This is a genomic window from Pedobacter antarcticus (assembly GCF_900112985.1).
GTDB lineage: Bacteria > Bacteroidota > Bacteroidia > Sphingobacteriales > Sphingobacteriaceae > Pedobacter > Pedobacter antarcticus.
The window spans coordinates 230,685-328,808 of sequence record NZ_FONS01000006.1; the positions used below are offsets into that span (position 1 = coordinate 230,685).

Below are 98,124 nucleotides of genomic sequence, written 5' to 3' on the forward strand. Positions count from 1 at the left end.
TAAAATGATTGAATTCATATTATTCCTTTTCTGATGAACTTATTTTTAATTTAAGCATACTGTAAACACCCAGGGCAGCTATCGTTAAAACTGTAATTTCAATTAGTGTATCCGAACCCCTGAAATCTACAAGAATAACATTTACGACATTTTTACCTTTAGCCAGCGAATAGGCATTATCGGCGTAAAACCGGCTGATTGTTTTATGTGTAGGTTCCTGTAGTACCAGGAAAGCAATCATAGAGATTACTCCACCAAAAATGGCGGAGATAATTGCGTCTCTTATCTTGATCGCTTTATTAGTCAGTGTTAGAAATGGCGGTAATTTCAATAGTATAAGCATGAATAATACGGCTGTCAGCGTATCTATAGTAAACTGAGTCATAGCCAGGTCTGGTGCTCCATAAAAAACAAAAAGCAGACAGATACTGTATCCAACAATACTTAATGAAATGATAGACGTTAATCTGGAAGAAGTAAACATCAGTACAAAAATTGCAGAGACCATCATAACAAGAATCACTACATCGTACATACTTACCGGTGTCATAGTACTGAAATCTATCGAATTCGGAATAAGCTTAACCAGCTTCCAGCACAGTAATATAAGCAGGAAAGAAATGATCGTGATCATATAGTTCCGCAGATAGCCATTTTGCAGTTTGCAGGTAAAATAATGTGAAATCTTTTTGATGCCTTCAGCTAAGCCGAGGAAGAAACTCCTGGCTGAAAATGGCTCAAACCTATCCATAAACTGCAATTGAGAATCGGCAGGCTTCCGCAGCAGATAAAGCAAGAAACCTCCCACCACGGTTACTCCGCTAAGCAGGAGTATCAGGTTGAACCCATGCCACAATTTAAGATCGGGTAAAGCCGGATTCCCACCGGCAGCCGAAACAACTGCATTGACCAGCGGACTACTTAATGCAGGAAAAAACCCAAAGAACAGACTAAGCACAGCCAGCAGTGCTGGCGGCCCCCATAAAAGGAAACCAGGTTTAGCAGTATCGGCGTAAGCTTCCGGTAATGCCCCTGCAAACGGCCTGAATCCAGCGATATAACCAGCATAAGACAAAAGAATATTCGCAACAAGAACCAGTCCTGTGAGCTGTATAGCAAGCATTCCTGTATGCATGGTCGCCTCATAAATAAGATCCTTCCCGATAAACCCGAAGGTAAACGGAATTCCAGCACTTGATAATGCAGCAATACCAGCAGCAATTGCTACCGGCATCATTATTTTACGAAGACCACTGAGTTTAGTCAGATCACGGGAATGCACGGCATGATCGATAATACCTGTACATAGGAACAATGCTGCTTTATAAAGCGCATGAACCAGAATAAATACCGCAGCAGCCAGGAAAGACTCCGTTGTACCTATGCCAATTAGCAATACAATAAGGCCGAGTGCAGCAATTGTTGAATAAGCAAGTACACCTTTCAGATCTGTACGGAACAATGATTGAAAAGAAGCATATAATAATGTAAACCCACCTACTATCATTAGCGTGTAGTTCCATAAAGGCTCTCCGCCAAGCACCGGACTCAATCTGAACAGCAGGTATATACCAGCTTTAACCATGGTTGCGGAATGCAGATAAGCCGATACTGGTGTTGGCGCTTTCATAGCCCCTGGCAACCAGAAATGGAACGGGAACATAGCAGATTTTGTAAATGCCCCTGCGAAAACAAAACACAGCATCAATACGTATGAACTATGCTGTTTCAGTGTAGCTGATGCAGCTGTTAAAGCTTGAATAGAATAAGAACTACCCACATTACCCATCAGTAACACACCGGCGAGCAGTAAAAACCCTCCCCCGCCTGTGATGGCCAGCGCAAGCACAGCGCTCTTACGTGACGCTTCTTCTTTTGTATTCCAGCCGATTAGAAAGAAAGAGCTGATACTGGTCAGTTCCCAGAAAATAAACAGTACCAGGAGGTTGTCAGACAATACCAGCCCAAGCATGGCAGCCATAAACAGACTTAGACAGCTAAAGAATTTATGTATCTGGCTTCGGTCAGAAAGATAGGCAGCGGCGTAGATATATACCAGCGTTCCGATTCCTGTAATCATCAGACTGAAGAGCATGGCGAGCCCATCCAGTTTAAAGTCCAGGTTTACGCCCATTGCGGGAATCCAACTATATTTAAACAGAATTTCTTGTCCTCCTGTTACCTCAGGTAACCAGGTAGAAAAGTAGATCAGCAATGAAAGTGGAAGAAATGCAGGAATGAATCTTAACCAGCCATTTTGAAGCCTGAAAAACAGGAATAATAAAGCAAATAATATACCTGAGAGTACGGCTATGAGCATAGTTTAATCAATAGATTTCAGTTTTAATATTTCGTGTGTCGTTTTCAATATATGAATTTCCATTGAAAAATCAGGCATTAGAGGCCGATTTACACGAATAAACAGAAGTTTTTAAGATTATCTGTCACTTACGTGACGAAAGCTCTATAGTAGTTAAATGTACCGTGGCTGTCCCATCGGCAGGCTGAACCAAAAAGTACTACCTTCTCCCTCAACACTACGCACGCCGATTTCCCCGCCATGCTTTTTGATAATTTCCGAGCAGATATAAAGACCTAATCCAAGGCCGGTGTACTGGCCGCCTTTACTGTCGACCTGGTAGTAACGCTGAAAAACCTGACTGACTTTTGCTGCCGAAATACCAGGACCCTTATCAGTTAATGAAATCACAGCATATCCCCGGACCTCTTCTACCTCAAGTAGAATAACACCACTGTCAGGCGCATATTTAATTGCATTGTTGACCAGATTAACCAGCACCTGCTCGATTCTCAATGAATCTGCATAGATACTCAATGAACTCCTATCCTGTATTACCAGTTCGCATCCGGCATGTTTTGCCACGATCTTACAATCTTCTGTAAGTAAGCTAACTGAAAACCATGATTTTCTGAGCTGCAGCTGCGCGGCATTGTACTGACTGGCATTTAAAAGATCATTGATCAGGAATGATACCTTATCGGCACTTTTAATCGCTGTATTTAAAAGAGCCGTTACTTTCTTATCGCAGGAGACACTTAACATTTTGTCTAGAATCTGCAAACTGGCCTTAAGGCTGGTAACCGGGGTTTTCAATTCATGACTAGCTATGCTTATAAACTCTTCTTTTTGCTGCAACGCTGCAATATGCGTGTCAATATCTGCACATAATCCAAACCATTTCTGCACTTTCCCATTTTGTTCTTGATAAGGAGTTGCGCTGATCTGATACCAGACAAATACCTGCTGATCATTTTCCAAACGTGCCTGCACCTGTAATGGCACTTCGTTTTCTATACTTTTAAGCCACGCTTTAATCAATGTTGCTTTGTCCTGCTGGTGTACCCTGGACAAAATGATCCGGAAATCCACAGAATGGGTTCCCAGGTTAAAATAAGAAGCAAACCGCTGATTAACATAGTCAATTTTACCATCTGAATCGGCAGTCCAGATTAAACCAGGTAACAGGTTCGCCAGAAAATGGAAATGTTTTTTTTCCGCCTCTGCATGTTGCTTTGCTGCCAAAAATTGGTTTTGATAGCTGAACCTGCGATCTGAGTTTAATTCGAATAATGCCATTCATTTGAGTTTTAGTGTATAAACCAACATCTTAAAGATAAGCAATTAACTGATTTTCAAGATATTCATTTCATTCAATTGCCCCTTTAAAGCAGTTTTGAGAGGCAATTCTATTTTTTTCGCTGACATAGTGTATAATTTCAGTCATTTAATTAAATTGGTAAAATGAAAATTACGCAAGCGTTTGTGTAAATCATTCTATATAATAGATGTATATATTTGATAAATGAAGACACTAACCGTGCCCTGTATCCCTGCCGGCAAGCCATTGGAACAATTCCTCTATGACTCGGCCAGCAGCTTTATTGATCAGCAACCCTGGCCATCCGGGTCTTCCGTTCCTCAGGCCGTTTTCAGTATCGCTTATCATAACTCATCTATTTTTGTGCTTTTCCAGATTAGCGAAAAAGAGATCAGAGCCGTCAACACGGCTGTTAATACACCCGTCTATGAAGACTCCTGCGTAGAATTCTTTCTGCAGCTGCCCGGAGAAAATAGTTACTATAACTTTGAATTCAATTGTACAGGTACCGTTCTGGCAGGTTACGGCCCCGGCAGAACGCGGGAATTACTTCCCGAAGAAGTTGCCTCCCAGATCAGGCGAACAGTAAAAATTACCCGGGGAGCTGAACTGACCGGCATTAGCTGGGAACTTATCGCTGAAATTCCAACAACTGTATTCTGCAAACATAACATACCAACTTTCGCAGGACTGACTTGCAAAGCTAATTTTTACAAATGCGGCGATGAGCTAACTGAACCTCATTACCTTGCCTGGAATAACATCCAGACAGAAGAACCTGATTTCCACCTGCCCGAATATTTCGGACAGCTAACATTTAACCAAATATAAAATCTGAAACATGAACCAACACTCTACTACTTTGACACAGCCGTCCCCCAAAGCAGGCATACCGCCAATTGCAATTATCGGTATCTTGTTCTTTATATTCGGCTTTATCACCTGGCTGAATTCAGTATTAATTCCATACTTGAAAATTGCATGCGAATTAAATAATTTCGAATCTTACCTGGTGGCATTCGCATTTTATATTGCTTATCTCGTTATGGCAGTTCCGTCAGCTATGGTGCTCAAGGCAACCGGCTTTAAAAAAGGAATGTCTTTCGGGTTGGTTGTAATTGCACTGGGTGCCTTAATCTTCATACCCGCAGCGCTAACGAGAACTTATGGACTATTCCTGCTTGGCCTGTTTGTCCAGGGTACGGGACTTGCCTTACTGCAAACCGCATCTAACCCTTATATTACTATTCTGGGGCCATTGGAAAGTGCAGCCAAACGAATCAGTATTATGGGTATCTGTAATAAAGTTGCGGGAGGTATCGCACCAATTGCGCTGGGCGCGGTAGCGCTAAAAGATGCCGATGCACTAACGGCGAGACTGCATACCTTAACTGAAGCCGTAAAAGCTGAACAGCTGAATGAACTGGCTACAAGAGTAATTATGCCTTATATTATTATTGTTATTGTTCTTCTTATTCTGGCAACCTGGATCTATTTCTCGACCCTTCCTGAGATTGATACCGATAAGGAAGATGAAAGTGTAGCGACAGCCAACGTAGGGAAAACTTCTGTGTTACAGTTTCCACACTTAATGCTGGGTGTAATCACTTTATTCCTTTATGTCGGTGTAGAAGTTCTGGCCGGAGATTCGATTATCAGTTATGGCGTTTCACAGCATATTTCACTGTCCACCGCAAAATTCTTTACTACCTGCACGCTCTTCGCTATGATTGCCGGATATATTGTCGGGATACTATGTATTCCAAAATACTTCTCACAAGATAAAGCATTGGTTGTTTCGGCTATTTTAGGAATTGTGTTTGCACTGGCAGCGATATTTACCCATGGATATGTTTCTGTATTATGTATTGCATTCTTAGGATTCTCAAATTCGTTGATGTGGCCTGCAATCTGGCCGCTGGCATTAGCAGGCTTGGGCAGGTTTACCAAGGTAGGTTCTTCCCTTCTGATTATGGGTATAGCAGGGGGTGCAATTGTGCCATTGATTTATGGTAGTCTTGTAGACAAATTTAGTGCTCAGGAAGCCTATTGGATACTGGTGCCATGTTATGCCTTCATCTTATTTTATGCGACCGTCGGACATAAGATCAGAAGAAAAATAACATCATAATCTACAAAAGAGGGCTTCTGGAAAAGGGCCCTCTTTTTATTTTTTCAGCAGTTCGATCAGCCCGACCAGCTCTTTTTCAGACTGATACCCTGTAACCCTTTTTATTTCAACACCATCACGATAGACGGCAACTGCTGGAAGTCCTTCTATTTTAAGTGTTTTAGCCAGGTCCTTAGCTTTATCTACATCTACCCTTTCTATGGCAACATCTCCCTGGTACTGTGTTTTCAATTTAGCCAGTGCCGGCTCCATTTTCTTACAGGGAAGACACCATTCTGCATAAAAATCTACCAGTAAATATTGATGCGCGGCAAGCAGTTCATTAAAATCTGCTGCCAGATAAGTATCCCCTTTTTTTACATTACCAGTTTCCACAGGTAAGTCATTTTGTTCCCAAGACATGATACCGCCTTTCAGTTCAGTTACCTGGGTAAAACCCAATTTCTCCATCTGTTTTACAGCCGCTGCACTTCTGCCTCCTCCTTTGCAATAGATGTAGACCGGTGCATTTTTATCTAGCTTTGCCAGCTGATCTTTGAACTGTTCAGCATTAAAATTATAATTCACAGCATTCTTCAGGTGTGAAGTTTTAAACTCATCAGGCGTACGAACATCAATAAGCTGAGGCTTTGAGCTAGTGTTAAGCTGAAGTTGAAATTCTTCTGCAGAGACAACATTAATACCGGTTTGGGCAGAAGACGTCAGCGTAATAAAACAAAGTATCAGCAGTTGAAAAACAAACCATAACCTACCACTTTTATCTTTCTGGAACGGGGATATTTTCATGTAATTATATTCTTCGGGTTTAAACTATTAACAAATTTAAACATTATTCCAAGAGGTTTCTGTAAAGACTCCACGCTACTTGTTGCAAAAATGGATTCAAACCATCTACCTCGTCTACATTACAGCCATTAGTTACGGCCACGATACCGAACTGTTCCTCAGGTTGAAACATCATCATACTATAAAGACCGTAAGCCGATCCGGTGTGCCCTTTAAGTACCTTACCTGGTATCACATCCCTTCTGGTCATTAAAGCCAGTCCATAATGATCTGAGAAGGGAACTTCAGTCTGCATAATTTTTTCACTTTCCGGCGAGATGATAATCCCTCCGGGATATTTCCCTTTGTTCATGTGCATAGCCATATACGCCGCAAGATCCGGAACCGAAATCTTCATTCCTCCGGTTGGAGAAAATACTGGTGTGTTATATCCCTGAATGTAGGTGCTGATCTCTTCTGTACGCGGATTATATGCGGCGGGGGCTGCTAAAAATTTCCGGGAAACACTATCGAACTCGTATAGCGTAGTAAACAGGTTCTTATCCAGGGAGTCAATGTTGTAACCTCCCTTAATTTGAAGTGGGCTAAGAATATGATTCTGGATATACCGGTCAAAACGTTCGCCCGAAACCTTTTCTATAACGGCACCAGCCATATTAAAATTGAGATTGCAATAAGCATAACCTTTGCCGGGTTCATACGCATCATAACAGTTCTCCCAATCCGGATTCTTTTCCGGGTTGATAATATCAAAGTTGAAATATCCCTGACTATCATTAATACTGGAGGTATGGGATAAAACCATCCGCAGTGTAATTGGGGTTTGCGGAAATTTCGGATTTCTCAGGCGGAACCCTATGAGCTCGCCAAAATCGGCATCCAGTGAAACCTTGCCCGATTCAACAAGCTGCATAATTGCTGTAGCAGAGAAAGATTTGGAAATTGATGCGATTCTGAAAAGGTTATTCATTGCCAGACTGGTTCCGGCCTCTCTGCTTTTCAGACCAAAAGCATGCTGATAGATAATTTTACCACTTTTCACAACAGCAACGTTAAGTCCTATTGCCTGAAACTTTAGCATTAGTTCCTGCAGCTCTTTTTCTACCGGCTTAGATTGTGCAGCCAGCTTCTGCGCAGCAATAGAAAACAGAATGATGCTGGCAAGGGTGCAAATAGAAATACGGTTCATATCAAAACAATTGTTATTGAAGGTACCGGATTTAATGCAGTTTACAAAGCCGCCTGAACGAGGCAGGCGGCTTTGTTATTTTTTAATTCTAGTTATTAATTACATCATCCAGGTGAACGGTAAAATCCAGCACAGAGCTAGGTGGAATGGATCCCGCTGAAGAGTTACTATAACCATATTGAGACGGTATTAACAAACGGATCTTACCACCTTTTTGAATCAGGGGAATGCCTATCTGCCAGCCTGCAATTACTCTTCCGAGCGTAAATGATATCGGCGTGCCTTTTGATTTATCGAAAACAGTTCCGTTTAATAAACGTCCTTCGTATTCAGCGGAGACTTTGGTATCAATGGTATACTTTACATCACCTTCACCCGGATCAATAATCTGGTAGAAAACTCCGGATTCATGTTTTATTGCCGGAATCTCATTCTCCGTAATAAACTTACGAATTAACGTCGTGTCGGTGATAAACTGTCCGGCATGATCGAAATTATCGACAGCACCGAACTTTTTACAGGATGCGAAAGCTGCTGTTATAACCAAAAACAGCAACAAGTATTTAATCTTATTCATTGTTCCAAATATAGCAATTTTATCAAATTGCTTTCCGGGAAGAACCTGATTAACCAAAAAAGCAAGATGCATTAGCGAATGACAGTGTAATTACCTGTATAAAAAGACGACGAGACTTCTTTTCCACTTTCCGAAATTACAAACACCCAGATATGAAAATTCAGATCTGACATAAATTCAGGCAGCTGTAAACTGAGTTCACAGTCCGATCGTTTACCCGCAGATTCCTGCAGGTATGAAATTTCTTTTTCCTGATTATAAAAGAGCAGACAAACCTGATCTTCCCCGGAAACACCCGATTGCAGATATCTTTGCTCAAGCCAGGTGAGCTGCATAAAATTCCCTTTTAATGCAGTTACTTGTGTCTCATACAGACAATCCAGCTCTCCGTCAGCTATCAGAACCTTTGTATAATCCATGAGGACACCTCCTTCGGTATGCTGAAAGATATTGCGGAGAAAATTTCCTATTGCCCGGTTTTGTACCGTCATACTGGTTTTTCTATCCCTGTAACCCAGGGATATTACCGCTCTGACCTGACTGAGAAACCTCGTAGCCAGAATAAATTTCTCTTGTTGAAGCATTTGACTGGCAGAGGCTTTTAATTTCCTTTTCCCAGGCCTGCGTTTTACAACAGGAATGCCACGCCTCTGGTAAAGTACCAGCTCGCCTAATTTACCTTCAATGCGGCCAAGCTGACCAGGTATATATTTTGCCATTGTGATTCCTTTAAAATTATTTTACCAGATCAGACGCCCTGTATAAACACTGTCAGAAACAGTCTTATGATTAGAAGATATAAATGTTAAATAGGTTTCAATTACCCTTGGTATTGCAAATTTAAGCGGTATAAAGATCTGCTTGCCCTCATTGCGGTTTGCCCCGCTTAAAATAAATTCAGCTTTCTTGATTTCCGGGAAGTACACCAACAACATTACTTTATCATTCCATAACATCCCATTCCGCGTATTCCCAGGATTCCAGCTGTATTCCAGACGATCTTTTTCGACCTTCAATTCCAGGTTATCTACCGGCGGCAAATCTCCCTGACTGAGGCAGAGTGAGCTGAAATCTATCTGCTGTTCGGGGTATAAACCTCTTATCGCTTCTTTTCTGATCCGGGAACTTGCAATATTCCAGGCATTGTCCTTCTTTAGGGCCGCAGCAGGTTCAAAAGTAATTTCTATGAAATCCTTTACTGTTTTCAGAAACGCTGTACTGATCCGGGTAGCCTCACGTACCGCCAGCTGCCCGATACTTTGTCTATCTTTAAATAAACCGACACCCCGGGTTACTCTTTTATTGTTTAGCATATAACTAACTGTTCTTGCAGATTCAGTTATTGTTTTATTTTGTTTTGACATGTCAACTCCATAAGAAGGTTAAATTTTAAAGATAATTATTAACCCAATATAATTATTATTTATTTAAAGTTCATAATAAAACGGAATTTATTTCTTTATTAGACAGGGTTGATATACCCTTGCGATACCCTTGGTATACCCTTCCTTTACCCAAACGGTATACCAAGGGTATCGCAAGGGTAAAGGAAGGGTATGGCAAGGGTATCGCAACCCCGAAGGAATGCAAAACAGTTACAAATTGAAAAAAACTCAAAATTAACCTTTAATTATAAAAGAAAAGGAGCAAAGCTTTTTAAACATTGCTCCCCAAAAATTAAATACAAATAGATATTTTCTATTTTTTCCGCGTAATATACCGCTGTTGATGACTGGATTCAGGAATCATTTTACCTATCGCTTCTGCAACCTCAACAGGCAAATCAGATTCCAGAATATCTGCGCCCTGCTTAAAAGTATCTCTGAAATGCTCAGCTCTGGATGCGGCATCAGGAAGTTTATCATAGGTCGGTGCGGATGAGATCATACACATCACACCTTTAGCGTGGAGCAGATCAAACAGTTCTTTATTTTCGGGTTTATTCTCAGGACCGATGTAGGCAATCATATTCTCCCATGGAATACCAGCAGCCTGATAGGCATCAAAAGCTTCTCTGGTCTTTACAAAAGCAGAAAACATCCGGTTAGGGTTGTCCATATAATAAAATGCCGCTTGCTGTGCATCATGAACTGTCACCATAATAACCTCATTTCCAACCTCTTTTAAAATCCTCGCGGTCATAGCCAACGGAACATCTTTTTTATCCAGATTAAGAATAGTTTTACCTTTGCTCCAGGCTATAGCTTCCTTAAGCGTAGGAATTTGGTCAGTAGTGATATTCCCCTCGGGATCTTTTAACCGAAACTGCTGCAGTTCTTTGTAGGTATAATCAGCTACCTTGCCCTTGCCAGTCGTGGTCCGGTCCAGGGTCGCATCATGCATCAGAACGACTACACTATCTTTGGTTAACCGCGGGTCTATCTCATAAAAAGCTGGCGTATGCTTTAATGTGTTAGTAAAAGTCGAAATTGAATTTTCCGGGAATCCCTTAATCATGCCACCCCTATGTCCACTAATGATCGGTCTGTTATTGCCGGTATATTTAAAAAAATCGCGCAGTTCCGCGGCATCTTTTATTTTAAGTTCATAACCTTGCTGTGCCTTTGATTCTGTACTCCATGCAACTATAGCAGAAGCCACTATAAAGAATGTACATTTTTTAATCGCCTGTTGGATAATCATATCAATTAGATTTTACTGTTTAATAATTTTAGTGAGAATTCCCCTTCTCCGGAAAGACTGAATAAAGTCACCGCAGAATTTTCCTGAACAATCCTTCGGTAATTTGCAAGCGGCATACCCAACTGAGCAGCCAGGTAGAGGCGGTTTATCCCGTTATGCGCTACAACGAGAACATTTCCATGCCTATACTTACCAAGAATCTCCTGGAAAAAATCAGCTACCCGAAAGACTACTTCAGCTGCATTTTCACCGGTTTGGCCAGCACGGGTTAGCTCCGGATTTAAAACCCATCCAGCCCAGATTTCAGGATCTTCGGCAATAAATTCTTCTCTGGTTTTACCTTCCCATAATCCGAAATCCAACTCAATCAATCTTGCGTCTTTTGTTACCTGATCTGAGCCAGAGGTTATACATGCTGTATAATAAGCCCTCTCTAATGGAGATGAATAAACAGCGTCAAAACTGATACTTTGCAGCTGCTGCCTTACTGCCTCCGCCTGCTGCCTGCCTTTTAACGTTAAGCCAATATCGGTACGTCCGCAATACCGGTTACCATCAGCATTGTAACTGGTCTCACCGTGTCGTAATAAATAAATGTTAAGCATAGGTTTCTTCTTTACTGATATAGCCTTCCGCTACCATCCTGTTTAAAAAAAGTTGATAATTTTTCTGATAGGCGGCCACCAATACAGGATCTGGTAATACCAGTCTGTCTATCGCAGTCATCGCCTGTACAGAGGTTTCGAGATTTGTAAACACAGTTCCTGATGCAGCCAGTATTGCTGCACCAACAGCGCCGGAAACTTCCTTCATTTTATAGATTGGAAGATTAAGCACACTACTTCGTATTTTAAGCCAGATTTGACTGTTACTCCCACCCCCTGCTGTATAAACAGCATTTATGTCCTCTCCTGTTAAGTGCTTCATCATTGTCAGCGCGTACTTTTCCAGATAAGCCACACCTTCCAGATTGGCCGTAAAACTTTCCGCATCCGACAGTCCCTGCGGCTCGAAACCTGCCGCCTGAGGTGCAATCATCGGAAAACGCTCTCCACGCTGTCTCAGCGGATAGGCGATCAATCCGGTCGGAATAAGGCTGGCTGCTGCCTGATTAAGCCGGTCGAGCTGTTGGCTGAATTGCGTGGTAATCCAATCAGCACCTGTGTTACTCGCCCCGCCCGGCATCCAGTAACCTGCAGGATGACGGTGGTTATAAATCCTACCCTGCGAGTCATTAATCTCATTTTTAGTCACACCTTTAATTACCATCGTTGTACCGATTGTAGTATTCCAGTCTCCTGGTTTAACTGCGCCGGAAGCTATCTGAGACGCACAACCATCAGTCATTCCGGTTGTAACCTGCAGGCCTTCCGGCAATCCCAGTTCGCGGGCCACTGAAGTTTTAATACGACCGATAACCTGGCCGGACGGCACCACTTCAGGGAACCACTCTTTCCGAAGCCGTAGCTCTTTAAACAGATATGCCGGCCATTTTTCGGCTCGTAAATCGTAGCCAGTTTTAAGCGCATTGGTATAATCTGTAATATCCCATACTCCACTAAGCATTCCGGTTATATAATCTGAAGCATGTGTCCAGTGCATTAGCGCCTTACTTTTTTCAGGGTATGATTCCTGAAACCAGATAATTTTCGCTAGGGCGCTGGAACTATTAAATGCCTTAAAACCTTCCTTCACATTTTTTTGCGCAACTGCCGTACACCACTCCGCCTGTAGTACAGAGCGTTTATCGCTATACATGAGCGCATTATGCAAAGGCTTATGTTCCTTATCCAGGGGAATCACTGTCCCGGAAGTAGAGGTTACTGCCAGTGCGTTAACTTTAGACCACACCTCTGCATCTGCTTCTGCAGAAAGCACATTCAGACAATACATTACAGATTCCCACCAGACCTGTGGAGATTGTTCTTCCCTGGAGCACGTATTCAGCTCGAAAGATTTGGCCGCACTTGCTGAGAGTACCCCTGTATTGTTGATCAAAACAGCCCTGGCTCCCTGTGTGCCTACATCAATTCCTATAAAATACGATTCCATATTAATGCATAATTTCTATGAAAGAAGCCCTTGTTTTTTTCCATTCCTGGTATAGCTGCCTATGTTTCTCATTTTGCTGAGGGAGAGTCTCTTCCAATATAGACGACTCAGTTTCAGGCCGGCCTAAAGCCAGGTTACAAATAGCTACCCCACCAGCGACCGACGATTGAATAAAGTTTTCCCGTACTCTTACCTTCTTCTGGAGCAGATTTGCAAGAAACTGCCTGAGTAAGGAACTCTGAAAACCACCACCGCAAGCCCAAATATAGTCTGCAGTATGCGGTGTTACATGACAAAGACTTTTATAATTCTCAGCGATACTGCATGCGATATCCCAAAGGGTAGCCCAGACAAAACAACCTCTTGTCAGCGTATGTGAAACAGGTGCATCGAAAACGAAACCACCTCTTAAAAGTGGTGTTTTTTCATCCGCAAGCAGAGACCCTAAAGAAGCCATACATTGAATCTGACTAATCTCCGCAAGTTCTTTTTCAATCACCGGATAATCTTCGTTCGGGTAGAAAATTTCTTTAAGTCTTTGATAGTTAAGTCCCGTCACCCCTGCATTTGCCTCTAGTATAAAAAATCGTTCATCGGTATGGCGACTAGTCCAGGTACGCTGTTCTGTATCTGTTACGTATTTGCCTGTAATCTGAACAATTGGTGTAGTTGTACCAGACACCACTACAACGTCATTCTGCCTGGGCTTTGTGCTCATAATTGCCAGCTGTGTATCACCACCGCCAACGATAACTCTAGCCTCCCTCGAAATTTTTAACTTTACCGCCTGTTCCGGAAGGATTTTCCCAAGGTTGGTGCCCGATTTCATCAAGGCAGGCAGACAGTCGGGGCTCAGACCAAAAACACCGGATAACTCAACCGACCAGTCCCCAACCTCCACATCGTAAAGCAAAGTCTCAGAGGCCTGCGAATGTTCATAATGCAAGATCCCACTCAGTTTATACTCCACCCAATCACTAATACTTAAAAAAGTTTGGAATTTTTGCCAGACAGCTAGTTTCCTCTCTCTAATTCCGACAATTTTAAGTGCCGAAAATAAAGACGTAGGATAACGGCCGGTTAACTGATAGATCCGGCTTTTGTCGGACATTAGCGATTCCCATTCACGCCCCCGGTGATCTATATTTGGTAAACCGATCAGTGACTCCCCTGAAACTCCGATAAGCACGATCCCCTCGCGCTGGCTTGTCGCAGTCAAGGCAAGAATACTGACTTCACCCGCCTGTTTTAGCGCTACAGCAGACAATCTGATAATCTGCTCCCATAATTCATCTGGATTAAAACTCAGTGCTTCCAGGTAATCCGGATCTTTGTAGTTCTGCAGATCTTCGCGTGACACCCCAAGTAACTCACCTGTGGTCGAAGAAACAGCGACCCTGACATTTCCCGTACCAATATCTATAACAATATATGCTTCCTGATTTGCCATACCTTTAATGATTATTAGCTATGCTGTTATCGTCTTTTTGTTCCAGCCAGGTAATCAACTGCCTGTTGAGTATCTCGACATGATGATCTTCTACTTCGTAGGTGGCACCTGCAATATGAGGAGTAGCCAAAACCTGCGGCAGTTTGATCATCCGATAGTCTTTTTCGTCCGGCGGCTCATGATCAAACACATCCAAAACTGCCCCCCTGATTCGTTTATTCTCCAATGCTTCCAGCAAATCATCCCTATTTACCACGCTGGCCCGCGCAGTATTTACGAATATCGCCCCTGGCTTCATCAACGAGAGCAGACTTTGATCAATCATTCCTATAGTCGACTCGTTAACCGGAAGATGAATAGAAACAATATCACTCTCAGAAAAAACTTCTTCCAGCGTGCATTGCTGATATTTCCCAGTATCATCTTTCAGATACGGATCGTAAAAACGGATAGGACAAGGAAAATTTTCCACCAGGTTTGCAATTCGCTGACCGACGGCGCCAAATCCAACCATACCAATGGTTCTACCGGCAAGTTCATTTCCTTTAAACTGCAGGTATGAAGTATGCGCATCCTCTTTCCAATTCCCTGCTTCCAGCCAGCTTATACCGGCAAGCGTATTCCTCAGCAAGTCGATAACTGTTGCGATAAATAATTCTGCGACAGCCTGCGCATTCCTCGCCGGCGTAAAAAAAACAGGGATTCCATTTGCTTTGGCAGCCACAAGCGATACGTTTGATGGGGTACCTCTGCAAACTCCGATAAACTGCAAACCTGGATTCGCATGAATCACTTTTGCTGTGACATGATCATGTTCAATAATAATAGCCTCTGCCTGGTGAGCCAGAATTAATTCCATTAATTCATCTTCATCATGGGCCCTGCTGTTAGCTTTCCATGGTTTATAAATCACTTCGCCAAATTTTTCTGCCAGTAAATCCTGCCCTTTCTGATGATAAGGTGCGGTTATAAGTATCCTCATTCGTATAGTTTATTGTTTGTTTATTGAATCAATTCTGATGACGGACAATCCGCCGCTGTTCTTGCATTACCGGGAAGCGTTATGAATCTGGTTAATATAGCGCTCAGAAGATAAAGACCTGCCAGGATCCATACTACCCCTTCATCGCCCAGACTTCCGATAAATAATCCTACTATAGCCGGACCGACAAAAACCGCAAGCCCTGCTCCCAGGTTTAAAACTGCCATGGCAGCACCTTTATCTTTTTGTACCAGCGATGGTACCAGCGCAGACAAAGGGACATACCCTGCCAGCAGAGCTCCCCAGATTACCCCGCAGCCCATTACCATCCAGAAGCTTCCCCCGAACCACATGGGTGAATAGAAAAAAAGCAAAGTGGTTAAAGCACAACCAATCCCTCCAAACCACATAACCGTATTCCGCCATCCGCAGAAATCACCAACGAACCCGAAAATAAGATTGAAGGCTATGTTTGCAGTAAAGATTGTACCCCAGATCTGCAACCATTCGGTGGTACTGAAACCGTGAAGCGCCATATAGGTAGGCAGGAAAACAGGAAAGGCAAACTGAGCTGTTGTATTGATAATCCTAACGATTCCACCGAGCATCACCTTAGGTTCTTCCCGCATAATGGTTAAACCCCTGGCTAGTTCTTCGCTTTTACTGCGTCCTGACTTTTCTGCACCGGTACTAAATTTGTCCTTATTAAGAACAAGCGCAAAAAATGCACCGACAAGCACCCAGAATATTGAACTCCATAAGGTGTCCAGATAACCGAGATGACGGATAGCCCAACTGGAATAATAGGCCCCAAATACGTTCAGACCGCCAGTAAACACAAACCAGAACCAACCAACTGCCGAGCCTAGTTTACCGGAAGGGCTTCTGTATGTAATCCATACAAGAAAGGAGTAAGCAAATAGCGGATAACCAAATCCTCTAATCGCGTAAGTAAATAACATTGTACCGTAATTCAGGTCAGGCAATCCGTAACCTACAAAACCAGCAGTACCAATAATATAGAGCAGGAGCCCCATCAGCATAGTCCGCCGCGGACCAAAGCCCTCTGCAAGGACGCCCGAAAACCAGGACGAAATTGCTATGGTTACACCATAGATAGTGAAAAGGGAAGCTGACTGCTGCATACTGATTCCCCTTTCCAGTAAATAAGGACTGAGCCAACCTTGCTCTACCCCGTCACCCATCATAAAAATCAGAATTCCCAGGTATCCCCAGCTTAAATTCTTTGGTAAACCGATTCTGGATAGAAAGGGCTCGTTCCGGCTTTCAACTATGTTCATTTCAGATAAAATATTTGGTTTCTTATACTACACAGTGGAAGATCTTTACCATTGTGAAGTATAAACATAGTTATAAATTTAAATAAATTAAACTTTATAAAACAAAATAAAAGCAAAAATGCAATAAAAACAAGTTATCAGAGTTCACAAGCATCAACATAAAACATGCAAATTGGGTTCAAAAAAGCGGTTTAACAATTAAAACTAATCACTAAACTCTATATTACAGAATGTTAAGTGCATATTATTTTTACATTAAATATAAATAAACACAACTTTAATTAAGTTTAATATTCTTTATATTAGTTGAATAATAAATTTAAAAAGGTTTAAATTCGCTTATTGAATTAAAATAAAACCGAGAAAAAACACAAATCAGAGAAATACAAACACATATTAAACGCTTTAAATAACCAAATAAAACCAAATGTACGATGAGAAAATTTTATGTTTTACTAGTAGCTATGCTGCTACAGACGGGCGCCCTGTTAGCTCAGCAAAATGCCCAGGGCAGAGTCTCCGACAGTGAGGGAAATCCAATGCCAGGGGTATCTATATCAGTTAAAGGGAGCCCGCAAACAGGAACTGCAACGGCAGAAAACGGAACCTTTACCCTTCAGGTTAAATCAGGCACTATATTACTCTTTCGCATGATCGGTTATCAGACTCAGGAAGTCACTTTTAACGGGCAGTCCGGAATTGTTGTGCAGTTGAAAGATGAAAACACCAATCTCAATGATGTAGTCGTTGTCGGTTATGGCACAACGAGCCGCAGAAATGTAATTAGCTCCATAACCACCATAGACAGCAAACAGCTGGAAAATAAGCCGGTTACAAGTTTTGACCAGGCACTCGCCGGAAAAGTGCCGGGAGTGAATATCTCGCAAAGCAATGGTGCACCCGGCGGCGGGCTTTCCGTAACTGTAAGAGGAACAGGTTCCATCACTGGAGGTACAGATCCTTTATATGTAATAGACGGCGTTCCGTTATCCACAAACAACGGAGACCGGTTTAGTCAGGGGAATAATAACTTCAATTATCAGGTAAACCCATTAAATTCAATCAATCCTTCTGATATCGAGAACATTCAGATCCTGAAAGATGCCGCAGCTACTGCAATCTACGGATCAAGAGGCTCAAACGGGGTCGTGATTATAACTACTAAAAAAGGTTCGGCGGGCGCACCTACAATTAGTTTTAACGCTTATGGCGGCGTCTCCTCCCTTGCCAAAAAAGTCGACGTAATGGATGCCTATCAATTATCCAATTACACGAAACTGGCCAGAGACCTGAGCTGGATAAACAAAGATCCGCTAACCCACAAAGCTACCGACGCATTGTCACTCAGAAATATCGATGATCGTTACCCGGCTTATATGATTCCTTATATCAATGGAGAAACCGGATTAAACAACACAGACTGGCAAGACGAATTTTACCGGAAAGCTGCAACCCAGAATTATGATCTTTCTGTGAGCGGAGGTAACGAGAAAACAAGGTATTTTATATCTGCAAACTACATGGATCAGCAGGGAATAATTCCGAATTCCGGAATCAAAAAAACTGGCCTGAGATTAAATCTGGAAACCAAACTTAATGACAAACTAAAATACAGCATTAATCTGGCCCCTTCCTACATTGCTAACAATCTGGCCAGATCAGAGAAAAATTGGGGTGACGAAGGTCTGGTAATCGGTGTTTTAATGCAGCATCCACAATTACCGGCTTACAACCCGGACGGCAGCTACCAGGTGGACAGATTATTTGAAACGCTCTGGAGCGGAGAATCAAATGTCGTACAGTTTCAGAATCCGCTGGCACTAGCCAACCAGGTTGACAACAAGATGGACCAATACCGTCTTACATTCAGCAACAACCTGGAATATAATATCTTAAAGAATCTAAAATTCAAAACGACATTAGGAGGGGATTTTAGCCAGAACATCAGAACCTATTACCGGCCCAAATCACTGAGCTATAGAACGGAAAAAGCTCCTACAACTTATTTCAATTATGGATCTGTCTTTAATTCAAATTCTGTAAATATCCTGTGGGACAATACGGTAGAATATAAAAACACTTTTGCAGATAAACACGACCTGAATATAGTCCTGGGTACAAGTATGCAAAAAGAAACTAACAAAAATACGACTGCCGAAGGCCGTAATTTTGCCACCGATAATGTCAGAACAATTAACACTGCACAAGAACGATACAGTGACGAAGGGCAGCGGGAATGGAGCTTGCTTTCTTATTTCACACGTGCGTCCTACAGTTACCTGGGTAAATACCTGTTAACTGGTACTTTACGTGCCGACGGATCGTCTAAATTCGGAGCAAACACCAAATGGGGATATTTCCCTTCTGTGTCGGCAGGCTGGAGAATTTCCGATGAAAAATTCTTTAACAAGGGATTCATCAGTGAATTGAAAATGAGAGCCAGTTATGGTGTTACCGGTAATAACGACATTCCTTATTATGGTTCAGTCGCCCTGCTCTCTACTACCGGAAAATATACTTTTGGTGATGTCGTACAGTCCGGACTCTATCCCAATACAGCACCTAATGAAAACCTCTCCTGGGAAACAACCAAAACAATAGATGCAGGTCTGGATATTAATTTCGCTAAAGACTTCAGTTTTTCTGCTGATTATTACAATGCACATACCACAGACTTACTGCTGGACGTACCTGTACCATCTGCTTCGGGTTACAGCTCATCTCTTCAGAACATCGGAGCAATGAGAAACCAGGGAATTGAATTGATGATGGCAATGAACAAAACACTAAGCAGCCACAGTAATTTGTCGGTAAGTGTAAATTTCTCAGCCAACCGAAATAAGGTACTGGCCTTAGGCCCGGGTCAAAAGCAGATCATCTCCAATGGCGGCCTGACCGGATCGCATATTACCAGAATTGGAAATGCTGTCGGCGAATTCTACGGATACCAGGTACTGGGCAAGTTTGAATCTGCAGCACAATTGGGCAGCACCGCACAGTTCGGAAAACAAGCTGTCGGTGATTTCATTTATCAGGACACTAATGGCGACGGCGTGGTCAATGCAGATGACCGGGTGATCTTAGGAAACAACAATCCTGATTACCAGATCGGCTTGAATATTTCTTATAGTTATAAAAACTTTGATTTTTCTGCATCAGCCTACACAAAACAGGGCTTTCAGATCATTAACACCATGCACCGCTACCTGGCTGAAGCCTGGGGAAATAATCTTTCTGTTTACCTGAGTGATGCAGCACCACGCCCGGTCTGGGGAGTCGGTTCCAGCACTCACACACGTGCCTCGAGCTGGCAGATAGAAGATGCATCATTCATTCGTATCCGTGATATTAGCGTCGGTTATACTTTCGGCAAAGCTGTTACCGATAAATTGAGTATCGGCAGATTAAGAATATACACCGCATTCATGAATCCATTTACCTGGACCAAATATTCTGGTTATAACCCGGAAGTATCCAGCAATACAGGCAGCGCATTAACACCAGGCGAGGAATTTGGAAACTATCCGGTCAGCAGAACCAGTACCATCGGTCTAAACCTTACTTTTTAATCTAAATTATTATGAAATATCTATTTCCATTTTTACTGATTTTAACACTGGCTTCCTGCAAGTCTTATATTGATTTAAAACCGCTGTCAGAAAACAGCGTCGATAACTTCTATAAAACCGAGTCGGATATTAACCAAGGTGTTGTAGCTACCTACGACGGTATTCAAACATTGATGCGACCTGGATACCTGGATCATTTCGGAGAAGTTCGCAGCGACAATTCTTATAATTTCGCGACTACGCCGGTAGGTGGAGCATATGCAGATTTTGACAACTTTAATCTTACCTCTGCAAATACTTACCTGAATAATTTCTGGCATTCTTCTTATACCGCCATCCAACGTGCAAACATTGTGTTAAACCGTATAGACGCAATAAACATGGACGAAAACCTGAAAAGGATACGTAAAGGGGAAGTTAAATTTCTCCGTGCGCTGGCGTACTTCTATCTGGTCCAGATCTGGGGCGATGTACCCCTTGTTGTAGATGAAACTAAAGATCCGATGAGTTTTATTGGTCAGCAGCGTACCCCAGCTCAACAGATCTATAATCAAATCATTACAGATCTTGGAGAAGCAGCAGAAATGCTCCCTCAAACTTACAGTGCAACCGAGGAGGGCCGTGTGACCAAATCTGCTGCAGATGCCCTGCTCGCCAGAGTTTATCTTGTTCGTAAAGATTTCCCAAAAGTACTTGAATACACGAACAAGGTGATTAGTGCTGCAAAGCACACGTTGGATAAAGACTATAGTAACATTTTCCGCTACAGCGGCAAAAGTGATGAGGTCATCTTTAAAATCTCATTTAAATCCGGAACCAATTCAGAAGGATTCCCCTATTTAAACGTTAACCACGATTATAACAATACCGCGTCGAGAGACCTGATGGAGAGCTACAAAAATGACCCAAGACTAGCGGCGAATGTAAAGGAATCGGGTATCAAAACCTACTATAGTACCAAAATACACAATGAGAACGTGGGCGCAGATAATACAATTGATATTAAAATTGTTGTCCTTCGCTATGCAGACATCCTGTTAATGAAAGCCGAAGCGCTGAACGAAACCGGATTCCCAAATTCAGAGGCACTGAACTTATTAAACCAGGTGAGGACAAGGTTCACAGCAAATCAACCTATAGTTCAATCGCAATTATCCTCAAAAAAGGACTGGCAAAATGTATTGATGCATGAACGCCGGATTGAGTTTGCCTTTGAAAATCTGCGGTGGTTTGACCTGGTCAGAACAGATCTGGCTAAAGAGGTGATGACCGAAAAAAGATTTGGCGGAGACCGCACAAATTCCGCATCAGCTTTACCTTATACTTTCGCAGACCGCGATTTACTTTTCCCTGTTCCCCAGGTTCAGATAGATGCCAGCGGTGGCAGCCTGGCCCAAAATCCAGGATATTAAAAAATTCACGCCTGTTTCTTCTGGAACAGGCGTGCTTATTGATACTAATAATCAGATCGAATGAAAAACAGCACAGAACGGCATACATTTATCTTGCAAAGTCTTAAAGAATCCGGAAAAGTGAGCATACAGGAACTTATATATCTAATGGAAGTTTCAGGCGTGACGATTAGAAAAGACCTCAAGCTATTGGAAGATAAAAATTTACTTTTCCGCACACGTGGAGGAGCCTCAATTGACGATCTTTATGCTAATGAGCGGACCATTCATGAGAAGTCTTTGTTTCACCGGGAGCAAAAGATTGATATTGCCAAAGCGGCATTGGGATTGATTGGAAATCATGATTCAATTAGCATTGGCTCAGGAACAACAGTCTTCGAACTTGCAAGATGTCTTTATCCTCAAAAACCACTCACCATCATTACACCTGCATTAAAAATCGGTTTAGAATTAAGCAATCGACCTCATGTAGAAGTACTGCAACTGAGCGGACTGATCAGACCGAACTCATCTTCGGTTGCCGGTTTCTACGCGGAGCGCATTTTATCGGACATCTCCTGCAGCATGGTATTTCTCGGAGTAGATGGGATTGATCTGGATTTCGGATTTTCCATCACCAATCTTGCCGAGGCAGCACTAAACCAGAAGATGATTGACACTGCAGAAAAAGTTGTCATCCTGGCAGATAGTTCAAAGTTTAACAAACGAGGACTCGGAAAGATATGCGGATTCGATCAGGTACACTATTTGGTAACAGACCACCTGGCCCCTGCTCAAATGGTCAGACGGATTGAAGAAAAAGGCGTTAAAGTTATCGTAGCCACGGCATAATTATTGTTTTTTAAATTACATTTGTATCTAATTATTATGGAATTATCGAATTCTGGCATACTTCATCGTCTGGATCATAACCTGCAGGATAATTGATTTTGAAAAATTCATAAGCACCAAAACATGAAGAATATCACAGACAGACATGCATTTATACTTCAACAACTAAAAAAAAATGGTAAAGTAGGCATCATCGAACTGTCTGAGTTAATGGATGTATCGGGTGTAACCATACGTAAGGATCTGAAATTACTGGAAGAGAAAAATTTATTGTTCCGTACCCGGGGCGGTGGATCATTAAATAATCCCTATGCAGCTGAGCGTAATATCAATGAAAAAGAATTCATCAATAATGAAGAAAAACAAAAGATTGCAAAGGCCGCAGTTAAACTGATAGGAATAAATGACTCGCTGATTATCGGCTCCGGTACAACGGTTTTTGAACTCGCCAGATTTCTTCATCCGTCTAAACCCATTACCGTGATTACGCCTGCTCTAAAAGTGGGTTTGGAACTCAGCAACAGACCAAATGTAGAGGTACTGCAGCTCGGCGGGCTCATCAGACCAAACTCTTCTTCTGTAGCCGGGTCATATGCCGACCGAATTTTACAGGAAATATCTTGTGGCATACTCTTTCTTGGCGTTGATGGCATTGACCCTGATTTTGGATTCTCAATTACGAATATTGCCGAAGCTACGCTTAACCAAAAAATGATAGAAACGGCGCAGACACTGGTTATATTAGCAGACAGCACCAAATTTAACCGGAGAGGCCTGGGTAAGATCTGTGGGTTTGAGCAGGTCGACTATGTAGTTACAGATGATAAAGTCAGTGAAAGCATGGTAAAAATCCTGGAAGAAAAAGGCGTAAAAGTTATTATCGCCTAAAAAATATCAGAACTATTACGCTGCCGTCAGCTCCGGTTAAAGTTTAACCAGACTGCCCAGTTTCAAATATCCCAAATGAATTTCATCCTCTTTTAAGCCCTCAGCCGGTTGTAGCACAATCCGGTACTTTGCTTTCTGCCCCGGGGCGAGGATATCTTCAATTTGATAGAGATCGTCTACATCAACGCCATATTTATCATCGATATGAGAGGTAGCCCCTTCAAAATGATTCTCTTTAAAAAACAACGTATCCTTCGCAGTTCTGGAGGCCTCAGCCATACTATCCCTAACAGTTAGAATGGGGTAATGCTGTTCTTCAAATTTATTCCGCTGATAACCGCCAAGATTTATAAAGAATAATCTGGAATGCTGTTCTTCGGCCGGCTGCCCTGAATTTATTTGTATTGTGACTTTAAAACCTTCCACGGTATTTACTTCACGCCATGCATCTATATGGATTTTCTCACCTGCTTCCAACCAAAAGGCTTTAATTTCAGGTACCAGATCTTTCAAATGCGGAGCAATCCCGAAAAAGTAATCATGCTGTTCTACATGTCTCCCCGGAGCTTTTGAGCCTAATAAAATCATAAATAATTTATTTTCTGTATCTCTCGAAGTCTGATTTTCCATTTTTTAAATTGTGTTTTGAGTCTGTATAACAGGGCAATTTAGTAAATAGTTTAATCTGGTAATGGGATGAATTGATTAATTTTACTGCGATTTACTGAGCATCCTAATGATGAATACATCCAAAACTACCCCGCTGTCTTCTACCCCTAACATCTATATTATTGCCTGGTGTTTTGGCTTACTTTTCTATTTTCTGGACTACGTGATACGTTCTGCCCCCGCTGTAATGATCCCGGAACTCTCACAGGTTTTTGGTGTAGACACCGGTGGCCTGATCTCCATTATAGGAACTTATTATATTACTTATTCTACTGTCAGCCTTATCGCCGGAATAGCATTAGACAAATTCGGCGCTAAATATTCGTTGTTCACCGGCACGCTCATCCTGGGAGTCGGCTGTCTGCTTTTTGTAATTTCCAGCCAGTATGCAGGAATTACAGGACGTTTACTTCAGGGCGCCGGCTGTGCTTTCGCATTTCCGGGCTGTGTATATCTTGCATCAAAAGGATTCTCCCCGCGATCACTCGCCACCGCCATTGGCTTTACCCAGTGTGTTGGCATGCTGGGTGGATCTGCGGGACAGTTTGTAGTTGGCCCTTGGCTCACAGCCGGACTCAGTCAGCAAACCTTCTGGATCGGATCTGGAGTAGTAACCATTCTGGTAGCTTTTGGATTGCTGCTGACTATCCCAAAACCTACTGCACAGGAACAGCCGCCACAAAAGTCTAAACGTCTTGTCGGCTTACTCGACCCCTATAAAGTCGTCTTTTCTAACCCTCAATCCTGGTTATGCGGTCTGATTTCAGGATTGCTTTTTGCACCTACAACTATCTTTGCAATGACCTGGGGTGTTGCCTTCTTCCAGCAGGATAAAGCTTTCACTTTTCATCAGGCAGCCATTGCCAGCTCTATGATTCCATTGGGATGGGTGCTGGGTTGTCCGCTTCTGGGCTTCATAACCGACAGAATAGGCAAACGCAAACCGGTGCTAATTGGCGGTGCCTGTCTCATGATTTTAGCGATACTTCAGATTCTGTTTCTGCCAGACTTATGCAGTATATATGTATCAAACTTTATATTCGGTGTGGCATCGGGAGCTGCAATGATACCCTACTCGGTAATCAAAGAGTCTAATCCTGACGAAGTAAAAGGCAGCGCAACTGGTGCGATAAATTTTATCACTTTTGGAGTAACCACACTGATCAGTCCTGTTTTTGGAAAGCTTTTCGGAAAAACCCCTGTACTGGAAATGGAAAAATCATTGCATTTTCAGTACTCAGCATTTTTCTGGATAGCAGGCATTAGTATTGCCATCATTTTAAGTTTACTGTTAAAAGAAACAGGAAAAGGACAGGACTAATCCTTTAATTCGAATATTGCCTGTATTTCAACCGCTGAATTTAAAGGCAAAGAGGAGGCTCCTACAGTTCCTCTGGTATGCATACCGGATTCTCCCATAATTTCAACAAGGAGATTTGACGCTTCATTCATTAACACTGCATGATTAGCATATCCGGCGGCTGTATTAAAAAAGCCGGTTAACTGAACTGCCTGTCTGACGCGGTTAAGGTCTCCACCTGTTGCCTGCTTTAAGACGCTGAGCACGTTCAGCATGGTTTGCCGGGTCGCTTCTTTGGCCTGCTCCTGCGAAATGTCGGTTCCGATAATACCGGGGTGGGCTATTTTTCCATTGATCAAGGCTACCTGATTAATAAATACCTGATTTCCGCTGATCCGGTAGGGTTTATAATTTCCCACAGGTGCTGGTGCCTCCGGCAGTTCAATATTTAATGCTTTCAACTTTGCTTCTATTTGATTTTCCTGCAAAGCCGGAACAATTTCAGCAGTTGCTTCTGAAGTTAGCCGGTGTCCTTTCGCAGCTTTTGCTAAGGCATAACCCTGCAATTTGGCAATTTGCAACTCTCCTTCTGAAGGTCTGGGACTCATTTTATTTCCGGTAAGGGAAGAGGCTCCGAAAACAGTATTCCCCTGAGGTACAGACTGGTCAATTTCCGAAGCGCCGTTAATTCCTACCGGTACGATCAGCATTCCATGTACTGCCAGGGTATTCCAGAAAGAGAGAATTGCACCTTCCCTGCCTGCTCCGCTACCTGCCGACATAAATACTGTTGCAGGGACACCTTCTAGTTTTCGCTGCGTCCAGATCGTAACTGACTGATCCAGAAAATAGCGCATATCTGCAGTCATATTACCAAAGTGTACAGCAGAACCAAAAGCGATGCCATCGTACAGCGGCAATTCATTAATTGTCGCATAGGGCACAGCAGCAAATGACTTTGTCTGCTCATCTTTCAAGGCCATAATTCTTGGCACTTGTTTGAGAACAGCTTTTGCTCCGGGATAGGAATTTATACCCCTTGCTATGGCCTGTGCCATCCGGTAAGTGCTTCCATTTTCTGAATTGAACAGTACCAGAATCTCGATTTGTGTGTTATTTGGTTTCATATAGTTGGCTGCTTGAGTGAAATTACCAGTTAAAACTAAGCTTAGACAGCCTAGTACAGTAAAAACGAACTTTATAAAATGACTTGATCTCATAGTATTGGATTAAAAAATTTAACAGGACAAAGCTCGCACTAATGATTTGTCAATTAATATCTATATTTGCCAATAGCATGTTATAATACGACATATGGAGCGCGCGAGATTCTGCCACCTGACAGTAGATAGTATAGAAAAAGAAGCTTATGTGTGGCATGAGGCCGACTGGCAGTTTTCCGACGAGTGGCATGCTCATGAAATGGGCCAGCTGATTTATGTTGAAAAGGGCGTTCAATACCTCCACACAGCCGACAGGATCTATTTATTACCGACTCATCATTGTGCCTGGGTTCCGCCGGGTTTATTACACCGTACTTCCGCACCGGTAAACCCCGTATATCTGCGGTGCATCTTTTTTAGCAAATCCGGAACTGATCCTTTTTTTCAGGATCTGAAAATCTTTCACACCTCCCCAGTACTCCGGGAAATGATCTTATTTACACAGCAATGGTCCAGGTTACAGGATTTTGACCCACTGGAGGCTGATTTTCTAAAAGCACTGTCCGGAATTTTACCATTTACTTTTCAGTCTTCCCTCCCATTGGTGTTACCTGTCCCGCAAAATCCGAGGATCAGGACCATGATCGATTATCTGACGGAACATTATTTCCAGGAACTAAAGATTCCGGAAGTGGCCGCCCGTTTTAACTTGTCGGCACGAACCATGGAAAGGTTATTCAAGCAGGATCTGGGAATCACGGTTGCCGGTTATATCAAGCTGTTTAAGATTATAAAAGCTGCCGAATTGCTGTCTAATCCAGGTGAAAACGTCAAAAGCGTCGCTATTCAGGTGGGTTATGATAGTGTCTCAACTTTTAGCAATACCTTTTTCAAAGTACTGGGAATCAGACCCCAGGAACTGATTCCGACCTAACATATCCGCTAATCAAAACGAAAACACATTTTCTATAGAATATCATTATATATTTGGGCTTTATAAATTAGTCATCCTATTCCGACCCGATGAAAAGCATTATCCAATCTCTCTCTATATTATTTATAATCTTGTTTACCTTCCCTTCATTCGCTCAGCAGAAACTGCAGAGTATCGAAGAACTAACTAGTTCCGCTGATCCTGCCTGGCCTCTTGTTCAGGAATGGCTGGCAACAGCGAAGAATAAAGTGGAAATTCTGGAAGTTACCCCCGGCCTGGCTAAAACGGCTCTATTTAATGCGCAGGTTTCTACATACTCAACATTAGGTGCAGTTATTTACAATACCGGTGGGATCATGATCGATCAGGGCTGGCTGAGGATTCTCGGCTCCGGGAGTATCAGGCTGAACCGCTCAGTTGCGGAATGGAATAAAGGAAAAACGATTAAGGCCTATGGCGACAACCCGAGTTACCTTTTAGTTGCCGATGATGCAGTAGGTGGTTTCTTCGCCATTAATTATGGTGCTTTTGGTGATGATCTTAAAAACATCTATTACCTCGCTCCAAACAGCCTGAAATGGGAGCCTCTGCATTTAGGATACAGTGAATTTATCCTGTTCTGTTTTGAAGGCGATCTTTCTAAATTCTATAAAGGTCTGAGATGGTCGAGCTGGGATCAGTTTATCGCAAATCTGGATGGCAGTAAATCCTATAGCTTCCGTCCTTACCTGTGGTCTGAGGAAGGTACAGACATTGAAAAATCTACCCGTAAACTGGTGACTACAGAGGAGCTGTATAAGTTTAATATCGTCAAACAAAAGGAACTCAATCCGCAGAGTATTATCGAAATGCCGTAATTAAAGATTATCCCTTAAGAATTTGGATCAGGTCTTCGTTGATACAATAGACGAAGGTGGCAAAAGTGGAACGTCATTGAAGGGTTTTGTTCTATCGTAAGCCATATGTTCATTTAATTGAAATAAATGAACATACCGTTTTTATGTCCACCGGAGAACATCGAGCCATTTACCTACTCAGATTACAGATTTCTTCTTGCTCTTTTTAAAATTTTAGAAGTTTCAATTGACTGATTTTCTTTTGCCCATCTGTTACAGAGTTGAAACACCCAATCCAGATTAGTTTTGCCAGCGTCATTTAACCAGTTCCCTACTGATAATCTTACATATTCGGAAGGGTCAGCTTTAACACTTTCTAATACAGGCAGAGCGATTTCAGGATTAGTTTTTACAAGCTCAATATGCTTGCACCAGACTCCTCTAGGACGCAGGATTTCTACAGCGAAACGCCGGATGTTTTCATTATCAGAGATAGCCCATTCCTTGAGCAGGTTCACAGCTGCCAGGAGTGCATTATTCACGTCATCCCGCAAAGCCATCCATGCAATTTCCCGAACACCAAAATGTTTATCAGCTGCCAAAACGTATATATCCGATAACTTTTCTCCCAAACTTTTTAAGGGATTAAAACCAACAATATAGGCCGCCCAGCAACGGACACTATCAGATGGATGCCCCACCAGATAATTGAACAATTCAGGATTGGGGTTTGAGGACATTTCTTTCGATAGCGTTCTTCCGATTTCTATGATCAGCTGGCGAACACTGGGTGAATTTAGCTGCGCCGTGTTATGCCGGCAAACCCGGAGCTGTTCCGGATAACCAGATAGCACGTGTTCCAGTAATTCAAAGTGATTAACAGCGAGCCATTCCGTCAAATTAACCGATTCAATTGTTCCGTTATTGAGCAACTGAAGTATCTCTACGGGAACGTCTTTGGACCGAATTACACCTTTTCTTGTGGTTTGAATTGTTTTCATTGATAAGGGTAAATTAAGTAATGCTAAATTCGGACGCTTACTTGAAACAATCAATACTGGACAAATTTGTCCTAACCCTTCTTATAAAATATGCATACATGAAAAGTAAAATACGTGTTTCTGAGAACAAAATATGTCCGCTGGAGCATGCAGTAAATACAATAAGCGGCAAATGGAAAATACCCATCGTCTGGCACCTGCACCACGGAATAAAAAAACCGACAGACTTTTATAGTAAAATAGCTGGTATCAACAGAAGGGTTTTAACACGTCAGTTAAAGGAAATGGAAGAAAGCGGCATTATTAATAAAACAATTACCCGTCTTAAACCGCTGGAAGTAGAATACCAGCTGACATCAGTTGGAGATCAGCTGGTACAATCACTATGGAGTCTGAACAATTGGGGTGAGGTTTTGCTGCAGGAGAAAATCGTCCGCTAAACCGACCTGATTCATGAGTTTCTGAAATCCGGCTACAAACTGTCCGACGTGATAACCGTCAACCAGTGCATGATTTACGTGAATGGATACCGGCATCGTCTTAACACCATTTTCATCTGTATACTTACCAAAAGAGATCTTCGGGCTGCTGTCCGAAACCGAGAAACTCCGGGCATGAGAAAGGGAGCTGAATTAAACCGCTTCCCTGACGGACCTGTTCCATAATCTGTATGGCATCGGCGATAAACAGTGCCTGATCCTGAATTCGGACTAAAGAAAATACTTGAATTACAGGCCAGACAAGGTCTTACGCTATCAAAAGATGACCTGGCAGCCTACATGGGCGTAACGATCCGCAGCCTGAACCGGGCGCTTAAAAATATAAATACAGAATGTCCTGAATAAAAAAATCCCCTGATTTTTACGCAATTCGAAAAATATTTCAGTTGATGTAGCGCAAACGATTTTGGCGTCGTTTATCTTTTAAAACCAACCAAATATGAAAAGAAACCACTACTTACTAATCTTGTTTATTACAGCTGCCTTATTTACCTCCTGTAAGAAAAATGATTTCGAATATGAAAACGACTACGATAAAAGTTTCAGAGCCTGGACAGACTTCAAAGCTACCTCTGAAAATAGCTATTACTATACCGTAAGCACCGTTTCCTGGACGGGGTACCGTACAGAAACAAAGATAACTGTGGTTAATGGCGAAGTAACAGGACGTTCTTATACTGCCAAGACCTATTCAGGTGGTGCTGCGTCACACGAGGTAACCATACATAAGCAATGGACAGAAGATAAAAGCACTTTAAATACACATACAGAGGCCGCTGAAAGTCTTACACTCGATGTGATCTATGACCGGGCAAAAGTGCTGTTACAAGGCAGAAAAAAAGATGGATCTACTACATTCGAAGCGAAAAACAATGGTATGATTTCTGTCTTTGGTTTTTCAGCAGACAACTGTCAGGACGATTGTTTCAACGGAACCAGCATCGCTGTTATTGAAAGGCTTACTCCCGCAAAAACTTAAACGATATTTCAAGATAAAAACATGAATAAAGCGGGTGTATCATTTTAAAAAAGATGATACACCCGCTTTTTAATTAATTATGCAAGATAATAGTTGCACTAAGTTCCGGAGAGCCGCTGCGTAGTCCGTTGATAAAGATGGTATATATCTTACCATCTTCCAGGGTAATGCCGGACAAAGCATTCTTACTGACCGGAATAACAGTTTGATCGGTTCCATTTTTAATCTGGAAATTCAGGTTTGTACCTGCGTCTACTTCTTTAAAGGGCCCCAATGTTTTCCATGTTAATCCCTCCACTATTGCCGGAGCTTTACCAGCCGTATATGGTATAACCACCTGATCCCCGAAATTACCATACCCTACTCCGGAAAATATTGTCGTACCGGCAGCATAACTAAAGTCAATCTTTGGTGCGTCGGGTGAGAAATTAGCAAACCTTATTTTTACTTTACCCGCTGCAGGCCTTTCAAGATCATCATAAACCAAAATCAGACTGTCTGTATTATTTGGATTCAGTGTGCTCGTTAAACGCTTTTTTACTGCGAACAGGCTATGCGCAAAATCTGCAATGGGTCCGTTCGGTCCGGCAAAAGAAGCAGTATTGGTTTCCTGTATGAAATTAGCGCTCCCACCAAAAACATAGGAAGCTTTATAGGATGCACTGGAACCCTCTGTCAGGTTATACTGCACCTTCCCGAACTGGGTATCAAGATAACCGGATGCTGTATTTCTCTGCAACAGACCTGGTGTGACTTTCCTGGTAAAATCCCAAAAGTTTACAGCAACATAGGAAAGGCGCGCATTAACGAATTTGACTTTAGCACTTAAAGGCGTTCTGTCACCCGCATCTATATCCAGATAATCTGCCTTATTGCAGGATGTCAAAGCCAGCACTGGAAAGGCCAGGATCCATTTGTATTTTTTTAAAAATCTCATCGGTATATTTATTTTTTAAGGTTGATGAAGCTCAATGTTATCGCATTACAGCTATTATTTAAAACTGGCGGCTAACCTGATAAATGGTTGGACACCGGCATTGGATCCAGACTGAACTGAACCGGGTGAAGGGTTTCTGGTAATATTGCTTCCTGGTGCAGGTATGGTATAGTCTCCTAACTCATTGAATAGATTATTTACGCCAATGGTTGCCTGCAAAACAGGCGTAATTCTATATCCGGCAGATATGTCTGTAACCCAAATAGGCCTGTATACCTGATAATAATAATCGGGTCTGGGAAAATTGGCATTCAGCTGGCTAACCGATTTTACAGATCCGAAATAAACTGCTCTTGCCAGCAGACTTAGCTTTTTGAAATTATATGTCCCCTGCAAAGTGATCTTTGTAGCCGGAATAGCTGAAGTAACCCGCACTTCTTCACTCTCGTCAAAAATGATGTAGCGGTAAGCTTCCAGCCCTTTTGGTGTATTTACTTTGGTCAATTTTGTTTTCTGGAAATTACCTCCTGCTAAAAAGGCTGCATTTGCGCCATTCGGTAACAGGAATTTATAACTGCCTGTAAATTCGACACCCTTCGTACTAGTGCTGAATGAATTATAGAAAAATTTGGCCTGCACTGTACCTGTTTGTACGAAAAGTGCTCTTACGTCTTCCGGTAAATTAGTATCTGTGGCCGAAAAACGACCGGTATTGCCGACCCTGTCTTCAATATCTATCTTGTATGCATCCAGTGTTAATTCTATATTCTGCAATGGCTGGGAAGTAATTCCAGCAGAATAACCTTTAGATTTTTCGGGCTGTAAGGATGGAATTCCCAAAGCTTTGGTCGCCGGATTAACATTATTTGCTGTGACCTGATCGATGGCTACACCGTTCTGGAAGGTAGTAGAAGTTTCCGTATAATAGTATTGCGCCAGATCTGGTGCCCTGAATCCGGTGTTAAAGGCTCCTCTTACAGCCAGCCATTTGGCAAAACTGTATCTTGTCGCGGCTTTATAGGTACTTACGCTGCCAAAATCTGCATAGTTTTCTATTCTGAAAGCACCGGAAACCAGCCAATTCTTCGTGACGTTTAACTCAAGATCTGCATAGGCTGCTGAGATAGAGCGTTTGACATCTACTTCATTGGAAGGCCGAAAACCTGCATGTATCTGCGATCCGGGAGAAAGCCCGTTTAAAGGAGTGCTACCCGCAGCAGCAAAGTAAGGAATTCCTCCTGTAGTATATTCCACCTTATAAATTGGACTCAGATCGGCCTTGGAGTAAGAGCTTTCTTCTCCGGCTTTAATCTGATAAGTCTCTACCCGGTACTGACCACCGAAAGCTACATTTAATCCGCTCAATATTTTGTCAAACTTCCTTGAAAAATCTATGCTACCGCTATTCTGGGACGCGTTGTAACTACCTGCATTAAAGGTCCTCGGCGTTTTTTGCCCTAAACTTGCATTTAGTGAATTACTGATCAGGTTATCGAAGGCATTTCTTCCATATACATTCGAAATATCAACGTTCCATTCCCTGATCTTTCCCTTCACACCTACAGCGAAAGAAAGGTCAGTGATGATATTATCCATTGCCGGCAGGAAACCGTCGGGATAAACAAATGTGTTATTGCGCTCAGTCCAGCCTGGTAATCTGTAAACAGCAGTAAACTGAGAATTTCGGTGGCTAATCCCGCCAAAAGAGTACAGCTCAAAGTTATCATCGAGCGGTACGGCTGCATTAAAGGATAACAAACCGTCTTTCGATTTATTGGTAGATCCCCGGGTATCAAAATGATTTCGGTCTATCCCCCTGCCTGAAATGATCGCGTCATCTATTTCCCGGGTGTATATTTGATCAAATCCACGGGTATTGGCCCCGCCGCCATAAGCCGGCCCGATATAAAGCCCGTCTCCGTCTTTACCTGAAGGTAAAGAGACAGCCTGTGTTGCATATTCACCCGTAAGGTTCAGAAAGCCACGGGAACCTAATTTCGTACCTAAATTGGCACTGGTACGTGTCGTTAGCCCGTCCCCCCTTCTTCTTATGCTACCCAAAGTACTTACTGTAAGCTCATTAACATTACTTTTCAATACGATATTGATAACTCCGGCAATGGCGTCTGACCCATATTGTGCAGCAGCACCATCCCGGAGAATTTCAATGCGGTCTATCGACCCTACAGGAATAGCATTTAAGTCATATCCTGTTGCTCCATTTCCTAAACCTCCCCAACTAATATTTGAGCTTTTGTGGCGTCTTTTTCCATTGACCAGCACCAAAACCTGATCGACTCCAAGACCTTTAAGCTGTACTGTGGAAGTTGCCGAGGCCGCATCACCTCCACCAGAAACAGAGGAGTGAAATGAGGGCGACACATATTGCAGCAACTGGGTGACGCTCGCTTGCGGTGAGTATTGCTGCAAGGTTTTAAGGTCAATCACATCTACCGGAACGGGAGAATTGAGTTTAGTACGGTTGGCACTACGTGAGCCCACAATCTGAAGTTCATTAAGGTTATTGTCCGCGGCCTCCAGAGCAATACTGAGTTTTGTAGCTGTACCAATTTCTACTTCCGCCGACTTATAACCGATATAAGAAACCAGGAGATACCGGCCGTTTCTGACAACTATACTAAATGTGCCGTCCTGTTTGGTAACAGCGGCCCCATCCAGTCCTTTCACTTTTACTGAAACGCCGGGCAACGGCAGTTTATCGTCCGCAGAGACAACCACTCCAGTAAGTGTTCTTTGCTGAGCAAAAATATGGGTGGATATTAATGTGCCCAAAATTAGTATCAAGAGTAGTTTTCTTTTCATTTATTCGTATTTAAAATAGACATACCTGTGGCTAATCCGCCTAAAAACACAGCAAATCAGATTGGTAATAGAAAAAAATAAGGGTTATTTTTTATTAAACCTGTCGTCTGTCAAAGTGACCAAAAAGGCTTCCAGATCGTTGATTTCAACGTCTGTCAGTCCAAGAGGCCTGCTCAGCGAAAGGTCCCGGTTCTTCCCGTTTTTAATAAACTCGTCAGGGTTATTATAGTATTTAATGACGTCTTTTAGTGTTTTAAACATCCCATTATGCATATAAGGGGCCGTTAAAGCCACGTTCCTTAACCCAGGGATTTTAAAGTGCCCTTCGTGCTCAGGGTTTTTGGTCACCTCAAATCTACCGGCATCTTTTAAATCGGCGCCATTAAATAAACCTATACCTTTAAAACGGTCTGCGGTAAAATCTTCTCCTGAATGGCAATTATTACAATTTGCTTTTCCAATGAACAACAGCCGGCCCCGTTTTGCCGATTCGGAAATAGCATTATCATCCCCGTCGATATAACGATCATAAGGGCTGTTTGAGGTTTCCAGCGTACGTTCATAGGCTGCAATTGCTGCTAACAGGTTCTTCTGATTTGGTGCAGCATTAAATATATCCTGAAATAGCTTCGCATAGGTCTGGTCTTTCTGCAACCTCTCCAGCGCTTCAGCAATTGGAAGATTCATCTCGACCGGATTAATGATGGGCTGCAAAGCCTGCTCTTCCAATGAAGACACCCGCCCATCCCAGAACAGGTTCGGCCGACCAGACAGATTGGTAACTGAAGGAGAATTCCGCGAGCCTATTGTTCCTCCAACTCCCACGCTGAAGGTCGCTGTATCAGCAAAAGCAAATTCAGGTTTATGGCAGGACGCACAGCTGATAGATTTATCTTTAGAAAGGATCGGATCAAAAAACAGTTTTTCTCCAAGGCGTTCTTTACTGTTAATCACATCTGGATCATCGGCACCAAAGCCTGCAATGATAAACACCAGTGTGGTGAGCACTACGGAAATAAGTATTTTAGGTCTTCTCATTTTATTTTTTTAGCTGTCAAATCAAAAAATACAAATCGTTAAGGCTGCTGTAGGAACCGGACAGGAAAACCCTGCCCGGTATCTGAATGATCACCAATTTTATTTATTGGCCACAAGCTGTATGTCGAGTTCAAAATCGTCATAGATGGTCTTATCTCCCAGATTTTCAAAAAAACTTTTAGACCTGAATTTGATATCATATTTGGTCCTGTCTACTTTGATCTTTGCTTTAGCAACCAGTTTATTATTATCTAGGGTTACATTTGCCGGAAAGGTCACCTCATTAGTAATGCCTTTAATGGTTAGATTCCCTTTGATCTGATATAGTCCTGAACCTTTACTTTGTGCAGAAGTGATTACAAATTTCGCCGTACCAAACTTTTCTACCGCAAAGAAGTCATCACTTTTAAGATGTCCCAGGAGTTTTGCATTGCCCTCCTTGTCTTCGATATCGGTAACTGTGATTGTCTTGGTGTCTAGTTCAAAACTTCCTCCTTTAAGTACGTTGTTATCTACTTCCAGTGATCCTGAACGTACCTGAATAGTGCCGGCGTGTTCACCAGTAACTTTCTTTGCAAGCCACGTCAGCTTACTCTGGCCAGGATCCACTTTAAAGGATATAGCTTTTTTACTTAGTTCCAGCTTGGTAACTGAACCCGCATAAGCATACCTGGGCGCAATTGTAAAAGAAGAAAGCACAAAGACAGTTGTTACTGCAACTGCAGTCAGGGTGGTAATTTGTTTCATATCTGAGATTTTTAGTTTTAATATTCTGTTATTATCTGCTGGCAGTCTGCGTAGCAAAATAAGTTGCCGGTGGTACAGGCTCAGCAAGTAGCTCATCAAGTACTTTGTTGAATTTCTTCTCGTATTCTGAATAGTACTGTCCGGTAACGGTTCCGGTATAGCCGGTATAAATTTCTCTCACTTCACCTTTACGGTCGATGATAATGGTTGTAGGATAGGCGACGAATTTATTCAGTGCTGGTAATTTGTCGGCAACAAGGCGTTTGTCTGCTAACCCGCCAAATAAAATATCATATTTGATTTCGTATTTATCACGTAGTTTACCCAGGGTATATTTACCATACTCCAAATCATCTTTCTGTTCAAATCCAATGGCAATCGCTTCAACACCTCGTTCTTTATTTTTATTGAACCAGGGAGATAAGAAAACTGTCTGGTCGGTACAATTCGGACACCATGTACCCACGAGTTCTACGATCACTACCTTTCCTTGGTATTTGGCATCAGTCAAGGAAACCGGCTTACCAGTCAAATCCGGAAATGTAAATGCAAGCTTTTTTAACCCCGGTTTTAGGGAAGTTAATGTATAAGGATCCGGTAATTCGGCTTTGCTATCTTTTACACCTGTAAATTTCAGGTTGTCATAAATCCCCTGACTTATTTCACCGGATAAGGTTCCATCTTCATTGATCGTACCTCTGTAGATTCTGGGACTGGGCCCGCTAAATCCAGATAATACGAACTGGTTACCTTGTACTGTTCCTTCCAGTTCCCTGCTGTCCCCTGTTACCTGCATAACCACACCGGTCAGTTTGTTACCGACCTGTTTAAGAACGGCAACTTTATTTGGTACAGCTTCTTTTGAGAAGCCTTTAAACTCCCACTTACCTGTCAGATCGGCTGCTGGCGCAACGTCTTTACCTGGCTCCACGAATCGGTAGTCCTTCCCTTGCTCTGCAGTGAAAGGAAGTGCATTACCACGAAGGCCCGGAACCAGACTTCTATATTCGCCGCTTATTTTTCCGTCACTCTCTATTTTAGCTACCAGGGCAGCGTCGTAGGTATTCATCTTAATAAAAAGCGAGTCTTTACCTAGATACTGGATATGGAAATCGTCCCGTCTGCTCCCGTTTAGTAAGGTAAAAGTTGCCGTTTCGACATCTTTACCCTTAAGTTCAAAATTAAAAGGCACTTCACTTTCACTTACTTTGAAAACGCCGCGCCAGATGCCTTCTTTAATAAATTTCCTGGCTGTTTTAGGGTCTTCTACAGTCTTTGTGAATGCCAGAGAAGAGGAAGAAATAAGCGTAGCAAGGGCTAGCACCTGTATTTTATACACATGATATTTCATAATAAAAAATTTTTGGTTTATATTAAACTGAGGTTATTTGGATAGCCAGGGACTCTATTTTCCTTTATTATAGGCTACGGTTAGGGATTCGGGTACAGGCTCAGCAATGAGTTCATCCAGAACTTTATTAAATTTTCGCTCATATTCCTCGAAGTACTTTCCGGTAACCGTCCCGGTATAACCGGTATATATTTCTCTGACATTACCCTTTCTATCAATAATAATTGTAGTAGGGAATGCCACAAATTTATTCAGCGCAGGCAACTTTTCAGCAACAACTTTCTTATCGGCAATTCCACCGAAAAGTATGTCATAAGTAATTCCATACTTATTTTTCAATGTACCTAAGGTATATTTTGCATACTCCAGATCATCTTTTTGCTCAAAGCCAATAGCGATTGCTTCTACTCCACGACTTTGATTTTTCTTAAACCAAGGTGCAAGAAATACCGTCTGATCTGTACAGTTAGGGCACCATGTGCCTATTGTCTCAATAATAACTACTTTACCTTTGTATTTTTCGTCACTTAAAGAAACCTGTTTACCATTTAGATCGGGGAAGGTAAATTCAAGTTTATTATATCCTTCTTTAAGGAAGGTTAATTTATAAGGATCCGGCAGCGCTGCTTTTTCATTACGCTGCGCATCGAACTTCACATTTTTATAGATGCCAAAACCCTGTTCACCAGAGATACTATTGTCATCATTAATTTTCCCTTTTACAATAAACGGACTCGGCCCGGTAAAGCCTGATAATTCAAATTCATCACCCTGAACTGTACCTTCGAGTTCTCTGGTATCACCAACCACAGTCATAATTACACCGGTTAACTTATTTCCGGTCTGTTTAAGCAAGGCAATTGATGCAGGAACTGCGTCTTTAGTATAGGTTTTGATTTCCCACTTACCTGAAATGTCATGTTTCGGTGCAACATCTTTCCCGGGTTCTACAAAACGGTAGGCTTTACCATATTCTGCCACAAAGGGTAAAGAATTACCCCGGAATCCAGGAACCAGGCTGCGATATTCGCCCGTCAGCGTACCATTATCTTCGAGTTTTGCCACCAGCGCAGCGTCATAAGTGTTCATCTTTACATAAATTGAATCCGCTCCGAGGCGTTCAACATGAAAATCGTCACGTCTGGCTCCGTTAATCAGCGTTAAGATGGCCGTCTTAGGATCCTTACCTTTAAACTCAAAATTAAACGGGACTTTTGATTCACTTACATTAAATACGCCACGCCATATGCCCTCTCTGGGAAGTGGCTTTGAACCGTTCGCAGATACCGTTCCCCCCAGTAGTACTACTGAGGTCATCAGGCATGCAATTTTAGCTGAAATTGTAGTTTTCATCATCGTTATTAATTTAAATACTATAGTTTCATAGTGTTTAATAACATTGTACTGACCTTCATGTCCACGCAAATACCCTCTGCAGATGCAGGTATTCAACTGGATTTCCTTAACATGAAACGGTGAGTAACTTGTTATTGGTTAATTTATAATCTATTTCTAGATCAGTTTGAGCACTTTTTCCTATGGAAAGTTGCTAGAAGTTCAACGAGACTGCCTCTCCCTTCTTCTGTATAAATCAACTAATTAATGGTGGTGATTAATTAGGTACTTCCTGATACCCCGGTAGCTTATTAAAAGAATAAATGACCACCATAATATTCTATCAAAATGCCCCGGGGTACCAGGATTTTAAATGAGAATATTAAAGAATTACCTTTAAATGGAGGCCAAAATCTTAATTTATTAGAAACAACAGCGCAGACGATCTTCTGAACACAAATTCAGCATATTTTCTTTGAGCGGTCTACTGGATATCATAATGAGAGTTTTATGTTTTTGTTAATTATTTTTTATAAATATAGGGAGTATAGATCACTTACACAATTAAATCTACCAAAATAGTAGTATTAATTATTAAAACACTGATATATAGGTTATTAATATTTTAAACATGTTACAAATCTGTCTTAAATTATGTTGCACGATCCTTTTCAGGCCCAGAATCAGCCTGCTCACCTTAATGTCTTAACGCTTAATTAGCGATGTTGTCCGGACAAATGGCATCTGCTATATCTGATCTTTAAATATAGCAGATGACTTTGCATTTAAGCTACCTTATTCTGCGGGTTTCCAACCCACATTCGCTGCAGTCGCTGTCTCCCCGTATTTTCCTTTTTCATTAAAATAATCTTTACCTCCAAAAGTATAAACCGGTTGTTTCACAAGATCCAGCTGTAACTGAGGAATTGGATATTCAGTGGGGGTTCCGCCTACCAGCAGGTTATTACGCCGCATAAAAGTGAAAGGGATAAATGCCCCCCCTGCCCCATCGATTTCTATCGCATATTCGTAATGCAGAGCCTTTCTCAAACTGTCTTCATCTGGAGCAACATTAGGCAGACCTCCGGCAGATTTTCTGGATGCCGTAGCTTCATTCAACAGGTTCGCTGCTCCCGAATAATCCTTTAACCAGAATTTAGCTTCAGATTTCAACAGTCTGAGCTCTTCAGTAAGGAAGTATGGATTTACTGCACCCGGGGTATTTAAGGTATTCGCTACATTAAACCATCTTACACGGGTGTAATTGGTAAACAAGCCACGTCCCCGGGACTCAATCAGAATTCCGAAACTGGTCGAATATCCAAAATATTTATAGAACCGCTGATCATCACTCTCAATAGCGGGCAAAATACCAGTCTGCGGATAAAACTTAGGTGTTTTTCCTGTCTTATCAGCAAGATAAGCAACTTTCAGATCCGGTGGAAGCCAGCCTGAGCCATCAGAATTACGCTGTAGCAAGTTAGTGAGCAGCTGATTATAATAACCGCCCGTAACAGTGCTTATCATATAATCCTGAGTGATTCCTTTTTCCGCATATTGCAAAACTTTCGTCCAGTGTGCGCTTCCGAGTTTTTCAGATTCTTCTATATCCCTGGACTCCGAGGACAGAATACGTGCCGCCATGGAATTGGCCAGCCTGATAAAGTTTGCTTTGTTTAATGTCTGACCTCTTAAAAAATCAAATTTAAAGCTCTGATTAGCTTCAGCCAATGTAATTGATTTATCTATAAGTCTGATACTGTTAGCAATAAGTGCTTTATAGGAGTCTGGAAAATCTTTAGTTGTCAGATTTGCATCATCGACAATAATACCTCTGTCGAAAATCACACCGAGATATCCCTGAGCCACGCCTTTTGCATAATAAGCCGCAGCAAGGCAATCATCAGTACGGTCTACGCCTTGAGTATCAAAAATGCGCTTGCCTTGTTTTTCTATGATATCAACAGCCAGTGTTGCATCCAGGTTAGCCTGGTATAAGTTGTTATAAAAGGTATTCCAAGTAACTGCGCCCCGGTAAGAAGTGTTATTATTTAAACGCAGACGGGGCTCATTAGCGAAGTCCCACCAGGACGAGTTACCATTGGTATTTGTAGTCTGATCTGCCAGCAAGCTGAAATGCGTTCCGGCGGAACTTGTCGAAGTTGAAAAAACAGTCTGAACACTGCTAGTGGTAAGTTTAAGACCAAGATCTCGGATCTGATCAATGGCTTCCTGATTAGTAAGCGTTGTTGGATTATCGAAGTCCGTTTTCTTACATGCTGTGAACAACAAAGGCAGTAGTAATATATAGTATGGTATTTTCATGAGTTCAAGGATTAAATCTTAAAAGTTAAGTGTCAGTTTCGCGCTGTAAATGCGGTAAGCCGGGTAATCGTAAAAATCCTGATCGCCTTCCGGAGTTACTCCCGTAAAAGAAGTCCAGGTATATAAATTACGTCCGACCAGAGAGAATCTTGCTGCGCTCAGTGCTTTATGAATGCCTAAAGATTTTAAAGGTATTTTGTAACTCAGTGAGACTTCCCTCAATGACACATAACTACTTTTCCTGAGCCAGTAATCTGTCGTTTGCTGCGCGTTGAAAACCCCTGTAGTAAAGGCTAAAGGTAGTCCTGCTTCCGCAGCCTGATCTGAAAATGGCGATCTATACTGGTAAGTGAGATACTGCTGGGTCTCATTATACTTCTGCCCACCTTGTTTCCAGTCCAGCACTGTATAAAGCGACAGTGGCCCAAGGTTGAACGTATTAGAAAATCCGATCACAAAATCTGGTTGTGCATCCCCTATGACTTTGGAGTTTCCGGTCGCTGCATTTTCGTAAAGTAAAGGAGTTTCAGTTGCAGTGCCCATCTGGCTCTTCAAAACTACAAAGCCTAATTTATTGACTGTAAAATCTGACAATGGATGAATCCCTCCAGCTGCGTTGGTAACAACGTTATTATTATTTGTCTCGAGTTGAGACAGATTTGTCAGAATACTATATCCGTAAAAGGCAAATGGGCTTACACCTTCTGCTTTCCGGAAATCACCGTCTGTAAACTCAGGGATCCCGCCTAAAGAGGTTATCGTAGAACGGATACGGCTAAATGTCAACCCTGAATTCCAGGTAAACCTGCTGTTGGTAATTAAATTACCGTTCACCTCCAGCTCGAGTGAATTTGATTTCACAGCACCCAGGTTGCTATAAATTTTTGCTGATCCATTCGTTGGGGCAAAGGGAGGCACAAGAATAAAATCATTTTTACTATTAGAGAATGCATAGTTAGCCTGCACATTGATTTTATTAAAAAACTGTGCGTCAATTCCAAATTCCAGTTCTGAAGTAATAGCGCGTTTAAGGTCTGTATTTTCGCGACGCTGATAGCTTACACCACCTGAACTGGTTAAAGAAACAAGACTTTCTTTAGCACCAAATGGCGGCAGACTTCCTGCTTTACCATAAGCTACCCGGAACTTAAGTTCATTAAGCTTACCAAGATTTACATCCTGAGTTAACCGGTAAGCTGCAGAAACTCTTGGGAAAAATGCTGTTCCTACAGCGGTTCCGAATCTGGAGCTGTTATCCAGACGTCCTAATACATCTAAAAAGAACTTCTCTTTCCAACCAGCTTTCAGGTTCAAAAAGTAACCGTAATTCACAGTTTGCTCCCATGTAGATTTAATATCACGCGTATCTGCTGCTGCTGCTTCGAGACTTTTAACGGGGGCACTCAGGTTGTAACCGGAAGCAGATAATGAGGTCTCCCGGTTTTCTTCATAAACTGTTTTTAAAGTGGCTCCAAATTCCAGATCACCGATACTGTTATTATAGTTTAACTGTGCCTGGCCGTTTTTGGAATTTATTTTACGATCAAGCTCACCATAATAACCGTTATTACGGGTAATATCTGCTGAGATTGTCTGATACCCGATAGGATAATAATCAGACTGATTATAATTCTCATTTTGTATGGATCCGTATACTTCTGCACTCAGCTTATCGGAAATCTTATATCTCACTTTCAATCCGGCAAGCAGGTTATCGGTATTATTTGCATATTCCCGGTAGCTAAGCTGGTAAAAAGGATTATTTACATTGAAATTCTGAATGTCAAATCCATAGGGTTTGAATGCATATTTACCGCTTGCATCTTTTTCCTGAAGGTTGATAAACGGTTCATATAATGATGTCGCATACAGTAAAGAACCGCTCCCGCTTGAGGTAATAGACGCCGATGGTTTCACAGTATTAAAATACTGCAGGGTCAGGTCAAATTCCAGATTCTTTACTGGTTTATAACCAAAATTGAACAATGCAGTCTGACGCTTATCGGCACCAACTGGTTCTGCAACCCCTCCTTTATACTGGTTCTGAAAGGATGCATATAAGTTATATTTCTCCTCGGAAGTGGATACCGAAACGTAATTGGTAAAATATGGATTGTTATTCAGCATATTATTTACGTTGTCATAGGTGTTCTGGTACGGATGCAGGTTTAACGAGAAACCGTTTTCTTGTACATCCAGGGTTCTGGCATTGCCGTTTAAGACGAATGACCCATCAGGATTAACTTTAAAGTGGTGAAACTTTGAAGTCGGAGGCACATTCTGTACATTACTTAACCCAAGTTCATTATCAATAACTATATTGACCTTACCCATTCCACGGCCTTTTTTTGTGAGGACCTGAATGATCCCGCCTTCACCCCTGGTTCCATATAAAGCGGATGCCGCAGCCCCCTTTACAATCTCAATAGATTCGATATCCTGGGGGTTCAGGTCTGAAAGGCTTAAAGCTGTTACAAATCCGTCTATAACCAGCAATGGTGCAATATTTCCAGACACGGATTTCGCCCCCCTGAGGTATACTGTTGCATCTCCGTTACCTGCAGACTGGCTAATCTGAATTCCGGCTACCTTTCCTCGCAAACTCTGGGCAGCATCTGTACCGGGAACCGTATTAATCTGATCGGTACTGATTTTTGTGAGTGCGAAGCCCAGTTTCTTCCGGCTGGTACCTTCGGCTACGCCGGTAACGACCACATCTGACAAAGTTTTTGAGTCTTCCTGTAAGGTGATTTGCAAATTCGTATTCCCCCTCGCTGGAAGAACCCTGGGCAGATATCCTATAAAATTTACGCTGATACTGTCTGAGCCAGCAGGTAAGTTAAGGGCGAATTCCCCTTTATGGTCGGTAATGGTTCCTGCTTTTGTGCCTTTGACTTTAATGGTTGCACCGGAAATGGGTAATTTATCGTTCTGTCCGGTTACACGGCCCCTTATTTCCTGGCCTGAGACCTGAAAACTAAATAAAATTACTGTAGAGAACAGCCATATTATCTTGTGGAAATGGCATAGCTGTTTCTGAACATGGAGAAATATTCGCATATTTAAAATGGTTTTTTAATGATTTAATTAATTAACTGGAAGATTCCGGTGCGTGATTGGCGTTACATTACCGGTTTCTGATACTAAGCCGGCAAGATATTCTTGCCGGTTTGTTTTTGTCTGGTAAGTTTATTTCATATGTTTCTTTAAGGTGGTTTAAAAAGTGGACGAATCCCTCAGTCTTTCTTTATAAGAATAATGATGAAGAATACAGTAATCGGCACAAATATATAAATAGACTACTAAATTACTAGTCTTTTAAGGGATTAAATATAATTCTCTTACAGACCAGGTTAAAGTGCATAAAAAACCCGGCTGATTGTGTAATCAGCCGGGTTTAAAAAGTTTGAAGGAACTAAGTATTAAAAGCTGTATCTCAAGCCAAACTGCATTTGAAAACGGGAACCAAAGAAGTCTTTTGAATAGGTACTCGTATTTGCCTGATCAAATGTATAAGTTGGATTTACCGTAGCGGAACCAGGAGTTGCTGCTTTTAAACCAATACTTGCCATAGAGTTATAAGTATTTGGAGAGAAATATTGAACACCCCAGTTTTTATTAAGCAGGTTCGTCAGGTTTACAATATCATAAGTAAAAGTAAGGCTCTGCTTTTTAGCACCACTTCCTGCAACAAAGATATCCTGTGAGAAACGAAAATCTGCCTGTACGTTCCACGGCGTGCGCGCTCCGTTGCGTTCTGTGAACTGACCTCTTCTTGTTTTCAGATACTTATCATCATCAATAAACGAATCGAAAGCTGCTACCTGACTGGCAGCCGTTACCAATACCGCTCCGTTCGCATCTTTCAGATCGGTAATGAAATTAGCCGTTTCTCCAGCTTTTGGAATATACATTAAACTTACGTTCTGCCCTGTTCCATTGATTGTAGTATTTAGTAATCCATAAGAATATGGTGAACCTGATTGTGCACTGAAGAACAGCGAGAAGTTCGACACATACTTACTCTCACGATCCCAGGCATGTCTGAAATTAAGGGTCGCCACAATACGGTTACGGATGTCAAAATTGGAATAAGCCAGTTGCGGATTATTCGGACTTAATGACTGGTTCAACTGCCAGTTGGATTCCATTGAGTTACGGATACCATTAGTGATATCTTTTGACTGTCCGTAAGTATAAGCTCCCATTATATCAAGACCGAAAGGGAATGATTTACTTACCTGACCGGTTAAGCTGTAACGATATCCTTTTCCTGTATTTGACAATAGATAGGCATTGCTATAAGCTGAATTAATCGCCTGGTTATTATTCGCTTTCTGATAAATCGGCTGCTGATGATTTACATCATAAGGATAGTAAATCGGGTTATCCAGGAAGTTAATCTGTTGAAATTTAAGATCGTGTATAACTTTAGTATAAATACCTTCTACCGTAAACTTCCAGTTATCATCTGTCTTATAATCAAATGCCAGACTTGTTCTCCAAGTTTTCGGCATTTTAAAGTTATTGTCAATCAGATCGACCTGAGTCGCCCCATTGGCATCATTAACATTTACACCTTGCTTAGAAACGTAACCTGCCTCACCGTTTCCGGTTAATGCGTCTTTAATCGGGTCTGAACCTGGTGCCGGCTTTACTGGTGAGGAACCTGTATAAGTATATTTCTTATCAAATCCGCCGTAAGTAACTCCATTATTATAATAAGCATAACCTAACCATGCGAATGGAACACGTCCGGTGAATAATCCGCTACCTCCGCGTAATACCATCTTCTGATCACCATTAATATCATAGTTAAAACCAACTCTTGGTGAGATCTGAATCTGTCCCAGGAAATCATTTTTAATATCTTTTGGAAGTGTGTAGGTAAATGTGTTGCCGTAATTAGGATCTACAGGCGCATTGACTGTTTTATCGCTCAAAGGCTGTTTGTTCGGCAGATCTGCCAGATCGAAACGCACACCGTAAGTTAATTTAAAACGGTCTGTCACCTGGTATTGATCTTCTCCGTATACGCTATACATATTCAGCTTAAATTCCGCCGGTGGATTAGACATAATATAATCCCTTGAATTGTCTGTATAATTAAAGTTTGTACGGACGCGGTTTGGTTTATTGGCCAGGAAATCTGCAACATTTGAATAAGCAACCCTACCGTTCCATGCATTTACAAAACCATAGTTGATATTATACAATTCATTGTGTGTACCTATTGTGAAAGTATGTTTTCCTTTGGTAAAAGTATAGTTATCCGTGAATTCAAAAGTCTTTTGCTTCATATTGAATATACTGGCTTCGCGGTCTGTGCCCAAAAAGATAGTTCCACCGCGTCCGCCGATTTCTATTTGTGGAATAGCAGGATCTGAAGTTGGGTCTCTGAAATCATGAATATTGGAATACCCGATTACCAGACTATTAGAAGCATCATTCGATAGTCTGCTTTTTAATTCAGCAACTGTGGAACTCTGATTGTTAGTTTGTTTATAGTCTATACCGCCAAATCTGAAGTTGGCCTGATCACGCTCTAAATTCGTCGCTGTAGAGCGAATGGTATTATTACGGATCGTTAACTGATTTTTATCGTTAATGTTCCAGTCCAAACGGTTAAAGAACTTATTTGATTTCGCATAGATATTATAATCTCCTGCTGAACCTGCATCAATTCCATAATTGGTCTTCATGTAATTGGTAATCAGGTTTGCCTCATCGGCAGTAATTACTTTCATATCGGGAGATCCTGCACCTAAAATAACCGGATCCTGACGTCTGGTGATCTCTTCATTAGTAAAGAAGAACAGTTTGTTTTTAATGATCGGGAACCCTAATCTGAATCCGGTCTGATAATCATGGAAGGACGATGGCTCTTTACTATTATCACCAGCTTTATTTCTGCCAATCAATGATGCGTTACGCCCATAACCATAAATGGATCCTGAAACATCGTTGGTACCGGAGCGTGTAACAGCATTTACACTACCGCCCGTAAAATTTCCAATTTTCACATCATAAGGTGCCAGCAGAACCTGAACATCCTGGATTGCATCTATAGACACCGGATTAGTCCTGGTACTGCTTCCTGGCATGCCCGAACTCCCACTTTGCCCACCTAAGGACGGGCTGAAGCCAATCGCATCGTTATTAATTGCACCATCAATAGTAACATTATTATACCTGAAGTTCGTTCCAACAAAAGAGTTGTCTTTACTCCCCTGTGGAGTAACCCGCGTTACATCTGTCAAACTCCGGCTTACTGTAGGCATATTTTTAATCTGCTCTTCGCCGATACGGGTACCCGCACCTATTTTAGTACCACCTCTTGTGCCTGCCACTACAACTTCGCCAAGCTGCGTACCTTCATCTTCTAGTGTGATATCAAGACGCTGATCTGCACCCAGACTGAGATTGATATTTTCTTTTTCCTGTTTACTGTAGCCTACATAACTGACCGTTACTTTATATGGTCCACCGGGGTTTAAATTATTTACCCGGTAAGCACCTTCTGCGCTGGTCATTGCACCGTATTTTGTACCGGTAGGTACATGAATAATGAGTACGCTTGCTCCCGGAATAGCTTCCCCTTTAGCATCGCGTACTTTACCGTTCATACTTGATGTAGTTACCTGTGCGCTTACGCTGAATCCTGCACATATAAGTACCATCAGGATTAAGTGTTTTAAGTTGATAGTAAGTATCCTCTTCATTTTGCTGATTTTGTTTTCCCAAAAAAAGCGACCCAAGATGATCTTAACATTAATTCCATGTTAATCTATTTCTGAATTAACATGGAATTAAAATGAGGTTAAAACGGAATTAAAACTAAATTAAAACAGGCCTCTGAAGTATTTATTGCAAAGATCGGTAAAACATCATTGAACGATCTTCTTAAAGAGCCCCTTTCCAATCCCCTTAATTTCCGGTTAAGTGTATATTAAATTTATGTTAACATGATCAGATTTGGAAGGAAACCTGCGGGAACCAATAAATTTCCGCTTAAAATTCACCTGATTTTATCAATTCATAGAGTGAAAACCAATCGGATTTCCTTCTGTGTCAGCGCAAATCCCGCAGAATCCATACTGCCCTATCGACATCTTCTGGTTAAGCACCTTTCCACCCGCTGCTTCGACACGCGATATTTCCAGGGCACAGTCGTCACATTCAAAATAAATAAGTGATCCACCTTTACCAGGCCCCATCATTGATGATTTAACTAGAGCCCCACTAATACCTGGTGCATCCATTACTCCTGGAAAAAACAGCATTTCATAATTTTCATCACACTCTTCTTCATTCCCAACTACCTCGGGTTTAGGCATATGCTGCATTTCAATATCCAGCACAGTCTGATAAAACTGTTGGGCTCTGCCCATGTCTTCTACATAAATCTCTGCCCATGCAAAAGGATTTTTAAAATTTGTCATCTCTTTAAGGTTTTTGTTTTGTCCACATATATTGTCCTCGCGCCAGAGGATTGATTTCTGTTCTATATAAAGATCAGTTTAATTCACCGGGAAATTGATAGGCAAAAAGGACAAAAGAAAGGTGTGTTTGAGTCAATCCTTAACGCTGTAAATTGATAGAATGGTTATTATTTGTTAACCTTGATAGTATATATTCCAAATGACTGTACACACTACAACCCAAAACACATTGCAAAGCAAAAAACACTTTGAAATTCTGGATGGCCTCCGAGGGGTTGCAGCTATCGCAATTGTGCTCTTTCATTTTATGGAAGTGGCTTATTCGGATTTCAGCCAGAATTTTATCGCACATGGTTTTTTGGCTGTAGACTTTTTTTTCTGCCTGTCAGGCTTCGTGATCGGATATGCATATGATGACCGGATTGGTAAAATGGGCCTCACCGCTTTTTTTAAAACCAGACTGATCAGATTACATCCGCTGGTTATTCTGGGTTCTGTACTGGGTCTGCTGGCTTTCCTTTATGATCCATTTGGTGGTCATCCGGAGTTATACAGTACCGGAAAAATTGTTATCATTTTCTTCAGTTCAATCCTGCTTATTCCCTATCCGGTTGTAGATGAACGTTTCTTCAATCTTTTTGCCCTTAATGCACCATCATGGTCTTTATTCTGGGAATATATGGCAAATCTGGTCTATGCTTTTATACTTTGCAGAACTGGCCGCAACATTATATTTTTACTAACAGCAATTGCGGCAGTTGCCGTATTTACCGTTGGTTATCAGAAAGGTTCTTTATTGGGTGGTTGGGATGGTTCCAGTTTCTGGGATGGTTTTATCCGGATTTCTTATTCTTTTCTCGCCGGGTTATTAGTTTACCGGTCTAACTGGATTATTAAAAATAAACTTGGTTTTTCCGGACTCGCTATTTTGTTACTACTTGCATTTATTATGCCTCATTCGGAGTGGAACTGGCTCACACAACCGCTTGTCGTACTCTTTTACTTCCCACTTCTTATTTCGTTAGGGGCTGGAGCTGCACTCAGTGAAGGGCTTAAAAAGATTTGCTTGTTCTCCGGACAGATTTCTTATCCTTTATACATGACACATTATGCCGTGATATGGATGTTCTTTAATTATTATACAACCCATAAACCCGGACCTGCACAGTTATTCTGGATTATTTCCGGCGGCATTATACTATTAATTACCTTTGCATATCTTGCAATGATACTTTACGACATCCCGGTGCGCAATTATCTGACCCGAAAATTTAAAAAAGGACAAATTACTCTTGCAGCATATGAGAAAAACAACAATAATCCACGATAATGAGTATGAAATCGTAAGTGCCTACAGAGATAATACGCTACTGAGGCACAGCTTCAATGACTTAACTCAGCAAACTTATAAATTTGACTTTGAAAATTGGTTTAACCTGGGATACTGGGGTGAAAACTATATACCCTACTCCTTAGTAAAAGACACTAAAATCGTAGCAAATATTTCCGTGAACATTATTGACTTTGATGTTCATGGAGACAGAAAGCAATATATTCAAATAGGAACGGTAATGACTGATAGAGATCACCGCAATCTCGGTATGAGCAGGTTCCTGATGGAGCTCGTCCTCAATGAATGGGAGTCTGAAACAGATTTGATCTATCTATTTGCAAATAATACTGTTCTGGATTTCTACCCTAAATTTGGATTCCAGTCCATCAGTGAATATGAATATACAAAGTCCGGTCCTTTTGGAAGAACTAACACCGGAGTTGTACAACTGGATATGTCCGATGCAACGGCCCGGCAAACCTTATATGATATTGTCGACAAATCTGTGATATCTGCAAAACTATCCATGCTGAACAATCCTAACCTTGTCTTATTTTACTGCACTTCTTTCATGCGGGACCAGGTTTTTTACATACCCGACTTACATGCAATTGCAATTGCAGAATTTGAAACAGGAATCTGCTACCTGCATGACATATTCTGCCGGGAACAAATTTCCCTGGATGATGTGATTAATTCAATTGTCCGTAGCGACACAAAAAAAGTAGTTCTAGGCTTTGCGCCTGCAGACTCTTCTGCCTATAATATTGAAATACTGACCACAGAACCCGATACGCTTTTTGTTAAACCGGGTATAGCTGAGCTTTTCGACCGGGAGCTATTAAGGTTTCCGGTCTTGTCTCATGCCTGATTTTAAGGCGTCTATTATTAGCTTTAAATTATAATATCATTATGGAACTTGAGGAACATTATACCAACAGGAGTGGATGGCTAAGGGCAGCAGTTTTAGGGGCTAATGATGGTATCCTGTCGACGACCAGTCTGGCTATCGGTATCGCTGCGGCGAGTACAACACGGGAACCTATTATCCTTGCGGCACTCGCCGGCCTTGTTGCCGGTGCACTCTCCATGGCGGCTGGAGAATATGTTTCTGTAAGCTCCCAGGCAGATATCGAAACCGCGGACCTGAACAGAGAAAAGAACGAACTGGATACAATGCCGGAAGTTGAGCTGAAGGAACTTGCGAAACTATACATAGAAAGGGGTTTGGATGAAGAGCTTGCCACGCAGGTGGCCATACAGCTTTCTGCCCACGATGCTTTAGGTGCACATGCTAAAGATGAACTTGGTATCAACGAAATTACCCAGGCTAAACCAATGCAGGCGGCCCTGGCTTCAGCAGCATCTTTTGTAACGGGTGGAATGCTTCCGATGTTGGTGTCGATCTTTGCCCCATTAGATCTAATGGTCGTCTACCAGTATAGTTTATCTATTATTTTCCTGGCCCTATCAGCATTGATCGCGGCTAAAGCCGGAGGTTCGAGCAAAAGCAAAGCAGTAATCAGGATCTGCTTCTGGGGAACCGCAGCAATGGCAATGACAGCATTGGTTGGCTATCTATTCGGGCAGTAAGATAATTTGCCTCACAAATTATCGCGCTTGAAGTATAAGAAAGAGTGCAAACCCTACGCGGATTACGATATAAAATGTATTATTTGATTCTTTTATTTTCTTTTAAAAACTGTTCCACTTTTTTTATCGTAATTGATAACATGATCGAAAGAATTGAAAGAGGAAACGTGTTTTTGTGTATAGAAGCTTTATATCTGAATTATATAGCTGTAGTATTTGAAAAAGGCAAAGTCTACTACGCACCAAAAGATAACACAATTGAAAATGAAGTCCACATTGCAGGATGGGATCATGACATTCTGAATAAACATTTTCAATTGGTGGAAATGTAGGTGAATTTATTCTGCATAGTTTTTTTTAGAATCAGAATTACTACAAATATCCCTAAAACAAATGCAGAACAGGAAATCATCATCCCTGCAACCAGCTGGAAAGGATTCATTTGATAAATTATCAATAAACAGGACACTATGACCATCGCAATAATCCATTTTCCCAATCGCTCCTCTTTTTTGTAGACAACTGAATACTTCACTTTGTAGCTCTGGAAAGTTATATATTTTAGTCGTTTTGAAAACTGCGCTGAAGGCTGGTCTTTCCCATATTTCTGTAAAATGGGATAAAGAGGCTCAGTATCAAATTTCATGTCTTTCATAGTTCCTTAGTTTCTGTCTGTAATAATATTTTCAACTCCGTTTCGAGCTGTTTCCTCGCCCTTAAAAGTCGCATCTTAACTGCCGATGTTTGGAGATTTGTTATTTTTGTAATTTCTGAAACCGATTGTTCAGCAATATAATAAAGTGTAATAATTAACCTGTCCTCGTCTTTTATTTTACTCAATGCCAGGTCTATATACTTTTTTCTATCTGCTTCCAACAATAAGTTCCAGCTTGCATTCCCCTGATCTATATATTCATTCCTTTCCAGGTCATCATAGATATCGCAAGTGACCGGTTTTTGGCCGCTGATCTTTGTTAAGGCAGTGTTATACACAATTCTGTAGAGCCAGCTTGAAAATTTAGCCGTTTTTTTAAAATCGCTTAAGGACCGGAATGCTTTAACAAAAGAATCCTGTACAATTTCCTCTGCATCTTCATTATTCCGAACAATTTTAAAAGCGATCGTATAAGCCATATTCTGGTATTCGTCTACAAGATATTCTAAACCTTCCCGCTCACCCCGAATTGCTTTGCCAAGAAAATATTCATCCTGTTTAATTTTCCCGTTGAATACCATCGTTTCATTAGACTATCATACGACTCATTTGGTCACAGTTGTGACCAATTATTATAAACCCAGGTCTTATAGGGAAATGAATTAATTAAAAGCATTATGCAAATCACATCGGCTGCACTTCTCATTTCCATAGCACTTGTTGTTTTTGGAATAGCGTATTATTATTTTACAACCAGGCACAAAGAGCGCATGGCCATTATTGAAAATAAATTATCATCGGATACTTTTAAAGGTACCGAGAATTATCTTCCATTTATTTTACTGCTGAGCACTATGAGTATAGGTATTTCCGCAGGAATCATGGCGGGTATGGCTATCATTTCTCTGGGTTTTACCACAAACGATTATGTAATGCCAGCTTGTATTTTTCTTTTTCTGGGCCTGGGCTTACTAACCGGATATTTTTTACTCAAGCCTAAAGGCTAGCGCTAAACGATTAAATAAAACCTTCTTCAATTTACGAAAATGAAAACATCATTAATGCTACTGATATGGCCTGTCATGGCCATATTTACACCAACATATACTTTTTGTCAGAATAACGAGAAGGTTTTTGACTCCTTATTACATGCGCAATTCCCAGCAAGCGGGCCTGGCGGAACAGTATTGATAGCCCGGGATAAAGAAATCATTTATAATAAAGCATTTGGCCAATCCAATATCGAACTCAATATTCCAATGACAGTTGATAATGTGTTTAGGATAGGCTCTATTACGAAACAATTTACTGCGGTTGCCATATTGAAACTAGCCGAGGAAGGTAAGCTCAATTTACTGGATGAAGTAACCAAATTTATCCCGGATTACCCTTCTCCTGGAAAAAACATCACCATCGCGAACTTACTTAGCCATACTTCGGGAATAAAGAATTATACCGGAATAAGCAAATTTACAAAGGAGTTGAAAAGAACTGATTTAACACCAAAAGCACTGGTAGAGTTATTCAAAGATGAAACTCCTGACTTTAGCCCGGGAACTGCTTACCGGTACAGCAATTCCAATTATGTACTATTAGGATATATTATCGAGCTGATTACCGGAGACAGCTATGGCAGTTATATAGACAAGACATTTTTCCGGCCTCTGGGGATGAAGAATTCGTACTATGATAGTTCTTCGAGAATTATTCCACAACGCACTTCAGGCTACAGGTATATAAATGGAGAATATGAAAATGCTGAGTTTTTAAGCATGACGCTCCCCTACGCGGCCGGATCGCTCCTTTCGACAACAGGTGACATGCTGATCTGGTATAATGCTTTAATGAGCGGCAAAGTTATACGCTTGTCAGACCTTAGCCCTGCACACCATTCTTATCAATTAATTAATGGAAAACTAACGGGTTATGGATATGGTTGGGAAATCGGGAATGTTCAGGGAGAAACCACTATTAAACATACCGGGGTTGTTAACGGTTATGTCACTTATGTAAGCTATCTGCCTGCGGAAAAAATATTCATTGCCATTTTCTCAAATGTTGAAAGTATAGGTGATCTGGATATTCCGGGGTCTAAAATTGCCGGATATCTTCTGGGCAAACCATTTAACTTTCGGCGCCTTAACGTGTCCGAGGACGACTTAAAAGTTTATCAGGCCGTGTACCACAATGAATACGATGGTGATAAAATAATAGCCTGTGAGAACGGACGCTTATCTTTTTTCACTAAGGGAGGACAGAAACAGCTATTGATCCCTTACAAAAAGGATGGATTTTATTTAGATCAGACATTAACCACTATTCAATTTAACAGAGACCAGAAAGGTAAAATAGAGGGATATGAAATGACCGGTACAGGTCTGACTACCAAATGGAACAAAATAAACCAGAATATAAAAGCTAAAAACAGGCTGAACGTGTCAGCAAAGGTTCTGGCGACTTATGCAGGCCGATATCTTTTTAAACCCGCTATGGTTTTCGAGATCGTTGTAGAAAACGATCGGATTTATGGCAAAGTAGGCGCCGACAAAAAAGAGCTCATTCCTTACGAGAAAAATAAATTCTATGCGCTGGATATTGATGCGACCATCATCTTTAACTTAAATGCAGATGCCAAAATAGTTAGTCTGACGAAAATTCAAAATAATGAAATGTTTGCTACGCGAATCGAAGAAACCGGTAGTTTAAAGAATTAATTTTAAAATCATATCGCCTCCGGACTGGTTGAATGTAACATCCCTCTGACGATTACAATTCTATTAATAGATATTACGCATTAATGAATAATTAATCCTTTATTAAGCGCTAATTATAAAATGATTAGCGCTTAATCGCTAAATCTTTTTAGCATTCCAGAAATTAACCAATTATAAATTAGAATTAGATGAGTTACACCAAATTCCACCTTGCGTGGATACTAGGGATTTTTATGCTAACCTGTGCCTGTAAAAGCAAAAACAAGATAAAGCGTGATGCTTCAGGGAACATTATTGTCAATACAGACCCTTCCTCTGACTATTTATCGCCAGCGGAGAGTATGGAAACTATACATATGCCAGAAGGTTATAGTCTGCAACTAGTGGCCAGCGAGCCAATGATTCACGAACCCGTCGCGATTGCATGGGATGCTAATGGTCGTTTATTCGTAGCAGAAATGAATACCTATATGCAGGATATTGATGGCTCAGATGAGATGAAGCCCATTTGTACTGTTAAACGCCTGGAAGATACCGATGGTGACGGCGTAATGGATAAAGCAGTTGTATTTATTGACAGCCTGGTTTTACCCCGCATGATACTCGCGCTGGATGACCGTTTGCTCGTTAACGAGACTAACTCAAATAATATTTATAGTTACCGGGATACCGACGGGGACGGCATTGCTGATGAAAAGAAGCTGGTATTTCGCAATGATGTGATTAGCACCTCTAATCTGGAACACCAAAAAAGTGGTTTAATCTGGAATCTGGATAACCGTATGTATGTGACCGTCGAAGATGTCAGATATAAATATGAGAATGGCATGCTCAAGGCAGAACAGCTACATGAAGGTCCGGGTGGTCAGTGGGGACTGGGAAATGACGATTACGGTCGCTTGTACTTCTCTGCTGCGGGAGGTGAAACTCCAGCTTTGAATTTTCAGCAAAACCCATCTTTTGGAAGGCTCGATTTCGAAGATCAGTATGATGATGAATTTCAATCTGTATGGCCAATTATTTCGACGCCAGATGTGCAGGGTGGTCTACCCCGTTTGCGTGCTGACAGTACGCTTAACCATTTTACTGCCTGTACAGGACAGTCCATTTACCGTGGCCATACACTTCCTGCCGATTTAAAAGGTGACCTGCTTATTTGCGAACCCGTAGGCAGACTGGTGCGAAGGGCTAAAATCACGAATACAGATGGGAAGATTACAATGCAGAATGCCTACGACAAACAAGAATTTATGGCATCAACAGATATGAATTTCCGACCGGTAAACAGTGCAACCGGGCCAGATGGATCTTTATATATTGTAGATATGTACAGGGGTATTATTCAGGAAGGCGAATGGACTAAACTTGGCACCTACCTGCGTACACAGATCCTAAATAAAAAATTGGATAAAAATATCGGGCGAGGGCGTATATACCGGGTTGTTTACGACGGGATAAAACCAGATAAAACAGCTCCAAAAATGTTAAGCCAACCATCATCCGAATTAGTACAGTACCTGTCTCATCCAAATGGATGGTGGCGAGACAATGCGCAGAAGCTAATGGTAGTTAGAGCTGACAAGAGTGTCGTTCCGGCACTGAAAAAGCTGGCATTAGCATCACCAGTACAACTGGCCCGGATTCATGCACTCTGGACACTAGACGGTCTGAATTCTCTGGATCAGGAAACACTGAAGGCCTCTCTTCGGGATAAAGATGCAGAAGTTCGTAAAACAGCAGTCTGGATTGCAGCAGATGCCGTAAAAAACGGTGACACTAAACTCATCAATATTTTAGAACCGCTTAAGGATGATCCTAGTGCCGATGTACGTTTTCAACTTGCGTTAACCCTGCGTTTCAACAAGTCAGATAAAGCACAGTCTATCATTCGGGAAATGATTGCGCACCGTCCGGGTAATGAGATCATGACAGCCTCTGAAAATAAGTATCAAAGCAGCCTGCATGCAAAAGCATTATCAGCGAAGAATGCTAATTTAATGGAAGAAGCAGACCGTAAACTGGTTTTACAGGGATCGCTTACGTTTAAACAGCTTTGTACGGCATGCCATGGTGCTGAAGGTAAAGGGGCTATTAATGGTGGAAAAGACATGCCTGCGCCTCCGCTTGCAGGCAATAAAAATGTGACAGGTGATCCCGAGAAACTGATTAAGATATTGCTTCACGGCCTGCATGGACCTATCAATGGCAAAAATTATACAGATGTCATGCCTGCACTTGGTGGTAATGATGATGAATATATCGCTTCGGCATTAAGCTATATTCGGAATGACCTTGGTAATAAAGCAAGCGTCGTCAAAGCTGATGACGTAAAAAAAGTACGTGAGGCTACAAAAGGAAGAACTTCCAGCTGGACCTGGGCAGAACTTAACGCAGCTAAGAAGTAATATTTAACCGCCGGTACCATGGTGCGGCACAATTCTGGTGCCGGCAGTTATAATTTATTTTTGAACAAGCTTATTATTATAGGGTATATAATTTTCCCATTTCCATGGTGTGTATTCATCACCAATTGTGGTCTCAAGTAAGTCTTTAAAAATGCTTTCGCCATTATCACTGTTGGTCATAATAATTATACCAGTGCCGATTTCTGGAAAGACAATACAATAATGCTGAAATCCATCGCCGTGGCCTTCCTTAAAAGCCCCCCAACCATAAGGTGATTTAAGTAAGCCCCAGCCTAATCCGTAACTTAAGGAAATAGCATCATAAGCAGAGGTATCTTTCCGGGACAGTGGACCAAATTGGTTAACTGAACGCAAACGGATCTGTGGCTTAAACATTTCATCCCTTAGCGTTTTCTTAAGCCCCTTTCCCTGCAGCAACGTTTCTACAAATGCAGTATAGTCGTCGAGAGTCGTCTCCAGCGTACTTGCAGAGCGTGCTTCATTATCCTTGTCTTTCTCATAAGATTTACCTTCCTGATTATATCCGAGCGCATAGTCTCCTTCAAATTTCGGCAACCATGTGTAGGCAGAATTTTTCATACCAAACTGCTTATATATTTTTGTTCCATGAGTTGTTCAAGAGACTTACCTGTAACCTTTTCGATAACAGTCTGCAAATAAACCAGGCCTTCTCAGGAATAGCTGTACCTGCTGCCGGGTACGGATGCGATCTTCAGTTTCTGGTCGGGATTGTCCCAACGCCAGTTAGGGAATCCGGTAGTATGATCAAGACACATTCTTGCGGTTATCTTCCTGTAAAGTGTATCTGTACGCAGATCGTTATAGTTATCCTGCCATTTCGTTTTCTGCGGATATTCATAAATTGGTTTAGGTAAATAATCCTGCAGTGGTTTGTCGAGATCAATTATCCCCTCTTCTACCAGCTTCATGACTAATACGGCGAACACAGTTTTACTGAGTGATGCACCATAAATACTCATCGATGAGTGTAATTTCGCACCAGAGTCATTAGCCGTACCAAATGCTTCTTTATAGATCAATTTATCACTATTGAAAATGGCCATTTCTAATCCTTTAACCTTTGCCTGCCCCATTAAAAAAATAACATGACGGCGAATAGAATCAGTATTTACTGAGGTTCCGTCAATCCTTTTGACAGACTGTCCCTGTATCATTGAGGGAGATACACGAAATAAAGAAATTAGTAGAGTAACCGCCCGCAGTTTACCTGCAATTTCAATTCTTTTCATCAGATTTTCTTTAATCTAATATATCATTTAATCGGCTGATTTTAACGAGCCAATTTATATGCGGTTAAACGCACCAAACACCAACAAGATAACAGGCAAAATTTAAAGTTATTTTTATTAACAATTACTTAACAAAAAGTTCGCTCGGCCTATCATTGCAATCAATACTTTTGTGTATAGATGAATTTAATTAAAAAATTAATGAATTTAAAAACAATTGCATTGTTCATAGTAATGACTGCTCTATGGTCATGTAAAAAAGATAACGAGAAAGAACAAGCTCTCAATCAATCCGATATTCATTTATCGATGGAAATAGCCAAGGACCTACTAAGTAACTTTGAAAGTCGAGAAAAAAGCAATCTTCGGGAATCTATACCCCGTAACTTGATTTCTTCGAAAAACAGAATTGATTGGCAAAAAGCTAAAGAGTATATGTTAAATGGTTATAAAATTATAGAGGTACCTTATAAGAGAGATACATTAACATTTCGGAATTACAGTTATGAACCATATTCAAAAAATACCGGATACAGCGAGATCAAAAATATCCAAACCAAACTACTTATTAGCGAAAAGAATTTAGGGTCAACGATATCGATAGATATAATAAATTATATCCCTAAAAAAAACACATCACTAAACACTAATATTTAGAGCAGACGCATTCAGACATGCCTATTTTCACTTATGGAACACCTATAGTTTAGGTCGAGATTTAGCCAAGCAATTAGGAGATGCACATGAAAATAACTTATATATATCAGAATTCGATGAATTGTCCAGATCGATGGATTTATTCAATAATTATGCAGGAAGAGAAGCAATAGAATCCATAAGCCCTAATTTTGTATTTGATAGGCAGACAGAATTTATTCAAATTATTAAATATCTAGTTGATAGTGGTCAAATGAGATATATAAAGAAGAATTCAGATGGTACTTATTATTTACAGGACACTAATGTATATTAACATATGAAAAACACGTATTTCATTTTTATCTTTTTGGTTAGTATCGTATTTGGATGTAGGAGTGATAAAAATCTGACAAAAATAGATCTAAATTCTATAGTTAAACAAAAGTGTATACTACTAAATAAGTCTGCACAAGATTCAATAAACTTAAACCTGTGTTCGATGATCCCGTTAAAATGGGATAGTATTATTGTGTTGACGCCATATATTCCTATAGCTAAATTAAGGGATTTACCGTTAAAGAACTCAAATTTATTAAGCAGCTTTTATAAAGAGCTGGATGATACAAGTCTGACCTTATTATACATACACAAAAATCAAATTTTAGGTTACAGTATTTACACAAGAGATATTGATATTATAGCTGTCAGTCAAAAAAAATACTATGGGCATATGATCGTAACTAAAGATCAGTGCAATTATTTATTCATTAAAAAAGACACAACCGGACAGGATAAGTATATTATTACGTACTCGAATGAAAGTAAGGAGACTTAATGATCAATGATAAACCAGCATACTCCCTGCCTTTCTCCCATCAACCCTCAGATATTATAGGAATGGAATATCGCTTTAATGGAACAGGCGCAATAAAAAATACGAAATTTATCAAAGACGGTCAGGTGACCGGTCTTTGAGTTTCGAATGACTGTCTATAAGCCAGAGGTGTGACACTGGTCTTGTTTTTAAACAACTTGTTAAAAGACTGAGGATAGTCAAATCCAAATCCATAGGCAATCTCACTTACCGACCTATTGGTTGTAGCTAATATTTGTTTTGCCTTCTCAATCAAATGATTATCAATATGCTGTTTTGTACTCATGCCGGTGAGATTTCTAAGCATATCACTTAAATAATTTGGTGAGACATTCAGTTTATCTGAAAGGTATTTAACCCCCGGCAAGCCAGCCTGCTGAATGAGTTCGCTCTCAAAATAATCAGAGAGCAAAATTTCCAGTGCGCCCAGCAAATCCCGGTTGACTTTTTTACGGGTAATAAACTGACGGTTATAATACCTGTTGCAATACGTCAGCAATAGCTCAATCTGCGAAATGATCACATCCTGCGAGAAATGGTCGATTACAGACCGGTATTCCTTCTCTATATTTTTAAAAATATCCGTTATTGATATCTCTTCATCCTGGGATAGATGAAGGGCTTCGCTAACGGAATAAGAAAAGTAACCATACTTTTTTATATTTTTTCCCAACCCGTAATTTGCAATGAAATCAGGATGAATGACCAACCAGTGACCAGATAACTTCAGCCCTGGCACAATATCAGTGGTGACTACTTGCATGGGCGAGAAAAAAGTCATCACTCCTTCATCAAAATCATAATACTGCTGCCCGTATTTCATCTTCCCCTCGAAATTCTTCTTAATTGCTATACAATAAAAGTTATAAGCAACGCTCCTCAATGTTTCTTCTTCAAAGCATTTGATCTCTTCGAAATTGATCACACTGACGAGCGGATGTTTAGGTTTAGCGATGTCAAGCAGCCGGTGCAATTCTGTGGTAGAATTGATAATATAAGGTTTATGAGCTGCTTTTTTCATTGGTTATTTTTAATCAAAATTTGTCGACAGTGTCAGATGTTTCCATAACTCAAATTCTGTTGCTTCTTTTTCACGGTGTTCTTTCAACAAATGGTATGTATCCGGCCCTAATAGTAAACGTACCGGCGGATTTTCCATTGCTGCTACTTCTGTCAAAATTCTCACCAGTTTTTCCGGATCACCTATTTGTTGCCCGCTGAAGCTGCTCCAGGTCTCTTCTGCCTTATCTAACCCATAGACATCAATTCTGTTTTTAGCGAACATCATAGATCCCTTCTCCATAAAACTCGTTCTGAACTGTCCAGGTGCGACTAAGGTAACTTTAATACCAAATGCACTGACTTCCTGTGCTAATCCTTCTGATAAGCCTACGACAGCAAACTTGGCCGCATTATAGCTCGTTGCATTGGCAAAGCCTACGTAGCCAGCATTTGAAGATATATTGATGATATGTCCGGAATTCTGCGTCCTCAGAGAAGGCATTACATTCCTGATGACATTGACGGTTCCGAAAAGATTCACATCAAGTGTTGCCCGAAATTCCTGATCCGACATTTCTTCCATGCTGCCTACCAGTGAATAGCCTGCATTATTTACGATAACATCTAATTTACCGAAATAAGCAATACTTCGCTCAATTGCATGCCGTACGTCTTTATCGGAGGTGAGATCTACTTTCAGCGGAAGAAAGTTTTCATCAGGCTGACTAATTTGTTCCTCAAGTTCTTTAATGCTTCTCGATGTTGCAACCACCTTATCTCCATTTGACAATGCCAGCTTAGCCAGTGCCAGGCCAAGCCCTTTTGAAGCTCCGGTGATAAACCATACTTTTTGATTACTCATAATTAAAATCTTAATGATGATACAAAGCTCGTATAGTCAAAAGTTATAGAAGTATCCAAATCTCTTGGGTTTGTATTCAAATGCCGGATCATTTCATTGGCGACCCGGCATTATCTTTAATATTTTACTTTGATAAAGAAGCAATTATTTTTTCTGCGACTAATTCTGCTGAAGCCGGATTCTGTCCTGTAATTAAAAGACCGTCCTGAACGGCGAATGGCGCCCAATCTGCACCTTTTTCATACTTTGCTCCTCTTTCAATAAGCATATCTTCTAATAAAAACGGAGTCATATCTACCGACTGTCCGGCATTTTCCTCGCTGTTAGTAAATCCAGAAACAGTTTTTCCGCTAATGAGGTAGCCACCGTCTTTGGTTTTTACGTTTTTCAATGCTGCGGGAGCATGGCAAACTAAAGCTACAGGCTTTCCATCATCATAGAACGACCCGATCAACGAGATTGAAATCTTATTTTCCGGCAGGTCCCACATCGGGCCGTGTCCGCCAGGATAAAATATCGCGTCATAATCTTCAGCCCGAACACTTTCCAGTGTCACTGTATTATTTAATAATTTCTGTGCATCCGGGTCATTAAGAAATTTCTTAACTGAAGCAGTGGCATAATCTCCAGTAATACTCTTAGGATCCAGAGGGGTTTTGCCTCCTTTGGGCGAAGCGATAGTTACCTTTATTCCTTTCTCATTAAAAATATAATACGGAGTCGTGAATTCCTCTGCCCACAATCCTGTTTTAGTACCATTTTTAACCTCACCGAAAGAAGTGACTACGATTAGAACCTTTTTATTTTTCATATAAATTTTGTTTTTGTTACTACTCTCTGGACTTTGCGCAAATGTTTGCAGCGTTAAGACCGAGAGCATGATCATTAGATATTTGATATTACTTTTCATATGCTTTTTTTACAAATCTCCTTACTCCCTTCCAATTTCTATAAGGACATTTATCACAAATACCTGGTGATAAATGTCACAACAGCCACGGTTAATCATGAAATTCGTTTTTTTACGTAATTGAATCATTAATTTTGTATCCAAATAGTTGTTATGTGCATAGCCTTAAGGCACCAGTTTGAAGAATTTATCCAGTTAACTGACGAGGAATTCGAATATGTGTGTTCATTTTTTCACGCTACAAAATTTAATAAACACTCTCTGATTATCCAGATCGGCGATGTTGTCGACCGGGAATATTTTGTCGTAAAAGGCCTGTTAAAGACGTTTGTTACAGATGAAAACGGGAAAGAACATATTTTACAGTTCGCCATGGAGAATTGGTGGGTCAGCGATTATCAGGCACTCAATACCAAAGAACGTGCGGGTTTTAATATTGAATGCCTCGAAGAGGTAGAGATCCTTTATTTTTCACTAGCAGATAAAAACAAACTCTGCGATGAAATGCCTAAAATCGAGCGGTTTTTCAGATTGAAAACAACTTCCGGGTTCCTAAACCTCCAAAAAAGAGTTATGGTTCTCATTAAAAATGATGCTTTGTCAAGATATAAACAGCTATACGAGCAATATCCCACCCTTTTTCAAAGAGTACCTAAATCTATGATCGCAGCCTATCTCGGGGTTACCCGCGAAACACTTAGCCGGCTATCTATTTAATTAATGTCCGGGCAACCACCCCATAAACTTCCGGTCTGAAGAGGCAGGCCTATTTAAACATTAATTCAGATGGCTCAGGTGTGGCGCTGAGTTGGATAACAGGTAGTAGGAATAGAAAACCTCGGTTTCATGATACTTGTTAATGACACTATCAGCCAGGACAATGTATCGGCCCTACAGGAAGAATTATACCGTGCAACATTACAGTAGTTTTTGCGTCATCTGCATACACTCTCATTTTGTATTCAATGACACTAAATTTTCGTATCAGCATTCAATTTTATCCAATCTTCCTGGGCATAATATTAACTGCAACAACCGGTAGCTTCGCACAGCATAAAGCGAATAGCAATGGCAATAGTCTTAAACAAAGTATAGCCCTAATCGACTCTGCATTTCAGCATAATAATGCCGAAGATTTCAATAAACTTGTTCCTATTAAAGGTGTTCAGGATTTTTACGCCTCCGTAGTTGAGGAAAAGATCAAAAAGCTGTCCGGAAAATCTAAAATCATTCTTGTAAGTAAAGACAGTGCCCTTGTCTTCCTGAGTGGAATACTTTTATATGGAAATTCGGGCGATGAAACTAATTACGCTGCTAATTATACCGGCATCTATAAATTCGAGCGGGTTGCCGGTTCCTGGAGCTTGAAAAGCCGGATCGAGATTGATCGCCTGAATCAAATAAAAAAACATCGTCTTGGAATAAATATTATACCGGGAAAAAGTATAACAGTTAAAGATACACTTACAATTGACATCAATGATTCTTACGGGTTTGCAACCAGACTAAACCATACTGCTAAATTGAAGAAACTGACACTTAACGGTGCTGAAACAGAGTTTTCTTTTGACGCCGGCCTACTTTTGTTAAAAGCGCGCAGGAAGAATGGTCAAACTTTGACTCTAGAGTATAGCATTAACGTTGAAAGAGAGGAGACGGACAAAAATTCGGCCTATTTTGGAGATGCTTACGGACACCTGCGTAACCAGTATGTCTGGCATCCGTTTTTCAGTTTTTCCAGTCCGAATGACCGAGCAGATTTTAGTTTGTACTGCACCATTCCAAAAGCTTACTATCTGGCAACGAGCTTACCCCAAAAAGAAATGGTTATTGGCGGGTCAAGAATAGTAGAAGCGAAATCCTTAAACCCAACTTTCGGTTTGTCTATTTATTATGATAAAGATTGGGAAGTAAACACATTCAGAAAAGATCATATTGACCTGGTTGTATATGCAACAAAAGATTTTCTACCAGAAAAGCGGGCATTATATGCAGAATTCTCAAAAAGTTATGATACCCTCCAAAAACACTTCGGGAAGCCGATAGGTAATTATTTGGGGATTGTCCAGGATAGATCAAATACAGATGGATGGAAAAACAGAAGCAACAGTATTGTTGTGGCCGGTGTAAAAGGAAGTACGCTAATTACCGATAAACCTAATCCGAGAGCAACTTTTGGACACGAGGTCGCACATGGCTGGACAAATCCCACAGGACCTGCAACAAATTTCCTGACAGAAGGATGGGCAACTTATGCAGAATCAATACTCTTAGCTTCGGTTTACGGAGATTCCATAACAACCACATTTTTTAAATCTCAAAAGCAGAATTATTTCAATGGAAAATTTGATGGGAAGAGTTCTCTCTGGGAAGACTATAGTAACAACGGGGTTTCCTATGCAAAAGGGGCCTGGTTATTTTATATTTTATCACATCAGTTGGGTAAAAAACATCTTTCCACAGCAATGACAAACTTTATTCAATCGGGAGATCAGTCGATTAAGTCCTTTACAAGCCATTTAAGTGCTGTTGCTCAAAGTGACATGAAACCTTTCCTCAACTCCTGGTTAAAAAGTAAAGAAATCCCGGTATTAGAAATTCTTCAGTCCGGGAATAGTATTGAAATCCTTCAGGCTGGAGATCTGTTCCTGTTTCCATTGGAATTTAAGATCAGATTGAAAGATGGAACCTATCTAACCAAAACCATAAATATGCAGACTAAGGAGCAGACATTAACGATATCTGAAGGCGTGATTGAGAGCTTCATAGTCGATCCCGGCAGCAAACTTTTGTTTACTATGAAATAAAAAACAGCCATCCAAAATAAATAAGCATGAGGCTGGCACTCAGTAATGTCATACGCATCGTATTTTCATAACTTGCATTTTTACCGTCTTTCATACATTGATAAAACCACCACAAAAAATAAAGTATCAACGGAATTGCAAAGGCTATAAAAACATAGAATTTGAATAATTGATGCTGCGTCCCCCAATAATAATATAACAGGAAAAATCCGGCTGAAAATACGATTGCAGAAAAGACAAAAGATCCGGGAATACCCAGAAGTATACTGAGGGTCTTATCCCCTCTTTTAGTATCTTCTTCATGTTGATAGATCTGCGTAAGCGGATAAGAAGCACCTATCAGACAAGAGCAGATCATTCCAGCTATGAAAATAGCTATACTGAACTGACCGGAATTGGATGAAACTCCTTTGTAACACGCATAATAAATGAAAAAACCCTGAAAAATAAAGATCACCAAAAAACTTAAAACAGGATACTTTTTTATTCTGATCTTAGGGTGACTGTAAGCTTTGGAAAACGAATTATAAACTATCATTGCAATTGCGAACTCTATATTTACCAATAGCGCAAGCGCCACGCCGGCCCATTCCAATATGACGGCGGTTTCAAACAAAGACTTATTTACCTGTGGCGGAGTTTTCAACAAGGCAATGCTCCCCTGGTCCTTATCGAAATAACTATTGTAGGCATTGCTTGCCGGGTATATGAACAAATGCAGTATAAAGAAAACCAGTATGGCTTTCTGATTGTTAATAGCAGGAGCCTGGGAAAGTGCAAAAAGAAAGATGGGAAGCAGGAAGAGTGAAAATGGAAGTCGTAAATGTAAAAGTACCGATCTTATATTTCCTGAAACCATAAATTGATATATAATCTGAATTTACGAAAACAATTCGAAGATGACTAGCATTATTTCCGCGATAGGTACCAGTAACCCAGCCAATAAATTTACACAAACCCGGATCCTCGAATTTATGATTGACGCTCATGAGCTTGATGCAATCAACTCTAGCCGCCTGGAAAAGCTATACCAGTCATCCGGTATTGCGTACAGGCATTCAGTCATCAGTGATTTCGGAAAGCGTAAAGGAGCGTATACTTTCTTTGGCAACAATAATAGTCTGGAACCTTTTCCAACCACATCTGTGCGCGGAAATTTATATGAACGTACTGCGCTGCCACTATGCCTGGAGGCCGTTGATAACTGTTTGAAACCTATTAATTTTCCGGCCGCAGCCATCACTCATTTAATTACAGTAAGCTGTACAGGAATGTACGCCCCGGGGCTGGATATTGAGCTTGTGGAAAGTCTGCAGCTTAATCCTTCGGTAGAACGCAGCTGTATTAATTTCATGGGTTGTTATGGTGCATTCAATGCCCTGAAAATAGCTGATTACATTTGCCGGGCTCAGCACGACGCCAAAGTTCTGATAGTAGATGTGGAATTATGTACGCTTCACTTTCAGAAAGAAAGCACCCTGGATAACTGGTTGTCCAATTCGCTATTTGCTGACGGCGCAGCTGCTGTTCTAATACAACATACCGATACAACAGATCAAAAACTTTTTGCTATTAAATCTTTTTACACAGAGGTCGTTACCGCAGCGAAAAATGAAATGGCATGGCGTATCGGAGATTTTGGTTATGAAATGCGGCTCAGTAATAAGATTGCGAAGCAAATAAAATCAGGAATTAAAGGGATCACCGATAATTTATTAAAAAAAGCAAATGTCACATTCGATGATATCGGACAATTTGCTATCCATCCGGGCGGGCGGCGGATATTAGAAGTATGTGACGAGGTTTTTTCTTTGGATAGCTCACAAAATGCACATGCGTACCAGGTACTTCGCGACTACGGTAATATGTCTTCGGCTACCATCCTTTTTGTTTTGGCCGGATTGGGTATGAAGTTAAAAACACAGCAACGGGAGCAGCAGATACTCAGCGTCGCTTTTGGTCCGGGTTTAACGTTTGAAAGTATGTTATTAGCTTATGCCTGATTTTACAGAACGAAGTACGCAAAAAGAGATCATGGACAATTTTGCGTTACCGCCGCAGGAGATAGATCCCGTATTGCGGGAACTGGAGATTATAAATAAACTGCTTGGAGGTTTCTCAGTCTTCTACAATGCTTTTAAGTATATTAAACTGGATAACGGCGACCGTATTTGCGACTGGGGATGTGGCGGTGGTGACAGCCTGAGAGTGCTTCATAAATATTTTTCAACAAAGCAGTTAAAGCTTAATTTTATTGGAATAGATGCAACACCAGCTGCTATAGCGTTTGCAAATCGTACACATGAAAAAATAAGCAATATTCAATTTAGAAAGGCCGATGTTTTGGAGGAAGAGTTTAGGCCAGACGAATTTGACGTCGTCATCAGCAGTTTATTTACGCACCATTTTGACAATGACGAATGGGTAAACCTGATCGGAAGGATGATATTTTCAGCAAAAAAAGCAGTTGTGATTAATGATCTGCACCGCCACTGGCTAGCTTATTATAGCATAGGAATCTTAACCCGGCTATTCTCCAAATCTCCAATGGTACAGCACGACAGCAAGTTATCTGTATTGCGTAGCTTCAGAAAAAAGGAACTGGAAGAACTTTTACAAAGGGCAAATGTCAGAAATTATCGCATCAAATGGATGTGGGCATTCAGATGGCAGGTAATTATCTATAAATGAAAAACAAACCGGATATATTTATCGTCGGTGGCGGACTGGCAGGTCTTACCAATGCCATCCTGCTCAGTAAGTCGGGTTTTGAAGTGAGCCTGGCAGAAAGAAAAAAATACCCATTTCATAAGGTCTGCGGCGAATATGTGAGTAATGAGGTCTTAACTTTGTTATCGGGCATGGGTGTGCTTCCCGGAGACATAAACGCATCCCATATCTCTAAATTAATAGTGAGCAGCCCTTCCGGAAAATATCTGGAAGCTGGCTTAACTATGGGCGGATTTGGCATTAGCAGATATACCCTGGATGAAGCTCTGTATCAGATTGCCAATAAACAAGGTGTGAAATTTATTACAGCTGAAAAGATTACCGGTATCAGTTTTAGTGAAAATAAATTCAGTATATGTTCAGCAGCTCAGGAGTATCAGGCAGATATAGTCATTGGAGCATATGGAAAAAGGTCCAATTTAGACCAGAAGCTAGACCGCAAGTTCTTCTATAACAGAAGCCCGTATATGGCGGTTAAATATCATATACGCTCAGACTTCGCTAAAGATGCTATCCGTCTGGACAATTTTGAGGGTGGTTATTGCGGACTCAATAAAATTGAAGATGATCTTTACTGTCTTTGCTATCTTTCAGAAAACAGGCACCTGAAAAAATATGGTTCCATTGCAGAAATGGAGAGAGAGGTTTTAATGAAAAATCCTTTTTTAAAGGATGTTTTTGAACATTCGGACTTCGTCTGGAATAGACCGGAAACAATAAATGAGATAGCCTTCGACAACAAACCTTTAATAGAAAATCATATCCTGATGTGTGGCGACACTGCGGGGATGATTACTCCACTCTGTGGTAATGGTATGGCTATGGCTTTTCATGCCGCAAAAATACTATCCGAAAATATCATCAACTACTGCAACAATGGATTCGACCATAGAATCCGCATTCAAATGGAACAAGCCTATCAACAGCAATGGCAGAAACAGTTCGCATTCCGGTTACGCACAGGAAGGTATATTCAGCGGTTTTTTGGTTCTGAAATTTTATCAGAAGCTGTCGTAGGAGGGTTAAAGTATTTCCCTGCAATAACACGTTATTTAGTAAAACAAACACATGGCAGCACGATTTAAAAGCCATAAAAAAACCCGGTATATAATTACCAGGTTTTTCGAAGAATATGTATATAAACTTAGTCTATTATCAACGCAGCAAGTGCCTCTTTAGAGAATCCTTTCAGTTCATCTGTACGTCCCTCTTTAATTTTTTTAACCCAGGAAGGATCAGCCAATAAAGGTCTTCCTACAGCAACCAGATCAAAGTCTCCGCGATCCATACGTCTGAGCAGTTCATCTAAAGAACTTGGATCGGAACTTTCACCTCCAAATGCAGCTAAGAACTCCCCTGTTAAACCTACTGAACCAACTGTAATTGTTGATTTACCTGTGATTTTTTTAGCCCATCCTGCAAAGTTAAGATCTGAATCTTCAAATTCCGGCTCCCAGAAACGACGTTGCGAGCAGTGAAAAATGTCAACTCCAGCATCAGCAAGCGGGTTTAGCCATGCCTCCATTTCTTGTGGTGTCTTAGCCAGCTGGCTTGTATAAGCTGAAGGCTTCCATTGTGATAAGCGAATAATCACCGCGAAATCCTCGCCGACTTGTTTACGCACTTCTTTAACAACTTCAATACCAAAACGGCTTCTTTCAGCAAGGGTTTTACCACCGTAGCCGTCAGTGCGCAGGTTCGTACCTTCCCAGAAAAACTGATCAATTAAATAACCATGTGCACCATGGATCTCCACACTGTCAAAACCTAAACGTTTTGCATCAGCTGCAGCTTTTCCATAGGCAATAATGGTATCTTCAATATCCTTCTCGGTCATCGTATTACCATTGTTGAAATCCGGACGGTTTAAACCAGACGGGCCTTCAAACGGTTGTGATGGAACCCAGCCAGATGCATGATTGTCCATAATTCCCATGTGCCATATCTGCGGGGCCATACTACCGCCTGCTGCGTGAACACCGTCTATCACTTTCTTCCATCCTGCCAGGGATTTTTCTCCATAGAAATGAGGAATGTTAGCGTCGTTTGAAGACGATACACGGTCTATAACCGTACCTTCAGACAAGATTAACCCGACTTCTCCTTCTGCACGTTTTTGATAGTAAGTTGCTACAGCATCTGTAGGAATACCGTCTGGAGAAAATGAACGCGTCATAGGCGCCATTACAATTCTGTTTTTTATGCTCAATGATTTCAGGTTAAAGGGCCTGAATAAGCTATCTGTACTCATCTTTTTAATGTATTTATTTAAATTTCTGCGCGGATCATTTGACTAAGAATTTCAAAAGCTTCCTCATTCCGCTGATAGTACGTCCATTGCCCGACTCTTGTCGATTTAACAAGGCCCGCACGTTGTAATATCACCAAATACTCCGAAACAGTTGACTGCGTAAGCCCTGCCTTCAGCTGTATTTGGCCAACGCAAACACCATGGTCAAAACCAGCGTGTTGCTTTTGTTCCGGAAAATTCAACTCAGGTTCTTTCAACCAATTCAGTATCTGCAGTCTTGTTTTGTTTGAAAGTGCTTTGAAGATTTCTACGTGATCCATAGTGCAAATGTATATCGGAAATTCCCGATATACCAATTAACATGACAGAGATGACGAAAAATTGATAATCACAAATAAATCATTGATATGACTTTATGAACCCTGAGTGCCTAGTGGTAGGATAATAAAGAAACTGGAACCCAGCCCAATATGACTTTCAAATCCGATTTGCCCACCCTGGCGCTCGGTAAATTCCTTACAGAGGACAAGACCCAAGCCCACCCCTCTTTCGTTGTTTGTGCCAAAAGTAGGTTCTGATTTGATAGAAAAAATGTTTTCCTGCTGCTCAGGTGTAATTCCTTTCCCGTTATCATTAATTGTGATCTTACATTCATCTGATAACGATTCTGCATGGATAGTAATGGTACCTTCAGCAGGCGTAAATTTCACTGCATTACTCACCAGATTACGTACAACCAGCTGAAGCATATCTTTATCGGCTATGACGTTCAACTGAGGGGGAATCTGATAATTAAGGGATATGCCTTTCTTCCAGGCATGTACCTTTTCCATTTCCAGTGACCCAAGCAGTGCAGATAGGAGATTCAATTCCACGAGATTCACATGAGATCCCTCCATTTGTGACTTAGACCAGTGCAATAAATTAGATAACATATCTACCGCATTATTCGTAGAAGTAAGCAGTGCTTTTTCCATCATCGACCGCTCGGCGTTATCTAACTCATTTTCATTTAGCAATTCCAAATAACTTTGAATATTCATCAACGGTGTCCGCAGGTCATGTGAGATGATGGACATTAATTTATTCTTTTCAACATTGCTTTGTTCGAGTTGATCTTTCTGCGAAGAAAGCTGTGCTTTACTTACTTCTAAAGCAACTGCTTTTTCTTCTGCTGCCTTCTTTTCTTTGTCATAATTTTCCCGGATGAATTTAATAATGATATAAATAGCCACAACAGGTATCGGAAATGCAGTAACCCGGTCAATAAACTGCCCCCTGCCCGCACTAAACGGATACCTCACCAAAAACGGGTAATAATACTCGACAATATGCAATGCTAAAAAACATAATAAATAGATTACCAGCCAAGTAAGGTGCTGCCGGTAAGGAGAGATTGTAAAAACAAGTAATAAATAGGCGGGCCATATCAGGTCCGTAGAACCATTAATACCAGAATTAGCAAAATAGTTGAACCCGAAAATCACCAGACCAATCAGACCAAATAAAGTATTGTTATGTGGTATCCCATGAAATCTGGAATGATAGTACTGGTAAAAAAAGAACAGGCCAATTCCAAACGCCGAAACAGATGCTATATACAGCCCCGCGTATAGATTATAAGGAACATATATGCTCAGCAGAAGAATTAATCCGACACTGATTGAGTGAAATATTCTGCTTTCCAGCGAAAATACAGCAGGGCTTCCGATCAGATCCAGCCAATACGTACTTTTACCCTTTAAAGAGTGATCGTCAGGCATACTAAAATTAGGTCTTGGCATGAAGAGGGTTAGAATAGCTATCAAATTTAGTATTATAATTTCAGAATATTATTATTCCTTAAACCATTCATTCGTCAGGCCATTCAATACGCTCCCAGTGCATTGCAGTACTCTGCCTTTCCCACTAATCTCAGCGTAAGACTGGGGTATATTCTTTTTTCGATCCTTGCGTTTTTGGGTTGTTAACGTCCCGGGTTGATATACCCAAAGTATACCCCTTGCCATACCCTTGCCATACCCTTGCTATACCCTTTAGGTATACCAACGGTATGGCAAGGGTATGGCAAGGGTATAGCAACCCCGAAGAACAGCAAAAGAAAAACAACAAAATATAGGGGGATAAACAGCACCAAAGCCGAATGTAAAACGCACAATTTTCTGGACGAAGTTCAATTTTCCGGGGGTTAATTAACCGGGCTCACACTTAGACGGTAAGAACGTCCATTAGATCTATTTAAAGATCAACGGCTTTTCAGCTTGCATTAAACTTCAAGTATGCCAATGGTGTTTTTCCGGTATAAGTTTTAAAATCTTTTAGAAAATGATTGGAATCGTAGTACCCGTTCGATACTGCTATTCGCATTAAATCAACATCGATACTCCCAACTAATTCAAGATACGCGTTAATAAAGCGCTGAAGCTGAATATATTCTTTAGGAAGTAGTCCGATATTCTTCATAAAACTTCTTTCCAGCCACTTATAGTTTACGCCAACTTCGTCGGTTACATTTCGCACAGTACTTTTACCTTTTGTTTGATGGATATAATCCAATGTTTGATGTAAAGCTCCGCAGACATTTGATACGGATGAAGAATCCTGAATATATTTTTCGATAAATGTTATCTTTTCTTCGATAGAATGATGTTTGAAGAATTCCGATATGCTAAAATTATTATCCTTGGCAAAATAGTCAAAGGGGGTAACTGGATTATTCCTGAAATATTGGGCATCTAAACCAAATAGTTTGTAAAAAGAACCCGGGTAAAAACGGACAATAAAAACCCGGTCTGTACGATTGTTATATTTCACATAAACATTCTTAATTGCGCCGGCGCTTGCCCATACAGCTTTAACTTCAGACACGTCTTTCTGCCCTGTGACCTGTACTGTATCTTCACTGTTCTGTAAGAAAACAAGCACGGGAAACCCATCATTGAAAAGCAGATCTGTATCATCCCGGAGGTCTCTGGAAAAAATATAGAATCCCTCGATAAAGGCGTCGACTGCTTCAGAAGGGCTAATTCTATACCCGTCTTCATTAAAATCCCCTAATTGTATCTTTTTCAGATAATTGATTGGCATGTCGCAAATTTACAGGAAATGTTAATGGCAACAGAATAATACCATGTCTAATATTTACTATGGGCACAGTTTAAATGCACCTAGCTTTGTACAAAACTTAACAACGTTGTATTTATGGTTATAAAAACAGATGAAGAGCTCCAGGGTATAAAAAGAGTGAGCGAGGCTGTGGCGCTTACTTTGAAGCAGATGCGAGCCTATGCGCAAATAGGGATGTCTACAAAAGAAATTGACGAGTATGGAAGGGGCCTGCTGGAATCCCTTGGTGCAAAATCTGCCCCATTCGAGACCTATGATTTTCCTGGGTACAGCTGCATAAGCGTCAATAAGGAGTTTGCCCACGGGATACCTTCAGACAAAGTTATTCTGAAGAATGGAGATATTATTAACATTGATGTCTCGGCGGAACTAGATGGATTTTGGGCAGATAACGGAAGCTCATTTATCGTTGGAGAGGACCTTCAGGGTTTACAGCACTTAGTAGATACTTCACAGGAAATATTAGCCGAGGCGGTTGCTCAGATCAGCGGTGGCGTAAGAATTTCTGATATTGGAAAGCTAATAGAAACCAGAGCCAGAAAAGCAGGATATACTGTTATCAGGGATTTAGGTGGTCATGGTGTTGGACGAAGCTTACATGAAGAGCCAGATGCGATTATGAATTATTACGACCGCTATGACAAACTGAGACGATTCAGGAAAGATTCAGTTGTCGCTATTGAAACTTTCATCTCTACCCTGTCTACAAATATTGAAACATCTTCGGATGGCTGGGCTTTTAGCGGCAGTAAAGGTGGATTTGTCGCTCAGCACGAACATACCATATTAATAACTTCCGGCAAACCTATCATTCTGACCGCAGCAAATGGAATATAATGAGTATTGACAATTACTTACCTGGAGGCCATCAGCCAAAGTTTTTCCGGGCAAGGGTACCACATGCCCAATCCCTAAACTTAAGGTTGCTGAAGCATTGTACTGAGCAAACGCAGCTATGTTCAATACAATGCTCAATTGAATAAAAAGCTTATTCTAGTCCAGTTCTTCCTAGTTTAATATTTTCTCTAACCTTTCTCGATTTCTTTTAAGCTATTCATTTTCTTGTAAGCAAGGAAACCTTTAATGTCTTCAAAGTGCTCCCGTACGCGTTTGTTACCAAACTCGAATACTTTCTCTGCCAACCCATCAAGAAAATCCCGGTCATGGGATACCAGAATCAAAGTGCCGTCAAAATCTTTAAGGGCATCCTTGATAATGTCTTTTGTCTTCATATCCAAATGATTGGTTGGCTCATCCAGTATTAATACGTTTACAGGTTCCAATAATAACTTGATCATGGCTAAACGGGTTTTCTCTCCCCCGGAAAGCACCTTAACTTTTTTTGTAGTATCGTCGCCACTAAACATAAAGGCACCCAAAAGGTCTTTGATTTTTAGCGTACCATCGCTTAATGGAATCTGATCGATGGTTTCGAAGACCGTTAACTTTTCATCTAATAACGATGCCTGGTTTTGAGCAAAGTAGCCAATCTTTGCATTATGGCCGACCTTTAAACTTCCCTCAAAATCAATCTCATTCATAATGGCTTTGATCATGGTTGACTTACCTTCACCATTTTTACCGACAAAAGCAACCTTTTCTCCCCGCTCAATTACCATTGATGCTTTTTCAAATACTACATGATCGCCATATACTTTGGTTAACTCTTCTACAATTACAGGATACTGACCTGATCGTGGCGATGGAGGAAATTTAAGCCGCAATGCCGAAGTATCAACTTCATCAATCTCAATGACGTCGAGTTTTTCGAGCATTTTTACACGCGACTGTACCTGCAGGGTTTTCGAATAGGTACCTCTAAAACGGTCTATAAATTCCTGATTATCGGCTATAAAGCGTTGTTGTTCTTCATAAGCCTTTATTTGATGCACACGGCGGTCGGCACGTAACTGCAGGTAGTGGGTGTACTTAGCTTTATAATCGTAGATTCGGCCCATAGTCACCTCAATTGTACGATTTGTGATATTATCGACAAAAGTACGATCATGAGAAATGACCACAACTGCTTTTGCTGAATTGATTAAAAAGTCTTCTAACCATTGAATGCTCTCAATATCCATGTGGTTAGTTGGCTCATCAAGCAAAATCAAGTCGGGTTTCTTTAATAGAATTTTAGCCAGCTCAATGCGCATACGCCACCCACCCGAAAACTCAGATGTTTGGCGGGTAAAATCCTTTCTTTCAAAGCCTAAGCCTTTTAATACTTTTTCTACTTCGGCATCGTAATTGACTTCTTCTACAGAATAGAATTTTTCACTCAGCTCAGACACGCGCTCAATTAACTTCATGTAATCGTCACTGTCATAATCAGTTCTGATAGTGAGCTGCTCGTTTAGCTCATCCAGTTCTTTTTGCATTTGATGCACTTCCTGAAAAGCTTTTAATGTTTCTTCGAAAACTGTAACATTGTCCTGCGTCAGTAAATGCTGCGGCAAATAAGCAATTACAGCATCCTTTGGCCCCGTAACATTCCCTGAAGTGGGTTTTGAAGCGTTAGCGATAATTTTCAGGATGGTAGATTTACCTGCCCCATTTTTGCCCATCAGGGCTATTTTGTCATTTTCGTTAATCGAAAAGGTTACATCACTAAATAAGGTCGTTCCTCCAAATGAAACGGAGATATTATTTACATTAATCACGAAATGGGGATATTAAATTTGAGTGATAAAGATAGTGGAATTTGATACAAATAAAAAAGACCGGCTGCCAAACAGGTTTTAGAGCCTATTTATCTCCGTTTACTTAAATTTATAGCTCTTTCTATTCGTGGACGATTATACCGTTGAAGAAGAATCGGATAAAGGTTTAGTAGGATATTTAACAGGAGTAGCCACAAAGATTGAAGAATTCCAAATTTGAGTGCCACAAAAATATTAAATCCCAGTACTATAAGCAGGATTATTAAATGACCCAATTCAGATTTTTTTGTTTGATGATGCAGGTCTGTCAAGGATTTGATGTTTCTCTCTACGGGATTAGATTTTTTATTCAGCCTTTCCCAACCAATCCAAACTAGTAACTTTCTAAAACCATTTATTCCAATTTGTTCGTATATTTTCCCGTTTCGTTCCCATCCTTTTTGGTTATAGTAGGAAGATTTAAGCTGGTTTTTTAGTGCTTCTATAAATGCAACTACACATAACATCAATAGGAAATTCAAACTCCACGCGAACGGAAAACCATCCATTGGAATGTAATTAACCAGCGCGCAAATTAAACCAATTGTAATTATCGTAATTAAAATTAATGTCAGCGTTTTTCTCATCGATAAATTCGCGCGGGATTTTCAGCTATCGCAACAATTCAAATATATAAAATAGACCCGCTTGCTAAAACCAGAAAAATGCATTTAAATAAATGAACGCGTTTGAGTAGTGTTAATTATTTCAGATGATAGCTCTGCTGACTCTATAGAAATATTTACTGGGAATATTCTTCAGGCTACAGTCAATTCTATTTACCAATAATTACTTTGCGATGCGCTTTCCCCCAGTCTGCCAAGCTGTTGATGATGGTCTGCAATGTTCTACCATATTCTGTTAATTGATATTGAACAGATATAGGCTGAGTTTCCAATACCGTTCGTTTTATCAATTTATTGATCTCCAGCTCCTTCAATTCTTTGCTTAACATTTTGTTTGATATCCCTTTTACATCAACCAAAATATCAGAAAATCTTCTTTTGTTGTAAAAACATATGGAAGAAATGATCGATATTTTCCATTTTCCACTTAGCACGTCCATTGCGTCGTGGACAGCCATTACCTCTTTTTTGTGTTCTAATTGACAAGTGTTTTCAGCCATAAGTTACTTTGTTACCCGGAAGTTACTGTTACTTTTTGTTACAAAGTAACGAATATAAATCAACCTGCACTAACTTTGCGGTATAAACAATAAAAAACTTAATCATGGACTACAAAAATAAAAATGTTGTTATCACAGGTGGAACTACCGGAATAGGATTAGCCACAGCAAAAGCATTTATCAACGCAGGAGCAAATGTTTGGATTACGGGTAGAAATGCCGAAAATCTCCAAAAGGCTGCGTCAGAAATAAACAATCCGAAATTGAGTACTGTAGTATCAGATACATCAAAACTTGCAGAGATATCTATCCTGGAAAAAGCGGTTGCAGAAAGTGGAAACAAATTAGATGTCCTTTTCCTGAATGCTGGAATTGCAACATTTGAGCCGATAGAAAAAGTCACCGAAGCAAATTTTGACGCTCAATTCAATACTAATGTGAAGGGGCACTTTTTTACATTGCAGAAATTACTTCCTTACCTGGCAGATGGAGCAGCTGTGATATTTACATCTTCAACAGTCGCAACAGCCGCAAATTTGGGAGCGAGTGTGTATTCCGCAACAAAAGGAGCATTGAATAAAATAGCGCAAATTGCGGCAAATGAACTGGCGGGAAGAAAAATCCGTGTAAATATCGTTAGTCCCGGACCCATTGCAACACCTGGTTTAGAAAATGCCGTACCTGCCGAAGCAAAAGAGTTTCTGGCTGGTGCCACTGCGCTTCAAAGGATTGGCGATCCTAACGAAATTGCAAAAACAGTATTGTTCCTGGCTTCTGATGCCGCAAGCTTCATTACAGGAACTGAAATTGTGGTTGATGGTGGTTACCTTAATTATGCATTGAAATAACTTTGAACATAGTTTGAAGACGTATTAAAAAAAACGGGATTGGAATATTCAATCCCGGTTTTTATCCGGTCCCTATCAGCGTACAAGCGATTTATCTGTTACCCTTCCAATTCTTTCAAATTAGCAGATAATCGTTCCACATCTTTAGCGAAAGCATACTTGTTCATCATGTTGCCCAGATAGTTTATTGGAAACACTAATAAAGCCAAGCCCAGCAGAACATATAGCAAATTCGGGTTATTCATGATGATCTGATCAACCGTTTTATATTTAAAAGCCAAAACGGCCATATAGCCTAAGGGCCCTGCGAAGGGGCCAAAAAACCAGGCCCAAATCCTTTCTATTTTAAGCGCCTTGTTTATAAGTTTAATCTGAAAGGCTATCATATCTTTAGTAACTGTTGAGTAGTCTATGTAATTCGGCAACTTCTTTATTTGTCGGATCATAAACATTCTCCCTAATTCATAGCTGATAAACATTCCTACGAGTAAATATTGCAGAAGTCCGGTTGTAAAAAATGCTCCCAAAAGCATCGGGATAGATAACACCCTAATCCAGATCATTTTGGCATTTAGGTTCTTTAACAAATTCAGGTAAACACTTTTTGAAGATTTCTGAACACTTGTTATATCTGCAGAAAGCAATTGACTTTTATCTGCCAATTCGCCGTTCATGTCATTCCATTCTTGTAGTAAATCCATTTTACTTCTTATTTAAAATATCTGTTAATTGCTGTTTGATCCGGTACAGTTTCACACCAGCATTATTTTTAGTGATTCCAGTAATCTCGCTAATAGACGCGTTATCATACCCATCAAGGTGAAGCATGATCAAACCTCGATCTACTTCATTTAATTGCCTGATTGCACGGTAGAGCCGATCAGATCGTTCAGAAAGCTCTTTAGGCATCTCATACGCCGGGATGCTAATGTTCTTAAAAGTCTTTACGTGCTTTTTTAATTTGCCGAGGTATGTAAGTGAAACATTCAGACTGATCTTGTATAACCAGGTAGAAAACTTAGCTTCACCTTTAAAACCCTGAACTGCCTTCCAGGCTTGGTAGATGATTTCCTGATATAAATCCTTTCTGTCCTCCGAATCATCTGCATATAGGTTTACGATCTTCAAAATAATCCCCTTATTCGCATTAATATTTTTGAGGAATAATTGCTCTTCCATCCCTAATTAAAATACTTGTAAAGATTCATATAGTTACTATTGACATTCATTTCCAAAGATTAATAATTGGCTTAATTACCAAACTATAGTCAATAAGTAAAGAAACGGTCTTAGAAATTACAAAAGAACAAATTTTAAATTTTGAGATTCTTGTTTAAACTGAAAATGACAGTAGTGGACGGCCTAACTTACTGCAATTCAAACCTTACATTGACACTTCCAGAACCCAATGCAGCAGAAAGTCCGGAAATATCATCCAATTTCCCAAGTCTAGTATAACTGTATGAAGTGTTAAAGCCCTCATAAAAAAGCACCAGGCAATTATTACCATACAGCATTAGATCTCCAACTTGAATATTACCTCCCGCTAATGCACTAGTTGGCAAAGTGCTAGAAAAATTATAAAACTTCTCATTAGAATTGAGATCCTCCATTGTAATACTGAGCGGCAACATTGCTTTGAATGTATTTGCAGCTTGGTTGTCATTGAGTGTCGCTGTAAATACAGCAGATCCTACTGTTATTTTCATCTTACCTCCCAGTTGATTATTGGGGTTTCGATTGTTATTCTCCTTCATGATATCCGCATCCTTGTCTTTGCCACAGCTCAACATGCTAAAAGAGAAAGAGGCAAACAAAATGAGAGTTACTACTAAATGTTTCATTGATTGTAACTTAAAATGTTGCTGCGTCAATTACATATCTATATCGCGCCCCTTTATTTACAACTTTAGTCCAGGCATCATTTATTTCTGAGGCTTTTATAACCTCGATCTCTGGATAAATTTTATTTTCCGCACAATAATTCATCACCTCCTGGGTTTCTGGTATACCTCCAATTAGCGAACCATTAAAGTTTACACGATTAAAAATCATGTTAAAATTATTGATAGTTAATTCGCCATTTATCGGCTGCCCCACCTGCGTGAAGTAACCGTAAGGCTTTACACAATCAATATAAGCCGACATTTCGTACGCATAGGGAACTGTGGAAATCATATAATCAAGCTTACCTTTCCAGGGTTTTAAAGCTTCTGCAGAATTCACTATAATTACCTCTTTTGCACCAAATCTCTTTATATCATCTGCTTTTGAAGACGAAGTGGTGAAAGCATAAACCTCAGCTCCCTTTGATACCGCGAGTTTGATAGCCAGGTGTCCTAAACCACCAATTCCAACCACGCCAATTTTATCACCTTTTTTAAATTTCGCTTTCATCATTGGAGAATAGGTGGTAATACCAGCACAAAGCAATGGTGCCGCATATTTCAGATCAATACTTTCAGGGATTTTTATAGCAAAATGTTCTGTGACTACAATATTATTTGCATAACCGCCTTGGGTAATTCCTGATGGCGATGATTTTTCTGGCGAACCGTAAGTACCTACCATTCCGGTAGTTTCACAATGGTGTTCTTCACCATTTTTACAACTTTCACATTCCATACAGCTGTTTACCATACAACCAACGCCGGCCTTATCGCCAAGTTTGAACTTAGTGACGTTTTTACCAACCGCAGTTACAATTCCTGCAATTTCATGTCCAGGTACTTGTGGGTATTGTTGTTGTCCCCAATGCCCTTTAATGGTATGAATATCTGAATGACAAATGCCAGAAAATTTAATGTCAATTAATATGTCGTTATCCCCAACCGATCTGCGTTCAAAGTTCCAGGGAACTAATATTCCTTGTTTATCTTTTCCTGCGTAACCTTTTGATGCTATATTCTTATTCATAATTTCTTTATTATCTGTTTGTGCTAAAATCTGCATTGGACCTGCAAGTATTAACCCTGCGCCAACGACGGCCGATTGCTGAATAAACTTCCTCCTTGAGGATTGATCTTTAGGTTCCATATTAAATATTATTTATTAATGCCTTTGTATTCTTCGTCTGTTACTTTCTGCAACCAGGTTACAACTGGCCCCAACGCACCTTTCGGGAAAATAAAATTCATCTTCTCCAGATCTGTCTTATTATTAATCTGGGCATTACATCCAATGCTTAGGAACGTTAAGATTGCGAATGCGGTTATCGGTAGTGTCTTCATCTTGTTTCTTTTAAATATTTAGCAAAGAAGGTTTCTAGCTTTTCGAATGGGGTATTGATCTGATAATTTTTGCTGGCACTCCCCCTACAACTATATTAGGCGGAACATCCCTGGAGACTACGGCACCTGCCGCCACTACTGAGTTTTCTCCAATGGTTACTCCCGGAAGTATAGTTGCTCCTGCACCAATCCACGCATTTCTTTTAATAATAATGGGCTTTGTAAGCAAAGCTTTTCTATCGCCTGGATCTAAAGGATGGTTCTCAGTTATCAGGTTAACCTTTGGACCGATTAATACGTCATCTTCTATTGTTATGCCGCCCATATCTAAAAATGAGCAGGCATGGTTAATGAAGACATTCTTACCGATACTGATGAATTTTCCGAAATTGGTATAAAATGGGGCAAAAATAGTTGTGCTATCGTCAATTCTGACACCAATTATTTCGCTAAGACAATCACGAATAGAATTGACATCGGTTGCGGTATTTAACAGCTGTGATAGTTTAATCGTTCTTCCAACTACTTCATTTATTTTGTAGTATTCAGGATCGCTTAACCGAATGGGTTCACCTGATCTTAACCTTTCAAAAACACCTATCTGTTCAATTGCTTTTGTCATTTTAGTTTATTTAATGTCGTATGTCATGCAAGAATTCCAAACTAAGGAATCCATATTGCAAATATCGGTAGAGGGCTTTGTTTGAGGCTTATACAAAACACTGTATTGTTTACCACTTTTACTGATTCTTAATCAGAATAAATAATACAGGCCCATTTTTATTAATTTTGAATTATAACTAAAGGCCATGGAAGAAGTGAGAAGACTGGACACTGTCCGTCAGTATAATGATTATGTTGGGATAGACACGCTGCACCCCTTGGTAAGCGTAGTTAATTTCAATGAATGTCCTACCATTATCCACTACAAGCATTATATGGATATCTACGCCATATTTTTCAAGAATATAAAATGTGGAAACATGACCTATGGCTGCCAGAATTATGATTACGAGGATGGAACTATGGTATTTGTTTCACCTGGACAGGTTTACGGAATAGACAGCAATGGCCAAGCAGTAATACCTTCCGGGTACGGGCTGGTATTTCATCCAGATCTTCTAAAGGGCACGCATCTTGGAAAGACCATCAAAGATTACTCTTTCTTTTCATATGAAGTTAATGAGGCTCTTCACCTTTCAAAAAAGGAGAAGAAGACTATAATAGAATCCCTGGAAAAGATTTCGGCAGAAATAGAGCAAAATATTGATAAGCATAGTAAGACGCTTATCGTTTCCAATATCGAACTATTCCTGAACTATTGTATGCGGTTCTACGATCGCCAGTTTATAACCCGCAGCCATGCAAACAAGGATATCCTTGTACGCTTCGAAAACCTGTTAATAGATTATTTCCGCACTGGTAAAGCTTCACAACTGGGCCTCCCAAGTGTGGCCTATTGTGCCGACCAACTGCACCTCTCCCCTAACTATTTTGGCGACCTGATTAAGAAGGAAACTGGAAATACAGCATTAGATTATATTCAGTCCAAAATGATAGACCAGGCAAAAACTTACATTTTTGACCGCTCAAAAACGTTAAATGAAATTGCCAGTGACCTGGGATTTAAATACCAGCAGCATTTTACGCGATTATTTAAACAGAAAACGGGATTGACACCAAATGAGTATCGGGGGTTGAACTAAGATCATCCCCCCTGGGGAAACTACTTGCTCATTTGTATGGAAAAGAAGGTGATCGTAAAAAGCCTAAAAGTTGATCGTAAGGAGAGGGTGTATTTCAATCTTAATTTCTTTATCGCTGCAACTAATTAAAATCAAAGTTGTCTTGTAATTATATTTAATAATCTCTGCTTAATCCTTATGAAATTTAGAAATTATCTATCGCAAGCTTCTTTAATGTTGATTTCGTTGAGCATGTACGCTCAAACTCCCTTACAGCTCAAACATATAGATTCTTTGATGAAGACCGCATCGGATCGAGGAGTTTTTAATGGCACTTTATTGGTTGCCAAACAAGGCAGGATTATTTATCACAAAGCCTGGGGTTATGCCAACGCGGATAAAACCCAACCACTTAATACGGCTATGCTGTTCGACGTAGGGTCCATTTCCAAAGAGTTTAATGGAGTTAGCATCATGCTGTTGAAAGAACGGGGTAAAGTTAAACTGGATGACCCTGTATCCAAATACCTCCCGGATCTGCCAAATTGGGCAGATAAAGTACAACTCAAACACTTGCTCAATTATACCAGCGGCCTACCAAATTTTAAGGCGCAGTCAGATGAGACAGATAATGAACTTTTAGATTCGCTTAAAAACCTGAAGAAGTTGAAATTCGAACCTGGTTCAGCCTATATTTATGCGCATGCAAATGTTTATTTGCAAAAGCGAATAATTGAAAAGGCTTCAGGATTATCTTATGCAGATTTTGTAGATAAATATATATTTAAACCCTGCGGTATGCAGCAAAGTATTATGGATGCCAATCTGAATAGGCCGGACCTAGCCAAAGCCTTCGATAATGATTTCCATTCCACACCATATATTCAGCTAACTACTGGCTTTCCCAGACTTACTCCTGCCGATCTCTATAAATTTATTACGCAGCTGGAAGCATTTAAAATAATTAATAAAGAATCGTCTGATCAGTTAGCTGTTAACTTTCCAGGTGGCGAAAGCAGCCTCGGTACTACAGGTTTTAAAGACGGAAAACTTCAATGGCATCGCCACCAGGGTTCCAATAGCAATTACGAAGCGCTGATCTATACCGATCATGTCAGTAAAATTTCGATGGTCATGGAAACCAACAACCAAAACTTCAAAGTGGATGCCATTAAAGGAGCTATACTTGCCATCTTACAAGATCAGCCTTTTAATATTCCTAAAAAATCTGTTTACCTGGATATCAGAGATAAGATCTTGAAAGACATAGAACAAGGTCTGTCATTTTACCGCCAAATCAAAGCGGAAGGACAGGATAAATATGACTTCGGATTCGAAGCTGGCGACTTGATCAGCACTGGAAAATATCTGCAGCGAAGGAATCGCTTCGATGACGCAATCCGCTTGTATAGCCTCGCCGTGCCACTATGTGCTAAAAAAAACGATCTTTCCTACGCCTATGAACTCACTGCCGAATGTTATTTAAAAAAGGGAGATAATGTACAGGCAAAAACTTGGTATGAAAAAGCGCTGGCGGCAGATGCGGGCAATAAGAATGCACAGGGAATGATTACGACCTTAAAATAATTATCGTTACCATCAGCAAACATCTCGCAGCTTTACGCAGGTGGACACTAAATTTCTGCTCATTGAAACATGTGCTGCGCTGCATTTAATGCTATTTGCCGGTCTCCAGGTGTGGAGCATCTACCGGCTTAGATTCGGGGGAACCCTTTTGGCGGAGATAAATGGTCAAAAAAACAATAGATGCTACAGATAGAAACTCGCTTTGCCAATTTTGAAAAGTTTCAAACCAGAATTCCGGCTGCCCTAAATAAGCGTACACTGTATCTTCAGGCAGGTTTCTCGCAAGTTGCTCTACATTATGGTTCTGCCAGCTTCCGTAAAGATGCAGTGCCCAGCTGATAAAAAATAGCAAACCAAAAGAGATTGAAAGCGAATTTTCGTAAATCTTCAGTATCCAGCCTCCTTTTCTAACAGGCCAGGGCGCATCATTACCTGGCACAGGTTCCCGGTCTACTTCCTCCGGCTCATTTAGCTTTTTAGATTCAGCCGAACCAATTTGCCGAAGAGAAATGGTAAGTAAAACATAAAGCGACATTTGCAGGAATTCACTTTCGAAGTTCTCAAACGTTGCCGAAATAAAATGTCCGCTTCGCAGGTAAGTGCCTAAGCCGATCTCGCGGGCATGGTCGTCTTTCAGGTCAGCATTATGCTGCTTCCAACCCGTCAGTGCCTGGGCGAAGAGCGTCAGTACAAATAAACCCATAAACACAATCGTCAGTCCGTTGCGGTAAAAAAAAGAATGTTTTTCCTTAATGCTATTCATAATACCTGATAAAAAATTGTTAGGCCTGAACATATGTTCAGGCCTATTGCATTATTCAGCTGCCGCCTGTTCATTAATAGCACTAACCGCTATTTCTGTAAGCGCAACATCTGTGGCTTTTTCATTATTGAGGGTCTGCTGCAAAAGTTCAGCAACATCAGTACGCCCCATATTCTGTGCGAATACAACCAGGGTACCATACGTTGCTATTTCATAATGCTCGACTTTTTGGGCCGCAAGAATCAATCCCGCATCACGGATCATCGTGCCAGCATCTGTGTCTTCAATAATGCCTTCCCCTTCAGCGATCAAGCCTTCCATAGCGTCGCATTTTTTTGCCTGGGCTTTTTCGTCCAACAATTCAAAAACCTGTTCCAATGTCGCGATATGGGTTTTAGTTTCCTCCGTGTGCTTTTCGAAAGCTGCTGCCAAGGCCTCGCTGGTCGCCGCTTTTTTCATTTTTGGAAGCGCTTTGGACAGATGTTTTTCTGCCCAGTAAATGTCCTTCAGCTCATCTACAAAAAATTCGTGGAACTCAGAATTCTCAATTTTTGCGGGTTTAGCGTCTTTGTTGGAGCTTACGTTTGTACTTTTCGCTGCAGCCGCCGCTCCTGTGGCTGTTTTTTTAGCCGTTGTTTTAGTTGTTGCCATTTTTCTAGTTTTTATGTTAATGATTGTTATGTTTTATCGTGGATTGCTCAAATATCTTTATCGAAACCTGGCAGTCTCCCGGAATGCAGAACTCCAGGTTCCCCCCTTTTACAGGTTTTCCTTCAACATGCTTCTTCTGCCCTTTGACCCTTACCTCAACCGCTGGGATTTTTAGGTTTTCGGTCTTTACCAACATCATCCGGCATTCCAGTCTTGCGTCACCCAGCACCTGGAAAGAAATATTTTTACCCCTTACAGCAGTAAAATCTGCGGTCGGGTAGTCAACATATACCATAAAGGCCTCACCGGGAATCTGCAGGTAGTGGCGGGGCAGGATTCCGAAAGCATTTCCAGCACCATAAACTTCCTGCCCAACAGTGCCTGACTTCAACCAGCCATCCTGCAAATCTTCCAGTGCAATCCATAATTTCGGGTCAACTTCACCGGTCTTGGTCTGCTCCTCTAACATTTCTGTCGGAAGCATAGGAGGATAATAATATATTGCGCGGTCAACCGTATAGCGGATAAACTCTGCAACCAGCAATTTGACCGATGGCAAAATCTCTACACCCTCTGCATGGTTTAAATAGTCATGCAGCGCGCAGAATACCTCTTGCTCTTCATAGGCAGCAGTATAAGGCGCATCGTTTAACGGGTAGAGGGCAAAAAATTTCGGGAAATTCTTACCATGTCCATAGTTACAATCCCACAACTGGGTATTGCGAAAAATGCTGGCCAGGCACATATAACTCAGCTCGAGGTACAGATTTTTACCTGTGATTTTAAATAACCGCAACAGCGCACCTGCTGAAAATGCTGTATTGTTGGCCTGGTAAAATATCTCAAAGCCATATCCTTCCAGGGTCCTGGCTGCTTTCTCTGCTTCGGCCAGATATTTTTTCTCTTTAGTCAGCTCAAAAGCCTGGAGCATGACATGGGCATACAAACCAGCCACATCCTTTTCTCCGCCCTTACCCTCCGCCGTTTCTGCTTTAATTACTTCAAGGGTATCCATTTTATAGAATACAGGCCATTTATACTTAAAATGACGCGCAACTTTAATGGCGAACTTCAACGAATCCAAAAAGAGCGTTTTGGCTACTTTGTCACCTTTCAGCGCCAGCCGCGACAGGTTTAATAACGGGTGATGCAGGTACCAGGAGTCCATGACCAGCGGTACCTTCTGTTCCTCTTCCCCTTTGAGTTTATCTTCCGCCGCCGGAAGCCAGCGCATAATGGTACCGAGCTGATCATTGTAAAATGCCGGTGATCCTTCTTTGATAACTTTCATGACTTCCAGCTCTTTACCACCCCACTCCACGTAATCCAATAGCGGAAGCAGAACGGCCAGCTGCACCATAATTTCCGGCGGGGTTTCATAATCACTGACGTAGGCGTTAAAATATTTGTGTCCGGCCACCTGCGACCAGCAGCCGGGACTTTCAATCAGATCCTTCAACCCATTTTCAAGGACTTCAGGCCATGAATGATATCGGGTATCGGGTCTGGGCATGAGAAGGTAAATGCGGCTGAGCAGGGTCAGGTAAGTTTCCATAACCTCGGCCTCACTTTCAGCTGCCTGGGCTTTGAAAGCAATAAAAGCATCAGAAATAGTAACTTTTTTTCCTGCGTTTAATGGCTTTTTGGATGGTGGCAGAGAAAACCCCAGCTCTGGCCATTCTCCACCCACGGTATCTCCCAGGGAAGTTTCGGTTTGATCACAATAGGCCGATATAGCCGTCAGGTTTTGCAGGTATAATATTGCTCCTGATTTTGGACGCGTCTGGGATAAATAGAGGAATCCGGAGCGGGTACCCCACTGACTAGCGTGAATTTTACCGGCAGAATTTTCCGGCTTTCTACTTTTGTCTGTGAAAAGGATATCCCTGGGCCAGTATGGAATATCCAGCGTTGTCGTAGGTTCCAGTGTAGTGGTATAACGAAGAACCGGAATATCTTCATCCGTGTCAATAATGATGTCAACAGTTTGTTTGCCGTAGACACCCTCTAGGGCCAAGGTGATCCCCGTGGTATTCACTTGTTTTTCTGCGACATCGAACCCACCTGGACTGTAAGCACATCTAAACAAACTAATCGCGCCATTAGGCATCCGGGCCTCCACTAAAATGGAATCTGAGGTCTGAAATACCTGAAAAGTATAGTTTTTGGTTTCATTTGAATACAGGGGCTCCTCCACCACCGCAAGATCATTACTTGCCAGGACTGCCCAGGGGGACATTGATTTCATAACAAGTGTTTTAAAAGGTTAATGTGATGCCAATAACAGAGTGACTGACATAATGTTTTCAGCGCCGAAGTTTAGCGTATTTACTACATCATCTTCGGGTGTATTCCGCAAATTGACAGCTGAAACTTTTTGTTACCGATCTTGTTTGCTTTGGAGACATTGATACCAGTTCAAACATGAAAGACCTTGCCCGCAGATTTCCGCAAAACCCACTCCTGATACCTAAAGACCTCTGCCCCAGCGCCGATGGCCTTCAGGTGATCTGCCTGCTAAATCCCGGCGTATTCACCTACCTGGGCAAAACCTGGCTGCTGGTCAGGGTGGCCGAAAGTATTAAACAGGTCGAAGGCTGGGCATTTATACCTGCTTTGAATGACCAGGGGAAATTGGAAATCATTGAAGTACCGCTAAATGATCCTGAACTTATCGCTACGGATGCGCGTGTGTTCAATTACCAAGGGCTGGACTACCTAACTACTGTCTCCCATTTGCGCCTGCTAAGCAGCACAGACGGCATCAACTTCAGGGAAGAAGAAGGGTTCCCTGGGATATTTGGAAAGGGCAGACTGGAACGTTATGGCATTGAAGACTGCAGGGTTACCTTCCTTGAAGATCTTTATTATCTCACCTATACCGCCGTGTCAGATAACGGCGTCGGCGTAGGTTTACAGACCACCCGAAACTGGAAAGATTTTGAACGCAAAGGGATGATCCTGCCGCCCCACAATAAGGATGTCGCTATTTTTGAAGAAAAAATCAATGGTAAATACTACGCCCTGCACCGCCCCAGTAGCAAGGACATCGGCGGGAATTACATCTGGCTTGCCGAGTCACCTGATGCCCTCCACTGGGGCAATCATCAATGCCTTATCAAATCCCGGCCCGGAATGTGGGACAGCGGACGGGTAGGGGCCGGAGCCGCCCCCATCAAAACCGATCAAGGCTGGCTGGAAATCTATCATGGTGCAACCGCAGAAAACCGCTACTGCCTCGGCGCATTTTTACTCGACCTGGATAACCCGGCTATCGTTCTGACCAGGAGTATCGAACCCATCATGGTCCCTACAGAAAATTATGAGCTCAGTGGTTTTTTCGGATTCGTCGTTTTCACTAATGGACATATAGTCAGGGGTGACGAGCTGACCATCTACTATGGTGCAGCAGATGAATTCGTATGCGGCGCGACTTTTTCCATCAGGGAAATCTTGGAATCGCTTAACCGGTAACGTACCGGAATAGGTATGTAATTCAAATTCCCGTGTCAAAAACAGGGATCTAAACAAGGAATTTAGGCCTACCCTATTGATATTTGGAATGGTCAACATGGACTATTTAGTAAAAATACTTGAGCTTAAAAGAACATGCTCATATGTAAATGTGTTATATCTTTGTGTTGTAATTGAGACGATTGAATTCAAGATTAATTATATTTTCCTTATTGCAGCTTTGGGAACACCACTAATCAAATAGCGTCGATCGTATAATGCCGTATTACATCAAAAAATAATTAAATGAAAAAAATGCTTAAAGTTCCAACTTCATTGATTGGTTGTGATGCTCCGCAAAACTCCTTGATGTTAGATGGTTGTTCTGTAATCGAGCAGTGCATACATAGTACGGAAGTTAAAGGCACAATGTACCTCGAACAGCATTTACTCCTTATCGTACTGGAAGGATCTGTCGTTCTCACTTATGGAAAACAAGAATATAAGCTCGGTAAGAACGATATGATTTTGCTAAAAAAAGCAACTGCTGTAAAATATCATAAATTCGGGAATGCAGATAATGATAATATCTACGACAGCTTAATGTTTAGCATCAAAGATGATCTTCTAAAGTCATTTCTGTCAAGCTCAGATATTAAGGTATCAAAACCTGAAGGTGAAATCAAAACTGGCGTTTACCCGATGAATGAATGTCTGGTTGCATTTGCCCACTCTCTTAAACCGTATTTTTTTGATCATTCCGTCGTTCATCCTGGCCAGCTTCGTTTAAAAATCATGGAATTACTATATGATGTAGCGGAATGTAACCGGAATATGTTTTTACAGATTCTCCAGTTGCACGAGCCTATAAGGACAGATATCCGAAATGTGGTAGAACAACATTATGCTTCCCCGGTCTCAGTTTCAGAATTGGCATACCTTTCTGGTAGAAGTGTATCCAGCTTCAAAAGAGATTTTCAAAATATATACAATGCTGCACCTGCAACGTGGATAAGAGAAAAAAGGCTAAACAAGGCAAAAGATATGCTGGAAACTACAATGATGTCTGTTTCAGAGATTTGTTACATGTTAGGATTTGAGAATATATCTCACTTTTCCAGGATATTTAAAGAGTTTCACGGAAAGGCTCCTACCGTTTTTCGACTTTAAACATTAAAATTATAAATCTATGAAAGTATTAGTGATCGGAGCAAATGGTCGGGTTGGCTCCCTTTTAATCGAAAAGTTAGCTTCTCAACATCAGGTTATCGCTGGCTCGCGGCATTCAAAAGCAATCAATAATTCTTATAACGTTGAGCATTCATATATTAATTTACTAAATGATGTAAATTCTATTACAGAAAGCATGAATGGTGTAGATGCGGTATATTTTGTATCCGGTTCCCGCGGCAAAAATCTTTTACAAATAGACTTACATGGAGCAATAAAAACTATGCAAGCCGCAGAAAGAGTTGGAGCAAAGCGTTATATATTGCTTAGTTCTGTTTTCGCATTGCAACCGGAACATTGGAAGGAATCTTTCCTAAGTGATTTAACAGATTATAATATTGCTAAACATTATGCCGACTTATATCTCAGTACTCAAACTCAGTTAGATTATACCATACTACAACCTGGGGCGCTTAAAGAGGAACAAGGCACTGGAAAAATAGAGACAAATGTGATCAGCCCGGGATCTAACTCTATAGCGAATGTTGTAGATACGCTTGTGGCGATATTGGCAGACGACTCAACAATTGGGAGGGTAATTCTTATGCATGATGGGGACACTCCAATTAGTGAAGCCATTCGTCCGGCAGAATAATATATCCATAAATACCCCACCATTGAATGTTATCTTACCCAGATATTCAGCCAATATATCTTCCTAATCCTTTTATATCAAAATAGGACTAATTAGTCAAAATCTTTGAGCTAATTAGAAAAAACATCAAATTCTTGTCATTGTATCTTTGTTAAAGAAAAAGAGATGAATAATCTGCTAATACCTGACAGTATTATTCTCATTTAAACGAGATAATTTATGCAAAAAAATCCGAAACAAAATGAGCTTACCCGTTCAGCAAAATTAAACGCTGATGGATCACAAAAAAGTAGTGGAAACATAGTTAAAAAACTGTTTTCATCAGTTCCAACTGCACTGATATTTTCTGCCCTAACAATTGGAAGCCTATTGGTTTCATGTCAAAATAGCTATAGTCAAAATAATAAAAAAGAAGTTATGCAAAACAATCAAGAACAAAAAGATGGCATCCTCAAGCCAATAGAATTATATATTGAAGCAGGACGAAAAGGCGATGGCAACATTGCAAATCCAGCATTTGCATCTACTGCAACCATGTCCTGGTCAGAAAATGGAGTATTAAAAAGCGTTCCTATTCAAGCACTGTTTGACGGATTTTCTGCAGCCGAGCCAATGGAAGCGAGCTATAAAATAACCACTTTGGATGTAGAAAGTGATGTAGCAATAGTGAGAATCGAATCTCAGTTTGGACCCGACAAATATGCCGATATGTTTACATTGGTAAAAGACGGTAACAACTGGAAAATCATTAGTAAAATTTACCATGTAATAAAATAAAAATCATGTCCGCAAATCAAAATATCAACACCGTTCAAGATTATGAAGATGTCCTGGCAGCAATGGAAGGCTATGTTCAGGGATTAAAAACCGGAAACGTAGATCAATTAAAAAAGACCTTCCATCAAGATGCGATTATGTATGGCCATTTAGGTGATGACCTCTCACAAGGCAGCATAGATAATCTTTATACCTACGTCGAGAAATTCGGATCAGCACCAAATATCAAAACCAATCTCACGGTTTTACACAAAACACCTACCACAGCAATTGTTCGAATTGAAATGGAACATGACGCTGCCAATGAAGATTTTACAGACTACCATTCTTTAATTAAGATTAATGGAGAATGGAAGGTAGTTGCAAAACTTTTTCATCTCTACACTAAGTAATCAAATTCCTAATGTTGAAGTTCTTACTGGGAGCATATATTGCTTTCAGCGGGACTTCGCGTTCAAAAAAAAATAAAAATGTCAAAATTATTCAGTCCATTGACTGTCAAATCTGTTACGTTCAAAAATAGGATTTTCACCTCGCCTATGTGTATGTATATGGCGGAAGATGGATTTGCAGGTGATTGGCACCTGATTCATTACGGCTCAAGAGCAATGGGAGGCGCTGGCGCAATAATGCTGGAAGCAACAGCTGTACGTGCCGATGGACGTATTGGTGTGGGAGATTTGGGAATATGGAAAGACGAACACATTAAAATGCTTTCTAAGATCGTCTCTTTTATAAAAAGTACAGGTAGTATTCCCGCAATTCAACTGGCACATGCAGGAAGAAAAGGAAGTACCTGGGCTTCTGGAGGTGAAAGCCGCCCGTTAATGCCAGGTGAAGAAAATGGCTGGGAGTTAATTGCGCCTTCTGCTATTGCATTCTCACCAGCAATGCAAACGCCTCGTGAAATGACCTTAAAGGATATTGAGGAAATTCAGCAAGCTTTTGTAGATGCCGCAATGAGAGCTTTGAAGTCTGGCTTTGAACTGATTGAAATTCACAGCGCACATGGTTATCTCATTAATGAATTTCTATCGCCTATTCCAAACAAAAGAACAGATCACTACGGTGGAACTATTGAAAACAGAGCAAGGTTTCTATTTGAAATTATTGAAAAAGTCAAAGCAGTATGGCCATCAGATCTTCCGATTGCTGTTCGTATTTCTGCTACAGATTGGACAGAAGAAGGATGGACGATTTCCGATTCAGTTTGGCTAAGTAAGGAGCTCTCAAAGAAAGGAATTGATGTTATCGATGTCTCTTCGGGAGGAATGATCCCAAATGCTAAAATAACAGTTGGTTCAGGCTATCAGTTGCCATTTGCAAGCACTATCAAACGTGAAGTAAAAGATCAGTTACTTGTAGGAACAGTGGGAATGATCACCAATGCCCATCAAGCCGAAACTATATTAACCAACGGAGATGCCGATCTTATTTTTATTGGCCGTGAACTATTGCGAAACCCTTATTTCCCTTTAGTAGCTGCAAAACAACTTCGTTCAGAAATACCTGTCCCTAAACCCTATGAACTTGCATTTAAATAAAGAAACAATTTTATGAGTATCTATTTAACTATCATTATAAAGGCACCGCCTGAACGCCAACAAGAAATCAAAGACCTTTTATACACTCTCCCGGAATTACTCCCAGGGACTATTTTCTGAAATTAAGACTATTAAGCGTTGGCTAAGATACCTTTTAACCTGCTTTCGGATTTTCAGGAAATAGAGAGCGATTAAATTCGACTATATCTTCGTGCGACGGCGGTGTAGCGCGTTCCGAGAATAGTTTAATCACAGAATCCCTGATTTGGGCTGCAACTTCCCTAATTCCATCCTTGAGTGCCTGTTTCAGTTCCTTCGTATTCAATTCTGTACAATAGGCTGGAGTTCCCGGTTGATGCCTCCATGAACTTTGTAGGTCACCAGCGTCGACGACGTCAAAGCCTGCTTCGTCAATTAGTCCGGATATTATATTTTTTGCTTGTATATCATCTCCCGATATTGCCATAGCTACACGCCCTTTTGCTCCCTGAGGTTTACCTCCAGATATAAGAGTTTCTGCAAGCAGATTATTAAATGCTTTAATCACAGGCCGGCCTATTTGTTCGGAAACCCAGATACTTTCCACTTTACCATTTTTTATTTCCTCGATATCAGCATCACGGAACGGATAATAATTAGATGTATCTACGATGATGGTTCCCTGAGGCACTTCGTCAAATAAAGTTTTAGGCAGGTTGGGAATGGCAATGGTTGGCACCGCAAGTATGACTACGTCCACCTCTTTTACGAGTTCCTCTAAGGTCGAAGGTAAGGCTCCTAATTCATGTGCACGCTTTTCTACTTGATCAAATTTAGCTGAACTGGTTACCGAAACCTCATGCCCTGCTCCTACCATTTTTTTTGCAATTGTGCCTCCAATGGCGCCTGTGCCAATTATTCCTATTTTCATCTTTTTATATTTAAAATATGTGTTGGTTTAGTAGATAAATAATTATTGCAAAGTTATCTTATTATACTTTCTTTTGTATAGCACTTTCTCAAAGGAAAGTGAAATTATTAACACGAACAATATGGCTCAAAAAAAAACACATTGCGATTGCCTTAATACCGTGAAGCCGGTAAGGGATGCACTCGATGTGATTAGCGGCAAATGGAAACTCCCCATAATTATTTCAGTCGGTGTTGGCAATGACCGTTTTACCGATATACAGGAAAGTATTCCAGGAATAACCCCTAAAGTCCTCGCTAAAGAACTCAAGGACCTGGAACAGCATAAACTTTTAAAACGTATTGTCGTAGGCGACTATCCCGTCAAAATCCAGTATACCCTGGAACCTTACGCCGATACCTTAACACCAATAATATATTCGCTAAAAGACTGGGGAGTCAATCATAGGAAAGTAGTTACAGAAAGATAAATGCTTAAAGATAAGCGCAACAATAAACTTTATTTTTGGCAGAAAGCTATCTCATTGACCGGGAAATTATAAATGGAACGAAGGCCGCTTTCTCCAAATCTAAGTTTACCACTTAATAATCACGAACATATTACCAATGTCCATTGTCCGCCGATGATACTCGAGGTGCATGCTCCGGAGATTCATCGCTCAGAGCAAGCTTCCGGAGATTCGTCCGATGATTGCTTGATTTCGCCCAATACTTACATTATTTATAGTACCTAACAATTAGCGGGCTATATACAAAAGTATATATGCAACCTTAACTTTGTCTTAAATAAAAGAATCATCAAAGTTGATTACCAACTGGCATTGCTTTTTATGGAATGGATTACAACTCATCTGAAGCAACATTGCTCTTGGTGTAAGATCATATTTGGTATTTCCGGATAAGTTGTGACCGACTTCACACTTAAAAAGAATTGCAAAAAGTAAGGTTATATAATTTAAAAATTTTAATATGGAATCACAGACAAAACGAATCTTAATCGTGGGCGGTTATGGAATGGTTGGAAGTAACATCGCAAGACTAATCAGACAAGCTGATAAGAGTATCGAACTTATTCTTGGAGGTAGAAATCCACAAAATGGAATATCTTTAGCGGAGGAATTAAATCATTCAGAAACAGCCTATATCAATCTCGAAGAAGGCTTCGATCTAAGTGAATTTAAGAAAATTGATCTGATTATCTCAGCGGTGGATGATCACAGTAATATATTAAGAGAAACTGCTATCTTAAATGGCATTGCATGTATTGCTGTAAGCGAATTAGCGGATCAAATTTCTCCCACAGCATTTTTGAGTCTTCACAAAACGATTGTTGCACCTGTTGTATACGCAGGTCATTGGCAAGCTGGAGTATTAACCCTTATGGTTAGGCAACAAGCTGATAAATTCAGTCAAATAGAAACTATCGAACTTGCAGGATTATATGACCCAAAGGATAGCGTAGGGCCGCTGGTTGCAAACGAAGTTAGTGGTTTTGTTGGTGAGGCGCTAATTCGCAAAGGGGGAAATTGGCTATCATTACAAGCAAAAGAAAACCCGAGAACTATTGATTTGCACAATAATTCATCAGCAATAGGTTACCCACTCAGTACGCTGGATGTTCCGAGTATAGCCGCTTTTACGAGTGCGAAAAATATTAGGTTCGACTTTATTACAGGAGAATCTATTGGGACTAGTAAGGGCCTGGAAGCTTCCCATGAATTATACTTTACTATTTATGGCACCCTGCTATCCGGCGAAAAAAGAAAACTCAGCACGATCGTATCCGGCCCAAAAGGAAATTCCCATCTCACAGCTGTGGGCGTATATTTAATCACGGAAAAGATATTGGGCCTGAATGGACAGTCTGAACAAAAAACCGGGGGATTGTATCTTCCAGAAACTATTATCTCAACTCATCATATCAGCAACCGGTTAAAAGAATTTGGAATCGAAATAATTGAAGAAACCCTGGAAAGTTTATAGAACTTAATCAGGATATCCTGAGCACAATTTAACAATTCACAAAATTGAGCTTAACTATTAAAATAAACAAATAACGTGAAAAAACTCACATTAACAATATCCATCTTACTGTCAGCCGGTATCGAAATCATAGCAAAACCCATAAGTTATCTTCCTGATCAAAATACATTTCAACCTGTTATAAATCCTCAAAAGACGAGGAACTGGAATGACGAAATACGAACCATTGATCTTGATAATTCCATTGCCGGAAAGGTAATTGATAACGGAGAGAGCTTAGCAATAAAATTATATGGAAGCAAACCTGATTCAAGCATTACTGAATCGATTCATATTCAAAAACAAGCAAAAATGAAAAATGCAATGATATTACACAAAGCCAACGAATTCGTTAAAAAGGGAAACTATGAAAGTTTTCTAGCTTATTGTACACAGGATACCAAATGGGTTTTTGTAGGCGAACGTATCCTTGAGGGTAGAGATAAAGTACGAGAGTATATGAAAGAGTTCTATTTGGAACCGCCCGTATTTACCGTGGAAAAAACCATTGAGGATGGTAGTTATGTAACGGTCACAGGTGAAATCACCTTGAAGGCTGCAAATGGAACCTATAACCACTATGATTATTGCGACGTCTGGCGCTTCGAAAATGGAAAAATTGCAGAATTGAAAGCTTTTGTCATTGAAAAAAAATCTTGACAAATGAATCAGAAAGTGGCAACTGAGCCTGATTGGGTTCCAAGCAATACAGGATCAAGTCAAAAACTTGTGGATCAGTTCTTATATTTTTAGCTTTGTTGCTTTAGATTTCTTACTTGATGCAGGACGGTTACCATTCTTTAATAAGCTTACTATTACCAGATTTTATTCTTGACTTTTTTGAACTTAAGGGAGTTCGGAAAGAAGAAGACGTTTTTCATTTGGACTTGCAGGAAGTTAATACTACTCCAAATGTGCCTGATGGAGAGAAATTACTATCTAAAGGTTTTTTTTCCACCATCACCGTACAGGATTTCCCCATTCGAGGCCACAAGGTATTTCTTCATATCAAACGTCGACGC

92 protein-coding genes, 1 pseudogene and 1 riboswitch (1 of these 94 cut by a window edge) are annotated in these 98,124 nt (G+C 40.8%); of the genes and pseudogenes, 40 read left to right on the forward strand and 53 right to left on the reverse strand.

Features of this window, described 5'->3' with window-relative positions; translation table 11 throughout:
* The 3 genes from BM192_RS14035 to BM192_RS14045 form a co-directional block, all read right to left on the reverse strand.
* A protein-coding gene (locus BM192_RS14035; protein WP_037438718.1) for a Na+/H+ antiporter subunit B crosses the window boundary here: on the reverse strand, positions 1–18 show its 5' portion. 393 nt of this gene lie to the left of the window's left edge; only the first 18 of its 411 coding nucleotides appear in the window; it begins with the start codon at positions 16–18; the stop codon falls past the left edge of the window.
* 1 nt (position 19) lies between these two features.
* Positions 20–2,320 (reverse strand): hydrogen gas-evolving membrane-bound hydrogenase subunit E, encoded by a 2,301-nt coding sequence (gene mbhE, locus BM192_RS14040; RefSeq protein ID WP_074589966.1) that lies wholly within the window; start codon positions 2,318–2,320, stop codon positions 20–22.
* Between the two features lie 153 nt (positions 2,321–2,473).
* On the reverse strand, positions 2,474–3,598 hold the full coding sequence (locus BM192_RS14045) for a sensor histidine kinase (RefSeq protein WP_037438716.1): 1,125 nt from the start codon (positions 3,596–3,598) through the stop codon (positions 2,474–2,476).
* Between the two features lie 226 nt (positions 3,599–3,824).
* On the opposite strand from BM192_RS14045, the gene BM192_RS14050 reads away from it, so the two are divergent.
* Both BM192_RS14050 and BM192_RS14055 read left to right on the forward strand, forming a co-directional pair.
* Positions 3,825–4,451 carry a carbohydrate-binding family 9-like protein gene (locus BM192_RS14050; protein ID WP_037438714.1) on the forward strand — a complete coding sequence of 209 codons (627 nt, stop codon included), beginning with the start codon at positions 3,825–3,827 and terminating at the stop codon, positions 4,449–4,451.
* A gap of 10 nt (positions 4,452–4,461) precedes the next feature.
* Complete coding sequence (locus BM192_RS14055; protein WP_037438712.1) at positions 4,462–5,751, forward strand: sugar MFS transporter; 1,290 nt, start codon at positions 4,462–4,464, stop codon at positions 5,749–5,751.
* 36 nt (positions 5,752–5,787) lie between these two features.
* On the opposite strand, the gene BM192_RS14060 is transcribed toward BM192_RS14055, so the two are convergent.
* The 11 genes from BM192_RS14060 to BM192_RS14110 form a co-directional block, all read right to left on the reverse strand.
* Positions 5,788–6,537, reverse strand: a complete 750-nt coding sequence (locus tag BM192_RS14060; protein ID WP_051759653.1) for a thioredoxin domain-containing protein — start codon at positions 6,535–6,537, stop codon at positions 5,788–5,790.
* 43 nt (positions 6,538–6,580) lie between these two features.
* Positions 6,581–7,726 (reverse strand): serine hydrolase domain-containing protein, encoded by a 1,146-nt coding sequence (locus BM192_RS14065; protein WP_051759652.1) that lies wholly within the window; start codon positions 7,724–7,726, stop codon positions 6,581–6,583.
* Positions 7,727–7,814: 88 nt separating this feature from the next.
* Positions 7,815–8,303 carry an FKBP-type peptidyl-prolyl cis-trans isomerase gene (locus BM192_RS14070; RefSeq protein ID WP_037438758.1) on the reverse strand — a complete coding sequence of 163 codons (489 nt, stop codon included), beginning with the start codon at positions 8,301–8,303 and terminating at the stop codon, positions 7,815–7,817.
* Between the two features lie 71 nt (positions 8,304–8,374).
* Positions 8,375–9,022 carry a DUF6266 family protein gene (locus BM192_RS14075; protein WP_037438710.1) on the reverse strand — a complete coding sequence of 216 codons (648 nt, stop codon included), beginning with the start codon at positions 9,020–9,022 and terminating at the stop codon, positions 8,375–8,377.
* A 21-nt stretch (positions 9,023–9,043) separates the two neighbouring features.
* Complete coding sequence (locus BM192_RS14080; protein ID WP_037438708.1) at positions 9,044–9,667, reverse strand: DUF6266 family protein; 624 nt, start codon at positions 9,665–9,667, stop codon at positions 9,044–9,046.
* 334 nt (positions 9,668–10,001) lie between these two features.
* A complete protein-coding gene (locus BM192_RS14085; protein ID WP_037438706.1) occupies positions 10,002–10,946 on the reverse strand; it encodes a glycerophosphodiester phosphodiesterase family protein in 945 nt (314 codons plus the stop codon).
* A 5-nt stretch (positions 10,947–10,951) separates the two neighbouring features.
* On the reverse strand, positions 10,952–11,551 hold the full coding sequence (locus BM192_RS14090; protein ID WP_037438704.1) for a histidine phosphatase family protein: 600 nt from the start codon (positions 11,549–11,551) through the stop codon (positions 10,952–10,954).
* The gene (locus tag BM192_RS14095) at positions 11,544–12,998 is read right to left on the reverse strand and encodes an FGGY-family carbohydrate kinase (RefSeq protein WP_037438702.1); all 1,455 of its coding nucleotides are present in this window, start codon (positions 12,996–12,998) and stop codon (positions 11,544–11,546) included. The genes BM192_RS14090 and BM192_RS14095 overlap by 8 nt, the downstream gene beginning before the upstream one ends.
* A gap of 1 nt (position 12,999) precedes the next feature.
* Positions 13,000–14,448, reverse strand: a complete 1,449-nt coding sequence (locus tag BM192_RS14100; RefSeq protein WP_037438700.1) for an FGGY-family carbohydrate kinase — start codon at positions 14,446–14,448, stop codon at positions 13,000–13,002.
* Positions 14,449–14,452: 4 nt separating this feature from the next.
* Positions 14,453–15,430 carry a 2-hydroxyacid dehydrogenase gene (locus BM192_RS14105; RefSeq protein ID WP_037438698.1) on the reverse strand — a complete coding sequence of 326 codons (978 nt, stop codon included), beginning with the start codon at positions 15,428–15,430 and terminating at the stop codon, positions 14,453–14,455.
* 20 nt (positions 15,431–15,450) lie between these two features.
* Positions 15,451–16,731 (reverse strand): MFS transporter, encoded by a 1,281-nt coding sequence (locus BM192_RS14110; protein ID WP_037438696.1) that lies wholly within the window; start codon positions 16,729–16,731, stop codon positions 15,451–15,453.
* 434 nt (positions 16,732–17,165) lie between these two features.
* Here BM192_RS14110 and BM192_RS14115 point away from each other — a divergent pair, with 434 nt between their 5' ends.
* The 4 genes from BM192_RS14115 (at position 17,166) to BM192_RS14130 (ending at position 23,431) form a co-directional block, all read left to right on the forward strand.
* Positions 17,166–20,300 carry a SusC/RagA family TonB-linked outer membrane protein gene (locus BM192_RS14115; protein ID WP_051759650.1) on the forward strand — a complete coding sequence of 1,045 codons (3,135 nt, stop codon included), beginning with the start codon at positions 17,166–17,168 and terminating at the stop codon, positions 20,298–20,300.
* 11 nt (positions 20,301–20,311) lie between these two features.
* Positions 20,312–21,712: a RagB/SusD family nutrient uptake outer membrane protein gene (locus BM192_RS14120; RefSeq protein WP_051759648.1), complete on the forward strand. Its 1,401-nt coding sequence runs from the start codon at positions 20,312–20,314 to the stop codon at positions 21,710–21,712.
* A 60-nt stretch (positions 21,713–21,772) separates the two neighbouring features.
* Complete coding sequence (locus BM192_RS14125) at positions 21,773–22,543, forward strand: DeoR/GlpR family DNA-binding transcription regulator (protein WP_037438694.1); 771 nt, start codon at positions 21,773–21,775, stop codon at positions 22,541–22,543.
* Positions 22,544–22,666: 123 nt separating this feature from the next.
* Positions 22,667–23,431 carry a DeoR/GlpR family DNA-binding transcription regulator gene (locus BM192_RS14130; RefSeq protein WP_037438692.1) on the forward strand — a complete coding sequence of 255 codons (765 nt, stop codon included), beginning with the start codon at positions 22,667–22,669 and terminating at the stop codon, positions 23,429–23,431.
* A 36-nt stretch (positions 23,432–23,467) separates the two neighbouring features.
* On the opposite strand, the gene BM192_RS14135 is transcribed toward BM192_RS14130, so the two are convergent.
* A complete protein-coding gene (locus BM192_RS14135; protein WP_037438689.1) occupies positions 23,468–24,061 on the reverse strand; it encodes a DUF1543 domain-containing protein in 594 nt (197 codons plus the stop codon).
* Between the two features lie 106 nt (positions 24,062–24,167).
* Here BM192_RS14135 and BM192_RS14140 point away from each other — a divergent pair, with 106 nt between their 5' ends.
* Positions 24,168–25,421, forward strand: coding sequence for an MFS transporter (locus BM192_RS14140; RefSeq protein WP_201771358.1), 1,254 nt, complete (start codon positions 24,168–24,170; stop codon positions 25,419–25,421).
* Here the strand turns inward: BM192_RS14140 and wrbA are convergent.
* Positions 25,418–26,527, reverse strand: coding sequence for an NAD(P)H:quinone oxidoreductase (wrbA, locus tag BM192_RS14145; protein WP_201771357.1), 1,110 nt, complete (start codon positions 26,525–26,527; stop codon positions 25,418–25,420). The genes BM192_RS14140 and wrbA overlap by 4 nt on opposite strands.
* A gap of 187 nt (positions 26,528–26,714) precedes the next feature.
* Here wrbA and BM192_RS14150 point away from each other — a divergent pair, with 187 nt between their 5' ends.
* Together BM192_RS14150 and BM192_RS14155 are read left to right on the forward strand one after the other, a co-directional pair.
* Entirely contained in the window at positions 26,715–27,497 is a 783-nt protein-coding gene (locus tag BM192_RS14150) for an AraC family transcriptional regulator (protein ID WP_037438685.1), read from the forward strand.
* Between the two features lie 89 nt (positions 27,498–27,586).
* Positions 27,587–28,354, forward strand: a complete 768-nt coding sequence (locus BM192_RS14155) for a DUF2625 domain-containing protein (protein WP_051759646.1) — start codon at positions 27,587–27,589, stop codon at positions 28,352–28,354.
* A gap of 182 nt (positions 28,355–28,536) precedes the next feature.
* Here BM192_RS14155 and BM192_RS14160 read toward each other — a convergent pair whose 3' ends face one another.
* The gene (locus BM192_RS14160; protein ID WP_037438683.1) at positions 28,537–29,334 is read right to left on the reverse strand and encodes a DNA alkylation repair protein; all 798 of its coding nucleotides are present in this window, start codon (positions 29,332–29,334) and stop codon (positions 28,537–28,539) included.
* A gap of 98 nt (positions 29,335–29,432) precedes the next feature.
* On the opposite strand from BM192_RS14160, the gene BM192_RS14165 reads away from it, so the two are divergent.
* The gene (locus BM192_RS14165) at positions 29,433–29,774 is read left to right on the forward strand and encodes a winged helix-turn-helix transcriptional regulator (protein WP_037438748.1); all 342 of its coding nucleotides are present in this window, start codon (positions 29,433–29,435) and stop codon (positions 29,772–29,774) included.
* On the opposite strand, the gene BM192_RS21210 is transcribed toward BM192_RS14165, so the two are convergent.
* Positions 29,718–29,912 (reverse strand): CatA-like O-acetyltransferase, encoded by a 195-nt coding sequence (locus tag BM192_RS21210; RefSeq protein ID WP_081857467.1) that lies wholly within the window; start codon positions 29,910–29,912, stop codon positions 29,718–29,720. The two genes, BM192_RS14165 and BM192_RS21210, sit on opposite strands and share 57 nt — an antisense overlap.
* 111 nt (positions 29,913–30,023) lie before the next feature.
* Here BM192_RS21210 and BM192_RS20765 point away from each other — a divergent pair, with 111 nt between their 5' ends.
* On the forward strand, positions 30,024–30,179 hold the full coding sequence (locus tag BM192_RS20765) for a helix-turn-helix domain-containing protein (protein WP_139218449.1): 156 nt from the start codon (positions 30,024–30,026) through the stop codon (positions 30,177–30,179).
* A gap of 94 nt (positions 30,180–30,273) precedes the next feature.
* The gene (locus tag BM192_RS14175) at positions 30,274–30,813 is read left to right on the forward strand and encodes a hypothetical protein (protein ID WP_037438681.1); all 540 of its coding nucleotides are present in this window, start codon (positions 30,274–30,276) and stop codon (positions 30,811–30,813) included.
* Positions 30,814–30,886: 73 nt separating this feature from the next.
* Here BM192_RS14175 and BM192_RS14180 read toward each other — a convergent pair whose 3' ends face one another.
* From BM192_RS14180 to BM192_RS14225, 10 genes are all read right to left on the reverse strand, one after another.
* Positions 30,887–31,750 carry a DUF4397 domain-containing protein gene (locus BM192_RS14180; protein ID WP_037438679.1) on the reverse strand — a complete coding sequence of 288 codons (864 nt, stop codon included), beginning with the start codon at positions 31,748–31,750 and terminating at the stop codon, positions 30,887–30,889.
* Positions 31,751–31,804: 54 nt separating this feature from the next.
* A complete protein-coding gene (locus BM192_RS14185; protein WP_037438677.1) occupies positions 31,805–34,573 on the reverse strand; it encodes a TonB-dependent receptor in 2,769 nt (922 codons plus the stop codon).
* Between the two features lie 84 nt (positions 34,574–34,657).
* Positions 34,658–35,611: a cytochrome-c peroxidase gene (locus BM192_RS14190; RefSeq protein ID WP_037438675.1), complete on the reverse strand. Its 954-nt coding sequence runs from the start codon at positions 35,609–35,611 to the stop codon at positions 34,658–34,660.
* Positions 35,612–35,710: 99 nt separating this feature from the next.
* Positions 35,711–36,358 (reverse strand): YceI family protein, encoded by a 648-nt coding sequence (locus tag BM192_RS14195; RefSeq protein ID WP_037438672.1) that lies wholly within the window; start codon positions 36,356–36,358, stop codon positions 35,711–35,713.
* A 31-nt stretch (positions 36,359–36,389) separates the two neighbouring features.
* The gene (locus BM192_RS14200; protein WP_074589935.1) at positions 36,390–37,709 is read right to left on the reverse strand and encodes a peroxiredoxin family protein; all 1,320 of its coding nucleotides are present in this window, start codon (positions 37,707–37,709) and stop codon (positions 36,390–36,392) included.
* Between the two features lie 54 nt (positions 37,710–37,763).
* Complete coding sequence (locus BM192_RS14205) at positions 37,764–39,065, reverse strand: peroxiredoxin family protein (RefSeq protein ID WP_201771354.1); 1,302 nt, start codon at positions 39,063–39,065, stop codon at positions 37,764–37,766.
* A 140-nt stretch (positions 39,066–39,205) separates the two neighbouring features.
* A riboswitch (SAM riboswitch) is annotated at positions 39,206–39,302 on the reverse strand.
* 537 nt (positions 39,303–39,839) lie between these two features.
* Positions 39,840–41,369, reverse strand: a complete 1,530-nt coding sequence (locus tag BM192_RS14210) for a RagB/SusD family nutrient uptake outer membrane protein (RefSeq protein ID WP_074964032.1) — start codon at positions 41,367–41,369, stop codon at positions 39,840–39,842.
* An 18-nt stretch (positions 41,370–41,387) separates the two neighbouring features.
* Positions 41,388–44,429, reverse strand: a complete 3,042-nt coding sequence (locus BM192_RS14215) for a SusC/RagA family TonB-linked outer membrane protein (protein WP_037438668.1) — start codon at positions 44,427–44,429, stop codon at positions 41,388–41,390.
* Between the two features lie 362 nt (positions 44,430–44,791).
* Positions 44,792–48,091 carry a TonB-dependent receptor gene (locus tag BM192_RS14220; RefSeq protein WP_037438666.1) on the reverse strand — a complete coding sequence of 1,100 codons (3,300 nt, stop codon included), beginning with the start codon at positions 48,089–48,091 and terminating at the stop codon, positions 44,792–44,794.
* A gap of 309 nt (positions 48,092–48,400) precedes the next feature.
* Positions 48,401–48,811, reverse strand: a complete 411-nt coding sequence (locus BM192_RS14225) for a VOC family protein (protein ID WP_037438664.1) — start codon at positions 48,809–48,811, stop codon at positions 48,401–48,403.
* 199 nt (positions 48,812–49,010) lie between these two features.
* Between BM192_RS14225 and BM192_RS14230 the strand changes: the two genes are divergently transcribed.
* From BM192_RS14230 to BM192_RS14245, 4 genes are all read left to right on the forward strand, one after another.
* Positions 49,011–50,141, forward strand: a complete 1,131-nt coding sequence (locus BM192_RS14230; RefSeq protein ID WP_051759645.1) for an acyltransferase family protein — start codon at positions 49,011–49,013, stop codon at positions 50,139–50,141.
* Positions 50,113–51,015 (forward strand): GNAT family N-acetyltransferase, encoded by a 903-nt coding sequence (locus BM192_RS14235; protein ID WP_037438661.1) that lies wholly within the window; start codon positions 50,113–50,115, stop codon positions 51,013–51,015. Before BM192_RS14230 ends, BM192_RS14235 begins: the two co-directional genes overlap by 29 nt.
* A 41-nt stretch (positions 51,016–51,056) precedes the next feature.
* On the forward strand, positions 51,057–51,737 hold the full coding sequence (locus BM192_RS14240) for a VIT1/CCC1 transporter family protein (protein ID WP_037438659.1): 681 nt from the start codon (positions 51,057–51,059) through the stop codon (positions 51,735–51,737).
* A gap of 140 nt (positions 51,738–51,877) precedes the next feature.
* Positions 51,878–52,069: a hypothetical protein gene (locus BM192_RS14245; protein ID WP_139218450.1), complete on the forward strand. Its 192-nt coding sequence runs from the start codon at positions 51,878–51,880 to the stop codon at positions 52,067–52,069.
* Here BM192_RS14245 and BM192_RS14250 read toward each other — a convergent pair.
* Both BM192_RS14250 and BM192_RS14255 read right to left on the reverse strand, forming a co-directional pair.
* Positions 52,051–52,392 carry a hypothetical protein gene (locus BM192_RS14250; RefSeq protein WP_037438655.1) on the reverse strand — a complete coding sequence of 114 codons (342 nt, stop codon included), beginning with the start codon at positions 52,390–52,392 and terminating at the stop codon, positions 52,051–52,053. The two genes, BM192_RS14245 and BM192_RS14250, sit on opposite strands and share 19 nt — an antisense overlap.
* The gene (locus BM192_RS14255) at positions 52,389–52,973 is read right to left on the reverse strand and encodes an RNA polymerase sigma factor (protein ID WP_051759644.1); all 585 of its coding nucleotides are present in this window, start codon (positions 52,971–52,973) and stop codon (positions 52,389–52,391) included. The genes BM192_RS14250 and BM192_RS14255 overlap by 4 nt, the downstream gene beginning before the upstream one ends.
* Before the next feature lie 96 nt (positions 52,974–53,069).
* Here BM192_RS14255 and BM192_RS14260 point away from each other — a divergent pair, with 96 nt between their 5' ends.
* The 3 genes from BM192_RS14260 (at position 53,070) to BM192_RS14270 (ending at position 57,511) form a co-directional block, all read left to right on the forward strand.
* On the forward strand, positions 53,070–53,399 hold the full coding sequence (locus BM192_RS14260; protein WP_037438653.1) for a DUF6249 domain-containing protein: 330 nt from the start codon (positions 53,070–53,072) through the stop codon (positions 53,397–53,399).
* 39 nt (positions 53,400–53,438) lie between these two features.
* The gene (locus BM192_RS14265; protein WP_051759640.1) at positions 53,439–55,106 is read left to right on the forward strand and encodes a serine hydrolase; all 1,668 of its coding nucleotides are present in this window, start codon (positions 53,439–53,441) and stop codon (positions 55,104–55,106) included.
* A gap of 188 nt (positions 55,107–55,294) precedes the next feature.
* Positions 55,295–57,511 carry a DUF7133 domain-containing protein gene (locus tag BM192_RS14270; protein WP_051759639.1) on the forward strand — a complete coding sequence of 739 codons (2,217 nt, stop codon included), beginning with the start codon at positions 55,295–55,297 and terminating at the stop codon, positions 57,509–57,511.
* A gap of 54 nt (positions 57,512–57,565) precedes the next feature.
* On the opposite strand, the gene BM192_RS21215 is transcribed toward BM192_RS14270, so the two are convergent.
* Positions 57,566–58,129 (reverse strand): serine hydrolase, encoded by a 564-nt coding sequence (locus BM192_RS21215; RefSeq protein ID WP_262496550.1) that lies wholly within the window; start codon positions 58,127–58,129, stop codon positions 57,566–57,568.
* A gap of 74 nt (positions 58,130–58,203) precedes the next feature.
* Positions 58,204–58,782 carry a serine hydrolase domain-containing protein gene (locus BM192_RS21220; protein ID WP_201771352.1) on the reverse strand — a complete coding sequence of 193 codons (579 nt, stop codon included), beginning with the start codon at positions 58,780–58,782 and terminating at the stop codon, positions 58,204–58,206.
* Between the two features lie 201 nt (positions 58,783–58,983).
* On the opposite strand from BM192_RS21220, the gene BM192_RS14280 reads away from it, so the two are divergent.
* Both BM192_RS14280 and BM192_RS21370 read left to right on the forward strand, forming a co-directional pair.
* Positions 58,984–59,439, forward strand: a complete 456-nt coding sequence (locus tag BM192_RS14280) for a hypothetical protein (RefSeq protein WP_139218451.1) — start codon at positions 58,984–58,986, stop codon at positions 59,437–59,439.
* Positions 59,432–59,755, forward strand: a complete 324-nt coding sequence (locus BM192_RS21370; protein ID WP_394358796.1) for a DUF6973 domain-containing protein — start codon at positions 59,432–59,434, stop codon at positions 59,753–59,755. Before BM192_RS14280 ends, BM192_RS21370 begins: the two co-directional genes overlap by 8 nt.
* Positions 59,756–60,377: 622 nt before the next feature.
* Here BM192_RS21370 and BM192_RS14295 read toward each other — a convergent pair.
* The 3 genes from BM192_RS14295 to BM192_RS14305 form a co-directional block, all read right to left on the reverse strand.
* Positions 60,378–61,316 (reverse strand): helix-turn-helix domain-containing protein, encoded by a 939-nt coding sequence (locus tag BM192_RS14295; protein WP_037438644.1) that lies wholly within the window; start codon positions 61,314–61,316, stop codon positions 60,378–60,380.
* 9 nt (positions 61,317–61,325) lie between these two features.
* Complete coding sequence (locus BM192_RS14300) at positions 61,326–62,159, reverse strand: SDR family NAD(P)-dependent oxidoreductase (RefSeq protein WP_037438642.1); 834 nt, start codon at positions 62,157–62,159, stop codon at positions 61,326–61,328.
* A gap of 124 nt (positions 62,160–62,283) precedes the next feature.
* Positions 62,284–63,069 (reverse strand): type 1 glutamine amidotransferase domain-containing protein, encoded by a 786-nt coding sequence (locus BM192_RS14305; RefSeq protein ID WP_083332066.1) that lies wholly within the window; start codon positions 63,067–63,069, stop codon positions 62,284–62,286.
* Between the two features lie 153 nt (positions 63,070–63,222).
* Here BM192_RS14305 and BM192_RS14310 point away from each other — a divergent pair, with 153 nt between their 5' ends.
* Both BM192_RS14310 and BM192_RS14315 read left to right on the forward strand, forming a co-directional pair.
* Complete coding sequence (locus tag BM192_RS14310; RefSeq protein WP_037438638.1) at positions 63,223–63,786, forward strand: Crp/Fnr family transcriptional regulator; 564 nt, start codon at positions 63,223–63,225, stop codon at positions 63,784–63,786.
* A gap of 248 nt (positions 63,787–64,034) precedes the next feature.
* Positions 64,035–65,876: a M1 aminopeptidase family protein gene (locus BM192_RS14315; protein WP_037438636.1), complete on the forward strand. Its 1,842-nt coding sequence runs from the start codon at positions 64,035–64,037 to the stop codon at positions 65,874–65,876.
* On the opposite strand, the gene BM192_RS14320 is transcribed toward BM192_RS14315, so the two are convergent.
* A complete protein-coding gene (locus BM192_RS14320) occupies positions 65,866–66,735 on the reverse strand; it encodes a UbiA family prenyltransferase (protein ID WP_037438634.1) in 870 nt (289 codons plus the stop codon). The two genes, BM192_RS14315 and BM192_RS14320, sit on opposite strands and share 11 nt — an antisense overlap.
* Positions 66,736–66,775: 40 nt before the next feature.
* Here BM192_RS14320 and BM192_RS14325 point away from each other — a divergent pair, with 40 nt between their 5' ends.
* The 3 genes from BM192_RS14325 to BM192_RS14335 are packed head-to-tail and all read left to right on the forward strand — an operon-like array spanning position 66,776 to position 69,691.
* Positions 66,776–67,879 (forward strand): type III polyketide synthase, encoded by a 1,104-nt coding sequence (locus BM192_RS14325; protein WP_037438632.1) that lies wholly within the window; start codon positions 66,776–66,778, stop codon positions 67,877–67,879.
* Positions 67,872–68,567: a methyltransferase domain-containing protein gene (locus BM192_RS14330; protein WP_037438630.1), complete on the forward strand. Its 696-nt coding sequence runs from the start codon at positions 67,872–67,874 to the stop codon at positions 68,565–68,567. The genes BM192_RS14325 and BM192_RS14330 overlap by 8 nt, the downstream gene beginning before the upstream one ends.
* Positions 68,564–69,691, forward strand: coding sequence for an NAD(P)/FAD-dependent oxidoreductase (locus BM192_RS14335; RefSeq protein ID WP_037438628.1), 1,128 nt, complete (start codon positions 68,564–68,566; stop codon positions 69,689–69,691). Before BM192_RS14330 ends, BM192_RS14335 begins: the two co-directional genes overlap by 4 nt.
* Positions 69,692–69,750: 59 nt before the next feature.
* Here the strand turns inward: BM192_RS14335 and BM192_RS14340 are convergent, their stop codons facing one another.
* The 4 genes from BM192_RS14340 to BM192_RS14355 all read right to left on the reverse strand — a co-directional run bounded on the left by BM192_RS14340 (position 69,751) and on the right by BM192_RS14355 (position 73,944).
* Positions 69,751–70,857, reverse strand: a complete 1,107-nt coding sequence (locus BM192_RS14340; protein WP_037438626.1) for an NADH:flavin oxidoreductase — start codon at positions 70,855–70,857, stop codon at positions 69,751–69,753.
* 17 nt (positions 70,858–70,874) lie between these two features.
* Entirely contained in the window at positions 70,875–71,177 is a 303-nt protein-coding gene (locus BM192_RS14345; RefSeq protein ID WP_037438624.1) for an ArsR/SmtB family transcription factor, read from the reverse strand.
* 93 nt (positions 71,178–71,270) lie between these two features.
* The gene (locus BM192_RS14350) at positions 71,271–72,641 is read right to left on the reverse strand and encodes a HAMP domain-containing sensor histidine kinase (RefSeq protein WP_051759637.1); all 1,371 of its coding nucleotides are present in this window, start codon (positions 72,639–72,641) and stop codon (positions 71,271–71,273) included.
* A gap of 472 nt (positions 72,642–73,113) precedes the next feature.
* A complete protein-coding gene (locus tag BM192_RS14355; protein WP_037438622.1) occupies positions 73,114–73,944 on the reverse strand; it encodes a helix-turn-helix domain-containing protein in 831 nt (276 codons plus the stop codon).
* Between the two features lie 114 nt (positions 73,945–74,058).
* Between BM192_RS14355 and map the strand changes: the two genes are divergently transcribed.
* Entirely contained in the window at positions 74,059–74,820 is a 762-nt protein-coding gene (gene map / locus BM192_RS14360) for a type I methionyl aminopeptidase (protein WP_037438620.1), read from the forward strand.
* 188 nt (positions 74,821–75,008) lie between these two features.
* Here map and BM192_RS14365 read toward each other — a convergent pair whose 3' ends face one another.
* The 3 genes from BM192_RS14365 to BM192_RS14375 all read right to left on the reverse strand — a co-directional run bounded on the left by BM192_RS14365 (position 75,009) and on the right by BM192_RS14375 (position 77,808).
* Positions 75,009–76,643 (reverse strand): ABC-F family ATP-binding cassette domain-containing protein, encoded by a 1,635-nt coding sequence (locus BM192_RS14365; RefSeq protein ID WP_037438618.1) that lies wholly within the window; start codon positions 76,641–76,643, stop codon positions 75,009–75,011.
* Between the two features lie 89 nt (positions 76,644–76,732).
* Positions 76,733–77,269, reverse strand: a complete 537-nt coding sequence (locus tag BM192_RS21145; protein WP_037438616.1) for a glycosyl-4,4'-diaponeurosporenoate acyltransferase CrtO family protein — start codon at positions 77,267–77,269, stop codon at positions 76,733–76,735.
* Positions 77,270–77,457: 188 nt separating this feature from the next.
* Positions 77,458–77,808 (reverse strand): winged helix-turn-helix transcriptional regulator, encoded by a 351-nt coding sequence (locus BM192_RS14375; RefSeq protein ID WP_037438615.1) that lies wholly within the window; start codon positions 77,806–77,808, stop codon positions 77,458–77,460.
* Between the two features lie 104 nt (positions 77,809–77,912).
* On the opposite strand from BM192_RS14375, the gene BM192_RS14380 reads away from it, so the two are divergent.
* Positions 77,913–78,656: an SDR family oxidoreductase gene (locus tag BM192_RS14380; protein WP_037438613.1), complete on the forward strand. Its 744-nt coding sequence runs from the start codon at positions 77,913–77,915 to the stop codon at positions 78,654–78,656.
* Positions 78,657–78,754: 98 nt separating this feature from the next.
* On the opposite strand, the gene BM192_RS14385 is transcribed toward BM192_RS14380, so the two are convergent.
* The 6 genes from BM192_RS14385 to BM192_RS14410 form a co-directional block, all read right to left on the reverse strand.
* Complete coding sequence (locus tag BM192_RS14385) at positions 78,755–79,357, reverse strand: hypothetical protein (protein WP_037438612.1); 603 nt, start codon at positions 79,355–79,357, stop codon at positions 78,755–78,757.
* A gap of 1 nt (position 79,358) precedes the next feature.
* Positions 79,359–79,835 carry a sigma-70 family RNA polymerase sigma factor gene (locus tag BM192_RS14390; RefSeq protein WP_037438609.1) on the reverse strand — a complete coding sequence of 159 codons (477 nt, stop codon included), beginning with the start codon at positions 79,833–79,835 and terminating at the stop codon, positions 79,359–79,361.
* 188 nt (positions 79,836–80,023) lie between these two features.
* Positions 80,024–80,500, reverse strand: a complete 477-nt coding sequence (locus BM192_RS14395) for a cyclophilin-like fold protein (RefSeq protein ID WP_037438607.1) — start codon at positions 80,498–80,500, stop codon at positions 80,024–80,026.
* A 10-nt stretch (positions 80,501–80,510) separates the two neighbouring features.
* Complete coding sequence (locus BM192_RS14400) at positions 80,511–81,692, reverse strand: NAD(P)-dependent alcohol dehydrogenase (protein WP_037438605.1); 1,182 nt, start codon at positions 81,690–81,692, stop codon at positions 80,511–80,513.
* A gap of 8 nt (positions 81,693–81,700) precedes the next feature.
* The gene (locus BM192_RS14405; protein ID WP_037438603.1) at positions 81,701–81,886 is read right to left on the reverse strand and encodes a hypothetical protein; all 186 of its coding nucleotides are present in this window, start codon (positions 81,884–81,886) and stop codon (positions 81,701–81,703) included.
* A 34-nt stretch (positions 81,887–81,920) separates the two neighbouring features.
* Positions 81,921–82,508, reverse strand: coding sequence for a sugar O-acetyltransferase (locus BM192_RS14410; RefSeq protein WP_037438601.1), 588 nt, complete (start codon positions 82,506–82,508; stop codon positions 81,921–81,923).
* Positions 82,509–82,695: 187 nt separating this feature from the next.
* On the opposite strand from BM192_RS14410, the gene BM192_RS14415 reads away from it, so the two are divergent.
* Positions 82,696–83,592 carry a helix-turn-helix domain-containing protein gene (locus tag BM192_RS14415; RefSeq protein WP_037438599.1) on the forward strand — a complete coding sequence of 299 codons (897 nt, stop codon included), beginning with the start codon at positions 82,696–82,698 and terminating at the stop codon, positions 83,590–83,592.
* Between the two features lie 177 nt (positions 83,593–83,769).
* The gene (locus BM192_RS14420; protein ID WP_081857466.1) at positions 83,770–85,158 is read left to right on the forward strand and encodes a serine hydrolase domain-containing protein; all 1,389 of its coding nucleotides are present in this window, start codon (positions 83,770–83,772) and stop codon (positions 85,156–85,158) included.
* A gap of 91 nt (positions 85,159–85,249) precedes the next feature.
* Here BM192_RS14420 and BM192_RS14425 read toward each other — a convergent pair whose 3' ends face one another.
* From BM192_RS14425 to BM192_RS14435, 3 genes are read right to left on the reverse strand one after another with little or no spacing between them, the layout of a single operon-like run.
* The gene (locus BM192_RS14425; RefSeq protein ID WP_051759635.1) at positions 85,250–85,921 is read right to left on the reverse strand and encodes a DUF6766 family protein; all 672 of its coding nucleotides are present in this window, start codon (positions 85,919–85,921) and stop codon (positions 85,250–85,252) included.
* Positions 85,922–85,972: 51 nt separating this feature from the next.
* A complete protein-coding gene (locus BM192_RS14430) occupies positions 85,973–86,572 on the reverse strand; it encodes a YciE/YciF ferroxidase family protein (protein ID WP_037438595.1) in 600 nt (199 codons plus the stop codon).
* A 16-nt stretch (positions 86,573–86,588) separates the two neighbouring features.
* The gene (locus BM192_RS14435) at positions 86,589–88,820 is read right to left on the reverse strand and encodes a hypothetical protein (RefSeq protein WP_051759633.1); all 2,232 of its coding nucleotides are present in this window, start codon (positions 88,818–88,820) and stop codon (positions 86,589–86,591) included.
* Positions 88,821–88,996: 176 nt separating this feature from the next.
* Here BM192_RS14435 and BM192_RS14440 point away from each other — a divergent pair, with 176 nt between their 5' ends.
* The 6 genes from BM192_RS14440 to BM192_RS14465 all read left to right on the forward strand — a co-directional run bounded on the left by BM192_RS14440 (position 88,997) and on the right by BM192_RS14465 (position 94,171).
* Positions 88,997–90,046: a glycoside hydrolase family 130 protein gene (locus BM192_RS14440; RefSeq protein WP_037438593.1), complete on the forward strand. Its 1,050-nt coding sequence runs from the start codon at positions 88,997–88,999 to the stop codon at positions 90,044–90,046.
* Positions 90,047–90,331: 285 nt separating this feature from the next.
* Complete coding sequence (locus BM192_RS14445) at positions 90,332–91,195, forward strand: AraC family transcriptional regulator (RefSeq protein WP_037438591.1); 864 nt, start codon at positions 90,332–90,334, stop codon at positions 91,193–91,195.
* 19 nt (positions 91,196–91,214) lie between these two features.
* Positions 91,215–91,850 carry an NAD(P)H-binding protein gene (locus BM192_RS14450; RefSeq protein WP_037438590.1) on the forward strand — a complete coding sequence of 212 codons (636 nt, stop codon included), beginning with the start codon at positions 91,215–91,217 and terminating at the stop codon, positions 91,848–91,850.
* 219 nt (positions 91,851–92,069) lie between these two features.
* Positions 92,070–92,627 carry a nuclear transport factor 2 family protein gene (locus BM192_RS14455; protein WP_037438588.1) on the forward strand — a complete coding sequence of 186 codons (558 nt, stop codon included), beginning with the start codon at positions 92,070–92,072 and terminating at the stop codon, positions 92,625–92,627.
* A 5-nt stretch (positions 92,628–92,632) separates the two neighbouring features.
* Positions 92,633–93,019, forward strand: a complete 387-nt coding sequence (locus BM192_RS14460) for a nuclear transport factor 2 family protein (RefSeq protein WP_037438586.1) — start codon at positions 92,633–92,635, stop codon at positions 93,017–93,019.
* A gap of 78 nt (positions 93,020–93,097) precedes the next feature.
* A complete protein-coding gene (locus tag BM192_RS14465) occupies positions 93,098–94,171 on the forward strand; it encodes an NADH:flavin oxidoreductase/NADH oxidase (protein WP_037438580.1) in 1,074 nt (357 codons plus the stop codon).
* A gap of 154 nt (positions 94,172–94,325) precedes the next feature.
* On the opposite strand, the pseudogene BM192_RS14470 reads toward BM192_RS14465, so the two are convergent.
* A pseudogene (locus tag BM192_RS14470) lies at positions 94,326–95,087 on the reverse strand (NADPH-dependent F420 reductase); the annotation flags it as partial.
* Positions 95,088–95,202: 115 nt separating this feature from the next.
* Between BM192_RS14470 and BM192_RS14475 the strand changes: the two are divergent.
* From BM192_RS14475 to BM192_RS21060, 4 genes are all read left to right on the forward strand, one after another.
* Positions 95,203–95,550, forward strand: coding sequence for a winged helix-turn-helix transcriptional regulator (locus tag BM192_RS14475; RefSeq protein WP_037438576.1), 348 nt, complete (start codon positions 95,203–95,205; stop codon positions 95,548–95,550).
* A 499-nt stretch (positions 95,551–96,049) separates the two neighbouring features.
* Entirely contained in the window at positions 96,050–97,063 is a 1,014-nt protein-coding gene (locus tag BM192_RS14480) for a Rossmann-fold NAD(P)-binding domain-containing protein (RefSeq protein ID WP_037438573.1), read from the forward strand.
* A gap of 75 nt (positions 97,064–97,138) precedes the next feature.
* Entirely contained in the window at positions 97,139–97,762 is a 624-nt protein-coding gene (locus tag BM192_RS21150) for a nuclear transport factor 2 family protein (protein ID WP_234797564.1), read from the forward strand.
* 119 nt (positions 97,763–97,881) lie between these two features.
* A partial coding sequence (locus BM192_RS21060; protein ID WP_455430249.1) for an ISAon1 family transposase N-terminal region protein occupies positions 97,882–98,124 on the forward strand: 243 nt, incomplete at its 3' end.

What these genes read in the sequence shown, in the direction of transcription:
- mbhE (WP_074589966.1), bottom strand. Translation starts at nt 2,320, where the DNA reads ATGCTCATAGCCGTACTCTCAGGTATATTATTTGCTTTATTATTCCTG.
- BM192_RS14045 (WP_037438716.1), bottom strand. Translation starts at nt 3,598, where the DNA reads ATGGCATTATTCGAATTAAACTCAGATCGCAGGTTCAGCTATCAAAAC.
- BM192_RS14050 (WP_037438714.1), top strand. Translation starts at nt 3,825, where the DNA reads ATGAAGACACTAACCGTGCCCTGTATCCCTGCCGGCAAGCCATTGGAA.
- BM192_RS14055 (WP_037438712.1), top strand. Translation starts at nt 4,462, where the DNA reads ATGAACCAACACTCTACTACTTTGACACAGCCGTCCCCCAAAGCAGGC.
- BM192_RS14060 (WP_051759653.1), bottom strand. Translation starts at nt 6,537, where the DNA reads ATGAAAATATCCCCGTTCCAGAAAGATAAAAGTGGTAGGTTATGGTTT.
- BM192_RS14065 (WP_051759652.1), bottom strand. Translation starts at nt 7,726, where the DNA reads ATGAACCGTATTTCTATTTGCACCCTTGCCAGCATCATTCTGTTTTCT.
- BM192_RS14070 (WP_037438758.1), bottom strand. Translation starts at nt 8,303, where the DNA reads ATGAATAAGATTAAATACTTGTTGCTGTTTTTGGTTATAACAGCAGCT.
- BM192_RS14075 (WP_037438710.1), bottom strand. Translation starts at nt 9,022, where the DNA reads ATGGCAAAATATATACCTGGTCAGCTTGGCCGCATTGAAGGTAAATTA.
- BM192_RS14080 (WP_037438708.1), bottom strand. Translation starts at nt 9,667, where the DNA reads ATGTCAAAACAAAATAAAACAATAACTGAATCTGCAAGAACAGTTAGT.
- BM192_RS14085 (WP_037438706.1), bottom strand. Translation starts at nt 10,946, where the DNA reads ATGATTATCCAACAGGCGATTAAAAAATGTACATTCTTTATAGTGGCT.
- BM192_RS14090 (WP_037438704.1), bottom strand. Translation starts at nt 11,551, where the DNA reads ATGCTTAACATTTATTTATTACGACACGGTGAGACCAGTTACAATGCT.
- BM192_RS14095 (WP_037438702.1), bottom strand. Translation starts at nt 12,998, where the DNA reads ATGGAATCGTATTTTATAGGAATTGATGTAGGCACACAGGGAGCCAGG.
- BM192_RS14100 (WP_037438700.1), bottom strand. Translation starts at nt 14,448, where the DNA reads ATGGCAAATCAGGAAGCATATATTGTTATAGATATTGGTACGGGAAAT.
- BM192_RS14105 (WP_037438698.1), bottom strand. Translation starts at nt 15,430, where the DNA reads ATGAGGATACTTATAACCGCACCTTATCATCAGAAAGGGCAGGATTTA.
- BM192_RS14110 (WP_037438696.1), bottom strand. Translation starts at nt 16,731, where the DNA reads ATGAACATAGTTGAAAGCCGGAACGAGCCCTTTCTATCCAGAATCGGT.
- BM192_RS14115 (WP_051759650.1), top strand. Translation starts at nt 17,166, where the DNA reads ATGAGAAAATTTTATGTTTTACTAGTAGCTATGCTGCTACAGACGGGC.
- BM192_RS14120 (WP_051759648.1), top strand. Translation starts at nt 20,312, where the DNA reads ATGAAATATCTATTTCCATTTTTACTGATTTTAACACTGGCTTCCTGC.
- BM192_RS14125 (WP_037438694.1), top strand. Translation starts at nt 21,773, where the DNA reads ATGAAAAACAGCACAGAACGGCATACATTTATCTTGCAAAGTCTTAAA.
- BM192_RS14130 (WP_037438692.1), top strand. Translation starts at nt 22,667, where the DNA reads ATGAAGAATATCACAGACAGACATGCATTTATACTTCAACAACTAAAA.
- BM192_RS14135 (WP_037438689.1), bottom strand. Translation starts at nt 24,061, where the DNA reads ATGGAAAATCAGACTTCGAGAGATACAGAAAATAAATTATTTATGATT.
- BM192_RS14140 (WP_201771358.1), top strand. Translation starts at nt 24,168, where the DNA reads ATGATGAATACATCCAAAACTACCCCGCTGTCTTCTACCCCTAACATC.
- wrbA (WP_201771357.1), bottom strand. Translation starts at nt 26,527, where the DNA reads ATGAAACCAAATAACACACAAATCGAGATTCTGGTACTGTTCAATTCA.
- BM192_RS14150 (WP_037438685.1), top strand. Translation starts at nt 26,715, where the DNA reads ATGGAGCGCGCGAGATTCTGCCACCTGACAGTAGATAGTATAGAAAAA.
- BM192_RS14155 (WP_051759646.1), top strand. Translation starts at nt 27,587, where the DNA reads ATGAAAAGCATTATCCAATCTCTCTCTATATTATTTATAATCTTGTTT.
- BM192_RS14160 (WP_037438683.1), bottom strand. Translation starts at nt 29,334, where the DNA reads ATGAAAACAATTCAAACCACAAGAAAAGGTGTAATTCGGTCCAAAGAC.
- BM192_RS14165 (WP_037438748.1), top strand. Translation starts at nt 29,433, where the DNA reads ATGAAAAGTAAAATACGTGTTTCTGAGAACAAAATATGTCCGCTGGAG.
- BM192_RS14175 (WP_037438681.1), top strand. Translation starts at nt 30,274, where the DNA reads ATGAAAAGAAACCACTACTTACTAATCTTGTTTATTACAGCTGCCTTA.
- BM192_RS14180 (WP_037438679.1), bottom strand. Translation starts at nt 31,750, where the DNA reads ATGAGATTTTTAAAAAAATACAAATGGATCCTGGCCTTTCCAGTGCTG.
- BM192_RS14185 (WP_037438677.1), bottom strand. Translation starts at nt 34,573, where the DNA reads ATGAAAAGAAAACTACTCTTGATACTAATTTTGGGCACATTAATATCC.
- BM192_RS14190 (WP_037438675.1), bottom strand. Translation starts at nt 35,611, where the DNA reads ATGAGAAGACCTAAAATACTTATTTCCGTAGTGCTCACCACACTGGTG.
- BM192_RS14195 (WP_037438672.1), bottom strand. Translation starts at nt 36,358, where the DNA reads ATGAAACAAATTACCACCCTGACTGCAGTTGCAGTAACAACTGTCTTT.
- BM192_RS14200 (WP_074589935.1), bottom strand. Translation starts at nt 37,709, where the DNA reads ATGAAATATCATGTGTATAAAATACAGGTGCTAGCCCTTGCTACGCTT.
- BM192_RS14205 (WP_201771354.1), bottom strand. Translation starts at nt 39,065, where the DNA reads ATGATGAAAACTACAATTTCAGCTAAAATTGCATGCCTGATGACCTCA.
- BM192_RS14210 (WP_074964032.1), bottom strand. Translation starts at nt 41,369, where the DNA reads ATGAAAATACCATACTATATATTACTACTGCCTTTGTTGTTCACAGCA.
- BM192_RS14215 (WP_037438668.1), bottom strand. Translation starts at nt 44,429, where the DNA reads ATGCGAATATTTCTCCATGTTCAGAAACAGCTATGCCATTTCCACAAG.
- BM192_RS14220 (WP_037438666.1), bottom strand. Translation starts at nt 48,091, where the DNA reads ATGAAGAGGATACTTACTATCAACTTAAAACACTTAATCCTGATGGTA.
- BM192_RS14225 (WP_037438664.1), bottom strand. Translation starts at nt 48,811, where the DNA reads ATGACAAATTTTAAAAATCCTTTTGCATGGGCAGAGATTTATGTAGAA.
- BM192_RS14230 (WP_051759645.1), top strand. Translation starts at nt 49,011, where the DNA reads ATGACTGTACACACTACAACCCAAAACACATTGCAAAGCAAAAAACAC.
- BM192_RS14235 (WP_037438661.1), top strand. Translation starts at nt 50,113, where the DNA reads ATGAGAAAAACAACAATAATCCACGATAATGAGTATGAAATCGTAAGT.
- BM192_RS14240 (WP_037438659.1), top strand. Translation starts at nt 51,057, where the DNA reads ATGGAACTTGAGGAACATTATACCAACAGGAGTGGATGGCTAAGGGCA.
- BM192_RS14245 (WP_139218450.1), top strand. Translation starts at nt 51,878, where the DNA reads ATGATCGAAAGAATTGAAAGAGGAAACGTGTTTTTGTGTATAGAAGCT.
- BM192_RS14250 (WP_037438655.1), bottom strand. Translation starts at nt 52,392, where the DNA reads ATGAAAGACATGAAATTTGATACTGAGCCTCTTTATCCCATTTTACAG.
- BM192_RS14255 (WP_051759644.1), bottom strand. Translation starts at nt 52,973, where the DNA reads ATGGTATTCAACGGGAAAATTAAACAGGATGAATATTTTCTTGGCAAA.
- BM192_RS14260 (WP_037438653.1), top strand. Translation starts at nt 53,070, where the DNA reads ATGCAAATCACATCGGCTGCACTTCTCATTTCCATAGCACTTGTTGTT.
- BM192_RS14265 (WP_051759640.1), top strand. Translation starts at nt 53,439, where the DNA reads ATGAAAACATCATTAATGCTACTGATATGGCCTGTCATGGCCATATTT.
- BM192_RS14270 (WP_051759639.1), top strand. Translation starts at nt 55,295, where the DNA reads ATGAGTTACACCAAATTCCACCTTGCGTGGATACTAGGGATTTTTATG.
- BM192_RS21220 (WP_201771352.1), bottom strand. Translation starts at nt 58,782, where the DNA reads ATGAAAAGAATTGAAATTGCAGGTAAACTGCGGGCGGTTACTCTACTA.
- BM192_RS14280 (WP_139218451.1), top strand. Translation starts at nt 58,984, where the DNA reads ATGAATTTAAAAACAATTGCATTGTTCATAGTAATGACTGCTCTATGG.
- BM192_RS14295 (WP_037438644.1), bottom strand. Translation starts at nt 61,316, where the DNA reads ATGAAAAAAGCAGCTCATAAACCTTATATTATCAATTCTACCACAGAA.
- BM192_RS14300 (WP_037438642.1), bottom strand. Translation starts at nt 62,159, where the DNA reads ATGAGTAATCAAAAAGTATGGTTTATCACCGGAGCTTCAAAAGGGCTT.
- BM192_RS14305 (WP_083332066.1), bottom strand. Translation starts at nt 63,069, where the DNA reads ATGAAAAGTAATATCAAATATCTAATGATCATGCTCTCGGTCTTAACG.
- BM192_RS14310 (WP_037438638.1), top strand. Translation starts at nt 63,223, where the DNA reads ATGTGCATAGCCTTAAGGCACCAGTTTGAAGAATTTATCCAGTTAACT.
- BM192_RS14315 (WP_037438636.1), top strand. Translation starts at nt 64,035, where the DNA reads ATGACACTAAATTTTCGTATCAGCATTCAATTTTATCCAATCTTCCTG.
- BM192_RS14320 (WP_037438634.1), bottom strand. Translation starts at nt 66,735, where the DNA reads ATGGTTTCAGGAAATATAAGATCGGTACTTTTACATTTACGACTTCCA.
- BM192_RS14325 (WP_037438632.1), top strand. Translation starts at nt 66,776, where the DNA reads ATGACTAGCATTATTTCCGCGATAGGTACCAGTAACCCAGCCAATAAA.
- BM192_RS14330 (WP_037438630.1), top strand. Translation starts at nt 67,872, where the DNA reads ATGCCTGATTTTACAGAACGAAGTACGCAAAAAGAGATCATGGACAAT.
- BM192_RS14335 (WP_037438628.1), top strand. Translation starts at nt 68,564, where the DNA reads ATGAAAAACAAACCGGATATATTTATCGTCGGTGGCGGACTGGCAGGT.
- BM192_RS14340 (WP_037438626.1), bottom strand. Translation starts at nt 70,857, where the DNA reads ATGAGTACAGATAGCTTATTCAGGCCCTTTAACCTGAAATCATTGAGC.
- BM192_RS14345 (WP_037438624.1), bottom strand. Translation starts at nt 71,177, where the DNA reads ATGGATCACGTAGAAATCTTCAAAGCACTTTCAAACAAAACAAGACTG.
- BM192_RS14350 (WP_051759637.1), bottom strand. Translation starts at nt 72,641, where the DNA reads ATGCCAAGACCTAATTTTAGTATGCCTGACGATCACTCTTTAAAGGGT.
- BM192_RS14355 (WP_037438622.1), bottom strand. Translation starts at nt 73,944, where the DNA reads ATGCCAATCAATTATCTGAAAAAGATACAATTAGGGGATTTTAATGAA.
- map (WP_037438620.1), top strand. Translation starts at nt 74,059, where the DNA reads ATGGTTATAAAAACAGATGAAGAGCTCCAGGGTATAAAAAGAGTGAGC.
- BM192_RS21145 (WP_037438616.1), bottom strand. Translation starts at nt 77,269, where the DNA reads ATGAGAAAAACGCTGACATTAATTTTAATTACGATAATTACAATTGGT.
- BM192_RS14375 (WP_037438615.1), bottom strand. Translation starts at nt 77,808, where the DNA reads ATGGCTGAAAACACTTGTCAATTAGAACACAAAAAAGAGGTAATGGCT.
- BM192_RS14380 (WP_037438613.1), top strand. Translation starts at nt 77,913, where the DNA reads ATGGACTACAAAAATAAAAATGTTGTTATCACAGGTGGAACTACCGGA.
- BM192_RS14385 (WP_037438612.1), bottom strand. Translation starts at nt 79,357, where the DNA reads ATGGATTTACTACAAGAATGGAATGACATGAACGGCGAATTGGCAGAT.
- BM192_RS14390 (WP_037438609.1), bottom strand. Translation starts at nt 79,835, where the DNA reads ATGGAAGAGCAATTATTCCTCAAAAATATTAATGCGAATAAGGGGATT.
- BM192_RS14395 (WP_037438607.1), bottom strand. Translation starts at nt 80,500, where the DNA reads ATGAAACATTTAGTAGTAACTCTCATTTTGTTTGCCTCTTTCTCTTTT.
- BM192_RS14400 (WP_037438605.1), bottom strand. Translation starts at nt 81,692, where the DNA reads ATGGAACCTAAAGATCAATCCTCAAGGAGGAAGTTTATTCAGCAATCG.
- BM192_RS14405 (WP_037438603.1), bottom strand. Translation starts at nt 81,886, where the DNA reads ATGAAGACACTACCGATAACCGCATTCGCAATCTTAACGTTCCTAAGC.
- BM192_RS14410 (WP_037438601.1), bottom strand. Translation starts at nt 82,508, where the DNA reads ATGACAAAAGCAATTGAACAGATAGGTGTTTTTGAAAGGTTAAGATCA.
- BM192_RS14415 (WP_037438599.1), top strand. Translation starts at nt 82,696, where the DNA reads ATGGAAGAAGTGAGAAGACTGGACACTGTCCGTCAGTATAATGATTAT.
- BM192_RS14420 (WP_081857466.1), top strand. Translation starts at nt 83,770, where the DNA reads ATGAAATTTAGAAATTATCTATCGCAAGCTTCTTTAATGTTGATTTCG.
- BM192_RS14425 (WP_051759635.1), bottom strand. Translation starts at nt 85,921, where the DNA reads ATGAATAGCATTAAGGAAAAACATTCTTTTTTTTACCGCAACGGACTG.
- BM192_RS14430 (WP_037438595.1), bottom strand. Translation starts at nt 86,572, where the DNA reads ATGGCAACAACTAAAACAACGGCTAAAAAAACAGCCACAGGAGCGGCG.
- BM192_RS14435 (WP_051759633.1), bottom strand. Translation starts at nt 88,820, where the DNA reads ATGAAATCAATGTCCCCCTGGGCAGTCCTGGCAAGTAATGATCTTGCG.
- BM192_RS14440 (WP_037438593.1), top strand. Translation starts at nt 88,997, where the DNA reads ATGAAAGACCTTGCCCGCAGATTTCCGCAAAACCCACTCCTGATACCT.
- BM192_RS14445 (WP_037438591.1), top strand. Translation starts at nt 90,332, where the DNA reads ATGAAAAAAATGCTTAAAGTTCCAACTTCATTGATTGGTTGTGATGCT.
- BM192_RS14450 (WP_037438590.1), top strand. Translation starts at nt 91,215, where the DNA reads ATGAAAGTATTAGTGATCGGAGCAAATGGTCGGGTTGGCTCCCTTTTA.
- BM192_RS14455 (WP_037438588.1), top strand. Translation starts at nt 92,070, where the DNA reads ATGCAAAAAAATCCGAAACAAAATGAGCTTACCCGTTCAGCAAAATTA.
- BM192_RS14460 (WP_037438586.1), top strand. Translation starts at nt 92,633, where the DNA reads ATGTCCGCAAATCAAAATATCAACACCGTTCAAGATTATGAAGATGTC.
- BM192_RS14465 (WP_037438580.1), top strand. Translation starts at nt 93,098, where the DNA reads ATGTCAAAATTATTCAGTCCATTGACTGTCAAATCTGTTACGTTCAAA.
- BM192_RS14475 (WP_037438576.1), top strand. Translation starts at nt 95,203, where the DNA reads ATGGCTCAAAAAAAAACACATTGCGATTGCCTTAATACCGTGAAGCCG.
- BM192_RS14480 (WP_037438573.1), top strand. Translation starts at nt 96,050, where the DNA reads ATGGAATCACAGACAAAACGAATCTTAATCGTGGGCGGTTATGGAATG.